General features: G+C 55.6%; 102 protein-coding genes. 49 read left to right on the forward strand and 53 right to left on the reverse strand.

Translation table 11 applies throughout. The features are described from left to right. Nucleotides 1-297 precede the first annotated feature (297 nt). Entirely contained in the window at nt 298-864 is a 567-nt protein-coding gene (gene gmhB, locus IM304_RS05300) for a D-glycero-beta-D-manno-heptose 1,7-bisphosphate 7-phosphatase (protein WP_148420161.1), read from the reverse strand. Between the two features lie 188 nt (nt 865-1,052). On the opposite strand from gmhB, the gene metN reads away from it, so the two are divergent. The 6 genes from metN (at nt 1,053) to proS (ending at nt 6,632) form a co-directional block, all read left to right on the forward strand. After that, nucleotides 1,053-2,084, forward strand: a complete 1,032-nt coding sequence (metN, locus tag IM304_RS05305) for a methionine ABC transporter ATP-binding protein MetN (protein ID WP_003856124.1) — start codon at nt 1,053-1,055, stop codon at nt 2,082-2,084. Further along, nucleotides 2,077-2,730 (forward strand): methionine ABC transporter permease MetI, encoded by a 654-nt coding sequence (locus IM304_RS05310; RefSeq protein WP_003856130.1) that lies wholly within the window; start codon nt 2,077-2,079, stop codon nt 2,728-2,730. The genes metN and IM304_RS05310 overlap by 8 nt, the downstream gene beginning before the upstream one ends. Nucleotides 2,731-2,770: 40 nt before the next feature. Beyond that, nucleotides 2,771-3,586 carry a methionine ABC transporter substrate-binding lipoprotein MetQ gene (metQ, locus tag IM304_RS05315; protein WP_006810023.1) on the forward strand — a complete coding sequence of 272 codons (816 nt, stop codon included), beginning with the start codon at nt 2,771-2,773 and terminating at the stop codon, nt 3,584-3,586. Between the two features lie 106 nt (nt 3,587-3,692). Beyond that, nucleotides 3,693-4,097, forward strand: a complete 405-nt coding sequence (gene rcsF, locus IM304_RS05320) for an Rcs stress response system protein RcsF (RefSeq protein ID WP_003856133.1) — start codon at nt 3,693-3,695, stop codon at nt 4,095-4,097. Beyond that, nucleotides 4,094-4,801, forward strand: coding sequence for a tRNA (N6-threonylcarbamoyladenosine(37)-N6)-methyltransferase TrmO (gene tsaA / locus IM304_RS05325; RefSeq protein WP_148420159.1), 708 nt, complete (start codon nt 4,094-4,096; stop codon nt 4,799-4,801). Before rcsF ends, tsaA begins: the two co-directional genes overlap by 4 nt. A 112-nt stretch (nt 4,802-4,913) precedes the next feature. Beyond that, complete coding sequence (gene proS / locus IM304_RS05330; protein ID WP_148420158.1) at nt 4,914-6,632, forward strand: proline--tRNA ligase; 1,719 nt, start codon at nt 4,914-4,916, stop codon at nt 6,630-6,632. A 45-nt stretch (nt 6,633-6,677) separates the two neighbouring features. Here proS and nlpE read toward each other — a convergent pair whose 3' ends face one another. The 3 genes from nlpE to IM304_RS05345 are packed head-to-tail and all read right to left on the reverse strand — an operon-like array spanning nt 6,678 to nt 8,373. Beyond that, on the reverse strand, nt 6,678-7,376 hold the full coding sequence (nlpE, locus tag IM304_RS05335; protein ID WP_176608664.1) for an envelope stress response activation lipoprotein NlpE: 699 nt from the start codon (nt 7,374-7,376) through the stop codon (nt 6,678-6,680). A 38-nt stretch (nt 7,377-7,414) separates the two neighbouring features. Beyond that, entirely contained in the window at nt 7,415-7,831 is a 417-nt protein-coding gene (gene arfB / locus IM304_RS05340; RefSeq protein WP_148420156.1) for an alternative ribosome rescue aminoacyl-tRNA hydrolase ArfB, read from the reverse strand. After that, nucleotides 7,828-8,373, reverse strand: coding sequence for a YaeQ family protein (locus tag IM304_RS05345; protein ID WP_193355738.1), 546 nt, complete (start codon nt 8,371-8,373; stop codon nt 7,828-7,830). Before IM304_RS05345 ends, arfB begins: the two co-directional genes overlap by 4 nt. Before the next feature lie 195 nt (nt 8,374-8,568). Here IM304_RS05345 and IM304_RS05350 point away from each other — a divergent pair, with 195 nt between their 5' ends. Continuing rightward, nucleotides 8,569-8,769, forward strand: a complete 201-nt coding sequence (locus IM304_RS05350) for a YaeP family protein (protein ID WP_148420154.1) — start codon at nt 8,569-8,571, stop codon at nt 8,767-8,769. Further along, on the forward strand, nt 8,756-9,016 hold the full coding sequence (gene rof / locus IM304_RS05355; RefSeq protein WP_148420153.1) for a Rho-binding antiterminator: 261 nt from the start codon (nt 8,756-8,758) through the stop codon (nt 9,014-9,016). Before IM304_RS05350 ends, rof begins: the two co-directional genes overlap by 14 nt. A 26-nt stretch (nt 9,017-9,042) precedes the next feature. Here the strand turns inward: rof and tilS are convergent, their stop codons facing one another. The 20 genes from tilS to rpsB all read right to left on the reverse strand — a co-directional run bounded on the left by tilS (nt 9,043) and on the right by rpsB (nt 32,525). After that, a complete protein-coding gene (gene tilS, locus IM304_RS05360) occupies nt 9,043-10,329 on the reverse strand; it encodes a tRNA lysidine(34) synthetase TilS (protein ID WP_193355739.1) in 1,287 nt (428 codons plus the stop codon). 58 nt (nt 10,330-10,387) lie between these two features. Next, nucleotides 10,388-10,777 (reverse strand): VOC family protein, encoded by a 390-nt coding sequence (locus tag IM304_RS05365; protein WP_148420151.1) that lies wholly within the window; start codon nt 10,775-10,777, stop codon nt 10,388-10,390. A 66-nt stretch (nt 10,778-10,843) separates the two neighbouring features. Further along, nucleotides 10,844-12,976 (reverse strand): lysine decarboxylase LdcC, encoded by a 2,133-nt coding sequence (locus tag IM304_RS05370; RefSeq protein WP_193355740.1) that lies wholly within the window; start codon nt 12,974-12,976, stop codon nt 10,844-10,846. Nucleotides 12,977-13,076: 100 nt separating this feature from the next. Further along, complete coding sequence (gene accA, locus IM304_RS05375) at nt 13,077-14,036, reverse strand: acetyl-CoA carboxylase carboxyl transferase subunit alpha (RefSeq protein WP_013095666.1); 960 nt, start codon at nt 14,034-14,036, stop codon at nt 13,077-13,079. A gap of 12 nt (nt 14,037-14,048) precedes the next feature. Further along, nucleotides 14,049-17,531 (reverse strand): DNA polymerase III subunit alpha, encoded by a 3,483-nt coding sequence (gene dnaE / locus IM304_RS05380; RefSeq protein ID WP_193355741.1) that lies wholly within the window; start codon nt 17,529-17,531, stop codon nt 14,049-14,051. A 38-nt stretch (nt 17,532-17,569) separates the two neighbouring features. Next, on the reverse strand, nt 17,570-18,166 hold the full coding sequence (gene rnhB / locus IM304_RS05385; protein ID WP_193355742.1) for a ribonuclease HII: 597 nt from the start codon (nt 18,164-18,166) through the stop codon (nt 17,570-17,572). Further along, nucleotides 18,163-19,311 (reverse strand): lipid-A-disaccharide synthase, encoded by a 1,149-nt coding sequence (gene lpxB, locus IM304_RS05390; RefSeq protein ID WP_193355743.1) that lies wholly within the window; start codon nt 19,309-19,311, stop codon nt 18,163-18,165. Before lpxB ends, rnhB begins: the two co-directional genes overlap by 4 nt. Continuing rightward, nucleotides 19,311-20,099, reverse strand: a complete 789-nt coding sequence (lpxA, locus tag IM304_RS05395; RefSeq protein WP_148420146.1) for an acyl-ACP--UDP-N-acetylglucosamine O-acyltransferase — start codon at nt 20,097-20,099, stop codon at nt 19,311-19,313. The genes lpxB and lpxA overlap by 1 nt, the downstream gene beginning before the upstream one ends. A gap of 3 nt (nt 20,100-20,102) precedes the next feature. Continuing rightward, nucleotides 20,103-20,558 carry a 3-hydroxyacyl-ACP dehydratase FabZ gene (fabZ, locus tag IM304_RS05400; protein ID WP_003856165.1) on the reverse strand — a complete coding sequence of 152 codons (456 nt, stop codon included), beginning with the start codon at nt 20,556-20,558 and terminating at the stop codon, nt 20,103-20,105. 104 nt (nt 20,559-20,662) lie between these two features. Beyond that, entirely contained in the window at nt 20,663-21,688 is a 1,026-nt protein-coding gene (gene lpxD, locus IM304_RS05405; RefSeq protein ID WP_193355744.1) for a UDP-3-O-(3-hydroxymyristoyl)glucosamine N-acyltransferase, read from the reverse strand. Nucleotides 21,689-21,691: 3 nt separating this feature from the next. Then, nucleotides 21,692-22,186 carry a molecular chaperone Skp gene (gene skp, locus IM304_RS05410; protein ID WP_006810039.1) on the reverse strand — a complete coding sequence of 165 codons (495 nt, stop codon included), beginning with the start codon at nt 22,184-22,186 and terminating at the stop codon, nt 21,692-21,694. 123 nt (nt 22,187-22,309) lie between these two features. Further along, nucleotides 22,310-24,727 (reverse strand): outer membrane protein assembly factor BamA, encoded by a 2,418-nt coding sequence (gene bamA, locus IM304_RS05415; RefSeq protein ID WP_193355745.1) that lies wholly within the window; start codon nt 24,725-24,727, stop codon nt 22,310-22,312. 31 nt (nt 24,728-24,758) lie between these two features. Continuing rightward, nucleotides 24,759-26,111 (reverse strand): sigma E protease regulator RseP, encoded by a 1,353-nt coding sequence (gene rseP / locus IM304_RS05420; RefSeq protein ID WP_148420143.1) that lies wholly within the window; start codon nt 26,109-26,111, stop codon nt 24,759-24,761. 11 nt (nt 26,112-26,122) lie between these two features. Further along, complete coding sequence (gene cdsA, locus IM304_RS05425; RefSeq protein WP_148420142.1) at nt 26,123-26,980, reverse strand: phosphatidate cytidylyltransferase; 858 nt, start codon at nt 26,978-26,980, stop codon at nt 26,123-26,125. 12 nt (nt 26,981-26,992) lie between these two features. Next, nucleotides 26,993-27,751 carry a (2E,6E)-farnesyl-diphosphate-specific ditrans,polycis-undecaprenyl-diphosphate synthase gene (ispU, locus tag IM304_RS05430; RefSeq protein ID WP_047051280.1) on the reverse strand — a complete coding sequence of 253 codons (759 nt, stop codon included), beginning with the start codon at nt 27,749-27,751 and terminating at the stop codon, nt 26,993-26,995. Between the two features lie 185 nt (nt 27,752-27,936). Next, a complete protein-coding gene (gene ispC, locus IM304_RS05435) occupies nt 27,937-29,136 on the reverse strand; it encodes a 1-deoxy-D-xylulose-5-phosphate reductoisomerase (RefSeq protein WP_148420141.1) in 1,200 nt (399 codons plus the stop codon). A 92-nt stretch (nt 29,137-29,228) separates the two neighbouring features. Continuing rightward, a complete protein-coding gene (frr, locus tag IM304_RS05440) occupies nt 29,229-29,786 on the reverse strand; it encodes a ribosome recycling factor (protein WP_003856180.1) in 558 nt (185 codons plus the stop codon). 167 nt (nt 29,787-29,953) lie between these two features. Further along, on the reverse strand, nt 29,954-30,679 hold the full coding sequence (pyrH, locus tag IM304_RS05445) for a UMP kinase (RefSeq protein ID WP_008501910.1): 726 nt from the start codon (nt 30,677-30,679) through the stop codon (nt 29,954-29,956). 151 nt (nt 30,680-30,830) lie between these two features. Further along, nucleotides 30,831-31,682, reverse strand: a complete 852-nt coding sequence (gene tsf, locus IM304_RS05450; protein WP_003856196.1) for a translation elongation factor Ts — start codon at nt 31,680-31,682, stop codon at nt 30,831-30,833. Nucleotides 31,683-31,799: 117 nt separating this feature from the next. Further along, nucleotides 31,800-32,525, reverse strand: a complete 726-nt coding sequence (rpsB, locus tag IM304_RS05455; RefSeq protein WP_003856207.1) for a 30S ribosomal protein S2 — start codon at nt 32,523-32,525, stop codon at nt 31,800-31,802. A gap of 321 nt (nt 32,526-32,846) precedes the next feature. Here rpsB and map point away from each other — a divergent pair, with 321 nt between their 5' ends. The 4 genes from map to IM304_RS05475 all read left to right on the forward strand — a co-directional run bounded on the left by map (nt 32,847) and on the right by IM304_RS05475 (nt 37,734). Next, complete coding sequence (gene map, locus IM304_RS05460) at nt 32,847-33,641, forward strand: type I methionyl aminopeptidase (RefSeq protein ID WP_148420140.1); 795 nt, start codon at nt 32,847-32,849, stop codon at nt 33,639-33,641. Nucleotides 33,642-33,703: 62 nt separating this feature from the next. Then, the gene (gene glnD / locus IM304_RS05465) at nt 33,704-36,379 is read left to right on the forward strand and encodes a bifunctional uridylyltransferase/uridylyl-removing protein GlnD (protein ID WP_193355746.1); all 2,676 of its coding nucleotides are present in this window, start codon (nt 33,704-33,706) and stop codon (nt 36,377-36,379) included. A 32-nt stretch (nt 36,380-36,411) separates the two neighbouring features. Then, complete coding sequence (gene dapD, locus IM304_RS05470) at nt 36,412-37,236, forward strand: 2,3,4,5-tetrahydropyridine-2,6-dicarboxylate N-succinyltransferase (protein ID WP_008501915.1); 825 nt, start codon at nt 36,412-36,414, stop codon at nt 37,234-37,236. A 111-nt stretch (nt 37,237-37,347) separates the two neighbouring features. Next, on the forward strand, nt 37,348-37,734 hold the full coding sequence (locus IM304_RS05475) for a DUF3461 family protein (RefSeq protein ID WP_148420138.1): 387 nt from the start codon (nt 37,348-37,350) through the stop codon (nt 37,732-37,734). A 92-nt stretch (nt 37,735-37,826) separates the two neighbouring features. Here the strand turns inward: IM304_RS05475 and IM304_RS05480 are convergent, their stop codons facing one another. The 3 genes from IM304_RS05480 to dgt form a co-directional block, all read right to left on the reverse strand. After that, entirely contained in the window at nt 37,827-38,984 is a 1,158-nt protein-coding gene (locus tag IM304_RS05480; RefSeq protein ID WP_003856217.1) for a CdaR family transcriptional regulator, read from the reverse strand. 152 nt (nt 38,985-39,136) lie between these two features. Continuing rightward, entirely contained in the window at nt 39,137-40,573 is a 1,437-nt protein-coding gene (gene degP, locus IM304_RS05485; protein WP_148420137.1) for a serine endoprotease DegP, read from the reverse strand. 132 nt (nt 40,574-40,705) lie between these two features. Then, nucleotides 40,706-42,220, reverse strand: a complete 1,515-nt coding sequence (gene dgt, locus IM304_RS05490) for a dGTPase (RefSeq protein WP_148420136.1) — start codon at nt 42,218-42,220, stop codon at nt 40,706-40,708. Nucleotides 42,221-42,302: 82 nt separating this feature from the next. Here dgt and mtnN point away from each other — a divergent pair, with 82 nt between their 5' ends. The 3 genes from mtnN to IM304_RS05505 are packed head-to-tail and all read left to right on the forward strand — an operon-like array spanning nt 42,303 to nt 44,450. Next, the gene (gene mtnN / locus IM304_RS05495) at nt 42,303-43,001 is read left to right on the forward strand and encodes a 5'-methylthioadenosine/S-adenosylhomocysteine nucleosidase (protein ID WP_148420135.1); all 699 of its coding nucleotides are present in this window, start codon (nt 42,303-42,305) and stop codon (nt 42,999-43,001) included. Continuing rightward, a complete protein-coding gene (gene btuF / locus IM304_RS05500; protein WP_193355747.1) occupies nt 42,994-43,803 on the forward strand; it encodes a vitamin B12 ABC transporter substrate-binding protein BtuF in 810 nt (269 codons plus the stop codon). The genes mtnN and btuF overlap by 8 nt, the downstream gene beginning before the upstream one ends. Before the next feature lie 23 nt (nt 43,804-43,826). After that, on the forward strand, nt 43,827-44,450 hold the full coding sequence (locus IM304_RS05505) for a TRIC cation channel family protein (protein ID WP_148420133.1): 624 nt from the start codon (nt 43,827-43,829) through the stop codon (nt 44,448-44,450). 79 nt (nt 44,451-44,529) lie between these two features. Here the strand turns inward: IM304_RS05505 and erpA are convergent, their stop codons facing one another. Continuing rightward, the gene (gene erpA, locus IM304_RS05510; protein ID WP_003856230.1) at nt 44,530-44,874 is read right to left on the reverse strand and encodes an iron-sulfur cluster insertion protein ErpA; all 345 of its coding nucleotides are present in this window, start codon (nt 44,872-44,874) and stop codon (nt 44,530-44,532) included. A gap of 85 nt (nt 44,875-44,959) precedes the next feature. Further along, nucleotides 44,960-46,360, reverse strand: coding sequence for a H(+)/Cl(-) exchange transporter ClcA (gene clcA / locus IM304_RS05515; protein WP_193355748.1), 1,401 nt, complete (start codon nt 46,358-46,360; stop codon nt 44,960-44,962). A gap of 177 nt (nt 46,361-46,537) precedes the next feature. Between clcA and hemL the strand changes: the two genes are divergently transcribed. Then, on the forward strand, nt 46,538-47,818 hold the full coding sequence (hemL, locus tag IM304_RS05520) for a glutamate-1-semialdehyde 2,1-aminomutase (protein WP_193355749.1): 1,281 nt from the start codon (nt 46,538-46,540) through the stop codon (nt 47,816-47,818). Between the two features lie 81 nt (nt 47,819-47,899). Here hemL and fhuB read toward each other — a convergent pair whose 3' ends face one another. From fhuB to hrpB, 6 genes are all read right to left on the reverse strand, one after another. Beyond that, nucleotides 47,900-49,882, reverse strand: a complete 1,983-nt coding sequence (gene fhuB / locus IM304_RS05525) for a Fe(3+)-hydroxamate ABC transporter permease FhuB (protein WP_193355750.1) — start codon at nt 49,880-49,882, stop codon at nt 47,900-47,902. Continuing rightward, nucleotides 49,879-50,769 carry a Fe(3+)-hydroxamate ABC transporter substrate-binding protein FhuD gene (fhuD, locus tag IM304_RS05530; protein WP_193355751.1) on the reverse strand — a complete coding sequence of 297 codons (891 nt, stop codon included), beginning with the start codon at nt 50,767-50,769 and terminating at the stop codon, nt 49,879-49,881. Before fhuD ends, fhuB begins: the two co-directional genes overlap by 4 nt. Then, nucleotides 50,769-51,566, reverse strand: a complete 798-nt coding sequence (fhuC, locus tag IM304_RS05535; protein ID WP_193355753.1) for a Fe3+-hydroxamate ABC transporter ATP-binding protein FhuC — start codon at nt 51,564-51,566, stop codon at nt 50,769-50,771. Before fhuC ends, fhuD begins: the two co-directional genes overlap by 1 nt. 50 nt (nt 51,567-51,616) lie before the next feature. Then, the gene (gene fhuA / locus IM304_RS05540) at nt 51,617-53,866 is read right to left on the reverse strand and encodes a ferrichrome porin FhuA (RefSeq protein ID WP_193355755.1); all 2,250 of its coding nucleotides are present in this window, start codon (nt 53,864-53,866) and stop codon (nt 51,617-51,619) included. Nucleotides 53,867-54,103: 237 nt separating this feature from the next. After that, nucleotides 54,104-56,626 carry a bifunctional glycosyl transferase/transpeptidase gene (gene mrcB / locus IM304_RS05545; RefSeq protein ID WP_193355756.1) on the reverse strand — a complete coding sequence of 841 codons (2,523 nt, stop codon included), beginning with the start codon at nt 56,624-56,626 and terminating at the stop codon, nt 54,104-54,106. A gap of 162 nt (nt 56,627-56,788) precedes the next feature. Beyond that, a complete protein-coding gene (gene hrpB / locus IM304_RS05550; RefSeq protein ID WP_193355758.1) occupies nt 56,789-59,218 on the reverse strand; it encodes an ATP-dependent helicase HrpB in 2,430 nt (809 codons plus the stop codon). A gap of 73 nt (nt 59,219-59,291) precedes the next feature. On the opposite strand from hrpB, the gene thpR reads away from it, so the two are divergent. The 16 genes from thpR (at nt 59,292) to IM304_RS05630 (ending at nt 73,590) form a co-directional block, all read left to right on the forward strand. After that, entirely contained in the window at nt 59,292-59,846 is a 555-nt protein-coding gene (gene thpR / locus IM304_RS05555) for an RNA 2',3'-cyclic phosphodiesterase (RefSeq protein WP_193355760.1), read from the forward strand. Beyond that, nucleotides 59,836-60,540: a DNA/RNA nuclease SfsA gene (sfsA, locus tag IM304_RS05560; protein ID WP_193355762.1), complete on the forward strand. Its 705-nt coding sequence runs from the start codon at nt 59,836-59,838 to the stop codon at nt 60,538-60,540. Before thpR ends, sfsA begins: the two co-directional genes overlap by 11 nt. Before the next feature lie 176 nt (nt 60,541-60,716). Continuing rightward, a complete protein-coding gene (dksA, locus tag IM304_RS05565) occupies nt 60,717-61,172 on the forward strand; it encodes an RNA polymerase-binding protein DksA (RefSeq protein ID WP_001155232.1) in 456 nt (151 codons plus the stop codon). A gap of 59 nt (nt 61,173-61,231) precedes the next feature. Next, nucleotides 61,232-62,122, forward strand: coding sequence for a tRNA glutamyl-Q(34) synthetase GluQRS (gene gluQRS, locus IM304_RS05570; RefSeq protein WP_193355763.1), 891 nt, complete (start codon nt 61,232-61,234; stop codon nt 62,120-62,122). Between the two features lie 42 nt (nt 62,123-62,164). Continuing rightward, nucleotides 62,165-63,562: a polynucleotide adenylyltransferase PcnB gene (gene pcnB, locus IM304_RS05575; protein WP_209007156.1), complete on the forward strand. Its 1,398-nt coding sequence runs from the start codon at nt 62,165-62,167 to the stop codon at nt 63,560-63,562. Continuing rightward, entirely contained in the window at nt 63,559-64,038 is a 480-nt protein-coding gene (gene folK / locus IM304_RS05580) for a 2-amino-4-hydroxy-6-hydroxymethyldihydropteridine diphosphokinase (RefSeq protein ID WP_193355764.1), read from the forward strand. Before pcnB ends, folK begins: the two co-directional genes overlap by 4 nt. Before the next feature lie 123 nt (nt 64,039-64,161). Beyond that, nucleotides 64,162-64,953 carry a 3-methyl-2-oxobutanoate hydroxymethyltransferase gene (gene panB / locus IM304_RS05585; RefSeq protein ID WP_193355766.1) on the forward strand — a complete coding sequence of 264 codons (792 nt, stop codon included), beginning with the start codon at nt 64,162-64,164 and terminating at the stop codon, nt 64,951-64,953. An 11-nt stretch (nt 64,954-64,964) separates the two neighbouring features. Continuing rightward, the gene (gene panC, locus IM304_RS05590; protein ID WP_148420119.1) at nt 64,965-65,816 is read left to right on the forward strand and encodes a pantoate--beta-alanine ligase; all 852 of its coding nucleotides are present in this window, start codon (nt 64,965-64,967) and stop codon (nt 65,814-65,816) included. 56 nt (nt 65,817-65,872) lie between these two features. Next, nucleotides 65,873-66,253 carry an aspartate 1-decarboxylase gene (gene panD / locus IM304_RS05595; protein WP_006810068.1) on the forward strand — a complete coding sequence of 127 codons (381 nt, stop codon included), beginning with the start codon at nt 65,873-65,875 and terminating at the stop codon, nt 66,251-66,253. A 398-nt stretch (nt 66,254-66,651) separates the two neighbouring features. After that, a complete protein-coding gene (locus tag IM304_RS05600) occupies nt 66,652-67,239 on the forward strand; it encodes a fimbrial protein (RefSeq protein ID WP_193355767.1) in 588 nt (195 codons plus the stop codon). Nucleotides 67,240-67,301: 62 nt separating this feature from the next. Continuing rightward, complete coding sequence (locus IM304_RS05605) at nt 67,302-68,039, forward strand: fimbrial chaperone (RefSeq protein WP_193355769.1); 738 nt, start codon at nt 67,302-67,304, stop codon at nt 68,037-68,039. Nucleotides 68,040-68,104: 65 nt separating this feature from the next. Next, the gene (locus IM304_RS05610; RefSeq protein ID WP_193355770.1) at nt 68,105-70,684 is read left to right on the forward strand and encodes an outer membrane usher protein; all 2,580 of its coding nucleotides are present in this window, start codon (nt 68,105-68,107) and stop codon (nt 70,682-70,684) included. Nucleotides 70,685-70,697: 13 nt separating this feature from the next. Further along, complete coding sequence (locus IM304_RS05615) at nt 70,698-71,276, forward strand: fimbrial protein (protein ID WP_148420115.1); 579 nt, start codon at nt 70,698-70,700, stop codon at nt 71,274-71,276. A 23-nt stretch (nt 71,277-71,299) separates the two neighbouring features. Then, a complete protein-coding gene (locus IM304_RS05620; RefSeq protein ID WP_148420114.1) occupies nt 71,300-71,857 on the forward strand; it encodes a fimbrial protein in 558 nt (185 codons plus the stop codon). A gap of 29 nt (nt 71,858-71,886) precedes the next feature. Then, nucleotides 71,887-72,492 (forward strand): fimbrial-like protein, encoded by a 606-nt coding sequence (locus IM304_RS05625; protein WP_193355783.1) that lies wholly within the window; start codon nt 71,887-71,889, stop codon nt 72,490-72,492. 24 nt (nt 72,493-72,516) lie between these two features. Continuing rightward, a complete protein-coding gene (locus tag IM304_RS05630) occupies nt 72,517-73,590 on the forward strand; it encodes a fimbrial protein StkG (protein ID WP_193355772.1) in 1,074 nt (357 codons plus the stop codon). 1 nt (nt 73,591) lies between these two features. On the opposite strand, the gene IM304_RS05635 is transcribed toward IM304_RS05630, so the two are convergent. The 4 genes from IM304_RS05635 to IM304_RS05650 form a co-directional block, all read right to left on the reverse strand. Continuing rightward, nucleotides 73,592-74,839, reverse strand: coding sequence for a polysaccharide deacetylase family protein (locus IM304_RS05635; RefSeq protein WP_193355774.1), 1,248 nt, complete (start codon nt 74,837-74,839; stop codon nt 73,592-73,594). Nucleotides 74,840-74,902: 63 nt separating this feature from the next. After that, nucleotides 74,903-75,343 (reverse strand): PTS sugar transporter subunit IIA, encoded by a 441-nt coding sequence (locus IM304_RS05640; protein ID WP_176608693.1) that lies wholly within the window; start codon nt 75,341-75,343, stop codon nt 74,903-74,905. 105 nt (nt 75,344-75,448) lie between these two features. Continuing rightward, a complete protein-coding gene (locus IM304_RS05645; protein WP_176608694.1) occupies nt 75,449-76,219 on the reverse strand; it encodes an ABC transporter permease in 771 nt (256 codons plus the stop codon). Beyond that, nucleotides 76,216-77,142, reverse strand: a complete 927-nt coding sequence (locus IM304_RS05650; protein ID WP_148420108.1) for an ABC transporter ATP-binding protein — start codon at nt 77,140-77,142, stop codon at nt 76,216-76,218. The genes IM304_RS05645 and IM304_RS05650 overlap by 4 nt, the downstream gene beginning before the upstream one ends. A gap of 107 nt (nt 77,143-77,249) precedes the next feature. Between IM304_RS05650 and can the strand changes: the two genes are divergently transcribed. Continuing rightward, nucleotides 77,250-77,912 carry a carbonate dehydratase gene (can, locus tag IM304_RS05655; RefSeq protein WP_148420107.1) on the forward strand — a complete coding sequence of 221 codons (663 nt, stop codon included), beginning with the start codon at nt 77,250-77,252 and terminating at the stop codon, nt 77,910-77,912. A 60-nt stretch (nt 77,913-77,972) separates the two neighbouring features. Here can and hpt read toward each other — a convergent pair whose 3' ends face one another. Further along, nucleotides 77,973-78,509: a hypoxanthine phosphoribosyltransferase gene (gene hpt, locus IM304_RS05660; RefSeq protein WP_148420106.1), complete on the reverse strand. Its 537-nt coding sequence runs from the start codon at nt 78,507-78,509 to the stop codon at nt 77,973-77,975. 206 nt (nt 78,510-78,715) lie between these two features. Between hpt and IM304_RS05665 the strand changes: the two genes are divergently transcribed. Next, nucleotides 78,716-81,106, forward strand: coding sequence for a glucose/quinate/shikimate family membrane-bound PQQ-dependent dehydrogenase (locus IM304_RS05665; protein WP_193355775.1), 2,391 nt, complete (start codon nt 78,716-78,718; stop codon nt 81,104-81,106). A 135-nt stretch (nt 81,107-81,241) separates the two neighbouring features. Here the strand turns inward: IM304_RS05665 and cueO are convergent, their stop codons facing one another. Continuing rightward, nucleotides 81,242-82,801 (reverse strand): multicopper oxidase CueO, encoded by a 1,560-nt coding sequence (gene cueO, locus IM304_RS05670; RefSeq protein ID WP_193355777.1) that lies wholly within the window; start codon nt 82,799-82,801, stop codon nt 81,242-81,244. Between the two features lie 145 nt (nt 82,802-82,946). Between cueO and IM304_RS05675 the strand changes: the two genes are divergently transcribed. The 3 genes from IM304_RS05675 to speD all read left to right on the forward strand — a co-directional run bounded on the left by IM304_RS05675 (nt 82,947) and on the right by speD (nt 85,060). Further along, a complete protein-coding gene (locus IM304_RS05675; RefSeq protein WP_148420103.1) occupies nt 82,947-83,294 on the forward strand; it encodes a YacC family pilotin-like protein in 348 nt (115 codons plus the stop codon). Between the two features lie 101 nt (nt 83,295-83,395). Next, complete coding sequence (speE, locus tag IM304_RS05680; RefSeq protein ID WP_148420102.1) at nt 83,396-84,265, forward strand: polyamine aminopropyltransferase; 870 nt, start codon at nt 83,396-83,398, stop codon at nt 84,263-84,265. Continuing rightward, the gene (gene speD / locus IM304_RS05685; protein ID WP_148420101.1) at nt 84,266-85,060 is read left to right on the forward strand and encodes an adenosylmethionine decarboxylase; all 795 of its coding nucleotides are present in this window, start codon (nt 84,266-84,268) and stop codon (nt 85,058-85,060) included. Between the two features lie 30 nt (nt 85,061-85,090). On the opposite strand, the gene yacL is transcribed toward speD, so the two are convergent. Next, nucleotides 85,091-85,453, reverse strand: coding sequence for a protein YacL (gene yacL / locus IM304_RS05690; protein WP_148420100.1), 363 nt, complete (start codon nt 85,451-85,453; stop codon nt 85,091-85,093). A gap of 183 nt (nt 85,454-85,636) precedes the next feature. Next, nucleotides 85,637-88,234 (reverse strand): bifunctional aconitate hydratase 2/2-methylisocitrate dehydratase, encoded by a 2,598-nt coding sequence (gene acnB, locus IM304_RS05695; RefSeq protein ID WP_148420099.1) that lies wholly within the window; start codon nt 88,232-88,234, stop codon nt 85,637-85,639. Between the two features lie 891 nt (nt 88,235-89,125). Between acnB and IM304_RS05700 the strand changes: the two genes are divergently transcribed. Further along, on the forward strand, nt 89,126-90,646 hold the full coding sequence (locus tag IM304_RS05700) for a DUF3300 domain-containing protein (RefSeq protein ID WP_193355778.1): 1,521 nt from the start codon (nt 89,126-89,128) through the stop codon (nt 90,644-90,646). 10 nt (nt 90,647-90,656) lie between these two features. Further along, nucleotides 90,657-91,448 (forward strand): DUF2950 family protein, encoded by a 792-nt coding sequence (locus IM304_RS05705; protein ID WP_193355780.1) that lies wholly within the window; start codon nt 90,657-90,659, stop codon nt 91,446-91,448. A 53-nt stretch (nt 91,449-91,501) separates the two neighbouring features. On the opposite strand, the gene lpdA is transcribed toward IM304_RS05705, so the two are convergent. The 4 genes from lpdA to pdhR form a co-directional block, all read right to left on the reverse strand. Beyond that, on the reverse strand, nt 91,502-92,926 hold the full coding sequence (gene lpdA, locus IM304_RS05710) for a dihydrolipoyl dehydrogenase (RefSeq protein WP_148420169.1): 1,425 nt from the start codon (nt 92,924-92,926) through the stop codon (nt 91,502-91,504). Between the two features lie 197 nt (nt 92,927-93,123). Beyond that, nucleotides 93,124-95,019 carry a pyruvate dehydrogenase complex dihydrolipoyllysine-residue acetyltransferase gene (aceF, locus tag IM304_RS05715; RefSeq protein ID WP_193361502.1) on the reverse strand — a complete coding sequence of 632 codons (1,896 nt, stop codon included), beginning with the start codon at nt 95,017-95,019 and terminating at the stop codon, nt 93,124-93,126. A gap of 14 nt (nt 95,020-95,033) precedes the next feature. Beyond that, on the reverse strand, nt 95,034-97,697 hold the full coding sequence (aceE, locus tag IM304_RS05720; RefSeq protein ID WP_148420095.1) for a pyruvate dehydrogenase (acetyl-transferring), homodimeric type: 2,664 nt from the start codon (nt 97,695-97,697) through the stop codon (nt 95,034-95,036). A gap of 124 nt (nt 97,698-97,821) precedes the next feature. Then, nucleotides 97,822-98,586: a pyruvate dehydrogenase complex transcriptional repressor PdhR gene (pdhR, locus tag IM304_RS05725; protein ID WP_006173806.1), complete on the reverse strand. Its 765-nt coding sequence runs from the start codon at nt 98,584-98,586 to the stop codon at nt 97,822-97,824. Nucleotides 98,587-99,122: 536 nt separating this feature from the next. Between pdhR and aroP the strand changes: the two genes are divergently transcribed. The 3 genes from aroP to IM304_RS05740 all read left to right on the forward strand — a co-directional run bounded on the left by aroP (nt 99,123) and on the right by IM304_RS05740 (nt 103,014). After that, complete coding sequence (aroP, locus tag IM304_RS05730; RefSeq protein ID WP_148420094.1) at nt 99,123-100,493, forward strand: aromatic amino acid transporter AroP; 1,371 nt, start codon at nt 99,123-99,125, stop codon at nt 100,491-100,493. Nucleotides 100,494-100,655: 162 nt separating this feature from the next. Continuing rightward, nucleotides 100,656-102,053: a glycoside-pentoside-hexuronide (GPH):cation symporter gene (locus IM304_RS05735; protein ID WP_148420093.1), complete on the forward strand. Its 1,398-nt coding sequence runs from the start codon at nt 100,656-100,658 to the stop codon at nt 102,051-102,053. A gap of 10 nt (nt 102,054-102,063) precedes the next feature. After that, nucleotides 102,064-103,014, forward strand: a complete 951-nt coding sequence (locus IM304_RS05740; RefSeq protein ID WP_193354728.1) for a family 43 glycosylhydrolase — start codon at nt 102,064-102,066, stop codon at nt 103,012-103,014. Nucleotides 103,015-103,032: 18 nt separating this feature from the next. On the opposite strand, the gene ampE is transcribed toward IM304_RS05740, so the two are convergent. Both ampE and ampD read right to left on the reverse strand, forming a co-directional pair. Then, nucleotides 103,033-103,887: a beta-lactamase regulator AmpE gene (gene ampE, locus IM304_RS05745; protein ID WP_148420091.1), complete on the reverse strand. Its 855-nt coding sequence runs from the start codon at nt 103,885-103,887 to the stop codon at nt 103,033-103,035. Then, nucleotides 103,884-104,447, reverse strand: coding sequence for a 1,6-anhydro-N-acetylmuramyl-L-alanine amidase AmpD (gene ampD / locus IM304_RS05750; protein ID WP_148420090.1), 564 nt, complete (start codon nt 104,445-104,447; stop codon nt 103,884-103,886). Before ampD ends, ampE begins: the two co-directional genes overlap by 4 nt. A gap of 87 nt (nt 104,448-104,534) precedes the next feature. Between ampD and nadC the strand changes: the two genes are divergently transcribed. The 4 genes from nadC to hofC all read left to right on the forward strand — a co-directional run bounded on the left by nadC (nt 104,535) and on the right by hofC (nt 108,606). Further along, nucleotides 104,535-105,428, forward strand: coding sequence for a carboxylating nicotinate-nucleotide diphosphorylase (gene nadC / locus IM304_RS05755; RefSeq protein WP_193354729.1), 894 nt, complete (start codon nt 104,535-104,537; stop codon nt 105,426-105,428). Nucleotides 105,429-105,602: 174 nt separating this feature from the next. Beyond that, on the forward strand, nt 105,603-106,040 hold the full coding sequence (gene ppdD, locus IM304_RS05760) for a prepilin peptidase-dependent pilin (protein WP_148420088.1): 438 nt from the start codon (nt 105,603-105,605) through the stop codon (nt 106,038-106,040). 12 nt (nt 106,041-106,052) lie between these two features. After that, complete coding sequence (gene gspE, locus IM304_RS05765; RefSeq protein ID WP_193354889.1) at nt 106,053-107,432, forward strand: type II secretion system protein GspE; 1,380 nt, start codon at nt 106,053-106,055, stop codon at nt 107,430-107,432. Next, nucleotides 107,422-108,606: a protein transport protein HofC gene (gene hofC / locus IM304_RS05770; RefSeq protein WP_193354730.1), complete on the forward strand. Its 1,185-nt coding sequence runs from the start codon at nt 107,422-107,424 to the stop codon at nt 108,604-108,606. Before gspE ends, hofC begins: the two co-directional genes overlap by 11 nt. A 33-nt stretch (nt 108,607-108,639) precedes the next feature. Here the strand turns inward: hofC and IM304_RS05775 are convergent, their stop codons facing one another. Further along, on the reverse strand, nt 108,640-109,683 hold the full coding sequence (locus IM304_RS05775) for a GMP reductase (RefSeq protein ID WP_148420086.1): 1,044 nt from the start codon (nt 109,681-109,683) through the stop codon (nt 108,640-108,642). A 228-nt stretch (nt 109,684-109,911) separates the two neighbouring features. On the opposite strand from IM304_RS05775, the gene coaE reads away from it, so the two are divergent. Genes coaE through yacG form a run of 3 tightly spaced genes read left to right on the forward strand, consistent with a single transcriptional unit; the run spans nt 109,912 to nt 111,479 of the window. Further along, nucleotides 109,912-110,532, forward strand: a complete 621-nt coding sequence (coaE, locus tag IM304_RS05780) for a dephospho-CoA kinase (RefSeq protein ID WP_193354731.1) — start codon at nt 109,912-109,914, stop codon at nt 110,530-110,532. Beyond that, entirely contained in the window at nt 110,532-111,275 is a 744-nt protein-coding gene (gene zapD, locus IM304_RS05785; RefSeq protein WP_193354732.1) for a cell division protein ZapD, read from the forward strand. Before coaE ends, zapD begins: the two co-directional genes overlap by 1 nt. Before the next feature lie 9 nt (nt 111,276-111,284). After that, nucleotides 111,285-111,479, forward strand: coding sequence for a DNA gyrase inhibitor YacG (yacG, locus tag IM304_RS05790; protein ID WP_003856332.1), 195 nt, complete (start codon nt 111,285-111,287; stop codon nt 111,477-111,479). Between the two features lie 34 nt (nt 111,480-111,513). On the opposite strand, the gene mutT is transcribed toward yacG, so the two are convergent. From mutT to secM, 3 genes are read right to left on the reverse strand one after another with little or no spacing between them, the layout of a single operon-like run. Beyond that, the gene (gene mutT / locus IM304_RS05795; RefSeq protein WP_193354733.1) at nt 111,514-111,906 is read right to left on the reverse strand and encodes an 8-oxo-dGTP diphosphatase MutT; all 393 of its coding nucleotides are present in this window, start codon (nt 111,904-111,906) and stop codon (nt 111,514-111,516) included. Between the two features lie 57 nt (nt 111,907-111,963). Beyond that, complete coding sequence (secA, locus tag IM304_RS05800; RefSeq protein ID WP_148420083.1) at nt 111,964-114,669, reverse strand: preprotein translocase subunit SecA; 2,706 nt, start codon at nt 114,667-114,669, stop codon at nt 111,964-111,966. Nucleotides 114,670-114,727: 58 nt separating this feature from the next. Then, nucleotides 114,728-115,231 (reverse strand): secA translation cis-regulator SecM, encoded by a 504-nt coding sequence (gene secM / locus IM304_RS05805; RefSeq protein WP_148420082.1) that lies wholly within the window; start codon nt 115,229-115,231, stop codon nt 114,728-114,730. Between the last annotated feature and the right edge of the window lie 112 nt (nt 115,232-115,343).

Raw genomic sequence — 115,343 nt, forward strand, 5'->3', positions numbered from 1 at the left:
TCGTCTTGCGACGTTAAGAATCCATGTCACTTTGAGTGCCCACACAGATTGTCTGATAAATTGTTAAAGAGCAGTGCAACGCGGCTTTCGCTCACCGTTGCGAGGTGGCGTATATTACGCTTTCCTCTTTCAGAGTCAACCCCTTATTTCAGGATTTTTTCTCTTCAACCGACCGGGTTGTTTGTGAAGTGATTCACATCCGCCGTGTCGATGGAGGCGCATTATAGGGAGCCGCCGAGGAATGACAAGCGGAAAAATGCATTTTTATTTCAACCGCTCACCTTTTCACCAAAACGTCTATTTTTGGTGCTTTTTAATCTCTTTTGGCAGCTCTGCCAGGCTTGTAATGACCCAGTCGGCTGCATTTTCCGCTTCCGGGGTGACTGGTTTACCGGTTCGCACTAATACTTTTGTTCCCACGCCCGCCGCCGTTGCTGCCTGCATATCTTCCAGCTTATCGCCGACCATAAAAGACGCGGCCATATCAATGTGCAGAAATTCCTGCGCGGAGATAAGCATGCCCGGATGCGGTTTACGGCAATCACAGGTCTGACGATATGCTTCGACGGTGCCCTGCGGGTGATGCGGACAATAATAGATACCATCAAGATCGACGCCGCGATCGGCCAGAGACCAGTCCATCCATTCCGTTAGCGTCTCGAACTGCGCTTCGGTGAATTTCCCCCGGGCGATACCGGACTGATTGGTTACCACCACCAGCGCATAGCCCATCTCTTTCAGCTGGCGCAGTGCATCTATTACGCCCTCGATAAATTCAAACTCATCAATCTCATGGACGTAGCCGTGATCCACATTAATAGTGCCATCACGATCGAGAAAAATTGCGGGTACAGATTTTGCCACCGGTTTGCTCCTGAAAAAGGCTTGTTCAGCTAGTATCTCATGAATCACGGCGCAATAAAGTGCTCATCGTACAGAGGTGGATTGATTTAGACGTCTGGATGCCTTAACATCCATTTTGTTTACGGTCATTCCCCGTATCTGGCAGAAGAAAATGCCACGGCTAACTTACATACGATAAAAATAATCTAATGATTAAACTTTCCAATATCACCAAAGTGTTCCAGCAGGGGAACCGAACCATTCAGGCGCTGAACAACGTCAGCCTGCATGTTCCTGCTGGTCAGATTTATGGCGTCATTGGCGCATCGGGTGCAGGTAAAAGTACGCTGATCCGTTGTGTTAACCTGCTTGAGCGCCCAACCCAGGGCAGCGTTGAAGTTGGCGGCCAGGAGCTTACTGCTCTCTCAGAAAAAGAACTCACCAAAGCGCGTCGTCAGATCGGCATGATTTTCCAGCACTTTAACCTGCTGGCCTCACGTACCGTTTTCGGCAACGTTGCTTTACCGCTGGAGCTGGACAACACGCCGAAGGAAGAAATTACGCGTCGCGTCACCGAACTGCTGGACCTGGTTGGTCTGGGCGATAAGCATGACAGCTATCCGGCCAATCTCTCCGGCGGGCAAAAGCAGCGTGTAGCAATAGCTCGCGCGCTGGCAAGCAATCCAAAAGTGCTGCTGTGCGATGAAGCCACCAGCGCATTAGATCCGGCTACCACGCGTTCTATTCTGGAGCTGCTGAAAGACATTAACCGTCGTCTGGGCCTGACTATCCTCCTTATTACGCACGAAATGGACGTGGTGAAACGTATTTGTGACTGCGTGGCAGTCATCAGCAACGGTGAGCTGATTGAGCAGGATACGGTAAGCGAAGTGTTCTCCCATCCGAAGACGCCGCTGGCTCAGCAGTTCATCCAGTCCACGCTTCATCTGGATATTCCGGAAGATTATCTGGAACGACTGAAAACAGAAGCCGTTGCAGACAGCGTTCCAATGCTGCGCATGGAGTTTACGGGTCAGTCCGTTGACGCACCGCTGCTTTCCGAAACCGCGCGTCGCTTTAACGTTAATAACAACATTATTAGCGCGCAGATGGATTACGCCGGTGGCGTGAAGTTCGGCATTATGCTGACGGAAATGCACGGCACACAGGAAGAAACCCAGGCGGCAATTGCCTGGCTGCAGGAACATCACGTAAAAGTAGAGGTACTGGGTTATGTCTGAGCCGATGATGTGGCTACTGGTTCGCGGCGTTTGGGAAACGCTGGCTATGACCTTCGTATCGGGCTTTTTTGGCTTTGTCATTGGGCTACCGGTCGGCGTGCTGCTGTACGTCACGCGCCCGGGTCAGATTATTGAAAACGCGAAGCTGTATCGCACGCTCTCTGCGCTGGTGAACATCTTCCGTTCTATCCCGTTCATTATTCTGCTGGTGTGGATGATTCCGTTTACCCGCGTGATCGTCGGTACGTCGATAGGTCTTCAGGCAGCAATTGTTCCATTGACCGTAGGCGCTGCGCCGTTTATCGCCCGTATGGTGGAAAACGCCCTGCTGGAAATCCCAACGGGTCTGATTGAAGCCTCCCGAGCCATGGGTGCGACGCCGATGCAAATCGTGCGCAAAGTACTGCTGCCTGAAGCGCTGCCAGGGCTGGTGAACGCGGCGACCATTACGCTTATCACGCTTGTCGGTTATTCCGCGATGGGTGGTGCCGTAGGTGCAGGCGGTTTAGGCCAGATTGGCTACCAGTACGGTTATATTGGCTATAACGCTACCGTTATGAATACCGTTCTGGTATTGCTGGTTGTGCTGGTTTACTTAATCCAATTCTCTGGCGATCGTATCGTCCGGGCTGTTACGCATAAATAACGTTACAAACAACACAAACTCGACGAGTTAAGGAAAAAACATGGCGTTTAAATTTAAGACCTTTGCAGCAGTAGGCGCACTGATTGGCTCTCTGGCACTGGTGGGTTGCGGTCAGGACGAGAAAGATCCCAACCACATCAAAGTAGGCGTTATCGTCGGTGCTGAACAGCAGGTCGCAGAAGCCGCGCAGAAAATCGCAAAAGAGAAATATGGCCTGGACGTTGAGCTGGTCACCTTCAACGATTACGTTCTGCCGAACGAAGCGCTGAGCAAAGGCGATATTGACGCCAACGCCTTCCAGCACAAACCGTATCTGGATCAGCAGATCAAGGATCGCGGCTACAAGCTGGTTGCTGTCGGGAATACCTTCGTTTATCCAATTGCCGGTTACTCCAAGAAAATTAAATCTCTGGATGAACTTCAGCCGGGTTCACAGGTTGCCGTCCCTAACGACCCAACCAACCTTGGCCGCTCGCTGCTGCTGCTGCAGAAAGTGGGCCTGATTAAGCTGAAAGAAGGTGTTGGCCTGCTGCCGACCGTTCTGGACGTGACCGAAAACCCGAAAAATCTGAAAATTGTTGAACTGGAAGCCCCTCAGCTGCCACGTTCACTGGACGATGCACAGATCGCGCTGGCCGTTATCAACACCACCTACGCCAGCCAGATCGGCCTGACGCCGGCGAAGGATGGTATCTTCGTTGAAGACAAAGACTCCCCGTACGTCAACCTGATCGTGACTCGCGAAGACAACAAAGACGCGGAAAACGTGAAGAAATTCCTGCAGGCGTATCAGTCTGAAGAAGTTTACCAGGAAGCCAACAAGGTGTTTAACGGCGGCGCGGTTAAAGGCTGGTAATCTCACCTCAGTGTAATATCATCAAGACGGGCATTTGCCCGTCTTGTCATTTGTGCGGTCAACTGCTTCAATATCTGACGTTTTGATTATCCACTGAGGAATTATTATGCGTGCTTTACCGATCTGTCTTTTAGCACTGATGCTGAGCGGCTGTTCTATGCTAAGCAGATCTCCTGTTGAACCCGTTCAAAGCACTGCAACCCCGCCAAAAGCGGAGCCAGCAAAACCGAAAGCGCCTCGCGCTGCGCCGGTACGTATTATTACGAAAGCCGACGAGCTGGTCGGTAAGCCATTCCGTGAGCTGGGTGAAGTGAGTGGCGAATCCTGCCAGGCAACGAACCAGGACTCTCCACCGAATATCCCAACAGCCCGCAAGCGTATGCAGATTAACGCGTCAAAAATGAAAGCCAACGCGGTGCTGCTGCACAGCTGCGAAGTGACCAGCGGTACGCCAGGCTGCTACCGTCAGGCGGTATGTATCGGTTCTGCGCTTAATATTACGGCGAAATGAGTTCGTTTCAGTTTGAGCAGATAGGCGTTATCCGCTCCCCTTATAAAGAGAAGTTCGCCGTGCCGCGTCAGCCTGGTCTGGTCATCAACGGCGGCGGCGAGCTTCATCTTGTCGCGCCCTATAATCAGGCCGATGCGGTACGCGGGCTTGAGGCGTTCAGTCATTTATGGGTGGTCTTTGTGTTTCACCAGACCATGGAAGGCGGCTGGCGTCCCACGGTGCGTCCTCCGCGTCTGGGCGGTAATGCCAGAATGGGTGTATTTGCCACCCGCTCCACCTTCCGCCCTAACCCGATTGGAATGTCGCTGGTCGAACTGAAAGGCATACGCTGTCAGAAAGATCGGGTGATTCTGGAGTTAGGTAGCCTTGACCTGGTTGATGGCACGCCGGTCATTGATATCAAGCCTTACCTGCCCTTTGCCGAAGCGCTGCCGGAGGCCAGGGCAAGCTACGCGCAGGAAGCGCCGCAGGCAGATATGCCGGTTCACTTCACGCCAGAAATAACGACCCAAATCGGCCAGCTGGAAAAACGCTATCCTCGTCTTCGTGACTTCATTACCGAAGTGCTGGCGCAGGACCCCCGTCCCGCCTATCGCAAAGAAGAGGAGACCGGAAAAACGTATGCGGTCTGGCTGCTGGACTTTAACGTGCGCTGGCGCGTGACTGCGGCGGGTTTTGAAGTGTTTGCCCTGGAACCCAGGTAATTTTGTTCTCCTCTCTTTTGGCATCTTTGCCACACTGGTAAACTAAACCACTTTTTTTGTGTCAGGCTGGTGTTTCAGCCTGTTCCAATCGTCGAAATGGAACCGTAACAACATGCGTACTAGCCAATATCTGCTCTCCACTCTGAAGGAGACACCTGCCGACGCCGAAGTGATCAGCCACCAGCTGATGCTTCGCGCCGGGATGATCCGCAAGCTGGCCTCCGGGTTATATACCTGGCTGCCGACCGGCGTGCGCGTCCTGAAAAAAGTCGAAAACATCGTGCGTGAAGAGATGAACAACGCCGGTGCTATCGAGGTGTTAATGCCGGTTGTTCAGCCCTCTGAACTGTGGCAGGAGAGCGGTCGCTGGGAGCAGTACGGTCCTGAGCTGCTGCGTATTGCCGATCGTGGCGATCGTCCCTTTGTTCTCGGCCCTACGCATGAAGAAGTGATCACCGACCTGATCCGTAACGAGCTGAGCTCTTACAAACAGCTGCCGCTGAACTTCTTCCAGATCCAGACCAAGTTCCGTGACGAAGTGCGCCCACGCTTCGGCGTCATGCGTTCTCGCGAATTTCTGATGAAAGATGCCTACTCTTTCCATACGTCTCAGGAATCTCTGCAGGAGACCTACGACAAAATGTACGAGGCTTACAGCAAAATCTTCTCCCGCATGGGCCTGGATTTCCGTGCTGTACAGGCTGATACCGGCTCTATCGGCGGTAGCGCCTCGCATGAATTCCAGGTTCTGGCGCAGAGCGGTGAGGACGATGTGATCTTCTCTGACTCCTCTGATTACGCCGCGAACATCGAGTTCGCAGAAGCGCTGGCACCAAAAGCGCCACGTGCTGCGGCAACCGAAGAGATGACGCTGGTTGATACGCCAGACGCGAAAACTATTGCCGAGCTGGTTGAGCAATTCAACCTGCCGGTTGAGAAAACGGTCAAAACCCTGCTGGTGAAATCTGCTGAAGGCAGCGCTTACCCGCTGGTTGCCCTGCTGGTTCGTGGCGATCACGAGCTGAACGAAGTGAAAGCGGAAAAGCTGCCGCAGGTTGCCAGCCCGCTCGCTTTCGCTACAGAAGCAGAAATCCGCGCCGTGGTGAACGCAGGCCCAGGCTCTCTGGGTCCGGTGAATATGCCTGTTCCGGTGATCGTTGACCGCACCGTTGCGGCGATGAGCGACTTCGCCGCTGGCGCAAACATCGACGGGAAACACTACTTCGGCATCAACTGGGATCGCGACGTGGCGACCCCAGAAGTGGCTGACATCCGTAACGTGGTCGCAGGCGATCCAAGCCCGGACGGCAAGGGCACCCTGATGATCAAACGCGGTATCGAAGTAGGGCACATCTTCCAGCTGGGCGATAAATACTCTCGCGCAATGAACGCTGCCGTTCAGGGTGAAGATGGCCGTAACCAGGTTCTGACCATGGGCTGCTACGGTATTGGGGTAACGCGTGTTGTTGCTGCCGCTATCGAGCAGAACTATGACGAGCGCGGTATCGTCTGGCCGGATAACATTGCACCATTCCAGGTGGCAATTCTGCCGATGAACATGCACAAGTCTTACCGCGTGCAGGAGCTGGCCGAGAAACTCTACGCTGAGCTGAGCGCGAAAGGTATCGACGTGCTGATGGATGACCGTAAAGAGCGTCCGGGCGTGATGTTTGCTGATATGGAGCTGATTGGTATTCCGCACACCATCGTCATCGGCGACCGTAACCTCGACAGCGACGAGATTGAATACAAATACCGTCGTAACGGCGAAAAGCAGATGATCAAGACGGGCGACATTCTTGATTACCTGGTGAAAGCCATAAAAGGTTAAGAAACAAAAAACCCCGCCAGCGCGGGGTTTTTTTATGGGTAAATATTATTTGCTGTCGCAGTTTTTGCCGGCAGTAAACGTCGCGTCCTTATCGGCCACCAGCGTTTTTACCAGCTCGCCGCTGTCCGGGTTTGGCTCCAGCGTAAAGTGCCCTTCAACCGTCAGCAACACTGGCTTACTGTCATTACCGCGCGCAACGGCATAGTCACGCTCCAGCTGGGCATTGTTCGCCACGCTGACTTTCTTCCCGGTCGCGCAGTCCGTAAAGATCGCCGCATCCGCCATGTAGAAATACATGCCCCGCATCGCCATTGGCGTTGCAGGCAGTGCCGCTTTTACCGGAGCCAGCGTGTAGTTGAACTGGGATTCAATCGGATTACCTTCGCGATCGAGCATCTCCATCCCCTCGCCTTTGGCGCGGAAATAGGTTTTGTCTCCAGCGGTATCGGTCAATACCAGCTTCTCAGCCGTACGTGCCCAGGTTCCGTAAGTTGCATATGAAGAGGGTTCTTTCGCTCCCTGATAACGCTGGTTCATTACCCAGGTGCCATCCTTTTGCAGGAACAGAGAGGTTTCGATACCTTCACAATCTGCACAGGGCAATACGCCGCGCCAGCTCTGCTGCATCGGCTTTAATTCTTCGTTTTGCGTTGGCTGTAAGGCCTGCGTTTCCGAACGGTTGTTACAGCCAAAAAGCGCGAACAGACTCGTTACGGCCAGCGCTGATAATAATGCTTTTTTCACGATACGTTCCTTATGAAAAGGGTGTCCCTTTCGTCACGCTACGGATGACGAACTTTGCCACGCAGTGATTTTACGGTGGATTTTTGCGCCTTTGAGGACAACCTGCGTTCTTTCGATGCCCGCGTAGGACGCGTTGCCCGACGGCTTTTTTGCACTGCTGTTAATTCTTTTATGACCGCCGCCAGTCTGGAAAGTGCCGCTTCGCGGTTCATTTCCTGGCTGCGATATTCCTGCGCCTTGATCACAATTACGCCATCGCTGGTGATCAGGTGATGGCTGGCGGCAAGCAGGCTCTCTTTATAATACTCTGGCAGGCTGGAGGCCCGAATGTCAAAGCGCAAATGGATAGCCGTTGAAGCCTTGTTGACGTGCTGTCCACCTGCCCCCTGAGCACGGATTGCGGTGATCTCCAGCTCGCTATCAGGAATGCTGACGTTTCGGGACAAAACAATCATGGCACGGGCTGCCAGGCCGTGAGATGAATTTCCAGATTATTCTGAGAATCAGAGAGCCAGATGGCGCCGTCCTGAATAGTAGCCTGTAGCGCCATCGTTCGGCCGGCGAACTCGCTCAGCTGCGCCAGCTGTTCATCATCCAGATACCAGACGGTAAGGTTTTTGAACTGCGCACATTTGTTTTTATTCTGTTGCCACCAGATCTCCGCGGCGCGCTGGTTGTAGGCAAACAGCGCCACCTCAGCGGACTGGGTGCAAGCCTTTTTGATCCGGCGTTCATCCGGGAGGCCAAGCTCAATCCACAGATCGATACCCAGGTGGTCGTTGCGCCGCCAGGCTTCCGGCTCATCTTCCGCACTTAAGCCCCGGGTAAATTGCAGGCGCTCATCGGCATACTTTATCCACGCCAGCAGGCGCAGCATCATGCGCTCCTGGGTTTCAGAGGGGTGGCGCGCCAGCGTCAATGACGCATCGAGAAACTGGTTACGGTCAAGATCCGCCACATTGACCACAGCTTTATAAATTGTCGCTTTCAGCGCCATGAGAGAACTCCTTTCGATTCAGGCGTACATTGTAGCGAAAACCGCAGCAAAAGGCTGTTACGAGCTTGTCCCCCCCCCTTATCAAGGCGCTGATATTGCTTAAATGAGTATGGTATAGTCACCTTGCTAAACCGAGTTTAACTTCGTAGGCTTAATGATATCTCACAGTAAGTCAGTACGCTGGCAGGAGGGGATGTGAATAATTATTGTGAGTTGATTCGCAGACGGTATGCGGAAATTGCCAGCGGAGATCTGGGGTATATCCCGGATGCGTTGGGCTGTGTATTGAACGTGCTAAATGAAGTGGCCTCTGATGAGGGCCTTTCTGAATCGGTCAGGGAAAAAGCAGCGTACGCTGCGGCGAATTTACTGGTGAGCGATTATGTCGATGAATGATACCTATCAACCCATCAATTGTGATGACTATGACAACCTCGAACTCGCCTGCCAGCATCATTTAATACTGACGCTGGAGCTAAAAGATGGCGAAGTGCTTAAGGCAAAGGCCAGCGATCTGGTTTCCCGTAAGAACGTGGAATACCTGGTTGTTGAAGATGCAGGTGCGACGCGTGAGCTGCGCCTCGACAAAATTGCCAGTTTTAGCCACCCGCAAATCGGCACCGTCGTGGTGAGCGAATCCTGATAACCAACGGGCAGCCAGGCTGCCCGTTACGCTTTCCATTCAAAAGTTACACCGTCTTCAGCCCACCCCTCTTTAGTGACAAATACCCCTGCCGCCGCAATGAGCGTATCACCGTAAAACAGAAGCGGCGTGGTATCACGCAGCCAGGGCGGAACGTTCTGTTCCTGCCAGATCTTCTTCAGTTTACGCCCGCCGTTACGCCCGACGATGTGCAGCATGCCGCTGGCCCTGAAGCGTACGGTGACGTTCTCGCCCGGCTCGGGCAAACGCACGTTACCCGAACGGCTTAACGCAACCACGCCTGCATTAACAGGTAACGTTAATGCTTGCTCAGGAGACGGCCAGTCGAGGATCCTGTCAGCAAGCGACGGCAACGATTTTACCCACCAGAGCTGGCCCTTATAGCGCCTGACCTCAAAACCATTCAGATAGATACGCGGCGCGGCATCTTCCCGGGCCTGTGCAACCTCGTCCCAGATACGGTTGAGCATCGCCCGGGACGGCATGGCCGCACGGTGAAACGCCAGCCAGCGACGAATCAGGGCAGCCCGACGTGCGGGGCTCATCGCCTCCAGCGGCGCCAGCTCCAGCGCACCGTCTGCGGTTATTAGCGTCTCCAGCTCCTCGCGCAGCATCTCGTCCAGCAAGCTTTCCTGTTCAGCACAAAGCATCGCGCTTCGGGCCGCCGCTTCGGAAAAATGCGCCCAGCGCTCGTTCAGAAGCGGCAGCACGCGCAGGCGCAGGAAGTTTCGGTCGTAGCTGTCGTCCTGATTGCTTTCGTCCTCAATCCAGCGCAGATGGTGTTGATGCGCCCAGGCTTCCAGTGAAGCGCGCGTTTCACCCAGCAGCGGACGAATCAGCGCCGTACCGGCAAAATCCGCGCGTTCCGGCATGGCGGATAACCCCGCAGGCCCGCTGCCGCGCTTGAGCGCCAGCAAGAACGTTTCACACTGATCGTCCAGATGCTGCGCGGTAACCAACGCTTCTCCAGGCTGTAATGCGCCGGAAAACGCGGCGTAGCGGGCTTTACGCGCCTGCGCCTCCGTGCCCAACCCTTCATCCGCAAGCGTGACGCGCTCAACGACTAGCGGGATCGCCCACGCTGAGCACACCGCTTCACAGTGCGCTACCCAGTCGTCCGCATGGACGCTTAGGCCGTGATGAATGTGCATCGCCCGAAGCTCGACGTCCGGTTCCCGATCGCGCCAGCACTTAAGGCGGTGCAGCAAAACGGTGGAGTCCAGGCCACCGCTAAATCCCACCAGAAGCTGGCGGTACGGTGAAACGGCGAGAGCGATAGCGGGTAAGGTCATAGAAAATTACACATAAAAAATGCCCGAACTGAACGGGCATTATCACACATGAAGGCAATTACTGCTGATAAAGCTCCAGCGGCAGGCCGTCCGGATCGTTGAAAAAAGTGAAACGTTTGTCGGTAAAGGGATCGACACGAATCGCTTCACAGGCCACGCCGTGGGCTTCCAGATGTTTTACCGCACTGTCCAGGTCATCGACGCTGAAGGCCAGGTGGCGCAGGCCGCAGGCTTCCGGGCGCGACGGACGCGCAGGCGGGAAGGGAAAAGAGAACAGCTCAATGACATATTGCCCGTTTAACGCCAGATCGCCCTTCCAGGAGTCGCGCTCTTCGCGGTAAGCCTCGCTCATCAGCGTAAAGCCGAGGATGTCGCAGTAGAATGCCTTACTTTTCGCGTAATCGGTGGCGATGATCGCAATATGGTGAACCTGTTTTAAACCCAGCATAGCTTCTCCTTTTTATGATGCCCTGAACGTTACAACCGACAGCCCGCCGCTGGCAAGCAGCCCCCTTTATTTTAGGACTCGCACCCAGTACACGCCGCTATCATCGCGTTTCGCACCGTGAATATCCGTCTCAAACCCCGGATAGTGGCGCCCTACCGAACAGAGCATCAGCAGAAAATCGAGCACCGCCCGGCTTTTTTCGGTGATCATTTCGCCCGGCATCAGCAGCGGTACGCCCGGCGGATAAGGCAGGATCATGTTGGCCGATACCCGGCCGACCAGATTTTCCAGCTCAACGGTTTCAACCTCGCCTTTCACCTGCTGCTGCCACGCCCTGTGCGGCGTTAGCTTCATTTCGGGCAGGACGTCAAACGCCTGGAGCATCAGGCGCGGCAGATCGTGCTGGCGGATCAGCCTGTGGATCCCCTGAGCCAGATCCTGAATGCGCATATTGCGATAGAAGTCAGGATCTTCCGCATAGAGGTCGGGCAGCATGTTCTTCACCCGCAGGTTCAGATCGTACGCGCGCTTGAACTCCATCAACCCGCGCAGCAGACCCATCGCGCGGGTTTTATCGATCCCAATACTGAACAGGAACAGCAAATTGTAGGGCCCGGTCTTCTCCACCACCACGCCACGCTCGTCGAGGAATTTCGCTACCAGCGCGGCCGGGATCCCTTCATCACCCATTACGCCCTGCTCATCCATGCCCGGCGTCAGGATCGTCACCTTAACCGGATCGAGGAACATATGATCCGCATCGGCGTCCCGGAAGCCGTGCCAGCTTTCTCCTGGCGCGACGGGCCAGCACTCCGCCTCGTCGATCTCTTCCGGCTGCCAGATATCAAAGAACCAGCCGTCCGCTTCATCTTTCAGCCGCTGGACCTCCTTACGGAAATGCAGCGCCCGCTCCACCGAACGATTAATCAGGCGTTTACCGGGATTGCCGCGCAGCATCGCCGCCGCCGTTTCGATGGAGGCCACCAGCGGGTAGCTCGGCGACGTGGTCGTGTGCATCATAAAGGCTTCGTTGAAGGTGTCCTCGTCGTACTCGCCCTTGATGTGAATAAGGGACGCCTGGGAAAACGCGGCCAGCATTTTGTGCGTCGACTGCGTTTCGAAGAATACTTTTCCCGGCACGCGCTCGCCGCTCATTCCGCTTTTACCCGAATAAATCGGATGGAAATTGGTGTAAGGCACCCAGGCGGAATCAAAGTGGATCGACGGCACGTCCAGCGTCTGCTTAATCCAGTTCGTGTTGTACAGCAGCCCGTCATAGGTAGAGTTAGTGATCACCGCATGGACGGGCCAGCCAGCCTCCGGTATCGCCGCGACCTTTTTTTCGATGGCGGCACGCGTGAACTCGCGGCGTGGAATGCCGCCAAGAATGCCGAGCGCGTTGCGCGTTGGCGACAGCCAGAGCGGCACTACGTCACTCATCATCAGCAGATGCGCCAGCGACTTGTGGCAGTTTCGGTCAATCAGCAGCGTGCTGCCGGCAGGCGCGGCGTACATCCCGACGATTTTGTTCGACGTCGAGGTGCCGTTGGTCACCATGTAGCTTTGCTCGGCACCAAAGGTGCGGGCTATGTACTCCTCGGCTTCCAGATGCGGGCCGGTATGATCCAGCAGAGAGCCCAGCTCGGTCACCGAAATCGACACGTCCGCTTTCAGCGTGTTGCCGCCAAAGAAATCATAGAACAGGCAGCCCACCGGACTTTTTTGATAGGCCGTCCCCGCCATATGGCCCGGCGTACAGAAGGTGTACTTTCCTTCCTTAACATAGGTGAACAGCGCGCGCGTAAACGGCGGGGTGATGTTATCAAGATATTCGCCGGTGTACTGCTGAATGCGGATCGCAATGTCCTCGGCAACGCCGAGAGAGTATTCGAAGAACCACAGCGCCATGCGCATATCGTGAGCGCTGACGTCCATGGTCGAATGCGTGTTGATAAAGGCGTACAGCGGAAGGTATTCATTGAGCTTATTGATATCGCTGCACAGCTCCATGTCGTATTCGTCCCAGTCGAATATCACGCCACAGATGCGCGGATTGTGTTCGATGAATTTCAGCAGGTCGGCGCTGTTTTGCGGCCAGATCAGCTGATATCCGCGTGCGGTAAGGGCTTGCTCCAGCTCCTTGATGGGTTCGTCTTTATAAAAGACGCCGTGTGGCCCCATGATGGCAATGATGTTCATGGTTTACCTCCTTGAAAAACATCAGATAAGCATAGTTAAGGTAAACGGCAGGTATAAAAAAAGCCGCAACAATGTGCGGCTTTTAGGATAATTGTGAGGCTTATGCGTAACCGTAGGTCATCAGGCGCTGATAACGGCGGTTGAGCAAATCTTCTTTGCTCAGCACGTCCAGGTCCGCCAGGTCAGCCAGCAGCTGCGCTTTCAGGGACGCGGCCATGACTTCCGGCTTGCGGTGCGCGCCACCCAGCGGTTCAGGGATGACGGTGTCGATAAGCTTCAGCTCTTTCAGACGTGGGGCAATGATGCCCATCGCTTCGGCAGCCAGAGGCGCTTTGTCGGCGCTTTTCCACAGAATGGAAGCACAGCCTTCCGGAGAGATAACGGAATAGGTGCTGTACTGCAGCATATTCACTTTATCGCCCACGCCAATCGCCAGCGCGCCGCCGGAGCCACCCTCACCGATAACGGTACAGATGACGGGCACTTTCAGGCGAGACATCTCACGCAGGTTGCGTGCGATGGCTTCAGACTGACCGCGCTCTTCTGCGCCGACACCCGGGTAAGCGCCAGGCGTGTCGATGAAGGTAATGATTGGCATATTGAAACGCTCAGCCATCTCCATCAGACGCAGGGCTTTACGGTAGCCTTCTGGTGCCGGCATACCGAAGTTACGACGGATTTTCTCTTTGGTTTCACGACCTTTCTGATGACCAATGATCATCACCGGACGTCCATCCAGACGCGCGATGCCGCCGACGATAGCTTTATCGTCAGCGTATGCGCGGTCGCCGGCCAGTTCGTCAAATTCGTCAAACGCCAGGCGGACATAATCCAGGGTGTACGGACGCTGTGGATGACGCGCCAGCTGGGCGATCTGCCATGCGCCGAGATCGGCAAAGATTTTGCGCGTCAGTTCTACGCTTTTTTCACGCAGACGATGCACTTCTTCGTCGATGTTAATATCCAGTTTTTCATCCTGACGGCTCACCGCTGTCAGAGAATCGATTTTCGCTTCCAGCTCTGCAATCGGCTGTTCGAAATCAAGGAAATTCAGACTCATAGTATTCCTGTATTAGTCAAACTCCAGTTCCACCTGCTCCGAACCAATGAGGCCACGGAGATCGTTCAGTAAACGATCGCTCGGAGAGACACGCCACGTTGCACCAAAGCGCAACCGCGCACGTGCATCCGCCCTCTGATAGTAGAGATGTACTGGAATTGTCCCCGAGCGGTGGGGTTCCAGAGACTGACGGAGTCGGTTTAAAAGCTGGTCATCAATTTGCCTGTCCGTCAGCGAGATAGCAAGCCCGCGAGCATATTTTTCCCGGGCTTCGTCAATGTCCATCACTTCGCGGGCAGTCATTTTAAGCCCCCCGCTGAAGTCATCAAAGCTGACCTGTCCGCTGACGATAAGTATGCGGTCTTTTTCCAGCAATTGCTGGTATTTATCCAACGCGTCGGTGAACAACATCACCTCCAGACGCCCGGAACGGTCATCCAGTGTACAGATGCCGATACGATTGCCGCGCTTGGTGACCATTACCCTTGCAGCAATCACGAGCCCCGCAGCCGTGGTGATTTTACCACGTTCTGTCGGATGCATGTCTTTAAGCCTGTAGCCGCCGACATAGCGCACAATTTCTTTGAGATACTGGTTGATAGGGTGCCCCGTCAGGTACAAACCTAACGTTTCACGCTCACCATCCAGCACCACCTGTTCTGGCCACGGCTGGCAGCTGGCATAGGACTGCTCGATCTGCTCTGGCTCTTCCGCCAGCACGCCAAACATATCCGCCTGGCCAATGGCTTCCGCTTTTGCGTGCTGATCGGCCGCCTTCAACGCATCGCCGAGCGAGTTCATCAACGCGGCGCGGTGCGGCCCCAGCCTGTCGAACGCGCCGGACATGATCAGTTTTTCCAGCACGCGGCGGTTCAGTTTTTTGGTATCGGTACGGGCGCAGAGATCGAACAGCTCGCGGAAGTAACCGCCGTTGTTACGAGCTTCGATGATCGCCTCGATCGGCCCCTCACCGACGCCCTTGATCGCGCCGATCCCGTAGACGATTTCCCCGTGTTCGTTAACGTGGAAATGATACAGCCCGGAGTTGATATCCGGCGGCAGGATCTTAAGCCCCATGCGCCAGCACTCGTCCACCAGGCCAACGACCTTTTCGGTGTTGTCCATATCGGCAGTCATTACCGCCGCCATAAACTCAGCGGGATAGTGCGCCTTCAGCCATAGCGTTTGATACGACACCAAAGCATAGGCGGCAGAGTGGGATTTGTTAAATCCGTACCCGGCGAATTTCTCCACCAGGTCGAAGATTTTCATCGCCAGTTCGCCGTCGACGCCGTTTTTCTTCGCCCCGTCCTCAAAGATGGAACGCTGCTTGGCCATCTCTTCCGGCTTTTTCTTACCCATCGCACGACGCAACATGTCCGCGCCGCCAAGGGTATAGCCGGAAAGCACCTGGGCTATCTGCATAACCTGTTCCTGATACAGGATGATGCCGTAGGTCGGCTCCAGTACCGGTTTCAGGCTTTCGTGCTGCCACTGCACGTCCGGATAGGAAATCTCTTCGCGCCCGTGCTTACGGTCAATAAAGTTATCTACCATTCCCGACTGCAGCGGGCCGGGACGGAATAGCGCCACCAGCGCGATCATATCTTCGAAGCAGTCAGGCTGAAGACGTTTAATCAGATCTTTCATGCCGCGGGATTCAAGCTGGAAAACGGCTGTCGTCTCCGAGCGTTGCAGCATGTCGAAACTTTTCTTGTCATCAAGCGGGATAGCCGCGATATCCAGCGGCGGCTCGCCGTTCTTCTCGCGGCGGGCGTTGATCATCTCCAGCGCCCAGTTGATGATGGTGAGCGTACGCAGGCCGAGGAAGTCGAACTTCACCAGCCCGGCGTATTCCACGTCGTTCTTGTCGAACTGGGTAACCGGATGCTGGCCCGCTTCGTCGCAGTACAGCGGCGCAAAGTCAGTAATTTTGGTCGGGGCGATAACCACGCCCCCCGCATGCTTGCCGGCATTTCGCGTGACGCCTTCCAGCTTGCGCGCCATGTCGATCAGCGCTTTGACCTCTTCGTCGGCGTCGTATATTTCCGGCAGCTGAGGTTCGGCTTCAAACGCTTTAGCCAGCGTCATGCCCGGATCGGGCGGTACCAGCTTAGAGATGCGATCGACGAAACCGTACGGGTGCCCCAGCACGCGGCCCACGTCGCGGATAACCGCTTTCGCCGCCATCGTACCGAAGGTAATGATCTGCGAAACCGCATCACGGCCGTACATATCGGCCACGTGCTCGATAACCTGATCGCGTTTTTCCATGCAGAAGTCGACGTCGAAGTCGGGCATGGAGACACGCTCCGGGTTAAGGAAGCGTTCGAACAGCAGGTCGAATTCCAGCGGATCGAGGTCGGTGATTTTCAGCGCATACGCCACCAGCGAGCCGGCACCGGAACCACGCCCCGGACCAACCGGTACGCCGTTATCCTTCGACCACTGGATGAACTCCATCACGATCAGGAAGTAGCCCGGGAATCCCATCTGGTTGATAACCTGGAGCTCAATATCCAGGCGCTCATCATACTCAGGACGCTTCTCTTTACGGACCGCTTCATCCGGGAAAAGGAATTCCAGACGCTCTTCAAGGCCCTCTTTCGATTTCATGACCAGGAAATCTTCCGTGGTCATGTCACCTGTCGGGAACTGCGGCAGGAAATATTCGCCGAGACGTACGGTGACGTTACAGCGCTTGGCTATCTCTACGCTGTTTTCCAGCGCTTCCGGAATGTCCGAGAAAAGCTCGCACATCTCTTCTTCGCTGCGCATGTACTGCTGCGACGAGTAGTTGCGCGGGCGTTTCGGATCGTCAAGGGTAAAGCCGTCGTGGATAGCGACGCGGATTTCGTGGGCGTCAAAATCGCCAGACTCAAGGAAGCGCACGTCGTTGGTTGCCACCACGGGCAGCCCGCGCGCTTCGGCAAGGGCTACGGCAGCATGCAGGTAGCTCTCTTCGTCCGCTCGCCCGGTGCGGATCAGCTCAAGGTAATAGCGATTCGGGAAATACTCTTCGTAGAACGACACGCACTGATCCACCAGCGCGCTGTTGCCGCGCAGCAGACATTTGCCGACATCGCCCATACGGCCACCGGAGATCAGCAGCAACCCTTCGTTCAGCTCCGCCAGCCAGTCACGGTCAATCCACGGCCCCAGTGCGCCGTAGCCGCGCTGGTAGGCCTTTGAGATCAGCAGAGTGAGGTTCTGATAGCCCGTGTTATTCATGGCTAACACGGAAATTTGCGTCATCTCATCGCCGAGCAGCTCGCTCTGTACGTGAAAGTCCGCGCCAACGATGGGCTTTAACCCTGCACCATGCGCCGTTCCGTAGAACTTCACCAGGCCACACAGGTTGGTAAAATCGGTGATCGCCAGCGCAGGCATGCCGAGCGAGGCCGCCTTTTTTACCAGCGGCCCGGTCTTTGCCAGCCCATCGATCATGGAGTAGTCGCTATGCACCCGCAGGTGTACGAAACGTGGTTCAGCCATCTTCAGATTCCGCGTTACTTAATTGCTTGCGTCTTGATTCAGGACACCAGTCCCAGCGCACGTTTCACCGGGCCGAAACTGCGCCGATGATGTTCAGTTGCGCCATGTTCAGCCAGCTTTTCCAGATGGAAAGCGGTTGGATATCCCTTGTGCTGGGCAAAACCATACGCAGGATAAGTGAGATCCAGCGCGGCCATTTCGGCATCGCGTGTCACCTTGGCAATGATTGACGCCGCGCTGATTTCTGCGACGCGGCTATCGCCTTTAACGACGGCCAGTGAAGGCATCGGCAGCGCCGGGCAACGATTACCGTCAATCAGCACATACTCAGGCACAATTTTCAGGCCAGCGACAGCACGCTGCATTGCCAGCATGGTGGCGTGCAGAATATTCAGATCGTCAATCTCATTCGGCTCTGCGCGCCCGATACTCCAGGCCAGCGCCTTCTCTTTAATTTCATCGAACAGCGCCAGGCGGCGCTTTTCACTCAGTTTTTTCGAGTCGTTCAGACAACTAATCGGACGCGCTGGATCGAGGATCACCGCCGCGGTCACCACGGCTCCCACTAACGGGCCGCGTCCGACCTCATCCACACCGGCAACGAGGCGCGTATGAGGGTAAATAAATTCCATCATTTTGCTAACTCCAGCACCGCATCGGCCGCCTGCTCATCAGCATTACAGCGGATCAGTTGATGCAGCTCACGGAACGTTTCGTGCATCTGGTGGCTGGTCTTGCCGTTTGCCAGCAGCGGCAGCAGTGCATCAGCCAGCGCCTGCGGCTGGCACTCATCCTGCAATAGTTCTTTCACCAGCTCGCGACCCGCAAGCAGGTTTGGCAGCGAGACGTACTCTGTTTTCACCAGACGTTTTGCCAGCCAGAAGGTAAACGGCTTCATGCGATAACCGACCACCATCGGGCATTTTGCCAGCATACACTCCAGCGCAGCCGTGCCGGAAGCCAGCAGTGCGGCATCGCTCGCAAACATGGCCTCCCGTCCTTTCCCGTCCAGCAGGCGGACGTGGAGATTCGGGGCAACGTCCGCTTTGATACGCTCAAACTGCTCGCGGCGTTTGGCATTCACCAGCGGCACGACCACTTCAAGATCGGGATAAGTGCTGCGGAGAATTTGTGCCGTTTTCAGGAAATCGGCGCTGAGCATTTCAACTTCAGCACCACGGCTTCCCGGCAGCAGCGCCAGACAGTGCACATCATGCGGAATGCCCAGCGCATCACGCGCCGCGTTTTTATCCGGATCCAGCGGCATCGCATCCGCCATGGTATGACCGATAAAACGGCACGGGACATTGAATCTGTCGTAAAACGCTTTTTCGAAAGGCAGAAAAGCCAGCACCAGATCGGTGGACCGTCCGATTTTGAAAACGCGTTTCTGTCGCCACGCCCAGACGGACGGACTGACGTAATGGATAGTTTTGATACCCTGCTTTTTCAGGCTCCCTTCAAGGGTGATATTGAAATCAGGTGCATCAATACCGACAAACACATCGGGTTTGAGATCGGTAAAACGGCGGGTAAGGTCGGCACGAATGTGCAGCAAACGGCGCAGGCGCCCCAGCACCTCGACGATGCCCATCACGGCCAGCTCTTCCATTTCATACCAGGCTTCACAGCCTTCGGCCTGCATCAGCGGGCCAGCCACGCCGACAAAGCGGGCATTGGGTACACGGGCTTTAAGCGCGCGGATAAGACCTGCACCAAGAATATCGCCGGAGGTTTCTCCGGCGACCAGGGCTATGGTAAGCGGACGACTGTCGACCATTAACGAATCAGACCACGGGTTGAACGTTCAAAGAATTCCATGAACGTATTCACTTCAGGGTGCTTATTCGCCAGTTCGGCAATTTCCGGCTTCGCCTCTTCCAGCGTTTTACCGCTACGGTACAGCAATTTGTACGCGTTGCGGATCGCCGTAATCGCTTCGCGGCTGAAGCCACGACGCTTAAGGCCTTCGATGTTCACGCCAAACGGCGTGGCATGGTTGCCCTGCGCAATCACGAACGGTGGGACGTCCTGCGCCACACCGGAGCATCCGCCGACCATCACGTGCGCACCAATGATGCAGAACTGATGGACCGCGGTCATGCCGCCAATAATTGCAAAATCATCGACCGATACGTGCCCCGCCAGCGTTGCGTTGTTGGCGAGGATACAGCGGCTACCGACGTTACAGTCATGCGCAATATGCGCATTAACCATAAACAGGTTGTCGCTGCCCACCTTCGTCACTCCACCGCCCTGCGTTGTGCCACGATGAATGGTGACGCTTTCGCGAATGCGGTTACGATCGCCGATTTCCACGCGGGTCGGTTCGCCAGCATACTTAAGATCCTGGTTAACTTCGCCGATGGAGGCGAACTGATAGATCTCATTGTTGCAGCCAATGGTGGTATGACCATTCACCACAACGTGAGATTTCAGTACTGTACCCTCACCAATTTCGACATGGGGTCCAACAATACAAAACGGGCCAATGTGAACGTTAGCACCAATGATGGCACCCGTTTCCACAATAGCGGTAGGATGAATAAAGGCGGATTTATCAATCACGTATCAGGCCTCCCGGCTACGCGCACACATCATTGTTGCTTCGCAAACAACTTTGCCGTCAACCATAGCTACGCCTTTGAAGCGAGTCAGGCCGCGACGCGTTTTTTCAAAAGTGACTTCCATGATCATTTGATCACCAGGCACGACCGGACGCTTGAAGCGCGCTTCATCGATACCCGCGAAGTAATAGAGTTCACCCGGCTCCAGTTTTCCAACGCTTTTAAACGCCAGAATACCGGTAGCCTGTGCCATCGCTTCCAGGATCAATACACCCGGGAAGATAGGCTTACCAGGGAAGTGCCCCTGGAAGAACGGCTCGTTAACGGAGACATTTTTCACTGCGCGCAGAAAACGACCTTCTTCAAAATCCAGCACACGGTCTACCAGCAAAAACGGGTAGCGGTGCGGCAGAAGTTCTAAAATCTCTTCAATATGCAGAGTATGAGTGTCAGTAGTCAAAATACTCTTCCTGTCAAATGTACTAAGTAGCAATAATAACACGGCCTGCCGGTTTATAAACAAAGCCGACAGGCCGGGAAATTTAGCGTTAAACGGATGAACGCTTAGTCTTGTTGATCGATTTTGCGCTCAATCGCTTTGAGTCGCTTGCTCATATCATCAATATTCATCACCAGTGCAGCTGTTTTACGCCATACCTTGTTCGGTTGCAGCGGAATGCCCGAGGAATAAACGCCTGGTTCAGTGATTGGACGCATCACCATGCCCATTCCCGTCACCGTGACTTTGTCGCATATTTCCATATGGCCATTGATCACGCTGGCACCGCCAATCATGCAGTAACGGCCAATTTTCAGGCTGCCTGCCATGATAACACCACCCGCAACTGCGGTATTGTCGCCAATCACAACGTTATGTGCAATCTGGCACTGGTTGTCTATGATAACACCGTTACCAATAATGGTGTCGTCGAGCGCACCACGGTCAATGGTTGTGCAAGCCCCGATCTCAACACGATCGCCGATAATCACGCGACCCAGCTGAGGGATCTTAACCCAGTTACCCCGATCGTTGGCGTAACCAAATCCGTCAGAACCAATCACCGTGCTGGACTGTACGAGACAATTCTCGCCAATCTCAACCTCATGATAGACAGACACATTGGCCCACAGACGAGTCCCTGCGCCAATTTTTGTATTTTTTCCAACAAAGCAGCCAGGTCCAATCACCACGTTATCGCCCAGCACCACACCGGATTCGATAACGGCGTTTGGACCGACCGCCACGTTGTTACCCAGCTGAGCCGTCGGATCAATCGCAGCACTGGCTGCAATGTTCTGCGCCGGCTGCGGCGTGGTATCAAGAATTTGCGCCATGCGCGCATACGTCAGGTAGGGATTTTTCACTACCAGTGCAGCGCTAGTGGCAAACGGAAGATCGTCCTGCGTCAGAACAACGGCAGACGCCTGGCACTGGGCCAGGTGTTCACGGTACTTAGGGCTTCCCATGAAGGTAATAGTGCCTGCTTTAGCAGATTGCATGGACGCAACAGCGGTGATGACGATATCGCCATCACCGTGTAATTCTGCATCCAACTGCTGAGCTAAATCAGCCAGTCGAATTGAAGGCATTACTTATTTAACCTGTTTCAGAACATCAGCGGTGATGTCTTTAACATCGCTGCTGTTGAATGCAACGGCGTTCGCATCAACAACCAGATCGATGCTCTGATCGGCTGCTACTGCTTTAACGGCAGACTGAATGCGAGTCACCAGCTTGCCACGCTCTTCGTTAGAACGACGCTGACGATCCTGCTCGAAAGCCTGAGCTTTCTGAGAGAAGGTCTGGCGCTGAGACATGACGTCTTTTTCCAGTTTGCTGCGCTCGCTCGCTTTCATGGTAGAACCATCACGCTGTAAACGCTGCATTTTGGACTGAAGATCGCCTTCCATACGTTGCAGCTCGCTCGCACGGCCTTTGAATTCGTTTTCCAGCGTCGCAGAAACACCGGTTTTCTGTGCAACCTGCTGGAACAAATTACCCATGTTGACGATTGCAATTTTGTCCGCTGCCTGAGCGGAAGTTGCCATCGCTAAACCGAGACCTGCAGCTAATAACCACTTTTTCACAATTAACTCCTTACCATCCCATTGGCACCCGAGGGGTGCCGTTCTTTGCGTGGCAAGGCGACCGTGTTACCGATCGCCGGTTGTCAGCGCTACACTGCCAACGCATTCCTTTGCAGCGGATTATTACCAGGTTTTACCAATGTTAAACTGGAACTGCTCCGCTTTGTCTCCATCGTATTTCTTGAACGGCTGGGCGTAGGAGAAGACCAACGGCCCCAGCGGTGACATCCATTGTAATGCGATACCTGCGGACATGCGAATATTGCCCGGATCGCTGTAGTCCGGAACTCCCGCAGCACGCATCTGGGCGGTGTTCTCCCAGTTGGTGTCCCACACCGTACCAGCATCCATGAAGAAGGAGGTACGGACAGAGTTCGCGTACTTGTCGCTGATAAACGGCGTCGGCGTGATGAACTCGAGGCTCGCCACGGCCATGGCGTTACCGCCTACAGCGTCATCGGAGCTACAGACCTGTTTTGAATCACGGCTTGCGCAGTTATCTTCGTCATTACCGCCGTAATACACCGCTTTCGGACCGATGTTATTAGACTGGAAGCCGCGCACGGTGCTTGAACCACCGGCGTAGAAGTTCTCATAGAACGGCAGCTCTTTGCTTCCGATACCGTCACCGTAACCCCAACGGGTACGACCCAGAACGACCCACTTGTGGTCGTCATCAATTGGGAAGTAGGACGCCGTATCCAGCGTAACCTTATAGAACTCGTTATCAGAGCCAGGAATGGTCACTTTACCGTTCAGGTTGACGCGTGAACCTTCCGTCGGGAAGAAGCCACGGTCAAGGCGGTTGTAGGTCCAACCGTAGTTGAAGGTGAAGTCATCCGCAGCGAAACCGTTGTTATCGCTGGACGTACTTGCCGACTGACCGATAGAGTCCAGATAACGCCACATCGCCACCTGCGGTTGCATGTTGGACAGGTCGTTATGCACGTAACCTAAACCAGCACGCAGAGTGTTGTATTCGTTAACCGGGAAGCCGAGCGTACCGTCCAGACCGTAACTCTTGTTGGTATACGTGGAGAGGTCCGCGTCGTCCGCTTTAAAGTCGTTGTAGAAAATACGACCGCCCAGGCTAACACCGTCAACGGTGAAGTATGGGTTAGTTACGGAGAACTCAGAGTAAGTCTGGTAGTCGTTTTTGGTCCCGTTGATACCGACAGAGTAACCTGTACCCAGCCAGTTATCCTGCTGGACACCGACCTGGAAGCTCACGCCGCTTTCAGTACCGTAACCGACACCGAAGTTGAAGCTACCGGTGTTACGCTCTTTGACTTTATAAACGACATCAACCTGATCCGGACGGCCCGGAACGCGCTGAGTATCGGTATCGACCGTTTCAAAGTAGCCCAGACGGTTCAGACGCTCTTTACCCTGGTCTACCAGATCGCTACCCAGCCATGCCCCTTCCATCTGGCGCATTTCGCGACGCAGAACGGAGTCTTTGGAGGTATCGTTGCCTTCGAAGCGGATCTTACGAACGTAGAAACGGTTGCCCGCATCAACGTTAACGTGAAGCTTAACGGTTTTATCCGTGTCGTTGATTTCCGGCTGCGTTTGTACGCGCGGATAAGCATAACCATAACGGCCGAGCAGCTTCTTAATGCTGTCTTCCATTTTGGTGACTTTGGAGCCGCTATAGAGATCGCCTGGCTGAATTTTGGTCAGGGATTCAATTTCAGCCGAATGCCCTGCCAGGTTTCCACTTACCTCTACACCTGAAAGCGTGTACTTGTCGCCTTCTGTGATGTTAACGGTAATATAGATACCTTTTTTGTCCGGCGTCAGACTCACCTGAGTTGAATCGATATTGAAGCGGGCGTAACCGCGATCCAGATAGTAGCTGCGCAGGGTTTCAAGGTCGCCCGCCAGCTTCTGTTTCTGGTATTTACGATCGCCCACCACGTTCCACCACGGCACTTCGTCCCGCAGCTGGAAGTTGGAGATCAGTTCGTCGGTGCTGAACGCGTGGTTACCCACGATGTTGATCTGCTGGATCTTCGCAGAAACACCTTCCTGGAAGACCAGTTTCAGGTCAACACGGTTACGCGGCAGCGGTGTAACAACCGCCTTCACGCTCGCGCTGTATTTACCGACGCTGTAGTAGAAGTCCTCCAGACCTTTTTCAATGTCTGCAAGGGTAGTGCGGTCCAGAGATTCCCCCACACGAACACCCGATGCCTCAAGGTTTTGCTTGAGCATGTCATCTTTCACCGACTTGTTGCCGGAGAAAGTGATGCTGGCAATCGTTGGACGTTCTTTTACCTGAACCACCAGCGTATCACCATCGCGCAGGACGCGGACGTCCTCAAAGTTGCCAGTGGCAAACAGAGCACGGATGGTGTTACTGATATCTTCATCATTAACCGTATCGCCGGGGCGCACAGGCATACTGAGGAGGGCCGCACCAACGGCGACACGCTGAAGGCCTTCGAAATGAATGTCTTTCACTACGAACCCGTCAGCACCGTATACGGTGGCGCTGCTAAACAGCAGCGACGCTATGAGCAACTTTTTCATCGCCATCGTTATTATGCGTTCTTCCTAACTAACTCTCTTACAACCGAGAGAAATCATTGAAAAGTGCAAGCCCCATTAACAGCACCAGCAAAATCGAGCCAATGCGATAACTAAAGTCTTGAACTCGCTCGGATACCGGTCCGCCTTTTAGCTTTTCGATCGCTAAAAACAGCAGATGGCCCCCATCTAACACGGGAAGCGGGAACAGGTTGATTATCCCCAGGTTCACGCTAATCAGCGCAAGGAACATGAGATAGTAAATCACCCCGAACTCCGCTGACATCCCAGCCCCCTGAGCAATCGAAATTGGCCCACTGAGGTTGTTCAGTTTGACATCACCGGTAATCAGTTTCCCCAACATGTTGACCGTTAGCTTCATCAGCTGCCATGTTTTATCCGTGGCCTCAACGATGGCGCTAAACGGCCCATACTGGCGTATTGTCTTGTACTCGTCTGGCAGTGGGATCACTTTCGGCACGACGCCAGCAAACCCTTCCGCCTTACCGCTGCCCGATTTGGTATCCGGGGTGAGGGTCAGTGAGAGCGGACTCCCCTGCCTTTCCACTTCCAGCGCGAGCGGTCTACCAGGATTATCGCGCACCAGAGTAACAAAGGTCATCCATTGTGTTAATGGCTGACCATTGACTTTAACGATCCTGTCACCCGCTTGTAAACCCGCTTTACTTGCCGCCGAATTGGCCTGTACTTCAGCTAATACCGGCTCGATCTGGGCACCATGCGGTCGTATACCCAGTGCAGCGACAGGGTCCTCTTTGTCAGGCTCGAAGCTCCAGTGGCGTAAATCCAGCACTTTATCCTGCCGCTGCTCGGAACCAAATGGCGATACGCTGACGGTCGTCTGCTCATCACCAATTTTGGCAACCAGCTGTAACCTCACGGCATCCCAATCAGGGGTTTCGATACCATCAATCGCTTTAAGTTCCATCCCCGGTGTAATTTGCGCCGTCGCCGCAACAGAACCGGAGGTGATTTCACCCACAACCGGACGCACGCCAGGCACGCCGATGATGAATACCAGCCAGTAGGCGAAGATAGCGAAGATGAAATTGGCTACCGGGCCGGCAGCGATGATGGCAGCACGTTGTCCAACGGTTTTGTTGTTAAACGCGCTGTGTCGAAGTTCCGGAGCGACAGGCTCGACGCGTTCGTCGAGCATTTTGACGTAGCCGCCCAGGGGAATCAGAGCAATGACAAACTCGGTGCCATGCTTATCGGTGCGCTTCCAGAGCGATTTGCCAAAGCCAATCGAGAATCGCTCCACCCGTACACCACAGCGCCGGGCAACCCAGAAATGGCCAAATTCATGCACGGTAATCAGTACACCCAGTGCAACAATGAACGCCGCCAGATTCCAGAGAATGCTCAGCATAAAACCTTCCGTTATATCGTCCCAAACACCAGTAAAAGCAGGCAAGCAAACACTGGAACAGCCGCTGTCAGGCTGTCAATGCGATCCAGTATTCCGCCATGTCCTGGAATCAGGTGACCACTGTCCTTAATCCCTGCTTCACGCTTAAACATACTCTCGGTTAAATCACCCAGTACCGATGCCAGCGCCGCGAAAATCGAACATACCAGCAGCGTTGAGGGTGCAACCTCCAGATTCGCCCAGACGCCATAGCCCCAGGAGATGATCGCCGCCGTAAACAGGCCACCGATGAACCCTTGCCAGGTTTTACCCGGGGAAACTTTCGGCGCCAGTTTATGTTTGCCGAACAGTTTACCAAACATATAGGCCCCGGAGTCAGCCCCCCAGACGAGAATCATCACATAAAGCAGCCATAACGCACCGCTGTAGTGGTTTTCGTCATAGTGCCAGGCGCGCAGTGCGACCATGCCCCAGAAAAACGGCACAATGGTGAGCAGACCAAAAATAAGGCGCAACACCTTAGAGTTACGCCAGAGTGCCGCAGAGCCAGGATAGAAAAGCACTAAAACAAGCGCAGCAATCCACCAGCCTAGCGAAATCCATAAGGATCCGGCCACCAGCGGCTGATGAACATCATGATGATATTCAGGCAAGGTAAACAGCATCAGGGCCAGTAAAAAACCACAGAGTACCGCCAGCCATACCCGCTGCGTGCGCGAAGTAAAGCCGCTAAGCTGCCCCCATTCCCACGCGGCGAGCATACACACCACCAGCGTAACAATAGCGAATCCCACCGGCGGCAGTAAAAACAGCGCTGCGATGACGACGGGTATTAATACAAAAGCGGAAATCAGGCGATACTTCAGCAAAAGCTACCCCCATCAGGCGTTATCGCCACCAGGCTCGGTGCCGCCGAAACGACGCTCTCGATTGGCAAAGGCATGCAGCGCACCTTCAAAGTCTTGTTCATCAAAATCTGGCCAAAGAACATCAGTAAAGTAAAGTTCGGCGTAGGCAATTTGCCACAGCAAAAAGTTACTTATGCGATGTTCCCCCCCTGTTCTTATAACCAAATCCACGGGTGCCAGTTCATTCATGCAGATTTGCTGACTCAGCGCCTCTTCATCAATCTGGTCGGGTCTTAACAGCCCTTCCTGAACCTGCTCAGCCAAATGCCGAACACCCTGGATAATATCCCAGCGTCCGCCGTAATTCGCCGCGATATTGAGCGTCAGGCCGGTATTGTTTTCCGTCAGCGCTTCTGCTTTGCGAATCCGTTCCTGCAGACGTGAGTTAAATCGACTGGTATCGCCAATAATACGCAGGCGGACGTTGTGGCGGTGCAGGCTTTTTACTTCACTATCGAGCGCCCACACGAACAGTTCCATCAGCGCCGTCACTTCCTGCGCAGGTCGATTCCAGTTTTCACTGCTAAAAGCATAGAGCGTTAACGCATCAATGCCGTTATTGGCGGCAAAAGAAACGGCGCGGCGAACGGATTTCGCCCCAGCTTTATGCCCAAAGGCTCGTATCTTCCCTTGTCTTTTCGCCCAGCGGCCGTTGCCATCCATGATGATTGCAACATGACGACAGCCATGTGCTGGCAAGTTTTCGCTTATTGGTTGATTCGCAGACAACATAACGCGTTTTTAGTCCCTGAAAGGATTTAACGGTACACAGGAATACTGAAGCCTATACATAAAAAAGCCGTGTCAAACCACGGCTTACCTGACCACTTAAAGCCAAATACCTGCGATCAGGTGGCGCAGACTATATCACCGAAGCCCAACGCTAACAAATAGCACGACGACTAGTGATTGCTTTATCACCAGCTTGCGAGACGTGTCACTTGTTTACGCGCAACACTGCGTGCCTGTGCATCAACCGCCAGCACCTCTTCCACGCTCTGTGGCTCACGCAAATCCATCATCTCCAGCACGGATAAATTCAACGCGGCGATGTCGGTAAAGCGGATCTGCTGATTCAGGAATGCTTCAACGGTCACTTCATTGGCAGCATTGAGTGCGGTTGTCGCCGCTTGCCCCCGATCGAAAGCCGTCATCGCCAGTTTCAGGCACGGATAACGGTCGTAATCAGGCTCGCTAAACGTCAGTGAACTCAGCTTGCAAAAATCGAGGGGCTTTACCCCCGACTTCACGCGGTTCGGCCACGCCATTGTATGAGCAATCGGCGTGCGCATATCCGGTTCGCCCAGCTGAGCCAGCACGCTGCCGTCCTGATAGCGCACCATTGAATGAATCACCGACTGCGGGTGGATCAGCACTTCCATCTGTTTCGCTGACGCATTGAACAGCCAGCGAGCTTCAATGTATTCCAGACCTTTGTTCATCATGGTGGCCGAATCGACGGAGATCTTACGCCCCATTGACCAGTTTGGATGACGACACGCCTGATCGGGCGTCATTGCGCTCAGTTCAGACAGTGGCGTTTCACGGAACGGGCCACCAGACCCGGTAAGCAAAATCGATACAACACCATTCTGCTCCAGGTCAGCGTACCCCAGGTTTTGCTGAAAAGGTTGAGGTAAACTCTGAAAAATCGCGTTGTGCTCGCTATCTACCGGCAAAAGACGCGCCCCACGCTGTTTTACCGCCTCCATAAAGAGGCGGCCGCAGGTCACCAGCGACTCTTTGTTCGCCAGCAGAACATCTTTCCCCGCATCTATAGCGGCAAGCGTCGGCAGAAGACCCGCCGCCCCGACGATTGCCGCCATCACCTGATCAACCTCATCCAACGCCGCCATATCGCAAGCCGCCTGCTGTCCGCTAAGCACCTCGGTGCGGCTGCCCTGCTCCTGCAACAGCGCTTTCACCCGCCGGGCGCTCTCTTCATCATCCATCACCGCAAAACGGGGAGTAAACTCCAGGCACTGCTCGACCATTCGCTGCACGTTTTTCCCGGCCACGAGCGCGGTCACGGTATAGCTGTCAGGATTATGGCGAACAACGTCGAGAGTGCTGCAACCGATAGAGCCGGTCGAGCCGAGAAGAGTTAGATGCTTCATGAGATGCCCAAAAGTTTGACCAGATAAAAGCAAAACGCCGCCAGCAAGACTTAATGTCCTTCTGAACGGCGTTTATCAGTGTACAGCGAAAATCAGAACTGCATCAGTTCCGCTTCTTTTTCTGCCAGCGCCGCATCAATTTTCTTGATAGCAGCATCAGTCATTTTCTGAATATCGTCCTGTGAACGACGATCGTCGTCTTCGCTGATCTCTTTTTCTTTCAGCAGCGCTTTCACTTTATCGTTCGCATCACGGCGCACGTTACGTACGGAAACGCGACCCTGCTCAGCTTCACCGCGCACGACTTTAATCAGGTCTTTACGACGCTCTTCCGTCAGCGGAGGCAGTGGAACGCGAATGTCCGCGCCCGCTGAGCTTGGGTTCAGACCCAGGTCAGATGCCATGATCGCTTTCTCAACGGCCGGGCTCATAGAGCGATCGAATACGTTGATTTTCAGGGTACGGGTGTCTTCTACCGTCACGCTCGCCAGCTGACGCAGCGGCGTTGGCGTACCGTAATATTCAACGATGATGCCATCCAGCAGGCTTGGGGAAGCGCGGCCAGTACGGATTTTGCTGATTTGGTTTTTGAACGCTTCAACGCATTTGTCCATGCGTACTTCAGCATCTTTTCTGATGTCGTTAATCACGTTACGAATCCTTGAAAACTTGTCTCAGGCAGACTATCCGCCAGCACAGCACTACAGGTGTGCTAAGTATAGTCGCGTTTAATTCATGACAACGCCAAAGGCGTGTCCGGGTAAGATACCACTACAAAATAAAGCGGAATCTTACCTGTATTTATCGCCGACGGAAATTATTCCGTGATCAAAGTGCCTTCTTTTTCGCCCATTACAACGCGACGCAGCGCGCCAGGCTTGTTCATGTTGAAGACACGAATCGGCAGTTTGTGGTCACGAGCCAGCGTAAAGGCGGCAAGATCCATCACTTTCAGCTCTTTATCCAGCACTTCGCTATAGCTCAGCTGATCGTACATGGTCGCAGACGGATCTTTTGCCGGATCGGCAGTAAACACGCCATCCACTTTGGTCGCTTTCAGCACCACATCGGCTTCAATTTCGATACCGCGCAGGCAGGCAGCGGAATCGGTGGTAAAGAACGGGTTACCCGTACCGGCGGAGAGGATCACCACGCGGTTGTTGCGCAGCAGGCTAATGGCTTCTGCCCAGCTGTAGTTATCGCATACGCCATTCAGGGGAATAGCGGACATCAGGCGGGCGTTCACATAGGCGCGATGAAGCGCATCACGCATCGCCAGGCCATTCATCACGGTTGCCAGCATCCCCATGTGGTCGCCCACAACGCGGTTCATCCCCGCTTTCGCCAGACCAGCACCACGGAAAAGGTTGCCACCGCCAATGACCACGCCAACCTGAATACCCAGTTCGACCAGTTCTTTGATTTCCTGTGCCATGCGATCAAGGATGCTTGCGTCAATACCGAAGCCTTCCGATCCCTGCAGCGCTTCGCCACTCAGCTTAAGCAGAATGCGTTTGTACACGGGTTTTGCATTGGTAGCCATGTTTCTTTCCTGAGACTGTCAACGATTAAGATGGGGGTTAATTCTGGCGACATGATATGTCGCATATCAGCACAGGGATACAGCAACCTGTCTGATTTTCGTGTGACGGGTGACAAAAAGAAGCCGCCCTCAGGCGGCTCCTTTTCAATCATTAAGACTGCTTGGACATTGCAGCAACTTCTGCTGCGAAGTCAGTCTCAACTTTCTCGATGCCTTCGCCCACTTCGAAGCGGATGAAGCCAGTCACGTCAGCGTTGTGCTCTTTCAGCAGCTGAGCGACAGACTTGCTTGGATCCATAACGAAAGGCTGGCCAGTCAGAGAAACTTCGCCGGTGAATTTCTTCATGCGGCCTTCAACCATTTTCTCTGCGATTTCTTTTGGCTTACCAGACTGCATCGCGATGTCCAGCTGAACCTGGTACTCTTTCTCAACGACTTCTGCAGACACGTCTTCTGGCTTAACGAATTCTGGTTTGCTTGCAGCGATGTGCATTGCCAGCTGTTTAACCAGCTCTTCGTCAGCGCCTTTAGCCGCAACCAGAACACCGATACGCGCGCCGTGCTGGTAAGAGCCCAGAACGTCACCTTCGAGAGAAGCAACGCGACGGATGTTGATGTTCTCACCGATTTTAGCAACCAGCGCAACACGCTCTTCTTCGAACTGTGCTTTCAGCACTTCAACGTCAGTGATTTTGCCTGCAACCGCTGCGTCCAGAACTTTGTTAGCAAATGCCTGGAAACCAGCATCTTTAGCAACGAAGTCAGTCTGGCAGTTAACTTCCAGAATGATGCCGTAGTTGCCGTCGATTTTGGTGATGATCACGCCGTCAGCAGCAACGTTGCCTGCTTTCTTAGCTGCTTTGATCGCACCGGATTTACGCATGTTTTCGATTGCCAGCTCGATGTCGCCGTTCGCTTCGGTCAGCGCTTTTTTGCAATCCATCATGCCTGCGCCAGTACGCTCACGCAGCTCTTTTACCAGGGATGCGGTAATTTCAGCCATTCTTAAATCCTCGGGAGATGTGAACTGCCCGGCCGGGGGCCAAACAGTATAAATTGAAAAAAGGGGCCGATAATGGGCCCCTATTCATACACGGTACTAATAAGGGGTAAAACCTTATTATTCAGCTTCTACGAAGCTTTCTTCCGCCTGAGAAGCCAGATCCTGGGAACGGCCTTCACGAACGGTAGCAGCTACAGCGCTCAGGTACAGGCTAACAGCACGGATTGCGTCGTCGTTACCCGGGATAACGAAGTCAACACCGTCCGGATCGGAGTTGGTATCAACGATAGCGAATACCGGGATACCCAGGTTGTTAGCTTCTTTGATTGCGATGTGCTCGTGGTCTGCATCGATTACGAACAGCGCGTCTGGCAGGCCGCCCATATCTTTGATACCGCCCAGGCTGTTTTCCAGCTTGTCCAGTTCACGAGTGCGCATCAGCGCTTCTTTCTTAGTCAGCTTATCGAAAGTACCGTCCTGAGACTGGGTTTCCAGATCTTTCAGGCGCTTGATGGACTGACGAACAGTTTTCCAGTTGGTCAGCATGCCGCCCAACCAGCGATGGTTCACGAAGAACTGGTCGCAGCTGTTAGCAGCATCTTTCACAGCTTCGCTTGCAGCGCGCTTAGTACCAACGAACAGAATCTTACCTTTACGGGAAGAGATCTTGTTCAGCTCAGCCAGGGCTTCGTTGAACATTGGTACAGTTTTCTCAAGGTTGATGATGTGAACTTTGTTACGCGCGCCGAAGATGAAAGGCTTCATTTTCGGGTTCCAGTAACGGGTCTGGTGACCAAAGTGAACACCAGCCTTGAGCATGTCGCGCATGGAAACAGTTGCCATGTTTAAAACCTCTATATTGAAAGTTGGGGTTATGCCTCCACGTATCCCATATTACCGACCCCGAAGGGCACCCCGGAATATGTGCCGATACGTGTGTGTTGTTACACAAAGTGAGATATGTCGCTCCCGTCCAGCCTGTGTATCTGAGATGGATCGGAAGTCCGGCGCGCTTTATACCACAAAACACGGTCGGAAACCAATAATTGTTGGCTGAGTGTGCTGTTAATGATTCTCAATTTGGCACGGGGTGCGCCTGACTGATACCATTGACAATACTTACACTAGTATTGTCGAAAAAATCGACACCGATGGACAGATTACATGGCTATCTCTATTAAGACACCTGAAGAAATTGAAAAGATGCGCGTCGCCGGTCGTCTGGCCGCGGAAGTGCTGGAAATGATCGAACCGTATGTGAAACCGGGCGTCAGCACTGGCGAACTGGATCGCATCTGTAACGACTATATCGTCAACGAGCAGCACGCGGTCTCCGCCTGCCTCGGCTATCACGGCTTCCCGAAATCCGTCTGCATTTCAATCAATGAAGTGGTTTGCCACGGCATCCCGGATAACGAGAAACTGCTGAAAGATGGCGATATCGTTAATATCGATGTGACCGTCATCAAAGACGACTACCACGGCGACACCTCCAAAATGTTCATCGTGGGCAAGCCAACTATTCTGGGCGAGCGCCTGTGCAAAGTCACTCAGGACAGCCTCTACCTGGCGCTGAAGATGGTTAAGCCGGGCATCCGCCTGCGCACCATTGGTGCGGCTATTCAGAAATTTGTGGAAGCGGAAGGTTTCTCCGTGGTGCGCGAGTACTGCGGTCACGGCATTGGCCGCGTTTTCCATGAAGAGCCGCAGGTGCTGCACTATGACGCAGACGATGGCGGCGTGGTGCTGCAAAAAGGGATGACCTTCACTATCGAGCCGATGGTCAACGCGGGCGATTACCGCATCCGCACCATGAAGGATGGCTGGACGGTGAAAACCAAAGACAGAAGCTTGTCTGCCCAGTACGAGCATACTATTGTGGTAACAGACAACGGCTGCGAAATTATGACGTTGCGCAAGGATGACACCATCCCGGCGATACTGACGAACATTGAGTGATAAGAAGCCGGCGAATGCCGGCTTTTTTAATGGCGATAGCTTTTTCTTATGGGTGGCGCACGATGAGTAATCTATTACCCGAACAGTATGCTAACACAGCACTTCCCACCCTCCCCGACCAGCCTGACAATCCGGGCGTTTGGCCGCCGCATGAGCTGACCTGCGCGCATATCAAAGCCCACATGGAGGTTTTCCATCGCTGGCTGGGTAATGCGTTTGACGCAGGCGTATCGGCCGAGCAGCTTATTGAAGCCCGCACTGAATTTATCGACCAGCTCCTGCAACGTCTGTGGATCGACTACGGTTTCGGGCAGGTTAGCGACGTCGCGCTGGTTGCCGTCGGGGGCTATGGCCGGGGTGAACTGCACCCCCTCTCCGATATCGACCTGCTGATCCTGAGCCGTAAAAAGCTGCCGGACGACAGGGCGCAGAAAATTGGCGAGCTGTTGACCCTGCTCTGGGACGTGAAGCTGGAAGTAGGCCACAGCGTGCGCACGCTGGAAGAGTGTCTGCTGGAAGGGTTATCCGATCTCACCGTCGCCACTAACCTGATTGAAACCCGTCTGCTGATTGGCGACGTGGCGCTGTTCCTCGAGCTGCAAAAGCACATTTTCAGCGACGGCTTCTGGCCCTCCGAAAAATTCTTCGCCGCAAAGGTCGAAGAACAAAACCAGCGCCACCATCGCTATCACGGCACCAGCTACAACCTCGAACCGGATATTAAAAGCAGCCCCGGCGGCCTGCGCGATATCCATACGCTGCAGTGGGTCGCGCGTCGCCATTTTGGCGCGACATCGCTGGACGAAATGGTCGGCTTTGGTTTTTTGACCGAGGCCGAACGTAACGAACTCAATGAGTGCCTGCATCTGCTCTGGCGCATCCGTTTCGCTCTGCATCTGGAAGTAACCCGCTACGATAATCGCCTGCTGTTTGACCGCCAGCTTAGCGTTGCGCAGCGCCTGAATTACCGGGGCGAAGGCAACGAGCCGGTCGAGCAGATGATGAAGGATTTCTTCCGCGTCACCCGCCGCGTTACTGAGCTGAACCAGATGCTGTTGCAGCTGTTTGATGAAGCGATCCTCGCGCTGACGGCGGACGAAAAGCCGCGCCCGATTGATGACGAGTTTCAGCTGCGCGGTACGCTGATCGATCTGCGCGACGAAACGCTGTTCATCCGCGAACCGGAAGCGATCCTGCGGATGTTCTACACCATGGTGCGCAACAGCACGATTACCGGGATCTACTCCACCACCCTGCGCCACCTGCGCCATGCCCGACGTCACCTTAAGCAACCGCTGTGCTACATCCCCGAGGCGCGTTCACTATTTCTGAGCATGCTCCGTCATCCGGGCGCCGTCAGCCGCGGGCTGCTGCCGATGCACCGCCACAGCGTGCTGTGGGCCTATATGCCGCAGTGGTCGCATATTGTCGGGCAGATGCAGTTCGATCTGTTCCACGCCTATACGGTGGATGAACACACGATCCGCGTCATGCTCAAGCTGGAAAGTTTCGCCAAAGAAGAGACCCGTTCCCGCCATCCGCTGTGCGTTGAGCTGTGGCCGCGCCTGGCGCACCCGGAGCTGATCCTGATTGCCGCGCTGTTCCACGACATCGCCAAAGGTCGCGGCGGTGATCACTCGGTGCTGGGTGCCCAGGACGTGCTGAAGTTTGCCGAGCTGCATGGGCTGAACTCGCGCGAAACGCAGCTGGTGGCCTGGCTGGTTCGCCATCACCTGCTGATGTCGGTAACCGCACAGCGTCGTGATATTCAGGATCCGGAAGTGATCAAGCAGTTTGCAGAAGAGGTCCAGACGGAGAACCGCCTGCGCTATCTGGTCTGCCTGACGGTGGCCGATATTTGCGCCACCAACGAAACCCTGTGGAACAGCTGGAAGCAGAGCCTGCTGCGCGAGCTGTACTTCGCCACTGAAAAACAGCTGCGTCGCGGGATGCAGAATACGCCGGACATGCGCGAGCGCGTCCGCCACCACCAGCTGCAGGCGCTGGCGCTGCTGCGAATGGATAACATTAACGAAGAGGCGCTGCATCAGATTTGGGCGCGCTGTCGCGCCAACTACTTTGTGCGCCACAGCCCAAACCAGCTTGCCTGGCACGCGCGGCATCTGCTGAAGCATGACCTGTCGAAGCCGCTGATCCTGCTCAGCCCGCAGGCCACGCGCGGCGGGACGGAAATCTTTATCTGGAGCCCGGACCGGCCTTATCTGTTCGCCGCGGTCTGTGCCGAGCTGGACAGGCGTAACCTGAGCGTTCACGACGCGCAGATTTTTACCACCCGCGACGGCATGGCGATGGACACCTTTATTGTGCTGGAGCCGGACGGCAGCCCGCTGTCGGCGGACAGGCATGAAGGGATACGCTTCGGCCTGGAGCAGGCCATCACCCAGCGCAGCTGGCAGCCACCGCAGCCGCGTCGCCAGCCGGCAAAATTGCGCCACTTTACCGTCGATACCGAGGTCAATTTCCTGCCGACCCATACGGATCGTAAATCGTTCCTGGAGCTGATCGCACTCGACCAGCCGGGGCTGCTCGCCCGCGTCGGCCAGGTTTTTGCCGATCTGGGAATTTCGCTTCACGGCGCCCGAATTACAACCATTGGCGAGCGAGTAGAAGATTTATTTATAATCGCCACCGCCGACCGGCGTGCCCTTAATAATGACCTGCAGCTTGAAGTGCAACAACGGTTGACAGCAGCCCTCAATCCAAACGATAAAGGGTGACGTTTTTTTTAGTGAAATGGAAAGAGTAAACAATGCAGCAGTTACAGAACGTTATTGAGTCCGCTTTTGAGCGTCGCGCCGAGATCACTCCGGCAAATGTGGATACCGTGACCCGTGAAGCGGTTAACCAGGTTATTTCCCTGCTGGATTCCGGCGCGCTGCGCGTGGCAGAAAAAATCGACGGTCAGTGGGTTACTCATCAATGGCTGAAGAAAGCTGTACTGCTCTCTTTCCGTATCAACGATAACCAGGTTATCGACGGAGCAGAAAGCCGCTACTTCGATAAAGTGCCAATGAAATTTGCGGATTACGACGAAGCGCGCTTCCAGAAAGAGGGCTTCCGCGTGGTGCCGCCTGCGGCGGTTCGCCAGGGCGCGTTCATCGCACGCAACACCGTGCTGATGCCATCCTACGTGAATATCGGTGCCTACGTTGACGAAGGCACCATGGTCGATACCTGGGCAACCGTGGGTTCATGCGCGCAGATTGGTAAAAACGTACACCTGTCCGGCGGCGTAGGCATCGGTGGCGTGCTGGAGCCGCTGCAGGCTAACCCAACCATCATTGAAGACAACTGCTTCATCGGCGCGCGTTCCGAAGTGGTTGAAGGCGTGATCGTAGAAGAAGGTTCCGTGATCTCCATGGGCGTCTACATCGGCCAGAGCACCCGCATTTACGACCGCGAAACCGGCGAAGTTCACTACGGCCGCGTACCGGCCGGTTCCGTTGTGGTTTCCGGCAACCTGCCGTCTAAAGATGGCAAATACAGCCTCTACTGCGCGGTTATCGTGAAGAAGGTGGACGCCAAAACCCGCGGTAAAGTGGGCATCAACGAACTGCTGCGCACCATCGATTAATCAGGTATAACAAAAAGCGGGGGCAACCCCGCTTTTTTTATATCCCGAGGTGGCGAAAATAGATTTTTTCGTTAATTATTCATAGGTTATGTTGAGATCAAGGGTACCGCTATGTACGATAATCTGAAAAGTCTGGGCATTACCAATCCTGATGAAATTGATCGTTATAGTCTCCGCCAGGAAGCCAATAACGATATTTTGAAAATCTATTTTCACAAAGACAAAGGAGAGTTTTTCGCCAAAAGCGTGAAGTTTAAATACCCACGCCAGCGTAAGACCGTTGTCGCTGACGGTATCGGTCAGGGATATAAAGAAGTACAGGAAATCAGCCCTAACCTGCGCTATGTGATCGACGAGCTCGATCAGATTTGCCAGCGCGATCGCAGCGAAGTCGACCTCAAGCGTAAGATCCTTGACGATCTGCGTCACCTGGAAAGCGTTGTTACCCATAAGATCAGCGAGATTGAAGCGGATCTTGAGAAATTGACGCGGAAATAAAAGCAAAACGGCAATCCTTGATTGCCGTTTTTAGTGTTTGCGCCCTCTCCCACAGGGAGAGGGATAGGGTGAGGGCACCATACCGCACTCAGCTATCGCTGTTCGTCCAGCTGCAGCGCCACATACAGCAGCAGCCGGTCGTCGAAATTCCCCAGATCCAGCCCCGTCAGTTCCGAAATCCGGTTAAGCCGATACTCCAGCGTATTACGATGTATGAACAGCGCTTTTGACGTTGCCAGCGGCTGCACGTTATGCCGGAACCACGCCTGCAGCGTGCGGCGCAGCAATCCGTTGTTATCCATCGCCTTCAGACGCACCAGTGGACGCGCCAGCTCGTTGGCCTGCCAGCCGCCCCGCAGGCTGTCGAGCAGGACCGGCAGCATCAGATCCTGATAGAAATAGCTGCGGCTTTCCGGCATGCGCTGCTTGCCCACCATCATGGTGGTGCGCGCCGTTCGCCATGAACGGGCGATGCTTCCCGGTCCGGTAAAGTAATTCCCGAGCGCGACGCGAAAACGGAGCTGACCGTTCTCCTTCATGCGCTCGATGAGCAGCTCAACGCGACGACGATGATCTTCCGCGTCCCAGCGGCCAAACTGATTAAGCGCGGGCTTAAGCACCACCATTTCCGTCAGGGAAACTATCGCCACCAGGTTATTACGCTCCGGCGTCGCCAGCATGTTTTGCAGCTGCTGTAGCTCCACCATGGCGCTGTCCACGCCAAGCTGTCCGCTATCCACCTCGATGACGGCGACCACGCGCGGCTGATTCAGGTCGATACCCAGACGCTGCGCCCACTCGCTCAGGGCTGGCGTGTGCTCCTCCGCCTGTATCAAATTCATCACCAGCTCTTCGCGCAGGCGGCTGTCCTGCGCCAGCAGGTGCATCAGGCGCGACTGCTCCAGCATCATCTCTGCCGTCATGCAGACCAGCTCGCCGTATTTGCGTAAAGATTCAGGATCGCCGGTCAGACCGATAACGCCAACAATTTCGCCTTCGAGACGCAGCGGCAGGTTGATCCCCTGGCGCACACCGTGCAGGTGTTTCGCTACGGCGTCATCAATGTCCACCACGCGCCCCTGAGAGAGCACCAGCAGCGCCCCTTCGTGCAATTCCCCAATACGCTCACGATCGCCACTGCCGATGATGCGTCCACGGGCATCCATTACGTTGATATTGGTATCAATGATGCGCATGGTTCGCGCCACGATATCCTGCGCCATTTTGGTATCAAGATGCCAGCCAGCCATATAACCCTCCCGTGAGCAGAGCTCAAGCATAGGGGAGTTCAGTTACGGCTGCATTGTGCAGATGCCCAAAGGCAGAGAGAGATGTATGGAGTTGTGCTAAGGGTCACAGAAAAAAGAAAGCCCCTGCCTGTTGTAGGCAGGGGCCTGAGGGATTACTGCATCAGGAGATAAATAGAGGTATCACCACGCTGAATATTCAGGGCCAGCACGGAAGGCTTGCTGTCGAGAATTTTGCGCAGTTCAGCAATGTTTTTCACCGGCTGCTGGTTAGCGCCCATGATGACATCACCTTTTTTGAGGCCGATACGGGCCGCCGGCGAATTCGCTTTTACGTTATTCACCACCACGCCTTTATCCGCCCCTTTGTTGCTCATCTCAGCCCCTTCAATACCGCTGAAGATGGTGCTGGAATCTACCTGATTCTGGCTGCTCTGCTGGAGTTCCAGGCTCACGTTAACCGGCTTACCTTCACGCAGCAGGCCGAGGGTGACTTTACTGCCGATTGGCATTGAACCCACTTCTGCGCGCAGGGCGGCAAAGCTGCTGATCGGCTTCCCGTTGAGAGAGGTAATGACGTCACCCGCTTTAATACCAGCTTTTGCCGCAGAGGAGTTCGGCATGACCTGGCTCACGAACGCGCCGCGCTGAGCGTCAACCTTCATCGCTTTCGCCAGCTCTGAGTTCAGCTCGGTACCCATGATACCCAGCTCACCGCGTTTCACCTGACCGTACTGCACCATCTGCGCGGTCAGGTTTTTCACCATGTTGCTCGGGATAGCAAAGCCAATACCGATGTTACCCCCGTCCGGTGCCAGAATAGCGGTGTTAATACCGATAAGCTCACCGTTCAGGTTCACCAGCGCACCGCCGGAGTTACCGCGGTTAATGGCCGCATCCGTCTGGATGAAGTTTTCATAGTTTTCCGCGTTCAGGCCACTACGCCCCAGCGCAGAGACGATACCCGAGGTGACGGTTTCGCCCAGACCGAACGGGTTACCGATGGCGACGGTGTAATCGCCAACGCGCAGCGCGTCCGAGTCGGCAAGCTTAATCGCCGTCAGGTTCTTCGGATCCTGAATCTGAATCAGCGCGATGTCGGAGCGCGGATCTTTACCCACCACTTTGGCGTCAAATTTACGGCCGTCGCTCATCTGCACTTTAATAACGTTCGCATTATCTACCACGTGGTTATTGGTCACCACGTAGCCTTTCGCGGCGTCAATAATCACGCCCGAGCCAAGCGCCATGAATTTCTGCTGCTGGCCGCCGCCCTGACCGTTATCCCCTGGACCGCCGCCCTGACAGAACGGTGAACTCTGGAATGGCGAACCGTCCTGGCAGAATGGCGAATTATCGCCGAAGAACTGCTGGAAGTTACGCGGCATGCGCGGCGTATTGACGGTTGTGCTGCCCTCAACGTTGATACTCACCACCGATGGCATCACTTTTTCGAGCATCGGGGCCAGGCTTGGCATCTGCTGCGCAGGGACTGCCGACGAAGCCGTCTCGGCTGCCGTAGCAGACAGAGGAGACAGCGCTAAACCTAAACTCAGAGCCAGTGCACTCATTGCTAATGTGGTTTTTTTCATGTTTCTCAATCTCGATTTACCAGATAACGCAAAATTGCTGTGTAACTCAGATTCGTTTTATACCGCTTAGTTCCGGGGATAAGTTTATGGAAAAAGTAAAAATTTATTGGCCGTCTTTACAAAACTCACGGCTTATTCCACGGCCATCAGCTTGCGGTATTCATCCCAGGCGTACAAATCCGTCATCCCGCTGATATAGTCCTGGATGAGCCGGCAGCGATAATAATATTCCAGTACCGGCCAGCGGGAAGATTGCCGATCTATTTTACTGATGGCTTCGACGTATGCCAGCCGGTGGCGGGTCGAAAGCTTTTGATAGAGGCGAGACTCAATAGGCAGGCGGCGGACGCGTTCGTTTTCTACCAGCTCGCTGAACTCATCGACCGGGAGCTGGAGTAAAGGAGCATAAATCTCCAGCAGCCCACTGATAACCCGATATCCCTGCAGCTCCAGCTGTTCAACATCCGGATGGCTGAAAACATGGCGAACGGCCACGTGTTTATATAATTCGAGAAGCTGGCTAAAACTACTCTCATCTTCCAGCAGGGCGTGATTAAATTCTCCGCTAAATATCATCGGCAAATTATCAATGAAACGCGCGGCTGCATACGGCACCAGTTTATTCAGCGTGTTGACCCGTAAATACATAAAGAACTGATCTTCAGTGCTCCGGCTTAGCGAATTTGAGCGCGATTTATCCCATGCATTCTCGACGACCTGTGCAAACAGAGATCCTTTTTCATGCTCTCCCCAGGCATCACGAAGATGCTGATAAAGCTCCTCGACGCTGAATATTCTTTTTTCCACCGCGTCTTCCAGATCGGCCACGCAATATGAAATGTCGTCAGCGGCTTCCATAATCCACGTCAGCGGGAAACGGCCATTGGGCGTCAGCGACAGTTCTTTACGCAACCGCTCAATATAGGCCTCTTCCGATAAGTAATAGCCCGGCTTTTTCATCAGATAGCTATGGGTGGCGGGCGTCTCCCCCATCCACCATGCGGGACGGGTATATTTGAGAATGCAGCCTACCTGAGCCCAGGTCAGGTTCATGCGCATCAGAGAGTGCACCAGGCGTATGCCCTGCGCGTTACCTTCGAAGTGACACAGATCCTGACGCACCTTGCGGCGCAGATCGTTCAGGCTCTCCTCGCCCTCGCGCAGGCATAAATCGCGCACCGCGCAGCGGTCATCGCTCAGCGGCTGGCTTGCTGCATCGGAGGGGAAAAGGCGCTGTTTAAACCAGTCGTTGATGGCGGCTTCGCCGAAATGGCCGAAGGGAGGATTGCCAATATCGTGCATCAGGCAGGCCATCTCAACGATGCTTTCGAACGGCCCGGTCAGCTCATCCAGCCCGTAGGTTTCCAGCAGGCGCTGCTCTTTGAGGCGGCTGAGGATCTCTTTTGCAATGTAGCGCCCCACCTGCTGCACTTCCATGGAGTGCGTCAGTCGCGTACGCACCGCAGCGTTACGCTCCAGCGGGAACACCTGGGTTTTTTGCTGTAACCGGCGGATGGCGGGCGAGTTGATGATGCGTCCACGATCGCTCTCGAAAATGCGCAGGATCTCATGTTCGCTCTTCTCGCCCTGCGGCGAGCGGAAACGTCGGTGCCAGTTAATTTTGGTGCGAAAATCGATTGGTGCCATGTGCTCCCCCGCGTGAGAATGCGTTTCCCCTTTACCGCATGATAGACTATGCATCTTAACAAGGCACATCGCGAGTAAATCTATGAAAATCGGCATTATTGGTGCAATGGAAGAAGAAGTTACGCTGCTGCGTGACAAAATTGAGAACCGTCAGACCCTCTCCCTCGGTGGCTGTGAGATCTACACCGGTCAGCTGAACGGTGTTGACGTGGCTCTGCTGAAATCAGGCATCGGTAAAGTTGCAGCGGCACTGGGCGCGACCCTGCTGCTTGAGCGCTGCAAGCCTGACGTTATCATTAACACAGGCTCTGCGGGCGGTCTTGCCCCGACGCTGAACGTGGGTGATATCGTTGTTTCCGACGAAGCGCGTTACCACGATGCAGACGTCACCGCCTTCGGCTACGAATATGGTCAGCTTCCGGGCTGCCCGGCCGGGTTTAAAGCGGATGATAAGCTGATTGCCGCCGCAGAAGGCTGCATCAGCGAGCTCAACCTCAATGCGGTGCGTGGCCTGATCGTCAGCGGCGATGCCTTCATCAACGGCTCCGTCGGTCTGGCAAAAATCCGCCATAACTTCCCGCAGGCCGTCGCCGTTGAGATGGAAGCCACGGCCATTGCGCACGTGTGCCACAACTTTGGCGTACCGTTCGTGGTCGTTCGCGCGATTTCTGACGTGGCTGACCAGCAGTCCCACATCAGCTTCGACGAATTCCTGGCCGTTGCAGCCAAACAGTCCACCGTGATGGTGGAATCCCTGGTGCAGAAACTGGCGCGTGGGTAAGCCGTCCTTCAGGGCGCTGGTCGCCCTGCTTCTGCTCGCCCCGGCCTGGCTCACCGCCGCGCCGCGGGTGATCTCACTCTCCCCCGCCAATACGGAACTGGCGTTTGCCGCCGGGATCACCCCCGTTGGGGTAAGCAGCTTTTCCGATTACCCACCTCAGGCCGCCCATATTGAACAGGTAGCCACCTGGCAGGGAATGAACCTGGAACGTGTCGTGGCGCTCAGGCCCGATCTCGTCCTCGCCTGGCGCGGCGGCAATGCCGAACGGCAGGTGAACCAGCTGTCGTCGCTGGGAATCACGGTGAAATGGGTGGACGCGGAGAGCATCGAACAGGTGGCGCAAGCCCTGCGCGACCTCGCGCCCTTTAGCCCAACCCCGCAGCAAGCCGAGCGGGCAGCCGGGCAAATGCTCAGTGACTATGCCACGCTGAAAAGCCGGTACGGTACGCAAAAAAAGCAGCGCGTATTTCTGCAATTCGGCACGCAGCCGTTGTTCACAACCGGGAAAGGCTCGATCCAGAATCAGGTGCTTGAGACGTGCGGGGGTGAAAATATCTTTGCCGACAGCCGGGTACCCTGGCCACAGGTCAGCCGGGAGCAGGTTCTGGCGCGACAACCGCAGGCCATTGTGGTGGTCGGAAATGCGAGCGAGATTCCTAAAATTAAACAATTCTGGCACCGGCAGCTTAAAATACCGGTGATTGCACTCAACAGCGACTGGTTTGAACGGGCCAGCCCGCGTATTATCCTCGCCGCAAAACAACTCTGTGCCGAACTGGCAGAGGGTCATACAAACAGATAAACACCCCATTCGAGGATTTAACGATGCTCGTGTATTGGCTGGATATTCTTGGCACAGCCGTTTTTGCTATCTCCGGCGTTTTGCTTGCCGGAAAATTACGCATGGATCCTTTTGGCGTTCTGGTGCTCGGCGTCGTCACGGCGGTGGGGGGCGGAACGATCCGCGACATGGCGCTGGCGAACGGCCCGGTATTCTGGGTGAAAGATCCAACGGACCTGGTCGTAGCGATGGTCACCTGTCTGTTAACCATCGTGCTGGTCCGTCAGCCGCGCAGGCTTCCCAAATGGGTGCTGCCGGTGCTGGACGCCGTCGGTCTGGCGGTCTTTGTCGGAATCGGCGTGAATAAAGCCTTTATAGCAGGGACTGGCCCACTGGTGGCAATCTGTATGGGCGTGTTGACCGGCGTGGGCGGCGGGATCATTCGCGATATCCTGGCGCGAGAAGTGCCGATGATCCTGCGAACGGAAATCTACGCGACGGCCTGTATCATCGGGGGGATTGTACACGCTACGGCGTATTACACCTTCGCTATCCCGCTGGAGAACGCGGCAATGCTGGGGATGGTCGTGACGCTGGTAATACGTTTAGCGGCGATACGCTGGCACCTGAAGCTGCCGACCTTTGCGCTGGACGAAAATGGAAGGTAAAAAGCAAAAACGGTAACCGCCAGGTTACCGTTTTTCGAGTCTGCCGGGGTGAGTGCCTCAGCCCGCACCGTCCGCAACGTTAGATGCTGAACGACGATCCACACCCGCAGGTGCTGGTCGCGTTAGGGTTCGTCACCACAAAGCGCGACCCTTCCAGACCTTCGGTGTAATCCACCGAACCGCCGACGAGGTATTGCAGGCTCATCGGGTCAACCACCAGCGCGACGCCCTGCTTCTCGATAGTCATATCACCATCGTTAACCTGGTCGTCAAAGGTAAAACCATACTGGAAGCCGCTGCAGCCGCCGCCGGTAATATAAACACGCAGTTTCAGATCCGGATTGTCCTCGTCGGCAATCAGGGTTTTCACTTTTTTCGCTGCTGCTTCGGTAAATTCCAGCGGCAACGCTACGTCATCACTCATCTTATGCTCCCATGAATACTGCTACTGCTATTGGGTAAAAATCACCCAATTCTTTATGCCATTATCTAATACCCTGGTAATTCATTCAAGTATTCTGCTTCAGGGCCTGTTCAGCATCCTGTTTCGCCAGGGTACGGGCAAGAATGGTGGAGTATAGCGGTTTTCCACCCAGGAATTGGGCTAATAGTGTCGCGCCGAGGCAGGTAATGATCATTGGCAAAATGAGCTGGTAATTATCGGTCATTTCCAGCACCAGCACGATCCCGGTCAGCGGCGCGCGCAGGGAGGCCGCCAGTAGCGCTCCCATCCCCGCAACGGCAAACGTCCCGGCATCCAGATGATAGGCCGGGAAGCCAACCGCCGCCGCCATCCCAAACGCGGTCCCCAGCAGCGTGCCCAGCGCCAGCATCGGGGCAAAAATCCCTCCCGGCGCGCCGGAGGAGAAGCAGAGCACGGTGGTGATCACCCGCGAGATAAACATAAACAGCAGCAGGCCGACGCTAAAATTGCCCGCCGCCGCAACGGGTATCAGCCCAAATCCGCCGCCTGCCGCGTTCGGTTCGATAAAGCCGAGGATCCCGCACACTCCGCCGAGCAGGCCCCCCACCAGCACCCATCGGGTGGTGTTTCCGCCGTGGATGCGCTGAAACATATCCTGCGCACGTAAAATCAGCGTATTGAAAAGCGGGCCGACCACGCCAAAAATCATGCCAAGCACCAGATACAGCCACAGGGTGTTGACCGGCGCGTTAGTCAGCTTACCCACCTCAATCACCGCCCCTTCGCCGTTGAAGATGCGAAAGACGATGCTCGACATAATCACGCCGGTAAACACCGCCTTAATGGAGATGAGGTTGTAGCGGAACTGGGCGCGCATCTCTTCGATAATGAACAGGATCCCCGCCAGCGGCGCATTGAACGCGGCAGACAGCCCGGCCGCCGCCCCCGTCGCCAGCAGCGTATGGCGCGCTTCGGCGCTGCGCATACGGAACAGATCGCCGACCATACGCCCGACGTTACCGCCCAGCTGTACCGTTGGTCCTTCCCGTCCGAGCACCATTCCCGCCCCGAGCGTTCCCATCCCGCCGATAAATTTCACAGGAAGCACGCGCCACCAGCGAACCGGGCGTAGCTCTTCCAGCGCCCCTTCAATTTCCGGGATCCCCGAGCCGCCCGCTTCGGGTGCGAATTTACGTACCAGGAAATAGCCCACCATGGCAAACAGGGCCGAAAGGCCAAAGGCCCACGCCCAGACCAGCCATTCACGATCCGCAAAGCTGGCGACGGTGCCTATGCGCCAGTTGAGCACCGCGTTGACGGCTTTCTCAAACGCGACGCCCACGAGACCGGCCAGCGTGCCCACAACGGCAGCTGCCAGCAGAATGGCTAACGGGGTTTTGTCACGGTTGAGCAGCCGCCGGATGCTGACCCGGCGCTTCGCGCGCGTAAACTGCTGTTGTTCAAAAGACGGAGTGTTATCGTTCATTACCTTTTCTGTTTCGTCATACAAATGGCCGCAGGGATTTTACCAGAGACAGTCCCCTCGTCCCCTGAAAAATACTTAACAATTGTTAAGCCCTTTACGGGGCAAAAATTTTATAACCTCATCCGGATCACTTAGAATAGTCTCCTTAACTTATTTCTACGAACCAGGAACGACGCCATGAGCAAGTCTGAAAACCTCTACAGCGCAGCCCGCGAGCTTATCCCAGGCGGCGTAAACTCACCGGTGCGCGCCTTTACCGGCGTGGGTGGCACTCCGCTGTTTATCGAACGTGCGGATGGCGCGTATCTGTATGATGTGGATGGCAAAGCCTATGTCGATTACGTCGGCTCCTGGGGGCCAATGGTGCTGGGGCATAACCACCCGGCGATCCGCAACGCGGTGATTGAAGCCGCTCAGCGCGGCCTGAGCTTCGGTGCGCCAACCGAGATGGAAGTCAAAATGGCGGAGCTGGTCACCGAGCTGGTGCCGACAATGGACATGGTACGTATGGTGAACTCCGGTACGGAAGCGACCATGAGCGCCATCCGTCTGGCGCGCGGCTTTACCGGCCGTGACAAGATTATCAAGTTCGAAGGCTGTTACCATGGCCACGCCGACTGCCTGCTGGTAAAAGCCGGTTCCGGCGCGCTGACGCTCGGTCAGCCTAACTCTCCGGGCGTGCCGGCTGATTTCGCAAAACACACTCTCACCTGCACCTATAACGATCTGGACACCGTTCGCGCGGCGTTCGAGCAGTATCCGCAGGAGATCGCCTGCATCATCGTCGAACCGGTGGCGGGCAACATGAACTGCATCCCACCGCAGCCGGATTTCCTGCCGGGCCTGCGCGCGCTGTGTGATGAGTTCGGCGCGCTGCTGATCATCGACGAAGTGATGACCGGCTTCCGCGTGGCGCTGGCGGGCGCCCAGTCTTATTATGGCGTTGAGCCTGACCTCACCTGTCTGGGCAAAATTATCGGCGGCGGCATGCCTGTCGGGGCGTTTGGTGGCCGTAAGGACGTGATGGACGCGCTGGCGCCAACCGGTCCGGTTTACCAGGCGGGTACGCTCTCCGGTAACCCCATTGCGATGGCGGCGGGCTTTGCCTGTCTGACCGAAGTGGCGCAGCCGGGTATCCACGAAACCCTGACGGACCGGACGACGCAGCTGGCGAACGGCCTGCTGGAAGCCGCAGAAGAGGCGGGTATTCCGCTGGTGGTTAACCACGTCGGCGGTATGTTCGGCATTTTCTTCACCGACGCGAAAACCGTCACCTGCTATCAGGACGTGGTGAAGTGCGACGTAGAACGCTTCAAACGCTTCTTCCACCTGATGCTGGAAGAAGGGGTATATCTGGCACCGTCAGCGTTTGAAGCGGGCTTTATGTCCGTGGCGCACAGCGAAGAAGATATCAATAACACCATCGACGCAGCGCGTAAGGCGTTTGCGAAGCTGTAAAATGTGCGGCTTGATACCCTCTCCCACAGGGAGAGGGAGCAAACGCTAAAACGGCAATCCAAGGATTGCCGTTTACTTTTATTACCGACTCTGCTTTCTCAACAGATAGATAAAGTACGGCGCGCCGATAAAGGTCGACAGCAGGCCCGCCGGGATCTGATACGGGAACAGCACCATCCTTCCGCACCAGTCAGCAAAGACCAGGATCGCCCCGCCCGTCAGGGCAGAGATCGCGATATGCGGCATCGTGCGGCGGAAGCCCATCATACGTGCGATATGCGGCGCCATCAGGCCAACAAAACTGAGCGGGCCAATGGTCATGGTTGCCGTCGCCGTCAGGCACGCGGCCAGCAGCAGCAGGGCGATACGCGTTGGCGTCAGCGCCAGCCCGACCGCGCGCGCGGTGTCCCCGCCCAGCGGCAGAATGGTCATCCAGCGGCGGCACAGCGGCACTATCGCCAGCAGTACGATCATCACGATCCCGGTATGCACCACCTGGCTGCCGGTGGCGTTATACGTCGAGCCGGAGATCCAGGTCAGGATCTGCGCCATGCGCGGATCGCCGCTCGCCTGCAACATCATCAGCAGCATGGTAAACGCGGTGCTCAGCGCCATCCCGGCCAGCAGCATGCGGTGAGGCGAGAAACCGCCGCGCCCGGAGGCGATCAGGATAATCATCAGCGTCGCCGCCGCACCGATACTTCCGGCAGGCATCAGCCAGCCGAAGGCATTCCCCGGCACGAGAAACAGCATCAACACCACGCCAAACGCGGCGCCGGAACTGATGCCCAGGACTTCCGGGCTTGCCATCGGGTTACCGGTCAGACGCTGTATAATACAGCCCGCCACCGCCAGCATCACGCCGGCAATCAGCGCGGAGAAGATCCGCGGCCAGCGCCACTGCATGAGCTCATTCAGCAAATCCCCCGTCGCCCAGTGCCAGCCCGTGGCGTCACGCCCCAGCGAGAGCGCGGCAAACGAAGCGATAGCCAGCACCGCCAGCCCGGCAAGGCTGAACCATATCACCGACTGGCGCTCGGCAGAGATTTTATCGCCGGCATCCATCGCCGGGGCGCTGATGCTCCGCAGCCGCGGCAGCAGCCACAGCAGCAGCGGCGCGCCGATAAGGGCCGTCACCGAGCCCGTCGACACTTCCATCCAGACGCGCGCCAGCCAGAGAATGAGCTGATCGGAAAGCCAGAGGATCAGCGCGCCAATCAGCGGCGCCAGCATCAGGCGCGCCAGCAGACGCCGCGCGCCGAGCATTTTTGCCAGCAGCGGCGCAAACAGGCCGATAAATCCGATGATGCCGACGGCGTTAACCAGCAACGCGCTCAGCACAATCGCCAGGGTGAGGGCCGCCAGGCGGGCCAGCGACAGCGCCAGCCCCAGGTTACGCGCCACGCCGTCATCGAGGCCCATCAGCGTCAGCGGGCGCAGCAGCAGTAGCGTAAGCACCACGCCGCCAAACAGCTGAGGCCACAGGCGCTGGACGATGCTCCAGTCGGTCTGGGTGAGCGTTCCGGTACTCCACATAAACATGCTTTGCAGCTGGTCGTGGTGAAACAGCACCAGCAGCTGGTTGATTGCCCCGCAGTAGAGGCTAACGACCAGCCCGGCGAGGATCAGCGTGACCGGCGAAAGGCGTTTACCCCAGGCCACGCCGAAGACCAGCGCACCAACCACGCAGGCGCCTGCCAGCGCGGCAAACTGCGAGGTTAATGCCCCCGGCAGCGTCCAGAGCGTGGTAACGGTGATCCCCAGCTGTGCCCCCGTCGCCACGCCAAGCGTGGTTGGCTCCGCCAGCGGGTTACGCAGCACCTGCTGGAACAGCACGCCCACCAGCCCCAGGCCCGCTCCGACCAGCAGAGAGATGCTAAGACGCGGCAACAGGCTGTAGTGGAACAGCATTTGCTGAATATTATCGATATCCGGTGCGGCAACCGCGGCCGCCCACTGCTCGCGCGGTAACGCCGTGGTCAGGTTGAAGCCGGTCAGCGCCAGGGCAGCCAGGAAAATGAGCGCCAGCAGCAGCACCGGGAAGCGGGCAATACGCGTACTCATGCCCTGCCTCCCAGCGTGCGATCCAGCACGCGCGCAAAATGCATCGCCGACAGCGTCGCGCCGTAAAACCATACCGCAGGCGCGCGCAGGAAACGCCGTTCGCGCACGAACGGCATCGCCTGCCAGAGCGGGGTCGCCATCAGGGTTTGCATTTCACGCTCGTTGCCGTGGTCAAAGCACAGAACGTCAACGTCACGAAACGCCGCCAGGCGGTCAATGCCCACGGCGGTGCTTCCCCAGAACGTCATCTCGCCTTCCCAGGCATTGCGAATGCCAAAGCTGTCGAGCACTTCCTGGAACAGGCAGTTCTTTCCAAAGACCAGCATATGGCGGGCGTCCAGCAGCGTCACCATCAGCAGCGAACGATCGCCGCGGTCGGCAAAGCGCGGCTTAAGGGAATCAATCAGCGCATCAAATTCATCCAGGTGTTTTTTTGCTTCCGCTTCACGGTTGAGGAAATGCGCCATCTCGTGAATGGAGTTTTTTGCCATGGTCAGCGGCTTTTTACCGTCGCTGAAGGAAAAGCCCCGTCCGGGAGCAATCTTCGCCATGGTCTCTTCCGATGGGCCATACCCCGCAGACCAGAATAAATAAGACGGCTTCATCTGCGTGAGAAGCTCAAGGTTCGGCTCCGTACGCAGACCGATATCGATGACGGAGTCCGGCAGTTTGGGCTCATTCACCCACAGGGTGTAGTTAGGGATATCGGCCACGCCGTAGGGCGTGATACCCAGGGCCATCATCAGCTCGACGGGCAACCACTCCAGCGCCACAATGCGGTGCGGATCGATAGCAGCGGCGCGGGCCGGAGCCATCTTTAACAGCAGCGGCGAGAGCGCCATGGCCGTCAGCAGGCGACGGCGGCTTATGCGTGTAGACTCCAGCATCAGTAAACGAAGCTCACCGGTGCAGCCCCGGCAGGGTGAGGCAGGATCCCCATAGGTATACCGTAGATATGTTCCAGCGTTTCGCTGCGCATCAGCTCGTCAGGCGTGCCCTGGGCGATCATTTCACCGCCGCGCAGCGCCACCAGATAGTCGCAATAACGCGCGGCCATATTGATATCATGCAGAACGGCAATCACCGTCAGGCCGCGCTGCTGGCTTAAACGGTGCACCAGCGCCAGCACGTCCACCTGGTGGGCAATATCCAGCGCGGAGGTAGGTTCGTCGAGCAGCAGGCAGCGGCTGTCCTGCGCCACCAGCATCGCGATCCACGCGCGCTGGCGTTCGCCACCGGACAGGCTATCCACAAGGCGGTGCGCCAGCGGTTTTAACCCGACCAGCGCAATCGCCTCTTCCACTTTCTCTCTGTCAGCAACGCCAAAACGCCCGAGCGCACCGTGCCACGGATAACGTCCAATCGCCACCAGCTCGCGCACCGTCATCCCTTCCGCCTGCGGCAGCTGCTGCGGCAGATAAGCCACCTTGCGGGCAAAGGCCTTACTGCTCCAGCCCGCCAGCGGCTGCTCATCCAGCAGAATGTCGCCCTCGGACGGCGGCTGGTGGCGGCCCAGCATCTTCAGCAGCGTCGATTTACCGGAACCATTGTGCCCGATTAATCCGGTCACTTTACCTGCGGGAAACGTCAAAGAGAGCGGGTGCAGCAGGGTGCGCCCGGGTACGCGAAAGGAGAGATTGTTGAGCGTGAAGGTGGAGTCGGATTGCGTTTTGTTATCCTGCATATCAGCCAACTTAAATAAAAAGGGCACGGCGAACCGTGCCCATAAAGAGATTAGAAGCGGAAGGTCGCCGTGGCGACAACCTGGCGTTCAGCACCCCAGAAGCAACCATAGGTGTTGAAGCAGCTGGCAACGTACTCACGATCGAACAGGTTGTTCACGTGAAGCGCGACGTTTGAACCCGCCATGCCCACGCGCGCCAGGTCATATCGGACTAACGCATCAACCAGGGTATAGCTGCCCACAGTAAACGAGTTCGCCGGATCGCCCTTGCTGGAGCCCGTATAACGAACGCCGGTGCCCAACGTCAGGCCAGACAGCGGGCCATCAAACATCGTGTAGTCACCCCAGACAGAGGCCATGTGTTTTGGTACCTGGGCTGGCGTGTTGCCTTTGTAGTTGGTGTCGGTGGTGTATTCCGCATCGGTATAGGTATAAGAACCCACAACGTTAACGCTTGCAGACAGCGCCGCTTTCGCTTCCAGCTCTACACCACGGGCACGGATCTCACCGCCTTCAACGGAGAAGAATGAGCCCGCAGGATCGGCCATCAGGTTGTTGGTTTTGGTCAACTGATACACTGCACCGGTGATCACGATCGGACGATCGTTCGGCACGTATTTCACGCCCGCTTCGTACTGCTTGCCTTTAGACGGAGAGAACAGTTTACCCTGAGCATCGGTCTGTGAAGCCGGTTCAAAGGATTCGCTGTAGCTGAAGTAAGGGGTTACGCCGTTATTGAACAGATAGTTAACGCCGCCACGCCAGGTAAACTGAGTATCATCACGTTTGGAGGTAGTATTCAATACACGGTTGTATGACTCCTGATCGGCCCAGTCGTAACGGCCGCCCAGCGTCACCAGCACTTTATCCCACTGCGCCTGATCCTGAACATACAAACCGGTCTGTTTCTGGCGGTTGAGGATTTGATACGCGCCGGAGTTTGCCGGATCTTTTGAGCCAAAATCAAAATCGCTGTTTACCGGATTGTAGAGATCCAGCAGTGGTACAGAGTCGTCATAGCCAAACCAGGAGTTGATATCGTTGCGCATACGCATAAAGTCAACGCCGGTCAGCAGGGTGTGGTCAACCTGGCCGGTCGCAAATTTGCTCTGCAGCTGGGTATCAACGGTGAAGTTCTGCAGTTTTTCATTATCGACAACGTACTTACGCGCCAGATAATGACCTTTATCGGCAGGAGCTAACGCAGCACACTGTTTGCTACCGCTGTTTGCCGGATCGGTACATACGCCGTAGCCGTAAACGCTGTTTTGCGAGGTTTTGTTCTCGGCAAAACGCAGGTTTTGGCGCACGGTAAAGGTGTCGTTAAATTCGTGGTCGAAGCTATACCCCACCATTTTCTGGTTACGGGAATAGGTATTGTTCTTCGCACCTTCGTTGAAGTCCGTCGACAGTCGGTCGCCGTTTGGCAGCGGATCAACCGTACCTTCTTTTGGCAGCCAGCCGTAATAACCTGTTTCAGGCTCGTTCTGGAAGTAGGAGAGGAAGGTGAAAGTCGTTTTATCATCCGGACGCCAGGAGAATGATGGCGCGATGGCATAACGCTGCTCGCCTTTATCTTGCTGCTGCGCATTATTTGAACGCGCAACGCCCGTCAGTCGGTAAGAGTAAACGCCGTCATCGTCGATGGCATCGCTGAAGTCAAAGCCGGTCTGGAACAGACTGTCGGTGCCAGCTTTGAACTGGATCTCTTTTAGCGGCTCGGTTGTTGGACGCTTACTTACCATGTTCAGCAGGCCACCAGGGCTGCTTTTTCCGTACAGAACGGAAACCGGGCCGCGCATGATTTCAGCACGCTCCAGCATATAAGGGTCAATCACCGCGTCGTTATAGAAGTTGCCCTGCATCTTCATACCGTCGAGGTAGTTGTTCTGGCTCTGGCCATCGGCCGCGAAACCGCGAATAACCAGGTAGTCATAGGTATTTGAAGCACCCCGGGTGCCTACCGCAACGCCCGGGGTATAGCTCAACGCTTCTTTAACGGAACGTGGCTGATGCAGCGCCATCTCTTCGGCAGTTACCACAGAAATAGACTGTGGAACCTTTTGAATTGGGGTGTCTGTTTTGGTTCCGGTCGCGGATTGACGCGCGGCGATAGTCGCAGCAGGACCCCAGGCACTTTCCTGTGCAGCCGGTGCGGCAGTCACGGTGATCGTTTCTTCTTTCTTGGGGGTTTCAGCGGCCTGTGCGTAAGCAGACATGCCGGCAACCGCTGTGGCTACGACGGCTGCGATTTTACGCAGCGACGTGTTAATTGGCTGAGCAGTATTGGAAAGCGCCATGATGGATCTCTGATGAAAAAGGTGAATGATAACGTAAACGAGAATTATTATTATGACCGCAGAATAATATGCGAAACGCTGACGGCATAGCAAGCGATATGCGGCCCTACAAGAATTAAGGGTTTAAGAAATAATCAACGGAAAATGGGTCGTTAATAAGGGTTGAAAACGGGGTTAAGGAAATGAGTTGCCGAGGTGAAAAAATACCCCCTTCCCGGGAAGGGGGTATCGGGATGGTTAGTTCCCGCCGAACATATCCTTGATCCAGCCGGCGACGCCGTCGCTGTCCTTCTTCTCTTCCTGCTGCTGCGGCTGTTGTTGCTGCTGCTGCGGTTGAGAAGACTGGTCAAACGGATTGCCGGTCGGCTGCTCTGGCTGACTTTGCTGGCACAGCGCATCCGGATTGGTCGTCCAGACCGGCAGTGAACGCACGCCACCGCCGCAGATAAAGTTACCGGAACTATCCACGCCCATATCGACGATATCTTCCGGCGCAACCAGGTTAAGCGGCACCGGGGACTGGTTTGCCAGATAGCGCTGGTAAATCGACATCGCACCGCTCGCACCGTACAGCCTGGTCGGCTGGTTGTTATCGCGGCCCACCCAGGTGATCACCACTTCACGACCATCGATACCGGCGAACCAGGTATCCACGTTGTTGTTGGTGGTACCGGTTTTACCTGCCAGGTGCAGACCCGGATACTTCGCCCCCAGCTGACGGCCGGTACCGCGCTGCACAACCTGCTGCATGGTCCACAGCGTCATATAGGCAGCCTGCGCCGGGACCGCGCGCTCGGCCTGCGGGAAGCTCTGATACAGCACGGAACCATCTTCAGCAATCACCGAGCGCAGCGCAGAGAGCGGCGCGCGGTTACCGCCGCTGGCGATGGTCTGGAACGCCTGCGCCACTTCGATTGGCGTCAGGTTAAGCGCGCCAAGGATCATGGCCGGAACAGGATGCAGCTGATCTTTCGGCACGCCCAGCTTCTGCCAGGTATCGGTAATCGCCGGCAGACCCAGCGCCATACCGAGGTTAACCGTTGGCACGTTCATCGAGCGGGTTAGCGCGTCCACCAGCATCACCTGACCGCTGAACCGTTTGTCATCGTTCTGCGGAGACCATACCTGGCCGTTAGGCTGGCGCAGAGAGATTGGCGCATCGGCAATCCAGGTGTTCAGGCGATAGAGGTTCGGCTGGCTCAGCGCGGTCAGGTAGGTCGCCGGTTTTGCCAGTGAACCGATCGAACGACGCGCCTGCATCGCACGGTTGTAGCCCGCATACTGCGGCTCAGCACCGCCCACCATCGCGCGAACTTCGCCGGTGTTACGGTCAACCACAACCATCGCGGTTTCCAGATCGCTCAGCTTACGCTGCTTCTTCAGCGCCGGGATCCCTTCAACCGCCGCTTTTTCTGCCGCATCCTGCGCCACGGAATCAAAGGTCGTGAAGATCTTCACGCCGGAGAGATCTTTAACTTTATCCCCGAGCTTCGACTGCAGCTCCTGACGCACCATCTGCATAAATGCAGGCTGTGGAGAGATTACCCCACCGCGCGGCTGAACGCCCAGCGGACGCGCGCTCAGCATGTCGTACAGCTCCTGGTCGATGACCTGCTGCTGTTGCAGCAGACGCAGCACCAGATTACGACGCTCCAGCGCCAGTTTCGGGTTACGCCACGGGTTGTAGATCGACGCCCCTTTCACCATACCTACCAGCAGCGCCTGCTGGTCGAGACTCAGCTCTTCCACCGGACGGCCAAAGTAGTACAGGCTCGCCAGCGGGAAGCCGCGGATCTCGTTATCACCGCTCTGGCCGAGGTACACCTCGTTCATGTACAGCTCAAGGATACGATCCTTGCTGTAGCGCGCATCCATCAGCACGGCCATGTACGCTTCGTTGGCTTTACGCCAGTAAGAACGCTCGCTGGAGAGGAACAGGTTCTTCACCAGCTGCTGGGTCAGGGTACTTGCCCCCTGCACCGTGCGCCCCGCGGTCAGGTTCGCCAGTACCGCACGACCAATGGAGTAGAGGCTGATGCCGTCGTGCTCGTAGAAGTGACGGTCTTCGGTTGCCAGCAGCGTATCCACCAGCAGGTCCGGGAAGCCGTTACGCGCCACGAACAGGCGCTGTTCGCCGTTTGCGGACGACAGCATGGTAATCAGACGCGGATCGAGACGGAAGAAACCGAACTGGCGGTCGTTATCCATGTTCTCAATGGTTTCCAGGCGATCGCCGTCAAAGGTCAGACGCGCGCGCACCTGCCCCTCTTTGCTGTCCGGGAAGTCGAACGGACGGCGGATCATCTCGATGCTTTTCGCCTGAACGGTAAACTCGCCAGGACGCGTCATTTTCGTGACCTGACGATACTGCGTGGCCTGCAGCAGCTTCACCATCTCGTTCTTGCTGATGGACATCTCTGGCTCAAGGTTCACCATGCGACCATACACTGCCGCAGGCAGCTGCCAGACTTTCCCGTCGATACGGCTGCGGATCTTCTGATCCAGATAAACGCCGTAAATCGCGATCAGAACAACAAAAACAATGAACAGCTTCAGCAGCAGCCAGAACCAGCCGCGCTTCCCGCGAGGCTTGCGCCCTTTGCCCTTCCCTTTACGCGGCATCGGTTCCTCATCCTCATAATCGTCTTCATAGTCATCGTCATATTCCTCATCTCTGAGGCGACGACGGCTCACCTTTTCTTTCGCCGGACGCGTTGGCTTTCCCTTACGTCCTATTGGCTCGCGGTCATTCCCCGCCATGCTTTTTCTCCGCAACATTCAGGCGCAAAGGCCAGATTTTCTTTCCTTTCACAGGTCAGTGAAAGAAGAAATCTCTCAAAGTGTGTTTCTTCCTCTCCCTGTGGGAGAGGGCCGGGGTGAGGGCATCAGGCCGCACTTTCCCTTTCAGGCCGCACTCCCCCACTACGAATATTTTTTCGTGCGCCGCGTCGGCGCCGTATTCGCCGGATCGTCCGGCCAGACGTGTTTGGGATATCGCCCCTTCATCTCTTTCTGCACCTCGCGGTAACTTCCCGCCCAGAACGCCCCCAGATCGCGGGTTATCTGCAGCGGACGATGCGCAGGCGACAGCAGCTCAAGCACTAACGGCACCCGCCCTTCAGCAATGGACGGCGTGGTGGCCTCGCCAAACATCTCCTGCATGCGCACGGCCAGCGCCGGAGGATTATCCTCATGATAACGAATGGCAATCCGGCTCCCGGTTGGCACAGTGTAATGCCCAGGCAGTTCACTATCCAGACGTTGACGTAACGACCAGTCCAGTAAATTCTGTAACGCTGTCTTAACATCGAGCGCCTTAAGGGCGCGCAGCGAGTGTACGCCGCTCATCTGCGGCAGCAGCCACTGCTCAAGCGTAGCGAGCAGCGCCTCATCGTCAACCGCGGGCCAGGCGTATTCCGGCAGCCACTTCGCCGCGCAGTGCAGACGAATGCGATACTGTTCAGCCTCCGGCGTCCAGTTCAGGACGCTCAACCCTTTTTCGCGAATGCCGTTCAGCATCGCCTGGTGAAGCTCGTCTTCCGACGGTTTCGCCAGCGGTATCGACCCGAGCGTCAGCTTGCCGATCTGGCTCCGACGAAACGCCTTTAGCGTGCCCTGAGCATCATCCCACTCCACGATGTCAGATTGCTGAAGCAGCTGCGGGCACGCACGCGTCAGGGCATCGATGTCAACGGCAATCGCCTGCAATATGCGCGCGTCCGGCGAATGGCTGCCCTGAAGCAGCAGCGGGGCGATCAGCCACTCGTGACGCGTCAGGGCATCATCGCTGTCGAGCATCGCGCCCATCCCGTTTGCCAGCTGATAGCGCCCGTCAATCCCGCGACGGCGCGCGATCCTGTCCGGGAAGGCCTGTGCCAGCAAGAACGGGATATTTTCGCCAGCAGGCGATCCCCCTTTACTGTTCAGGCGTTTGCACAGCTGCTGCGCCCGCTGCTGCCAGTTTCCCTGATTGCGCGAAAACGCCTGTTCCAGATCGCTGCTGCCACCGCGAGGCGGCTCCTCAAGAATAGCCGCCAGTTTTGCCGCCGTGGCAATTTCATCATCGTCCCGGGCTGCCGTCAGCATCGCCGCCAGGCGGGGATCGTTACCCAGCGCCGCCATTTTCTGGCCGCGCGCCGTCAGACGCTCGCCTTCCAGCGCGCCAAGCTGGGTCAGGAGGTTACGCGCGGCGGTGACGTTCACGCCAGGCGGGGGATTAAGCCAGGTGAGCTGCTCAGGATCGGGGCAGCCCCACTGCAACAGATCCATCACCAGCCCGGAAAGATCGCTTTGCACTATCTCAGGCGTGCTCTGCGCTGCCGCTCGTTCCGCCTGCTCTGCGCTGGTTAAATGCAGACAAATCCCCGGCTCAAGACGCCCCGCGCGGCCCGCGCGCTGGATCATCGAGGCCTGACTGATGCGCTGCGTCAGCAGCCTGGTCAGCCCGGTACGCGGATCATAACTCGCCACTCTCTCCTGCGTGCTGTCCACCACCAGGCGAATGCCTTCGATGGTCAGGCTGGTTTCAGCGATATTGGTCGCCAGCACCACCTTGCGCTGCCCTGCCGGTGCGGGAAGAATCGCCTTGCGCTGCTCGGCCAACGGCAGCGCGCCGTACAGCGGGCACAGCATAACGTCGCGGCTCACCCGGGATGCAAGCTGCTCCTGCACGCGCTGGATTTCGCCCACGCCGGGTAAAAAGAGCAACAGCGAGCCGGGTTCATGACGGAGCAATTCGGCGGTGGCGATGGCCACGGCTTCGTCAAAACGCTGGTGGGAAGCAAGCGGCTGATAGCGGCGATCAACCGGGAAGGCACGCCCTTCGGAGGCAATCATCGGCGCGTCAGGGAGCGTCTGCCGGAGCCGCTCGTTATCCAGCGTCGCCGACATAATGAGCAGCCGCAGGTCATCGCGCAGCCCCTGCTGAACGTCGAGCAGCAGCGCAAGGGCGAGATCCGCCTGCAGGCTGCGCTCGTGAAATTCATCGAGGATCACCAGCCCGACGCCGGACAGTTCCGGATCGTTTTGCAGCATGCGGGTGAGAATGCCTTCGGTTACCACCTCAAGCCGCGTGGACGCGCTCGTGCAGGTTTCAGCACGCATGCGGTAGCCCACCGTCTCGCCCGGTTTTTCATTCAGCAGTTCCGCCAGGCGCTGCGCCACGTTGCGCGCGGCCAGTCTGCGCGGCTCCAGCAGAATTATTTTCCCGCGGATCTTCCCCTCGCGCAGAATTTGCAGGGGCAGCCAGGTAGATTTACCCGCTCCCGTGGGCGCGCTGAGCAAAACCTGCGGCGCATGTTCTAAGGCTGCGAGAAGCTCAGGAAGGACGACGGCGACGGGCAAAGAAGACACTTACGGCTCCAGAGGGTTAACTTTATTCGGCGTACATTGTAGCATCGGCGCATATCATTACCGAGTCCTGCGCATGTCTGATTCAAAACGGCTGTTTTTCGCCATCGAGTTACCCACCACGCTTCAACGGCAGATCGTTCGCTGGCGCGCCAGCCACTTTCCGGCGGAAGCGGGCCGGCCTGTCGCTGCCACAAACATGCACCTGACGTTAGCCTTTCTCGGCGAGGTGAGTGCAGAGAAGCAGCGCGCGTTAAGCGCAATGGCCGGACGCATTTCTCAGCCGGGGTTTACGCTTCACCTTGACGATGCCGGACAGTGGTTGCGCTCCAGGGTAGTCTGGCTGGGAACGCGTCAGCCGCCTCGCGGATTACTTCAGCTCGCGAACATGCTGCGGGCACAGGCTGCGCGCAGCGGCTGTTACCAGAGCCCGCAGCCTTTTCATCCCCATATCACCCTGCTGCGCGATGCGGGTCAGGCTGTTGCCATCCCGCCGCCGGGCTTTCACTGGTCCTTTCAGGTGACTGAATTTGCGCTTTACGAATCTGCCTTTGTACAAGGACGCACCCGCTATACCCCGCTCCAGCGCTGGACGCTGGGCGACACGTTAAGGAAACCTGATGAAGTTTAGCCCCGCACTCCAGCGCGCCACCCTGATCCAGCGTTATAAACGCTTTCTCGCAGACGTCGTAACCCCCGAGGGCGAAACGCTTACCCTGCACTGCCCTAACACCGGTGCCATGACCGGCTGCGCCACGCCGGGTGACACGGTCTGGTATTCCACTTCAGAAAATACTAAACGCAAATATCCCCATACCTGGGAAATGACCGAGACGCAAAACGGGGCATTTATTTGCGTTAATACCCTGCGCGCAAATCAGCTGGTTAAGGAAGCGCTGACAAACGGCACGCTCCCCGAACTGGTGGGTTACGGTACGCAAAAAAGCGAAGTGAAATATGGCGATGAGGGCAGCAGAATTGACTTTATGTTACAGGCGGAAGATCGGCCTGAGTGCTATATTGAAGTGAAATCAGTGACGTTAGCGGAACAGGAAAACGGCTTCTTTCCGGATGCGGTAACGCTACGTGGCCAGAAGCATCTGCGAGAGCTAATGAGTGTAGCGGCGGCGGGCAAACGCGCCGTATTGCTGTTTGCGGTTCTGCATTCAGCCATTGAACGGTTTTCCCCGGCCCGTCATATTGATCCTAAATACGCGCAATTGTTGCATGAGGCACAAAAGCAGGGGGTAGAGGTTTTCGCTTATAAAGCGGAACTTTCTGCCGATAATATAACTCTGAGATCCTCTCTTCCCATTGTCTTATAAGGGATTAGACGATTGACTATTAAGTGTTCTGGCCGCGTGCGCAAATACGCTTTTCCTCACAGGGTTGTCAAGTGTAACGTTTAGATAATTGCCATACGGAAAAGCATCTGCTATTTATAGCGACCTGATTTTTCCCCCAACACGGGGATCGATAGTGCGTGTTAAGGAGAAGCAACATGCAAGAAGGGCAAAACCGTAAAACATCGTCCCTGAGTATTCTCGCCATCGCTGGGGTGGAGCCGTATCAAGAGAAGCCGGGCGAAGAGTATATGAACGAAGCCCAGCTGTCGCACTTCAAGCGTATTCTTGAAGCATGGCGTAATCAACTCAGGGATGAAGTCGATCGCACCGTTACACATATGCAGGATGAAGCTGCTAACTTCCCGGATCCGGTCGACCGTGCCGCTCAGGAAGAAGAGTTCAGCCTCGAACTGCGTAACCGTGACCGCGAGCGCAAACTGATCAAAAAGATCGAAAAAACGCTGAAGAAGGTCGAGGACGAAGATTTTGGCTACTGCGAATCCTGCGGTGTTGAAATTGGTATTCGTCGCCTGGAAGCGCGTCCAACAGCCGATCTGTGCATCGACTGTAAAACGCTGGCAGAAATCCGCGAAAAACAGATGGCTGGTTAATCCCCGCCCTCTACACACTCTACAAAGGCGGGAGTCTCTCCCGCCTTGTTACCGTTGATATGTCTGAATCTCACTATATCGGCCGCTTTGCGCCATCTCCCTCCGGTGAATTACACTTCGGCTCATTAATTGCCGCGCTCGGCAGCTACCTGCAGGCTCGCGCCCGTCAGGGTAAATGGCTTGTTCGCATTGAAGATATTGATCCTCCGCGTGAAGTTCCCGGTGCGGCAGAAACCATTCTGCGACAGCTGGAACATTACGGTCTTCACTGGGACGGCGAGGTGCTCTGGCAGTCTCAACGCCATGATGCCTACCGGGAGCGCCTGGCATGGCTTGCCGAACAGGGGCTTTCCTATAACTGCACCTGTACCCGCGCGCGTATTCAGAGCACAGGTGGCGTTTACGACGGCCACTGCCGCACGCTTCGCAACGGGCCAGAAAACGCTGCCGTACGGCTGGTTCAGCGTTCGCCCGTAACGGCGTTTACCGACGTGCTCTCGGGTAAAATCGAGGCGGATGAACGTCTGGCGCGCGAAGATTTTATTATTCACCGGCGTGATGGCCTGTTTGCCTATAACCTGGCGGTGGTGGTCGATGACCATTTCCAGGGCGTTACGGAGATTGTGCGCGGGGCGGATCTCGTTGAGCCGACCGTGCGCCACATTTCGCTTTACCAGCAGTTTGGCTGGACGGCGCCGGATTACATTCATCTGCCGCTGGCGGTCAATGACCAGGGGAATAAGCTGTCAAAACAGAATCATGCCCCGGCGCTGCCTGACGGCGATCCGCGCCCGGTTTTGATCGACGCGCTGCGATTTCTCAACCAGAATGTAACGAAGGAATGGCAGGATCTGAGTCTGGACGAATTGCTGAAAATGGCGATTGATAACTGGACGCTTATAGCCGTGCCCAAAATCCGGCATTCTCAAATGCGTTGCGCTGAGCTATGATTAGCCGCTTTTTTGATAACAAAACACACTACGAGGTGTACTATTTTTACCCGAGTCGCTAATTTTTGCCGTAAAGTGCTGAGCCGCGAAGAGAGCATGGCGAACGATGCTATTGCACAGCCACACATGTCGGTCATTCCGCGTGAGCAGCACAATATTTCCCGCAAAGATATCAGTGAAAATGCCCTCAAGGTGCTCTATCGTCTGAATAAAGCAGGCTACGAGGCCTATCTCGTCGGTGGCGGGGTTCGCGATTTACTGTTGGGCAAAAAACCTAAAGATTTCGACGTGACGACCAGCGCCACGCCTGAGCAGGTGCGTAAATTATTCCGCAACTGCCGTCTGGTTGGCCGCCGTTTCCGCCTGGCGCACGTGATGTTTGGGCCGGAAATTATTGAAGTGGCAACCTTCCGCGGTCACCACGAAGCGGGCGTCAACGATCGCACGACCTCCCAGCGCGGCCAAAACGGCATGCTGCTGCGTGACAACATCTTCGGCTCTATTGAAGAAGATGCTCAGCGCCGTGATTTCACCATCAACAGCCTTTACTACAGCGTGGCGGATTTCACCGTTCGCGATTACGTCGGCGGGATGCAGGACCTGAAAGAAGGCCTGATTCGCCTGATCGGCACGCCGGAAACGCGCTATCGCGAAGATCCGGTCCGCATGCTGCGCGCCGTGCGTTTCGCCGCCAAGCTGAATATGCGCATCAGCCCGGAAACCGCGGAGCCGATCCCTCGTCTGGCGACGCTGATTAACGACGTGCCCCCTGCCCGTCTGTTCGAAGAGTCATTAAAGCTGCTGCAGGCAGGCTACGGGTTTGAAACCTACAACCTGCTGCGCGAATACAACCTGTTCCAGCCGCTGTTCCCGACGATCACCCGCTACTTTACCGAAAACGGCGACAGCGCCATGGAGCGGATGATTGCGCAGGTGTTGAAGAACACTGACACCCGCATTCACAACGATATGCGCGTGAATCCGGCGTTCCTGTTCGCGGCCATGTTCTGGTACCCGCTGCTGGAAACGGCGCAGCGCATTACTCAGGAGAGCGGCCTCGCCTATTATGACGCTTTCGCGCTGGCGGCAAACGACGTGCTGGACGAAGGCTGCCGCACGCTGGCGATCCCGAAACGTATCACTACTCTGGTGCGCGATATCTGGCAGCTCCAGCTGCGCATGTCCCGCCGTCAGGGTAAACGCGCCTGGAAGCTGATGGAGCATCCTAAGTTCCGCGCCGCGTTCGATCTGCTCTCTCTGCGTGCTGAAGTCGAAAGAAACCAGGAGCTACAGCGCCTGGCGCAGTGGTGGGGAGAATTTCAGGTCTCTGCACCGCCGGAGCAGAAAGATATGCTCACGGACCTGGATGATGAGCCAGCACCGCGCCGTCGTCACCGCCGCCCGCGCAAGCGCGCACCGCGTCGTGAAGGCACGGCATGACCCTTGCGTATATCGCCATCGGCAGCAATCTGGCCTCTCCGCTGGAGCAGGTTAACGCTGCCGTTCAGGCGCTGGGAGACATCCCCCAAAGCCGTATCGTGGCGGTCTCCTCGTTTTACCGTACGCCGCCGCTTGGCCCGCAGGATCAGCCTGACTATCTGAACGCCGCCGTGGTGCTGGAAACGGACCTTGACGCAGAAACGCTGCTGGATAATACCCAGCGCATTGAGCTACAGCAGGGCCGCGTACGCAAAGCCGAACGCTGGGGACCGCGCACGCTCGACCTCGATATTATGCTTTTCGGCCACGAGGTGATTAACACCGAACGCCTCACCGTTCCGCACTACGACATGAAAAACCGCGGGTTTATGCTCTGGCCGCTGTTTGAAGTCGCCCCCGATCTTACCTTCCCTGACGGCATCACGCTGAAGGCCGTTCTGCAAAGCCTCAACGCGGAAAAACCGGCCCGCTGGTAATCCCGTGTTACCGTCGATTATCCATTTGTTAATTGTGGTTAATCGATTGCCTAAAATCATTGTTCCCTCGAATGTTACTGTTAGAATGCGCAAAGATTCGCTTTTGGGCCATCAGGAAACAGTATGAAACCAACCACCATCTCCTTATTGCAGAAATGCAAACAGGAAAAAAAACGCTTCGCCACCATCACCGCGTATGACTACAGCTTCGCCAGACTGTTTGCCGAAGAAGGGATCAACGTCATGCTGGTCGGAGACTCGTTAGGGATGACGGTACAAGGACATGATTCCACTCTGCCGGTAACGGTGGAGGATATTGCATACCATACGCGCGCCGTACGCCGGGGTGCGCCAGCCTGCCTGTTACTTTCCGATCTGCCGTTTATGGCGTACGCCACGCCGGAGCAAGCCTTCGACAACGCGGCGGTCGTGATGCGTGCCGGTGCCAATATGGTCAAAATTGAAGGCGGCGCGTGGCTGGTGGATACGGTGAAAATGCTCACCGAGCGCGCCGTACCGGTTTGTGGTCACCTGGGGCTGACGCCGCAGTCCGTCAATATCTTTGGCGGCTATAAGGTGCAGGGCCGGGGCGATGCGGCGCAGACGCTGTTTGATGATGCCTTGGCGCTCGAAGCCGCGGGCGCACAGCTGCTGGTTCTGGAGTGCGTGCCGGTTGAGCTGGCAAAACGCGTCACCGAAGCGCTGTCGATTCCGGTTATCGGTATCGGCGCGGGTAACGTCACCGACGGCCAGATTCTGGTGATGCACGATGCCTTCGGGATCACCGGCGGGCATATTCCAAAATTTGCCAAAAATTTCCTGACAGAAGCAGGCGACATGCGTGCTGCTGTGCGGCAGTATATTGCCGAGGTTGAGTCCGGCGCTTATCCGGGCGAAGAACACAGTTTCCATTAAGGAGTCAAGGTGTGTTAATCATAGAAACCCTGCCGCTGCTGCGTCAGCACATTCGCCGTGCACGTCAGGAAGGTAAACGTATCGCACTGGTCCCAACCATGGGCAACCTGCACGACGGCCATATGAAGCTGGTCGATGAAGCCAGAGCGCGCGCAGATATCGTGGTGGTCAGTATCTTCGTTAACCCAATGCAGTTCGATCGCGCAGACGACCTGGCACGCTACCCGCGTACCTTGCAGGAAGATTGCGAGAAGCTCAAAAAACGTCATGCGGATATCGTCTTCGCACCGGCTCCCGCAGATGTATACCCTCAGGGTACCGCTGAAGCGACCTACGTGGACGTACCGGGCATCTCAACCATGCTTGAGGGTGCCAGCCGTCCGGGCCACTTCCGCGGCGTATCCACCATCGTCAGCAAGCTGTTTAACCTGGTGCAGCCGGACATCGCCTGCTTTGGCGAGAAAGACTACCAGCAGCTGGCGCTGATCCGCAAAATGGTTGCCGACATGGGCTACGATATTGACATCGTCGGCGTGCCGATTGTGCGGGCGAAAGATGGCCTGGCGCTCAGCTCCCGTAACGGCTATCTGACCGCCGAACAGCGGAAGATCGCGCCGGGCTTAAGCAAGGTGATGAACGCCATGGCGGAACAGCTTCTGGCGAAAGCGTTAAGCGCGGAAGAGATCGTTGCTATGGCTGAACAGACGCTGAACGACAAAGGCTTCCGGGCGGACGATATTCAAATCCGTGATGCCGACACGCTGCTTGAGCTTACCGATACCAGCAAACGCGCGGTCATTCTGGTGGCTGCATGGCTCGGTCAGGCCCGCCTTATCGACAATAAAGTGGTTGAGCTGGCGTAATTATCTTCCCTCCCCTCGGTCGGGAGGGGCTAACGCATTGAATAAAGGTAAACGTAATGATTCGCAAAATGCTGCAAGGCAAGCTTCACCGCGTGAAAGTCACCCAGGCCGACCTGCACTATGAAGGTTCCTGCGCCATCGATCAGGATTTCCTTGATGCTGCGGGCATCCTTGAAAACGAAGCGATTGATATCTGGAACGTTAATAACGGCAAACGTTTCTCAACCTACGCTATTGCCGCCGAACGTGGTTCAAAAATCATCTCCGTTAACGGCGCGGCCGCGCACTGCGCGGACGTAGGCGATATTGTGATTATCGCCAGCTTTGTGATGATGTCCGATGAAGAAGCGCGTCGCTGGCAGCCTAAGGTCGCCTACTTTGAGGGCGACAACGATATGAAACGTACCGCCAAAGCAATTCCGGTTCAGGTCGCCTGATTCCGACGGGGAGCGGAACGCTCTGGTTCCGCTCCCTGAATGATAAAAAATACATTATTTTTTATTGTTTAAATAACATCTTCTCATTCATTCGCCCTATTTCCCGCTCTTTTCCAGCGTCTCTTTTCTGAAAAAAACATTCCCCTGAATGATATAAAAAAGAAAATGATCTTTGCCATTTATAATCTGAGCGCGCCAATAGTATACCGGCACAATAAAAAACCGCCCTCTTCATTCAGTTAAAATAATTTTCAAGATCATTTTCAATAACTTATCGAACGTTCATTTTTTCTAACGATGACTTTTAGCAATTTTAAATATCAAACCCATTCATAGATCCCTATCATCATTTTGCTTGAATTAAGTCAGTAAAATGTTTTTTAAATGGAATTTTAATCATGTTAAAGAAAACGTTATTAGCTTCAGCTGTAGCTTTGTTCGCAATAGGTTCTTTTTCAGCAATCGCAGATACGGATCTCGGTTTAATCACCTTTGATGGTGCGGTAACAGACACAACATGTAATATTTCCACCTCGAATGGTGAAGCACAAAATAATATTACTATTACCTTACCCGTTGTTAAAAAATCTGAAGTTGAATCCACCACCGTTGATACCGGCGTCGGCTCAAAGAATTTTGAACTGCTGCTCACCAATTGCCCTGGGTCATTAAAGAGTGCCTCTGCAAGCTTTATGTCAAAAAATATGGGGTCTGTTGCGAACGGTACCATCGAACCCGATGCTGGCGTAGCAGGCTCTGCAACCAACGTTGCACTTGCCCTGTATAACAATGCCCCAACCGTCTCTTCTCGTATTATGGTGGGTCAGCCTGGCAATAATACGCAGAAAGCAGACCTGAATGCCGGCTCCGGTAAACTGTTCTACCGCGTTGCTTATGTTCCAGGCTCCAGCTGGGTGAAAGACACCAGCCCCGTGCAGTCAGGTAAAGTCAGCGCCAACGCCTACTTCACCATGAGCTACGAATAATTTTATCCGTCCCGTTAATGTGCCCTGCCGGGCACATTTTTTCGTATTATTTGAGAATAAACATGTACGTACTGAATATTAAGAGCGGATTAAAAGCCCTGCTGCTGGCCTCGGTGAGCGTTTTTGCTCTTAACGCCAGTGCAGATATTGTGATTTCCGGCACCCGCGTCATTTATCCTGAATCGGCAAAAGACGTAACGGTGTCTATGGATAACCGCGGCACCCGGCCTTTACTGGTGCAAACCTGGCTCGATGACGGAAGAGATACCACTAATCCTCAGGAGCTGAAGCTTCCTTTTATTGTCACGCCTCCCGTTTCGCGTGTTGAACCGCAAAAAGGGCAAACCGTCAGAATCACCTGGCTTGGTCAGTCGTTGCCAAAAGATAAAGAATCCCTGTTCTGGTTTAACGTTCTGGAAGTTCCGCCTAAGGCAAAGGATAGCGACAGCCAAAGCATGCTTCAGCTTGCATTCCGTACCCGCATAAAACTCTTTTTCCGGCCTACCGGTTTGAAAGGAGAACCGACAGACGCGGCCAAAAATCTTAAATGGACTCAAATCCGGCAAGGTCAAAAAATCGTTTTAAGCGCGAAGAATGATTCGCCTTATTATGTTTCGCTGGCCAGCGCAACGCTTATTTCAGGCGCTAAACGCTACGAGATCGAAACGCATTATATTGAGCCGTTCTCAAGCCAGACCATGAACGTGAAAAATTACACAACTTCTGGAAATATCAAAATAACCTGGCAAGCCATCAATGATTTCGGCGGAATTGATAAGTATGAGTCAGTACAAAATTGATTCCATATCCGCTTCGTATCATTCGTAAAAATTATAATTAGCTTAGCTCTGGGACAGAGTACATTATGCGGTTTAGACGTTCGCTACTATGTTTGTCGATAAGTGCGGTATTGCCGTTCTGTGCATTTGCTGCTGAAAATAATAAAGAAGAAGACGTGCAGTTTAACGATCAGTTTCTTTATAACACCGGCGCATCAATTGATGTCAGCCGATTTTCAAAAGGCAACCCTGTTCTTGCCGGAACGTATAAGGTGAAGGTGATTATTAACGGGAAACCTTCCATTACCACGGATCTTCTGTTTAAGGATAATGGCACACCGCGCGCCACTCCCTGCATCACTCGTAAACTGCTCACCCAAACAAATGTGGCAGCCGGGAAACGTAAACCAGCCGGGGATGATGCTGAAGAAACGTGTGTCTCTATGTCGAACGCCTATCCCGGCTCACGCGTGGCTTACGACCCTTCCACGCAGGAGCTGGATCTTTCTATTCCCCAGGCTTTCGTCATTCAGCGCCCGGCGGGTTTTGTCGACCCTTCACTCTGGGAAGACGGAATCCCGGCGGCGATGCTCTCATGGGATCTTAACGGCTGGCACGCAGACACGAATGATTACAGCACCGATACGGCCTATGCCGGGTTACGCTATGGAGCAAACCTGGGACCGTGGCGACTGCGTGCACGAGGTAACCTGAACTGGGCTCAGGATTCCGGTACCCATTACGCCAGCCAGGACATTTATCTTCAGCGTGACGTCACGCCGCTCAAAGCACAGTTTATCGCGGGAGATTCCTATACCCGTGGGGATGCTTTTGACTCCATCAGCCTGCGCGGGGCACGTTTATATAACGACGACCGTATGCTTCCCAATGGCATATCGACCTATGCGCCGGTGATCCGGGGCGTGGCAAACAGCAACGCCAAAGTCACGATCGCCCAAAGCGGAAACACAATTTACGAAACCTCCGTGCCGCCGGGCCCCTTTGAAATCTCGGATCTCAGTACAACAGGATACGGTAGCGATCTCATCGTCACTGTAGAAGAAACGGATGGTAGCAAACGCTCCTTCTCGGTCGCCTATTCCTCGGTCGCGCAAATGCTTCGCCCTGGCTACTCCCGATGGGACGTGGGCGTGGGTGAACTGCGTGACGACAGCCTGCGCGACAAGCCACGGGTTGGTTACGCCACGGGCTATTACGGATTATCCAATACCTTTACGGGCTATGCGGGTGTGGAGTACACCGATAGCGATTTTTACGCCGCACTGTTGGGTTTGGCGATGAACACCCAAATCGGCGCATTCGCCTTTGACGTCACGCATTCTGATGCCCGGATCGACGGCTTACGACATCTTACGGGCGAAAGTTATCGCATCTCCTACAGCAAACTCATGGAAGCCACGAATACCTCTTTTAACGTCGCAGCATACCGGTTTTCGACGTCTGACTATCTCAGCCTGAGCGATGCGGCCTCCTTGACCAACGAGATCAAATACCGTGACAGGGAGCGTAACCCTGACCGTAACAACAGCGATGTGTATCAGACTTTCCAGCGCATGAAGAACCAGATCCAGGTGAATATCAGCCAGCCGTTGGCCGTTAACGACCTTGATTTGGGGTCGCTCTACGTCAACTCAACCTGGCAGGACTACTGGAATGAAAGCAGCTCATCAGCGCAATACTCTGTTGGCCACAGTCATTCTTTAAGCTGGGGAAGCTACAGCCTCTCCGTGCAGCGCACCTACAACGAGTTCGGGGAAAAAGATGACAGTATCTACCTGAACCTCACTATCCCCTTCGACACGCTGATGGGTAACGGCAAACGGGCTGGCGGGTTCTCCTCACTCACGACGGGCATCGGCAGCGATCTTAAAGGTGGCGGAAGTTTTAACGCCAGCGCCAACGGCAACACCGAAGATAATCGGTTCAGTTACAGCATCACCGAAAGCACCACCCGTAGCGACGATACGTTAAACCAGCTGAGCGGTTACGGCAGTTACAACGGCCCGTACGGCCCGCTGAGCCTTTCCGTCTCCGCATCCGATGACGATACACGACAATATTCCGCCAGCTATAGCGGCGGGATGGTTCTGCACGCTGGCGGCGTAACGCTCGCGCCCGGCAGCATCAGCGAAAGCGATACGCTTGCGTTGATTAAAGCAGAGGGAGCCGAGGGAGCCCGCGTCTCCATCGGTAACGGTGAAATCGGGTCCTCAGGCTATGCCCTTATGCCCTATCTGTCTGCCTACCGTGAAAACAGCGTAGGCCTTGATATCAGCGCTATGCGCTCTGACGTTGAAGTCAAAAATACCCGCTCCACCACCGTCCCCCGCAGCGGTGCCGTTGTGCTGGTTAACTTTGAGACCGACCAGGGGCGTTCAGTGCTAATGGAACTGACGCGTGACGACGGTGGCTTTATTCCGCTGGGTGCAGATGTTCAAACTGAACAAGGCGTTTCCGTGGGTAGCGTAGGCCAGGCCGGGCAAGCCTGGATCCGCGGAATTGAAGATAAAGGGTTGTTAAACATCGTCTGGGGCAGCGAGGCCGGCACATCCTGTACCGTCTCCTACCACATCCCACCGGATGCGAAAAAGATTGGACCGACAACGCTGCTGACAGGCCAGACCTGCCACATCACGGCATTATAAAGGGAGTTAAAACATGCTTTTTAAACCTGGGAAAAAAACAGGATTACGGATCTTAAGTTCGGGGCTGATGGTACTGTCGCTCGGAACATACGCCGATAAACTCGATATCACCTTTACCGCTAATATCCGCGACACCACCTGCGATATGAAAATTGAAGGCGGCAGCGGGGATGGCTCCAGCAACGTTATTCCCATTGGTACTAACGGCAAGGTGCGCCTGGATTACATCATCCTGAAAAATGCCAAAGCAACGACCAACTTTAAGCTCAAAATGGTCTCTTGCCCGTCGAGTCTGACATCCCTGAAAACCACCATTAGCGGTAGTGCCAGCCCGCTGACTACGGCAGTTAAAAACTCACTCTCCGGCGAGGGCAGCGCGGAGAACATTGGCGTGGCGATTTCCCGTACCGCCACTCCGGACCAACCCTTCGTCATTAATTCATCCACCGATACGCAGCGCCTCGTCTGGTCGAGCGGAGAGATCAGTGCTGGCGAAGTTTCACTCCTGGCGACGCTGGTGGAAACCGCAAGCGGGCAAGGCATGACCGGCAACTTTAGCGGTATCGCTACGTTTAATTTCACCTATGAATAACTGGCGCAATACGGAGCGTTGATATGAAAAAGAAAATGACTTCACTGGTGCTTGCGATGGCTGCCATTCTGCCTTCCGTTTCTTCAGGCGCCATTACGGGTACGACAAGCGTTCAGGCCACGTTCACCTCCACCATTGAGGCTGGTACCTGTAATGCCGAGATTCAGGATGCGAGCGGAGCCCCCATAAGCATTTTGCCGTTTGGCGATGTGTTTAAGTCCGACCTGGTGAGCCAGAACCGAAGAGGGGCATTCAAAATCGCGTTCACCAACTGTGCCGGGGTAAAAAATGCCGCCATTCAGGCCACGCCGGGTGCGGGTGGCGCCTGTACCGGCAATGCCAGAAATGGAACCTCATATGCAGCCGGGCATAACGTTGGTTTTGAAATCTGGAAGGGGTCTGTCGACTCGGGTTCCCTGCTGAACTGCGCCACAGCCCCGACTTCTGTCGTTAACCTGTCTAACGGGACGGGGAAATTTGAAATGGACGCGCGCATCGTCATTGCTAAAGATAAAACAATTTCTGACGTGACCACGGGTTCGGTCAGCGCTCCCGTGACCTTTATCGTGACCTATCAATAATGTTTATTCAGACAGGTAGCTTAAACAGGATGTTCCACTCCCGCTTAATCTTCAGAAAGGCGACGCCATGGCTCGCCCTCTGCCTGGGGTTTCCCGCAGCAGGTTTTGCCTCGAGCCTGGACATGGATATGACGGCAAACATTATCAACAATACGTGCCAGGTGAGCGTGCCAGAAAATGGAAACGTGACGCTGCCAACGGTGGGAAAGGGGTGGTTTTATACCGCTGAGGGCACCGATAGACTAACGCCAGCAGACCCTGCGGGAGGAACTCGCTTCATGATTCAGGTGGTGGACTGTAGCGGAGATGAATCCGGTTCCGGGCAGGCGCTGCACTTCACCTTCAAACCGCAGGGTGCCCAAACTGCCGGCATATCAAAACAGATATTCAGTAATGATACGCCTGCCCTGACAGGCGGCGCTGAAAATGTCGGGATTGTAATTTTTTCGGAATCGACTAATCAAAACGTCCTCGACAGCGAGGGGCAGTCTGATGTGGAGGTCAAAATAGCGACCCCATCAGACCAACAAAGCTATTTGAAAGCGTATAACTTTTACGCCCGCTATCAAAATTACGGCCCGGTCAGCGCAGGAAAAGTGACCGCGCGCGCATTAGTCAGCGTGACATATCGCTAACAGGCAACGCTAAAAGGAATAACTATGGCACAGCGTCCTGGGATAACTGTTTCCCCACGTTTTTACGGTTTTATTATTTTATTTATGTGCTTAACCATGAACGCTTTTTACGCCCATGCAGATATTGAGTGTAAATTTCGATTTGGCGACACACAGTCCATCGGCGACTATAATGGCGCAAAGCCGACCCTGCAAATCGTGGATAATGTCGCTGTTCCTACAAAAATCAGCTCGCTATATCGCCTGAATCTGAGCCCCGGATTAAGTAGTAAATGCACGATAGGAAAACATGGCGAAAACATTTTCACCCTGGCAGACGCCAGTCTGTTAGTCGGCAGTATTGATGGTAAAGCTTTATTCAAAACCAATGTAACCGGAATAGCCTATGCTCTGGCTTTTGGCACAGTAGACAATACTGCCACGGCCTATTTCGCTCCCAGTACGAGCTGGTTTCTTGCATTACACATGAATGACCAGGATGAGCTGCTGGATAATCGCTCCTGGCGGGTCATGGTCGAATTTTACCAACTTCCCACGTTTGCCGGTATTCCTGCTAACGTAGTATCTATTGGCCCGGTTGGTGGAACAATTGGAAAAATTACCATTGGAGACCCGGGTTCCGATCCAGACGATCATCCCAAACCGACCATTACCATAGCCAATATGGCCTTCATTACACCAATAGAAAAACCCACCTGCACGCTCACGGCTCCCAAAACCGTAGACCTGGGGGATTATGGTGTATCCGATATCGAGAACGATAAAACCATAAACGCCGATTTTGGGGTGACAGGGAATTGCACCAACACCCGTAAAGTCACCGTGAAGTTGACCACCAGTAAAACAACCGGGACTGATGGCTCATTACTCGCCAACACCGCATCGTCGAACGCGGCAAAAGGCGTGGGCGTGTTACTGAAGTGGCCGAACAACAGGCAGATAGTGCCTAATTCAACTAGCAGCTATACCACACAAGAGAACACTACCCTTGCCCTATTCAGCTGGTTACTTACGGCCCGGTTAGTTAAGTCTGGTACAGAAAAAGTCACCTCTGGCACGTTCAGCGCCATCGGCACATTGCAGTTCACGTACGAGTAGCTTAACCCTGCGGCTGGTTGCTGATCAGCCGCGACATGGTCTCCAGCGAATCCGTTCTTAAGATATACAGGCGCTTCAGCAAGAACGGATTATCCCCCGGCTTTACCTTCCCCTTCATCGTTGTCACCGCCAGATGAAAACCGGCGTCATTCGCGGCCTTTATCGCTTTATTGTCGTAGCCGCCAAACGGGTAAGAGAGATACAGCACGCGCGGGTTAAACTGCGCCAGCGCCCGGCGCGAGCGTTCAAAATCAAACAAAACCACGTGATAGCTGCGGCTCAGTAAAATCGGATGTTTATACCCGTCCACCCGGTGCAGGAAGTGCGTATGGGACTGAATATCAAACACGTCCTGGATGCCCTTAAGCTCCTGAATGCTCATAAACTGTAGCGATTTAGGATCCCATTTCTGCGGATGTCTCTTAATGCGGGATGAGATAATAAACGCCGTGGCGTTGAAACCGTACTCTTTCAGAACAGGGTAAGCGTAGCGGCTCACTGATTTCAGCCCGTCATCAAAGGTGATCGCCACCGATTTGGCAGGCAGGTTCAGTTTGTTACGCACGTACCCTTCCAGCTGATACATCGTCAGGGTGGTATATCCCTGGTCACGCAGCCAGGCCATCTGGTTATTGAACGCGCGCACGCTGGTGGTGGTTGACGTGTGTCGAAAGCGCGTGTTCTCTTCATCACGCAAAATATGGTGGTAGGTCAGAACCGGCAGACCGTTGTCCTCCTGCGCGTCCAGGCTGCTTATCCACGCCAGACGATTACCAATGCGGATCTGATACCAGGTCTGATTCAGGCGGTCTTTAAGCTTATTCAGGATGGGATAACGCAGGTTGGCGCTAAGGGTGCCAAACGGCGCACTTCCGCTGCTGGGGGCGTTGTAGACGGGCGTGTCTTTCCATGTGATGAGGTTTTGGTTGCTGAGCGGCTTGTTCAGATCGCCCAGGCTGTCCTCCACGCGCTGCTTACCCTGCACTTTCTCCAGGTGGTCTTTATCAATAAACCCGGTACCGAATCCAAAACGAAACTCGTAGTAGTCAGCCGCCGCCGGAAAAACGGCGAGGATCTGCCCGGCACGGACATTGCCCACGTTCACCACGGCGTTGCCCACCTGCGCCCAGATGGCCGCATCCTCAGTGGTTTGCATATATTGGGAAGGAAGCCCCTGCTGCGCTGTCAGGCTGGCAGATGCCCCACCGGAAACCAGCAGCAACAGGATAAAGATAACGCGCTTGAGCATGGGATATAAATCGACACGGAAAATCAGTCGCTATTGTAGCAAAAGCGGCATCAATACCAATGTTTAATGCTTATACAGATCGTGAAGCAGAACGAAAGGCGGGTTCTTCTGCTGCTGGTGCCACAGGCTGCTAACCCCCGGCGCCCCCTGCGCCACAATGGCGTGACGAAACTCGGCACTGCTTAATGATGCGCGAAGCGGGTACATGGCTTCGAGCAAAGGCAGGCTGATACCGGAGATCACTTCACAGCTGTCGTGCTTGTGGCTCATCAGGGCGGCCGCGCGGTAAGGCGCCGCGCCGGACCTGTCGGTGAGAAAAATCACGCCATCGCCGGAGTCGGTTTCATGCAGCGCGTCGCACATCATGCGGCTAAGCATGTTGGTGCTTAATCCGCGCCAGTAATTGACCGCACGACACTGCGCCAGGGGGCCAAATCTGGCTTCCAGCTTATCCAGCATAACCTGTGCCTGTTCATCGTGGCAGGTGATAACCCATCCCAGCATAACGTCTCTCCTTAGCAGGCAAGTAGTTTAGCCGAGTGAAGGTTAGTTTACGGTGATAACTGTCAAAGAAAGTGCCCGGCAAACGGAACGTTGCCGGGCTGAGGATTAGCTGCGCAGACCGCGCCCGCGCTGAATCAGATACCAACACAGCAGATAGAACGCCACGATAAAGACCACCAGCACCATTACGGTAGTAAACAGCGGCACATCAGTGATACCGAGGAAACCAAAGCGGAAACCGCTGATCATGTAGACAATCGGGTTCAGGTGCGACAGCGCCTGCCAGAACGGCGGCAGCAGCGTCAGGGAGTAGAACACCCCGCCAAGATAGGTCAGCGGCGTCAGCACGAAGGTCGGGATCAGGCTGATATCGTCAAACGTTTTGGCGAACACCGCGTTCAGCAGTCCGGCCAGCGAGAACAGGATTGCGGTCAGCAGCAGCGTCAGCGCGACGAACAGCCACGAATGAACCTGAAACGGGACGAAGAACAGCGAAATGGCCGTCACCAGGATCCCTACGCACAGGCCGCGCGCCACGCCGCCGCCGACGTAACCGGCGATGATCACATGCGTTGGCACCGGCGCCACCAGCAGCTCTTCAATGTTGCGCTGGAACTTGGCGCTAAAGAACGACGACGCAACGTTTGCGTAAGCATTGGTGATCACCGCCATCATGATCAGGCCCGGCACGATAAACTGCATATAGGTAAAGCCGTGCATCTCACCAATGCGGGAACCAATCAGATTACCGAAAATGATGAAGTAAAGGGTCATGGTGATAACCGGCGGTACCAGGGTTTGCACCCAGATGCGCATAAAGCGGTTGATCTCTTTCGCCCAGATGCTTTTCAGCGCGACCCAGTAAAGATGCGTCATGCCTTGTCTCCTTGTTTGTCGTGCACCAGAGAGACAAACAGCTCTTCCAGTCGGTTTGCTTTGTTACGCATGCTTAACACCTGAATACCCTGCGCGCTCAGCTGTGAGAACACGCTGTTGATGCCCTGCTCGCGCAGCACTTCCACTTCCAGCGTCGAGGTATCCACCAGGCGATAGTTGTAGCCCTCAAGCTTCGGCAGCGCGCTTTTCGCCGCCAGATCGAGGATAAAGGTCTCTGACTTCAGCTTGGAGAGCAGATTCTTCATCGAGGTGTTTTCCACCAGCTCGCCGTGCTGAATGATGCCGATGTTGCGGCACAGCATTTCCGCCTCTTCAAGATAGTGCGTGGTCAGAATGATGGTGGTGCCCTTATCGTTCAGATCCTTCAGGAATCCCCACATGGAACGACGCAGTTCAATATCCACGCCTGCGGTTGGTTCATCGAGAATAAGCAGCTTCGGTTCATGCATCAGCGCGCGGGCAATCATCAGGCGGCGCTTCATGCCGCCGGACAGCATCCGCGCACGCTCGTTACGCTTCTCCCACAGGTCGAGCTGCCTGAGGTATTTTTCGCTACGCTCAAGAGCCTCTTTACGCTCAACGCCGTAGTACCCCGCCTGGTTAACAACAATCTGCTGCACCGTTTCAAACGGGTTGAAGTTGAACTCCTGCGGCACCAGCCCCAGCTGACGCTTGGCGTTGACCACATCTTTTTGCAGATCGTAGCCAAATACGCTGACGCGGCCGGAGGTTTTGTTCACCAGAGAGCTGATAATCCCGATAGTGGTGGATTTCCCCGCCCCGTTCGGCCCCAGAAGGGCGTAGAAATCGCCCGCCTCGACTTTGAGATCTATCCCGCGTAGCGCCTGAACGCCGCCGGGATAGGTTTTTTTGAGCTGTTCAAGCTCCAGTGCAATCGCCATGAATTCAACTTACCTTAAGTTCTGACACACGTTGTGTGGTTTCATTAAAAGTCGGGTTACCCTATAGTAGCGCAACGCAATCACTTGGTTACAGGTCGCTAACCTCCATGAACGACATAGATACACTCATCAGCAACAATGCACTATGGTCAAAAATGCTGGTGGAGGAAGACCCCGGATTTTTTGGAAAACTAGCACAAGCGCAGAACCCGCGCTTTCTCTGGATTGGATGTTCCGACAGCCGCGTCCCCGCCGAACGTCTGACCGGTCTTGAACCCGGCGAACTGTTTGTTCACCGTAATGTTGCTAACCTGGTGATCCATACCGATCTTAACTGCCTTTCGGTCGTTCAGTATGCCGTGGACGTTCTGGAGGTCGAGCACATCATTATTTGCGGCCATTACGGCTGCGGCGGCGTACAGTCGGCCATTGAGAACCAGGAGCTGGGGCTGATTGATAACTGGCTGCTGCACATCCGCGATATCTGGTTCAAACATAGCTCACTGCTGGGTGAAATGCCGCAGGAGCGTCGTCTCGACACCCTGTGCGAGCTGAACGTGATGGAACAGGTCTATAACCTGGGCCACTCTACCATTATGCAGTCGGCATGGAAACGCGGGCAAAAGGTCTCAATTCACGGGTGGGCGTACGGTATTCATGATGGCCTGCTGCGCAATCTGGAAGTGACCGCGACCAACCGCGAAACCCTGGAGCAGCGTTACCGTTCAGGGATTGCTAACCTCAAGCTCAAGCACGTTAACCATAAGTAAAGCAGTAGGTTTTCTCCCTCTCCCACAGGGAGAGGGCCAGACTAAGGACATCAGACCGCACTACTCGTCCAGAATCACAACCTTCCCAACGTATGGCAGATGGCGATAACGCTGAGCGTAATCAATGCCGTAGCCCACCACAAATTCATCCGGGATAGAAAACCCGACGAACTCCACCGGCACCTGCACTTCACGACGCTCAGGTTTGTCCAGCAGCGTGCAAATCGCCAGGGATTTTGGCCCACGCAGGCTCAGGATCTCGCGTACCTTAGAGAGCGTGTTGCCGGAGTCGATGATGTCTTCAACGATTAACACGTCTTTGCCACGAATATCTTCATCCAGATCTTTCAGGATTTTCACATCACGGGTTGTGGACATGCCGCTGCCGTAGCTGGAGGCGGTCATAAAATCGACTTCGTGCGACACCTGCACTTCACGGCACAGGTCTGCCATGAACATGAAGGAGCCACGCAACAGACCCACCAGCACCATTTCGCTGCCGCTGTCCTTGTAATGTTCGGTGATTTGACGACCCAGTTCGGCGATACGCGCTTTGATCTCGGCTTCCGGGATCATCACTTCAACAGTATGTTTCATATTACTAACCACATGATTTTAATGAAAATCTCTCAATGCTGGTGACTACTATTCCGGCATCGAAACGCAAGCCAGCCATTATATCAGCAAATGGCTAAGCCTGGCGTATGAGTTATAAAAAGCAAATATTGTGATTCCGATCACACTTGTTAATACCTATAATTAATTGCTAGCAAATAATTAACAAAACTGACGAGTATTTTTCTATGGCTGAAACAAAAACTAAGCAGCCGCGTTTACTGGTGACATTAACAGCCGCGTTTGCCGCATTCTGCGCGCTGTATTTGTTAATCGGTGGCGTCTGGCTGGTCGCTATTGGCGGCTCCTGGTACTACCCGATTGCGGGTCTGGTTATGGTTGGCGTAACCGTTCTGCTCTTGCGCAGAAAACAATCTGCCCTGTGGCTTTACGCGGCACTGCTGCTCGCGACCATGATCTGGGGCGTCTGGGAGGTCGGGTTCGATTTCTGGGCACTCACGCCGCGCAGCGACATTCTGGTCTTCTTTGGTATCTGGCTGATCCTGCCGTTTGTCTGGCGTCGCCTGATCGTTCCGTCCAGCGGCGCCGTGGCCGGCCTGGTCGTTGCCCTGCTGATCAGCGGCGGCATTTTGACCTGGGCCGGGTTCAACGATCCGCAGGAAATTCACGGTACGCTGAACACGGAATCCACGCCTGCTGCGGCTATCTCGCAGGTGGCCGACGGCGACTGGCCAGCCTATGGTCGTAATCAGGAAGGTCAGCGTTACTCTCCGCTGAAGCAGATCAACGCGGACAACGTGAAAAACCTGAAGGAAGCCTGGGTATTCCGCACCGGCGACCTGAAGATGCCGAACGATCCGGGTGAGCTGACCAACGAAGTCACCCCGATTAAAGTGGGCAACATGCTCTACCTGTGTACGGCGCACCAGCGTCTGTTCGCGCTCGACGCGGCCACCGGTAAAGAGAAATGGCACTTCGATCCGCAGCTGAACTCCAATCCGTCGTTCCAGCACATCACCTGCCGCGGCGTTTCTTACCACGAAGCGCGCGCTGACAATGCCAGCCCGGAAGTCATCGCCGACTGCCCTCGCCGCATTATGCTGCCGGTGAACGATGGCCGCCTGTTTGCGATTAACGCTGAAACCGGCAAGCTGTGCGAGACCTTCGCGAATAAAGGTATCCTGAACCTGCAGACCAACATGCCGGACACCACGCCGGGTCTGTATGAACCAACCTCCCCGCCGATCATCACCGATAAAACCATCGTGATTGCCGGTTCGGTAACCGATAACTTCTCTACCCGTGAAACCTCTGGCGTTATCCGCGGTTTTGACGTGAACACCGGTAAGCTGCTGTGGGCCTTCGACCCGGGCGCGAAAGATCCAAACGCGATCCCGTCTGATGAACACACCTTTACCTTCAACTCACCGAACTCGTGGGCACCGGCCGCGTATGACGCGAAGCTGGATCTGGTTTACCTGCCGATGGGTGTGACCACGCCGGATATCTGGGGCGGTAACCGTACGCCGGAGCAGGAACGTTACGCCAGCTCCATCGTGGCGCTGAACGCAACCACCGGTAAGCTGGCATGGAGCTACCAGACCGTTCACCACGATCTGTGGGATATGGATATGCCGTCCCAGCCGACGCTGGCGGACATTACCGTGAACGGCAAAACCGTACCGGTAATTTATGCCCCGGCGAAAACCGGCAACATCTTCGTGCTGGATCGCAGCAACGGTAAGCTGGTTGTGCCTGCGCCGGAAAAACCGGTTCCGCAGGGTGCCGCCAAAGGCGACTACGTCACCAAAACGCAGCCGTTCTCTGACCTGAGCTTCCGTCCGGAAAAAGACCTCAGCGGTGCAGACATGTGGGGTGCCACCATGTTTGACCAGCTGGTATGCCGCGTGATGTTCCACCAGCTGCGCTACGAAGGGATTTTCACCCCGCCTTCAGAGCAGGGGACGCTGGTCTTCCCGGGTAACCTGGGGATGTTCGAGTGGGGTGGGATCTCCGTTGACCCTAACCGTCAGGTCGCTATCGCTAACCCAATGGCGCTGCCGTTCGTATCCCGCCTGATCCCACGCGGTCCGGGTAACCCAATGGAGCAGCCGAAGGACGCGAAAGGCAGCGGTACCGAAGCCGGTATCCAGCCGCAGTATGGCGTACCGTTTGGCGTGACCCTGAACCCGTTCCTCTCTCCGTTCGGTCTGCCGTGTAAACAGCCTGCCTGGGGTTACATCTCCGGTCTGGATCTGAAGACCAACAAGATTGTCTGGAAGAAACGTATTGGTACGCCACAGGACAGCATGCCGTTCCCGATGCCGGTTCCGGTGCCGTTCAACATGGGTATGCCAATGCTGGGTGGCCCTATCTCCACCGCCGGTAACGTGCTGTTCATCGCGGCAACCGCAGATAACTACCTGCGCGCGTACAACATGACCAACGGTGAGAAGCTGTGGCAAGGCCGTCTGCCAGCCGGTGGACAGGCAACGCCGATGACCTATGAAGTGAACGGCAAGCAGTACGTCGTCATCTCTGCGGGCGGTCACGGTTCGTTTGGCACGAAGATGGGCGACTATATTGTCGCGTATGCGTTGCCTGACGAAAACAAGTAACTGAAAAGCCGGGTGGCGGCTACGCCTTACCCGGCCTACAGAAATATGCAAAACGGCAACTTCGGTTGCCGTTTTTGTGTCTGTTCCCTCTCCCTTTGGGAGAGGGTCAGGGTGAGGGCATCAGGCCGCACTGTTTTAAACAGTGAACCCAAGCATCATCCCCGTATCCTCATGCTCCAGCAGATGGCAGTGCGCCATATAGGCAAACTCCTTCGGCGCCTCGTGGTCAAACTTCACCAGTACCTCGCTGACGCCGCCCTCCACTCTCACCGTATCTTTCCAGCCCGCGCGATGCGCGTCCGGCGCTTTACCGTTTTCATTAAGAATGCGGAACTGCGTGCCGTGGATATGGAACGGGTGCAGCATCATGTCGCCTTCGCCTGAAATCACCCAGCGCTCGAACTGCCCCTTCGCGGCGGCGAACATCGGCGTGTTCATATCGAACGCTTTGCCGTTGATCATATTGGCGTTGTGAAAATCAAACCCGTGACCGCCGTGATCCATGCCGCCCATCCTGCCGTGATCCATGTTCATATGGCCCATCATCTGACCATGGTGCATTCCGGCCATGGCCTGATTGCCATACTTTTTCATCAGCGCCTGCATGCCCATCATGTCGAGCATCGGATCCATGGAGAGCTGAAGCTTGCGCTGCGTAAGCCCGTCAAGCGAAGGGAGTGCTGGCAGGGTGGTTAAGCTATCCGGCAGCGTGCCAGAGGCAGTAATCTGCAGAGGCTGAATGTGCAACACCGGATGCGGCTTATCGAACGGCGCAACGGCCATCCCCATCTGGCTGACCGGCAGCGTCACAAGGTCAAACGCTTTGCCATCGCTGATATCCACCAGCACCTCGAAGCGCTCGCCCATTAGCATCGGCAGCTCGCTCACCTTCACCGGCTCCGGCAGCAGGCCGCCGTCGCTTGCCACTACGTAAAGCGGACGTTTATCGCTGGTGGCGAAGTTCAGCGAGCGGGCGTTACAGCCGTTAAGCAGGCGTAATCGCAGCCAGCCTTTCGGGGCGGCATGCTGCGGGTAAATCGCTCCGTTGGTCAGCAGCGTATCGCCAAACCAGCCCACCGCCGCGCTCATCACGTCCAGCTGATAGTCAATTTGCCCGTCAGCGCTGAACTTTTTGTCCTGCACAATCACCGGCACATCGTCGATGCCCCACTGTTTTGGCAGGCGCAGCAGGCGACTCTCGTCGTCCTCAATCAGCACCAGCCCGGCCAGCCCCATCGCCACCTGATGGCCCGTCTTGCCATGCTGGTGCGGGTGGAACCAGCAGGTCGCCGCGCGCTGTTGCGGGGTAAAGGTAACGCTGCGATGCCCTCCGGCCTTGATTACGCCCTGGGGTCCACCGTCCACTTCGCCCGGGACTTCCAGCCCGTGCCAGTGCAGCGTGGTCTCTTCACCCAGCGTGTTATGGATGTCTACCGTCACCGCCTTCCCTTTGCGTAACTGCAACGCCGGGCCGAGCAGATTGCCGTTATAGCCCCACGTCGTCGCGGCATGCTTGCCGAACGTGGTTTTACCGGACTGCACCACAAGCTGGATGCGGCTGCGGGCATCTGCGGTGAGTAATTCAGGGATGGGTAAAGCGGGTCTGTCCGCGGCAAAAACAGCGCGACTCCAGAGAGGTAATGCGCTGGCAACCCCCAGCGCGGCAGAATATTTCAAAAAATCACGACGTTGCATGTGCATTTCCTTATTTCCAGCAGGCGATCTTTTGAGCATAAACCCTCCCCTTACCGGAAGGTCAAGCACGGCGGCAATAATAAAGATCGTCGGCCTGGCATCAAGTATGCTAACGTTAATTTTCCGTGATGCAGTGGTAAAGGCAATGAAGACGTTTTTCAGAACAATTATGTTCGCCAGCCTGATGGCGATGTGTGCGAACAGCTATGCGCTAAGTGAAAACGAAGCGGAGGATATGGCCGATCTGACGGCAGTTTTTGTTTTTCTGAAAAACGATTGTGGTTACCAGAATTTACCCAATGGGCAAATTCGTCGCGCACTGGTCTTTTTTGCCCAGCAGAACCAATGGGACCTCAGCAACTACGACAGCTTCGACATGAAGGCGCTCGGTGAAGACAGCTATCGCGATTTAAGCGGTATTGGCATTCCCACTGCTAAAAAATGCAAAGCGCTGGCTCGCGATTCGCTCAGCCTGCTCGCCTACGTGAAGTAACCTTCCCGACGCCCCCTGTTGACCCGCTAACCGCTTCACGGCGGTTTTGTGTTGCGCCCATCTGCCGGAAGTAATGGATGTTAACGAAGGAGGTGCTCCCCATGACCGATAAAACGGTATGGCAAGAAACGCTGCATGACCAGTTTGGTCAGTATTTTGCCGTGGATAACGTGCTCTATCATGAGAAAACCGATCATCAGGATCTGATAATCTTCGAAAACGCCGCCTTTGGCCGCGTGATGGCGCTGGACGGCGTGGTGCAAACCACCGAGCGCGACGAGTTTATCTATCACGAAATGATGACCCACGTCCCGCTGCTGGCCCACGGCCACGCGAAGCACGTGCTGATTATCGGCGGCGGCGATGGCGCAATGCTGCGTGAAGTGTCCCGCCATAAGAATGTTGAAACCATCACCATGGTGGAAATCGATGCGGGCGTGGTGTCGTTCTGCCGCCAGTACCTGCCAAACCACAATGCCGGCAGCTATGACGATCCGCGCTTTAACCTGGTTATCGACGACGGCGTTAATTTCGTTAACCAGACCACGCAAACGTTTGATGTGATTATCTCTGACTGTACCGACCCTATCGGCCCGGGCGCGTCGCTGTTTACCTCCTCGTTTTACGAAGGCTGCAAGCGCTGCCTGAAGCCGGGCGGCATTTTCGTGGCGCAAAACGGGGTGTGCTTCCTGCAGCAGGACGAAGCGCTTGATAGCCACCGTAAGCTGAGCACCTATTTTAGCGACGTCAGCTTCTACCAGGCGGCGATCCCCACCTACTACGGCGGGATCATGACCTTTGCCTGGGCGACGGATAACGACGTATTGCGCCATCTCTCAACCGAGATCGTTCAGGCCCGCTTCCACCAGGCCGCACTGACGTGCCGATACTACAATCCGGCCATCCACACCGCAGCCTTTGCGTTGCCACAATATCTGCAAGACGCGCTGTCCTCAAAGGAGGTGAACTAATTGAAAAAGCTTAAACTGCATGGCTTTAATAATCTGACCAAAAGCCTGAGTTTTTGTATTTACGATATCTGCTACGCCAAAACGGCAGAAGAGCGCGATGGTTATATCGCCTATATCGATGAACTCTACAACGCCAACCGTCTGACCGAGATCCTGTCAGAGACCTGCTCGATTATCGGCGCGAATATCCTGAACATTGCGCGTCAGGATTACGAGCCCCAGGGGGCGAGCGTCACCATTCTGGTGAGCGAGGAGCCGGTTGACCCAAAGCTTATTGATAAAACCGAGCACCCCGGCCCGCTGCCGGAAGTGGTTGTCGCCCACCTTGATAAAAGCCATATCTGCGTTCATACCTACCCGGAAAGCCACCCGGAAGGCGGTCTGTGTACCTTCCGCGCGGATATAGAAGTGTCGACCTGCGGGGTGATTTCACCGCTGAATGCGCTGAACTACCTCATCCACCAGCTGGAGTCGGACATCGTCACCATTGATTATCGGGTGCGCGGCTTTACCCGTGATATCAACGGCATGAAGCATTTCATCGATCACGAGATCAACTCCATCCAGAACTTTATGTCCGAGGACATAAAGTCGCTGTACGACATGATGGACGTGAACGTGTACCAGGAGAACATCTTCCACACCAAGATGCTGCTTAAGGAATTTGACCTTAAGCACTACATGTTCCACACGAAGCCAGAAGATTTAAGCGAAGAAGAGCGAAAGGTCATTACCGACCTGCTCTGGAAAGAGATGCGCGAGATCTACTACGGCCGCAATATTCCGACCGTGTAAACGTTGCCCGAAGCAGGGACGCTTCGGGAGTTACTTCTGCTTCATGAATTCACGGTAGGCATTTACCACTTTCAGGAAGTCCTCCACGCCGCACAGCGACAGGCTCTCTTCATCGTAGTAGCTCATCCCCTCTTCCATCTCATCACCCGAAAACTCCAGCTGGTTGGCGCGCACCATCACCTCTTCGCCATCCATCCACAGGGTGTATTCGTGCCCGGCGCGTTGCCAGGAGCGCTCACTGCCTTTTACCGTACTCGCCGCCTGTTCGACTTCATCCAGCAGCGCGAGGTTCTCTTTCACCTCTTCGTTAAACCAGTGTCCAACGGCTTCGTGCCCCATCGACATACGCACTTTCACCACTCCGGTGATATCACGCAAAAATTCGTAATCCATAGCGTTTTCCTCTGCAAAGCCATTAGGGTAATTATCGCAGCAGAGAGGAAGAAAAAAAGCGGGAGAGGTGGGAGGAATGAAAATAAAAAAAATACCCCTCACCCTGGCCCTCTCCCAAAGGGAGAGGGAATAAAGTCCCCCTCGCCCCTTTGGGGAGAGGGGTTAGGGGTGAGGGGGTGGTTTTTATACCGCGGTCTGGAAGATCACCCCGTCAGCCTTCTCGGTGTACTGAGAGAGCTGATCGAAGTTCAGATAGCGATAGGTATCCACCGCCGTCTTATCCACCTGCGCCACAAAGGTCTGGTACTCTTCCGGCGTTGGCAGTTTGCCAATCAGCGCCGCAACCGCCGCCAGCTCCGCAGAGGCCAGGTAGACGTTCGCGCCGGTACCCAAACGGTTCGGGAAGTTACGGGTAGAGGTAGAGACCACCGTCGCACCGTCGGCCACGCGCGCCTGGTTGCCCATACACAGGGAACAGCCAGGGATTTCGATACGCGCCCCGCTCTTACCGAACACGCTGTAGTAGCCTTCTTCGGTCAGCTGCGCCGCGTCCATACGGGTTGGCGGCGCCACCCACAGGCGGGTCGGCAGCTGGCCTTTATGGGTATCCAGCAGTTTACCCGCGGCGCGGAAGTGGCCGATGTTGGTCATACAGGAGCCGATGAACACTTCGTCGATCTTGTCGCCCTGCACGTCAGAGAGCAGACGCGCATCGTCAGGATCGTTTGGCGCACACAGGATTGGCTCTTTGATATCCGCCAGATCGATGTCGATCACCGCCGCGTACTCCGCGTCAGCGTCGGCTTCCAGCAGCTGCGGATCCGCCAGCCATTTCTCCATGCCCTGAATACGACGCTCCAGCGTACGGCGGTCGCCATAGCCTTCTGCAATCATCCACTTCAGCAGCACGATGTTGGAGGTCAGGTACTCAATAATCGGCTCTTTGTTCAGCTTGATGGTGCAGCCTGCCGCAGAACGCTCAGCGGAGGCATCGGTCAGCTCAAACGCCTGCTCTACCTTCAGATCCGGCAGCCCTTCAATTTCCAGGATCCGGCCAGAGAAGATGTTTTTCTTACCCTTCTTCTCAACGGTCAGCAGACCCTGTTTGATGGCATACAGCGGGATCGCATGAACCAGGTCACGCAGCGTGATGCCCGGCTGCATTTTGCCCTTAAAGCGCACCAGCACGGACTCTGGCATGTCGAGAGGCATCACGCCGGTCGCCGCGGCAAACGCCACCAGGCCGGAGCCCGCCGGGAAGGAGATACCAATCGGGAAACGGGTATGGGAGTCACCGCCGGTGCCCACGGTATCCGGCAGCAGCATGCGGTTCAGCCAGGAGTGGATCACGCCATCGCCCGGACGCAGCGACACGCCGCCGCGGTTCATGATGAAGTCCGGCAGCGTGTGGTGCGTGGTCACGTCAACCGGCTTCGGATACGCCGCCGTGTGGCAGAAGGACTGCATCACCAGGTCAGAAGAGAAGCCCAGGCACGCGAGGTCTTTCAGCTCGTCACGGGTCATCGGCCCGGTGGTGTCCTGAGAACCGACGGAGGTCATCTTCGGCTCACAGTATGCGCCAGGACGGATGCCCGCTACGCCACACGCGCGGCCAACCATTTTCTGCGCCAGCGAGAAGCCGCGATTGCTTTCCGCCACGTCTTTCGCCTGACGGAAAACGTCCGAGTGCGGCAGACCCAGCGCTTCGCGCGCTTTGGTGGTCAGGCCACGACCGATGATCAGCGGGATACGGCCACCGGCGCGCACTTCGTCGATCAGCACGTCAGTTTTCAGCTCGAAGCTTGCCAGCAGTTCGTTGGTTTCGTGGTTACGCACTTCGCCCTTGAACGGGTAAACGTCAATCACGTCGCCCATGTTCAGGTTGCTCACGTCCACTTCAATCGGCAGCGCGCCCGCATCTTCCATAGTGTTAAAGAAGATCGGAGCGATTTTACCGCCGAGGCACAGGCCGCCGCCGCGCTTGTTCGGCACGTGCGGAATATCATCGCCCATAAACCACAGCACGGAGTTGGTCGCGGATTTACGGGAAGATCCGGTACCCACAACGTCGCCGACGTAAGCCAGCGGGAAACCTTTCTGTTGCAGGGCTTCGATCTGTTTGATCGGGCCGACTACGCCTGGCTGATCCGGCTCGATACCTTCACGGGCGTTTTTCAGCATCGCCAGGGCGTGCAGCGGGATATCCGGGCGAGACCACGCGTCCGGTGCCGGAGAGAGGTCATCGGTGTTGGTTTCACCGGTCACCTTAAAGACGGTAACGGTGATTTTTTCAGCCAGCGCTGGACGGTTCAGGAACCATTCGGCATCAGCCCATGACTGCATCACCTGCTTCGCGTAAACGTTGCCCGCTTTGGCTTTTTCTTCCACATCGTAGAAGTTATCAAACATCAGCAGCGTTGAAGAGAGCGCTTTGGCAGCAATTGGCGCCAGCTTATCGTTATCCAGCGCGTCAATCAGCGGATGAATGTTATAGCCGCCCTGCATGGTGCCGAGCAGTTCAATCGCTTTTTCAGGAGTAACCAGTGGGGAGGTGGCTTCGCCTTTGGCAACGGCGGCAAGGAATCCGGCTTTTACGTAGGCAGCTTCATCTACGCCAGGCGGTACGCGGTTGATCAGCAGATCTAACAGGAATTCTTCTTCGCCCTTGGGCGGGTTCTTCAGCAGCTCGACGAGCGCGGCCATTTGGGTTGCATCTAAAGGTTTGGGTACAATTCCCTCGGCGGCACGTTCTGCTACGTGCTTACGGTATTCTTCTAGCACGACGGTTCTCCTCGCTCTCATTGTCATATGCGGCGGGCGTTCTCTTCACGCTCCTGTGAGACAGCAGTTTGTAGGGTAAATGCCCGATACCGCGTCGGGCAGCATAGCAGGATTTCTGCACAGTGTTAATCTGTTTACAAAAAAGCAACATTAAAAAATTTGCTGAATCGTTAAGCATGGTGTAGAGGGCAGCCGAGGGGAAATTTGGCAACAAAAAAACCGCCTGAAAGCGGTTTATTTGTTGCCTTGCGGTGGTAGCACACCGGGTTGGCAGATTTGCGGCAATCCCAACGCGATGAATTTTGCATCACAACCCGCTGGCTTGCAAGCCATCATGTCAGTTTTGCGTAGCGTCTTCCTGTTTCGAATGAAAACACTTTTAACTTCATTTTTAGTCTTCTGAATTACCACCGAGTCGATTACTCTTCTCCTCGGCCTGCTTCGCTGGTGTAGCAACCAGTCACCGGGCCCGGGAGCAGTTCCGTAACCTACGCGGCAATCCCAATTTGCCAGGTTCTGCCTTTCCCGGTGAAGAATGAACCCGCGTAGCCTGTACAGGAACGCACGCAATGGAGATGCGAATCACTGCGCTGATCGTTGTGCTCGGTTTACTGCTTACGGCACTGCACGGTGGCTGGAACATATCCGACATCACGGTGCTGTTTGTTGTCAACCTCGGCAACTAGCTGCTGGCCGCTCGCAAGAGCGGCCTTCTGATATCCCAGCGGCTTTTCAGCTATCACATATAATTGTGTAATAAATACTCACACTCTTTATCCGGACGTACCGGCAGCTCCCCAACAAAAGTCAAAACAGTAAAAGGCGAGTGAATAATACTCACGCCAACCGCAACGCCTCACGGCACTGCACTCGTCTCGCTGGAGTCAATTTATGAAGTTGCCATTTAAACCACATCTTCTTGTTCTGCTTTGCAGTGCGGGGCTGTTTGCCGCCTCAGGCACCATGTTCGTTAAAAGCCGCACGACGGAGCCTGCCCCCGCTGCTCCGGCGGCACAACAACCCACAGCACCGCCAGCCCAGTCCGCACCGGTTGTCGCACCGGCCTACACCGCCGCGCAAATCGATCAGTGGGTTGCCCCCGTCGCGCTTTATCCGGACGCCCTGCTGTCGCAAATTTTCATGGCGTCCACCTACCCGTCTAACGTTATTCAGGCGGCGCAGTGGTCAAAGGACAACCCTAAAATGCAGGGTGATGCCGCCATTCAGGCGGTTGCCGGCCAGCCGTGGGATCCCAGCGTAAAATCGCTGGTCGCGTTTCCTCAGCTGATGTCGCTGATGGGTGAAAACCCGCCGTGGGTACAAAATCTGGGGGATGCGTTTCTCGCTCAACCGAAGGATGTCATGGATTCCGTCCAACGCCTGCGCGCGCTGGCACAAAAGACCGGCGCCTTACAATCAACGCCGCAGCAGACGGTCACTACCGTCACAAAACCTGCCCCGGCAAAAACAACGGCATCAACCACGACAGCGGAAACGACCACCTCTCCGACGGTGATTAAGATTGAATCCACCGATCCGCAGGTGGTTTACGTCCCGACGTATAACCCGAATACGGTTTACGGCACCTGGCCTAACGCCGCTTACCCGCCGGTATATCTCCCGCCCTCGCCCGGCGAGCAATTTACCGACAGCCTGGTTAAAGGTTTAGGCTTCAGCCTCGGGGTCGCAACAACCTACGCTATTTTCAGCAATATCGACTGGGATGACGACGATGACTGGGATCACCACCATCATGATGATGACTGGGACCACCATGGCGGCTATAACCGCAACGGCGACAACAACATCAATATCAACGTGGATAATTTCAACAAGATTGGCGGACTGCGCCTGAACGGCGACAACCGTACCTGGCAGCACAACCCGGCGTATCGGGAAGGTGTGCCTTACCCGACTAACCAGCTGGCTAGCCGTTTCCATTCCACAAACGCCGCTACCGGACTAAGCGCGACGCAGCGAACGCCGGCCAGTCGCGACAGCCAGCGCCAGGCGGCGCTCAGCCAGATGGAAAAATCGACGGGTAAAACCTTTACACCGTCGGCGCATACCGGAACGCGGGATGCCCGGCGTCTCGCCTCAGCGCAACAGCTGAAGCAGATTTCGCAGCGCAATAGCTATCGTGGGTACGACACCCGGCCGCAAACCGTAAAACGGACGGCTACACCGGTGCGTGAAAATCATCAGGCTGTCGGGAAGCGAGTTGCACAGTCGGCGCAGCAGCCGGCCAGGGTGCACCGTGCCAATGCGTTGAGCGGCAATGACAGCCGCTCCGGTAGCTGGCAAGCACAGCAGCAGCGAGGCGCGCAAAGCCGTCAGCTCTCGGCGCACCCGCAGCTGCCTCGCCAGCGCTCTGTCGAACGCGCGGAACACCGCGAATTTCATCATCGTTAAGGGAGCCGACATGAAAAGTAAATTACTCAGCACCATGGTGTTGCTCATGGTGTCGGCGACGGTCATGGCGCAGCAATCCTTCAGCTCGCCGGATCGGGCCACCCGCGCGCTGGCAGACGCCATTCGCGAGCAAAACGAAACCGCAATGAACACGCTGCTCGGTGAACACTGGCGCGACGTCCTGCCGCCGGAAGGGGTCGATCCGGATGCCGTCGATCGCTTCCTGCGAGACTGGAAGATCCAACATAAAACAGTGATCGATGGCGATGTGGCGCATCTGGTGGTGGGCGATAACGACTGGCAGCTTCCGATTCCGTTGATTAAAACCGCCGCAGGCTGGCAGTTTGATATGCAGAAAGCCGGTGACGAGATCCTGACCCGCGAAATCGGGCGCAACGAACTCGCGGCCATTGGCGCATTACATGCCTACGTGGATGCCCAGCAGCGCTATTTTGCAATGAACCAGAAGTACGCGCAGAAAATTGTCAGCGCTGAAGGAAAAAAGGATGGGTTGTACTGGCCCGTGTCGCCCGGCGAAGCGCCAAGCCCGCTTGGCCCGGCGTTTAGCCCGAAGGAGCCGGGTGCTGGCTACCACGGCTATCACTTTCGCATCCTGCCGGAGAACAATGGATTTGCCATGATTGCCTGGCCCGTGAGCTATGGCCAGACGGGGGTAATGAGCTTTGTGATAAACCAGGACGATCGGGTTTATGAGGCCAACCTCGGTAATGAATCAGCGCAGCAAGCGCAGGCGCTTGCGTCATATCACCTGGATAAAACCTGGCAGCCCGTAGCTCCCTGAATCCAGCACATAAAAAAAGCGGCCCGTAGCCGCTTTTTTTTATCTGAAGAAACTTACTTCTTCTTCGCTTTCGCGTTTGGCAGGTCGGTGATGCTACCTTCAAACACTTCTGCCGCCAGGCCCACAGACTCGTGCAGAGTTGGGTGAGCGTGGATGGTCAGCGCGATGTCTTCCGCGTCGCAGCCCATTTCAATCGCCAGACCGATCTCACCCAGCAGCTCGCCGCCGTTGGTACCGACAATCGCACCACCGATGACGCGGTGAGTCTCTTTGTCGAAGATCAGTTTGGTCATACCGTCTGCGCAGTCGGAAGCGATAGCACGGCCAGAAGCAGCCCACGGGAAGGTGGCGGTTTCGTAGCTGATGCCTTTCTCTTTCGCTTCTTTCTCGGTCAGCCCCACCCATGCCACTTCCGGCTCGGTGTACGCGATAGATGGGATCACTTTCGGATCGAAGTAGTGCTTCATGCCGGCGATAACTTCAGCGGCAACGTGACCTTCGTGAACACCTTTGTGCGCCAGCATTGGCTGACCGACGATATCGCCGATAGCAAAGATGTGCGGCACGTTAGTGCGCAGCTGCTTGTCAACGCGGATGAAGCCACGGTCGTCCACTTCCACGCCAGCTTTGCCCGCGTCGAGGTTTTTACCGTTCGGCACACGGCCGATAGCCACCAGCACGGCGTCGTAACGCTGTGGTTCTGCTGGCGCTTTTTTGCCTTCCATGGAAACGTAAATACCGTCTTCTTTTGCTTCAACGGCAGTCACTTTGGTTTCCAGCATCAGGTTGAATTTCTTGCTGATGCGTTTGGTGAAGACTTTAACGATGTCTTTGTCAGCAGCCGGGATAACCTGGTCGAACATTTCAACCACGTCAATGTCTGAACCCAGCGCATGGTACACGGTACCCATTTCCAGACCGATGATACCGCCGCCCATAACCAGCAGGCGCTTAGGAACGGTTTTCAGCTCCAGAGCATCGGTGGAATCCCACACGCGCGGATCTTCATGTGGAATGAACGGCAGTTCGATTGGGCGAGAGCCTGCCGCGATGATCGCGTTGTCGAAGTTGATCACGGTTTTGCCGTTTTCGCCTTCCACTTCCAGGGTGTTCGCACCGGTGAATTTACCCAGACCGTTAACCACTTTCACTTTACGGCCTTTCGCCATGCCAGCCAGACCACCGGTCAGCTGAGTGATAACTTTCTCTTTCCAGGTACGGATTTTGTCGATATCGGTTTTCGGCTCGCCGAAGACGATACCGTGTTCAGCCAGCGCTTTGGCCTCTTCGATAACTTTCGCTACGTGCAGCAGCGCTTTAGAAGGGATACAACCTACGTTCAGACAAACACCACCAAGGGTGTTGTAACGTTCTACGATGACGGTTTCCAGACCTAAATCAGCGCAACGGAAGGCTGCAGAGTAACCTGCGGGACCTGCCCCAAGTACCACGACCTGAGTTTTGATTTCAGTACTCATCATGACCTCTTATTGATTTCCGGCGGTCCAGGTACTTGTCGCCCTTCATCCACCGGGACGTTCTATCCGCCCGTATTTTACAAAATTGTTAACAATTTTGAAACAACAAACGGCTCACGAATTGTCGCTTTCGCTTATAACCTCACAGACTACATGAGATTAACAGAAAAAAGCCGGCCGACTGGCCGGCTTTTCACTTACATCACCAGGCGGCGAATGTCGCTCAGGGTGTTGTTGATGATGGTGATGAAACGCGCACCATCAGCACCGTCGATCACGCGGTGGTCGAAGGACAGAGAGATTGGCATCATCAGACGCGGCACGAACTCTTTGCCATTCCACACAGGCTCCATCGCGGACTTGGACACACCGAGGATAGCCACTTCCGGCGCGTTCACGATCGGCGCGAAGTGGGTGGTACCCAGGCCGCCGATGCTGGAGATAGTGAAGCAGCCGCCCTGCATTTCGCCGGCAGTCAGCTTACCATCACGCGCTTTTTTGGAGATGGTGGTCAGTTCACGGGACAGCTCGGTAATGCTCTTCTTGTTCACGTCCTTGAAGACCGGAACAACCAGACCATTTGGCGTATCAACCGCAACACCGATGTTGATGTATTTCTTCAGCGTCAGCTTCTGGCCGTCTTCGGACAGGGAGCTGTTGAAGCGTGGCATCTGCTCAAGAGCAGCGGCAACGGCTTTCATGATGAAGACCACTGGGGTGAATTTCACGTCCAGCTTACGCTTCTCGGCTTCGGCGTTCTGCTGTTTACGGAACGCTTCCAGATCGGTGATATCGGTCTTATCGAAGTGCGTAACGTGCGGGATCATCACCCAGTTACGGCTCAGGTTTGCACCAGAGATTTTCTGGATACGGCCCAGTTCCACTTCTTCAATTTCGCCGAACTTGCTGAAGTCCACTTTCGGCCATGGCAGCATGCCCGGGATACCGCCGCCTGCGGCTGCAGCTGGTGCAGCTTCAGCGCGTTTCACCGCGTCTTTCACGTAAGCCTGAACGTCTTCGCGCAGGATACGACCTTTACGGCCGGTCCCTTTCACTTTCGCCAGGTTCACGCCAAACTCGCGCGCCAGGCGACGAATCAGCGGGGTGGCGTGGACGTACGCGTCGTTTTCAGCGAACTCAGACTTGCCTTCCGCTTTCGCAGCAGGTGCCGCTGGTTTAGCAGCCTGAGCCGGTGCAGCAGCAGGTGCCGGAGCAGCCGCGGCAGCCGGAGCTGCGGCAGGCGCAGCGCCTTCCACTTCGAAGACCATAATCAGGGAGCCGGTAGACACTTTATCGCCGGTGCTGATTTTGATCTCTTTAACGGTACCGGCGAACGGCGCAGGCACTTCCATGGAAGCCTTGTCGCCTTCAACGGTGATCAGTGACTGTTCAGCGGCAACTTTATCGCCCACTTTCACCATCACTTCGGTCACTTCAACTTCGTCACCGCCGATGTCAGGAACGTTAACGTCTTTCACGCCGCCTGCTGCTGGTGCAGCCGCAGGAGCCGGAGCAGCAGCCTGAGCTGGCGCAGCGGCGCCTTCTGCACCCGCCACTTCGAAGACCATGATCAGCGAGCCGGTAGACACTTTGTCACCGGTGTTGATCTTGATCTCTTTAACGGTGCCCGCGAACGGCGCCGGCACTTCCATAGAGGCTTTGTCGCCTTCTACGGTGATCAGAGACTGCTCGGCCGCAACGGTGTCGCCCACTTTCACCAGGATTTCAGTGACTTCAACTTCGTCACCGCCGATGTCTGGCACGTTAACTTCTTTCGCGCTCGCGGCAACTGCTGGAGCAGCGGCGGCCGGAGCGGCTTCTTTCTTCTCTTCCTGCGCAGGTGCAGCAGCTGCTGCACCGTCGGCGGAATCGAAAATCATGATCAGTTTGCCGGTCTCGGTTTTATCGCCAACAGAGACTTTGATCTCTTTAACGATGCCAGCCTGAGGAGACGGGACTTCCATAGAGGCTTTGTCGCCTTCTACGGTGATCAGCGACTGTTCAGCTTCAACTTTGTCGCCCACTTTGACCAGGATCTCGGTGATTTCAACTTCATCAGCCCCGATGTCCGGTACATTGATTTCGATAGCCATTATTCTTTTACCTCTTACGCCAGACGCGGGTTAACTTTATCTGCATCGATGTTGAATTTGGTAATTGCTTCCGCAACCACTTTCTTATCGATTTCGCCACGTTTAGCCAGTTCGCCCAGTGCTGCTACAACCACGTAAGAAGCATCAACTTCGAAGTGGTGACGCAGGTTTTCGCGGCTGTCAGAACGACCGAAGCCGTCAGTACCCAGTACGCGATAATCATCAGCTGGAACGTAAGTACGAACCTGCTCAGCGAACAGTTTCATATAGTCAGTAGACGCCACCGCTGGCGCGTCGTTCATCACCTGAGCGATGTACGGAACGCGTGGGGTTTCCATTGGGTGCAGCATGTTCCAGCGCTCACAGTCCTGGCCATCACGCGCCAGTTCAGTGAAGGAGGTCACGCTGTACACGTCGGAACCCACACCGTAGTCTTTCGCCAGGATCTGCGCTGCTTCACGGACGTGACGCAGGATAGAGCCGGAGCCCAGCAGCTGAACTTTACCTTTGCTACCTTCGATGGTTTCGAGTTTGTAGATACCTTTACGGATACCTTCCTCGGCACCTGCTGGCATTGCCGGCATGTGGTAGTTTTCGTTCAGGGTGGTGATGTAGTAGTAAATGTTCTCTTGCGCTTCGCCGTACATGCGCTGCAGACCGTCATGCATGATGACTGCCACTTCGTACGCGTAAGACGGGTCGTAAGAGATACAGTTAGGGATAGTCAGAGACTGAATGTGGCTGTGGCCATCTTCGTGCTGCAGACCTTCACCGTTCAGGGTCGTACGACCGGAAGTACCACCAATCAGGAAGCCGCGAGCCTGCTGGTCGCCTGCCTGCCAGCACAGGTCACCGATACGCTGGAACCCGAACATGGAGTAGTAAATGTAGAACGGGATCATCGGCAGGTTGTTGGTGCTGTAAGAGGTCGCAGCAGCCAGCCAGGATGCGCCTGCGCCCAGCTCGTTGATACCTTCCTGCAGGATCTGACCTTTCTCGTCTTCTTTGTAGTAGGCAACCTGCTCACGGTCCTGCGGGGTGTACTGCTGGCCGTTCGGGCTGTAGATACCGATCTGACGGAACAGACCTTCCATACCGAAAGTACGCGCTTCGTCGGCGATGATTGGAACCAGGCGATCTTTGATCGACTTGTTCTTCAGCATCACGTTCAGGGCACGAACGAAGGCGATGGTGGTGGAGATCTCTTTGTTCTGCTCTTCCAGCAGCTGAGAGAAATCTTCCAGCGCCGGCAGTTCCAGCTTCTCGGTGAAGTTAGGCTGACGAGCTGGCAGGTAGCCTTTCAGCGCCTGACGACGTTCGTGCAGGTACTTGTGCTCTTCAGAACCTTCCGGGAAGGTGATGTAAGACAGGTTTTCAACCTGCTCGTCGGTCACTGGAACGTTGAAACGGTCGCGGATATAGCGCACGCCGTCCATGTTCATTTTCTTAACCTGGTGAGCGATGTTTTTACCTTCTGCGGTATCACCCATGCCGTAACCTTTGATGGTGTGGGCCAGGATTACAGTCGCTTTACCTTTGGTTTCCTGCGCTTTTTTCAGTGCAGCGTAAACTTTCTTCGGATCGTGACCGCCGCGGTTCAGGGCCCAGATCTGCTCGTCAGTCCAGTCTGCAACCAGGGCTGCGGTTTCAGGATATTTGCCGAAGAAGTGCTCACGTACGTAGGCACCGTCTTTGGATTTGAAGGTCTGGTAGTCGCCGTCAACGGTTTCGTTCATCAGCTGAATCAGCTTACCGCTGGTGTCTTTGCGCAGCAGCTCATCCCAACGACCGCCCCACATGACTTTAATCACGTTCCAGCCAGCACCCGCGAAGATGCCTTCCAGCTCGTTGATGATCTTGCCGTTGCCGGTTACCGGACCATCCAGACGCTGCAGGTTACAGTTGATGATGAAGCACAGGTTGTCCAGCTTCTCACGGGTCGCGATGGTGATCGCGCCTTTAGATTCTGGCTCATCCATTTCACCGTCGCCCAGGAAGGCGTAAACGGTCTGCTCGGAGGTGTCTTTCAGACCACGGTGTTCCAGATACTTCAGGAATTTAGCCTGGTAGATCGCACCAATTGGACCCAGACCCATAGATACGGTCGGGAACTGCCAGAATTCAGGCATCAGTTTAGGGTGCGGGTAAGAAGACAGGCCTTTACCGTGAACTTCCTGACGGAAGTTGTTCATCTGCTCTTCAGTCAGACGACCTTCCAGGAAGGCACGTGCATAGATGCCCGGAGAGATGTGGCCCTGGAAGTACACCAGATCGCCGCCGTCTTTCTCGTTGGCTGCACGGAAGAAGTGGTTAAAGCACACTTCGTAAACGGTCGCAGAGGACTGGAAGGACGCCATGTGGCCACCCAGCTCCAGATCTTTCTTGGATGCGCGCAGAACGGTCATGATGGCGTTCCAGCGGATAGCAGAACGAATACGGCGTTCCAGATCCAGATTGCCCGGGTATTCCGGTTCGTCTTCGACGGCAATCGTGTTTACGTAGTTGCTAGCCCCTGCACCTGAAGCCACTTTCACGCCGCCTTTGCGCGCTTCTGAAAGCAGCTGATCAATCAGATACTGAGCGCGCTCAACACCTTCTTCACGGATGACCGATTCGATCGCCTGTAGCCAGTCGCGAGTTTCGATCGGATCCACGTCATTTTGGAGACGTTCTGACATGGGGGTATTCCTTATCTATCTAATACGTTGATTTGTCTGGAACCTGTCCCATTGTATTTTCGCCAGAAAACACAATAAGACAGGTTCTGCGTTTAGTTGCCGCGCTCTAAAAAATACCTGGCGCTTAATCCTTTCGTTGCTGTATGCGGCGTAATGAACGTTCGCGACGCGATTGTTCACGGCTGCGGTCCAGCAAGATTTCCTCAATGAAAGCCAGATGACGGTGCGACGCTTCGCGCGCCTGCTCCGGTTCCCCGGCCATTATCGCCTCGAATACTCGGGTGCGATGGTTGCTTACCAGCGGGAGCATCTCCCGACGGGCATACAACAATTCAAAATTCTGACGAACGTTCTGGGCCAGCATCGGCTCCATGCAGCGTAGCAGATGGAGGAGCACCACGTTGTGTGCAGCTTCGGTGACGGCAATTTGATACTGGACGACGGCGCTGGATTCGGCGTCTAAGTCGCCGGACTGCTGTGCCCGTTCAATGGCCTGATGCAGCTCGCGAATACGCACGCGATCTTCATCAGTGCTGCGAAGGGCGGCGTAATAGGCCGCGATACCTTCCAGCGCGTGACGGGTCTCAAGCAGATCAAACTGGGATTCTGGGTGGTCAGAGAGAAGTTCTACCAGCGGATCGCTGAAGCTCTGCCACAGGCTGTTTTGCACAAAGGTTCCGCCACCCTGGCGACGGAGCAACAGGCCCTTTGCTTCGAGACGTTGAATCGCCTCACGCAAAGAGGGACGTGAAACGTCGAACTGTTTTGCCAGCTCGCGTTCTGGCGGGAGCTTCTCGCCCGGGCGCAGTGTCCCTTCGAGAATTAAAAACTCCAGCTGCTGCTCAATCACATCGGAAAGTTTTGGTTGGCGAATTTTGCTGTAGGCCATATTCCCTGTCTTACGCCTTTTTGCCCGGAGTCAATTGGTCTTACCAATTTCATGTTCGTATCGCTAAAGTAACAAAGTATTCACCTTCTGTCCATATTGGTTTTGATTGAAATCAGTAAACCCGGCACATTTTAACAACCTTACAGAACTAACGTTTCAGGAATGTAACTTTGCACAAATGAGTTGGTTACTACCAAAGAGGCAGTTTTAACCATAATGAAACGAGGGTTTTTGCAATCTGAAGCGATTCAACAAGGCAAAAAATGAAAATTCGCCCACTTCTTGCGCATTTCTATTCTATAGGTTGGGTATGAGGGGTTAACGTACCGATTTACAATTGGTTTCTTTTTATTCAAGTGGTCATCATCCCTTCATAAAGCAGGTGCATTCGCTGGCGCTTACCACTATTCTTGCGCTAACGGAAGCCATCTCCGCTTTTTTCGGTATCGTTAACCGTAAAGAAATAAATACAGAATATGGACTTTCATAATTACACACGCACAGCGTGAACATAACAACCACACACGAGGTTTCAAATGGAAGCTCAACAGCACGGCGATCAGCTAAAGCGCGGCCTTAAAAACCGCCATATTCAGCTCATCGCACTGGGCGGTGCTATTGGTACTGGCCTGTTTCTGGGCAGTGCGTCCGTTATCCAGTCTGCCGGTCCGGGCATTATTCTGGGTTACGCGATTGCGGGTTTCATTGCTTTTCTGATTATGCGCCAGCTGGGCGAAATGGTTGTCGAGGAGCCGGTCGCAGGCTCTTTCAGCCACTTTGCCTACAAATACTGGGGCAGCTTTGCAGGCTTCGCCTCCGGCTGGAACTACTGGGTTCTGTACGTTCTGGTTGCCATGGCCGAGCTGACCGCCGTCGGTAAATACATTCAGTTCTGGTACCCGGAGATCCCCACCTGGGCGTCTGCGGCGGTCTTCTTCGTCCTGATCAACGCCATTAACCTGACCAACGTAAAAGTGTTCGGGGAGATGGAGTTCTGGTTCGCCATTATCAAAGTTATTGCCGTTGTGGCGATGATCGTCTTTGGCGGCTGGCTGCTGTTCAGCGGCAACGGCGGCCCGCAGGCCACGGTGCGCAACCTCTGGGAACAGGGCGGCTTCCTGCCGCACGGCATGACCGGGCTGGTGATGATGATGGCGATCATTATGTTCTCCTTCGGCGGTCTGGAGCTGGTGGGCATCACCGCCGCTGAAGCCGACAACCCGGAGCACAGCATCCCGAAAGCCACCAACCAGGTTATCTACCGCATCCTTATCTTCTATGTGGGCTCGCTGGCGGTACTGCTCTCTCTGCTGCCGTGGACGCGCGTCACGGCGGATACCAGCCCGTTTGTGCTGATCTTCCACGAGCTGGGCGACACCTTCGTGGCGAACGCGCTCAACGTCGTGGTGCTGACCGCCGCGCTCTCCGTGTATAACAGCTGCGTTTACTGCAACAGCCGTATGCTGTTCGGCCTGGCGCAGCAGGGCAACGCGCCAAAAGCGCTGCTCACCGTTGATAAACGTGGCGTACCGGTTAATACCATCATCGTTTCGGCGGTAGTGACGGCGCTGTGCGTGCTGATTAACTACCTGGCGCCGGAATCGGCCTTCGGCCTGCTGATGGCGCTGGTGGTTTCTGCCCTGGTGATCAACTGGGCGATGATCAGCCTCGCGCACATTAAATTCCGCCGCGCCAAGCAGCAGCAGGGCGTGACCACTCGCTTCCCTGCCCTGCTCTATCCGCTGGGTAACTGGGTGTGCCTGCTGTTCATGGCGGCCGTGCTGGTCATCATGCTCATCACCCCCGGCATGGCGATTTCCGTCTACCTGATCCCGGTCTGGATTGCGATCCTGGGCGTGGGCTATATGGTAAGGCAGAAAAATGCCAAAACGGTGAAAGCACACTAATCCCCCTCGCTGTGCCCGCGCTCGCGGGCACAGCGTCCTGTTACCTTCCTCACAAATTCACGCCAACAGCAAATTTATCCATATCACCGACCTTATACTGCTACGCATATATTTGTTTGCCAGCAAATAATTCTCTCCATACCGAAACCCGGAGAGCTGTCGATGGATAACAACAAACTTTCAGTAAAAGAAAAGATCGGCTATGGCATGGGTGACGCCGGATGCAACATTATTTTTGGCGCCATCATGTTGTTTGTTAATTATTTTTATACGGATATTTTTGGTCTGGCTCCTGCGCTGGTCGGGGTTTTACTGCTGTCTGTCCGCGTCATTGATGCGGTAACAGACCCGATTATGGGTGCCATTGCCGACCGTACCCGCAGCAAATATGGCCGGTTTCGTCCATGGCTGCTGTGGATTGCCTTCCCCTACGCGCTGTTCAGCATTCTGATGTTCACCACCCCGGAGTGGAGCTATAACAGCAAAGTTATCTATGCGTTCGTCACCTATTTCCTGCTCTCGCTGACCTACACGGCAATCAACATTCCTTACTGCTCGCTGGGTGGCGTGATCACCAACGACCCGAAAGAGCGCGTCGCCTGCCAGTCCTACCGCTTTGTGATGGTGGGTATCGCCACGCTATTGCTGTCGCTGACGCTGCTGCCAATGGCGGACTGGTTCGGCGGGGATAACAAAGCCAAAGGCTACCAGATGGCGATGACCGTCCTGGCGCTGGTTGGTACCTGTATGTTCCTGTTCTGCTTCGCCACCGTGCGCGAGCGCGTGCGCCCGGCGGTGCAAAGCCATGATGAGCTGAAAAACGACCTGAAGGACGTGTGGAAGAACGACCAGTGGGTGCGTATTCTGCTCCTCACGCTCTGCAACGTCTGCCCGGGCTTTATCCGCATGGCGGCAACCATGTATTACGTCACCTGGGTCATGGGGCAAAGCACCCACTTCGCCACGCTGTTTATCAGCCTGGGCGTCGTCGGCATGATGTTCGGCAGTATGCTGGCGAAAGTGCTGACCGACCGCTGGTGCAAGCTGAAGGTCTTCTTCTGGACCAACATCGCGCTGGCTATTTTCTCCTGCGCCTTTTACTTCTTCGATCCGAAAGCGACGACCACCATTGTGGTGCTCTACTTCCTGCTGAACATTCTGCACCAGATCCCCTCCCCGCTGCACTGGTCCCTGATGGCCGACGTGGACGACTACGGCGAGTGGAAAACCGGGAAACGTATCACCGGGATCAGCTTCTCCGGCAACATTTTCTTCCTCAAGCTGGGGCTGGCGATAGCCGGGGCGATGGTTGGCTTCCTGCTCTCCTGGTACGGCTATGACGCAGGCGCAAAAGCGCAAAGCGCGGACGCCATTAACGGAATCGTCCTGCTCTTTACCGTTATTCCCGGCATTGGATATCTCATTACCGCTGGCGTGGTACGTCTGCTGAAGGTTGACCGGGAGACGATGAAGCGGATCCAGGAAGACCTGGAGAAGCGTCGCAATAACTACCGCGAGCTGAACGAGTATCAGGAACTCAGCGCCGCTGAGACAAAATAAGGAAAGTCGAATGCAAACCTGGCCAAACCCGTTTATTGAACAACGCGCCGATCCTTACATCCTGCGCCACGAAGGGCTGTACTATTTTATCGCCTCCGTGCCGCAGTACGACCGGCTGGCGCTCCGCCGCGCGGACTCGCTGGAGGGTTTACCCGGTGCCGAAGAGGTGGTGGTCTGGCGCAAGCCCGACACCGGCCCGATGAGCCAGCTAATCTGGGCACCGGAACTGCACCATATCGACGGCAGGTGGTACATCTATTATGCCGCGACGCACACCCAGGCGCTCGACGAACTCGGGATGTTCCAGCACCGTATGTTTGCGCTCGAATGCGCAGACCCCGATCCGCTCACCGGTACCTGGGTGGAAAAAGGGCAAATTAAAACGCCGTTTGACACCTTCGCGCTGGACGCCACCACCTTTGTGCATCAGGGAAAACGCTGGTACCTGTGGGCGCAAAAAGTGCCGGATATTGCCGGTAACTCCAACCTTTATCTGTGTGAAATGGAAAATCCGTGGACGCTAAAAGGCGAGCCGGTAATGCTCAGTAAGCCGGAATACGACTGGGAATGCCGCGGGTTTTGGGTCAATGAAGGACCGGCGGTGCTGTTCCATGGCGATAAGCTGTTTATTAGCTACTCCGCCAGCGCCACCGATGAGAACTACTGCATGGGGCTACTGTGGATAGACCTGCATGCCGATCCGCAAAACCCGGCGAACTGGCATAAATCCTCGCGCCCGGTATTCGTGACCAGCTACGAAAACCGTCAGTACGGGCCAGGCCATAACAGCTTTACGCAGACGCCAGAGGGCGACGATGTGCTGGTCTACCACGCGCGAAACTACACTGAAATTGAGGGCGATCCGCTTTACGATCCGAATCGCCACACGCGTCTGAAACGCGTCCGCTGGGACGAAAACGGGATGCCTGATTTCGGCATCCCGCCTGCGGATACGCTGTAACGGCTTCGGCGCGCCGGGTCAGACCAGCGTGCCGTAAATTGTCAGCAGCGCCACAATCACCACCACCGCAAACGAGGTTTTCTTTGCCATCGAGACGGCGGCTTTTGGCGTTGCTACTTTATCCGTGTGCGGCTCGCGCGCCAGCGAGAACTGTGCCAGACGGGTTAACACCTGATACTGCGCGGTATGGCGGTCCGCAAGGGAAGCAAACCACGCGGGCAGGGCTTTTTCACCATGCCCGATGAGGGCATAGACGACCCCCACCAGACGCACCGGAAGCCAGTCAAGCACGTGCAGAATGGCGTCAATGCCGGACTGTAAACGCTCATGCGGTGTAAGGTAGCGGGCAAGCCAGGTCTGCCAGGCGCGCAGGAACGCATAGCCCATCAGCAGTACCGGCCCCCACGGACCGCCCACCACAAACCAGAACAGCGGTGCCAGGTAGTAACGGAAGTTGATCCACAGCAGCGCGTTTTGCAGCTCGCGCAGAAATTCACGTTCATCGCAGTCCGGCGGTACGCCGTGGATCATCGTCAGCTCGCTCGCCATCGCACCGCGCGCGTGGGCATCATCACGGGAGGCGGCCTTCAGGTAAGCGTGATAGTGCAAACGCACCTTGCCCGCGCCAATGCACAGCACGCCCAGCAGGATCCACACCACCAGCAGCGGCACGTTGAAAAAAAGGCCGTACAGCGAGCGCAGCAGCAGGAACGTAATCACCATCACACCTGCCGTCATCAGCAGCGTGCGCAGCATGGAAAAATGCCTGATGCGGCGGAATAATACCTCCAGCCGATGATCCAGATGCCAGTGCTCGCCGAGCTTAAACAGGCGCTCAGCGATCATAACCAGCAGCATGGTAAACAACGTCATGTTATCTCCTTATCTGACGACGTGGTAAGCATGGCGCGAAACCGGGACCAGTCAAACGCCGGGCCGGGGTCGGTTTTTCTTTCGGGGGCGATGTCGCAGTGCCCCGTAATATTCTTTGCTATTGCGGGATAGAGCCCGACAAGCGTTTGCGTCACAGCAGCCAGTTTCTGATACTGCGCATCGGTGTATGGGGTGGTGTCCGTCCCTTCCAGCTCAATCCCAATGGAGAAATCATTGCAGCGCTCGCGCCCCCGGTACATGGATACGCCGGCATGCCAGGCACGCTTGTCAAAAGGAACATACTGAACCACTTCACCATCACGACGGATCAGACAGTGTGCCGAGACTCGCAGATGCGCAATTTCAGCGAAAAAGGGATGGGCATTGGGATCTATCGTTCCAGTGAATAACGCATCGATCCACGGTCCGCCAAACTCCCCCGGCGGGAGGCTAATATTGTGAACCACCAGCAGTGTGGGCTTTTCATCCTCCGGGCGGCAATCGTGGTGCGGCGACGGTACATGCCGCGCGTCCACCAGCCATCCGTTTTCTAACAACATGCTGGAACTCCTTATCTGTGGTGCTGTTACTCGGTTCAGAGTAGCATGTTTCAATATTATGATTCGTTACCAATTTGGAGTTTTATCATGCCGCCTCGCCGCTACAACCCCGACCACCGACGTGACGCGCTTCTGGAACGTATTAATAGTGATATTCCGGCAAGCGTTGCCCATGCCCTGAAGGAAGATCTGGGCGGCGACGTCAGCGCCGACAACGATATTACCGCACAATTATTGCCAGAAGAGACACGCTCGCACGCGGTCATTATCACCCGCGAAGCGGGGGTTTTCTGCGGCAAACGCTGGGTTGAGGAGGTCTTTACCCAGCTGGCGGACGACGATGTGCAGGTAACGTGGCATGTTGCTGATGGCGATGCGGTAACCGCCGGTCAGCCACTATTCGAGCTGGACGGCCCATCCCGGATCTTGCTGACCGGTGAACGCACCGCGCTCAATTTCGTGCAAACGCTCTCCGGCGTCGCCAGTGAGGTACGCCGCTACGTAGATCTGCTGGCAGGTACCCGCACCCAGCTGCTGGATACCCGTAAAACCCTGCCGGGCCTGCGTACCGCCCTGAAATACGCCGTGCTCTGCGGCGGCGGCGCAAACCATCGTCTGGGGCTGTCCGATGCTTTCCTGATTAAAGAGAACCATATTATTGCTTCCGGCTCCGTGCGTAAGGCCGTGGAGAAAGCCTTCTGGCTGCACCCGGACGTGCCGGTCGAAGTGGAAGTGGAAAATCTGGAGGAGCTGGACGAGGCCATCAAAGCCGGGGCAGACATTATCATGCTTGATAACTTCGACACGGAGCAGATGCGTGAGGCGGTTAAACGCACCAACGGCCAGGCGCAGCTTGAGGTGTCCGGCAACGTGACGTTTGACACCATCCGCGAGTTTGCTGAAACCGGCGTTGATTACATTTCCGTTGGCGCGCTGACCAAGCACGTACGCGCCCTCGACCTCTCTATGCGCTTCAAATAACGAGTCCTCCCCTCTCCGCCCGGAGAGGGGAAATACGAGACCGCTCGCATTTACGCTGTTCTTCTCTGCAACGCTCACTAAAACCCCTGAAAGCCCCTTCACGTTCACGCTTTTGCTCCTCGTTTCTGCGCGCTGGCACTGCCACAGTAGCGCCACTTAACGTAAGGAGCAGACATGAACAGACAACAAGGATTTACGCTGATTGAGCTAATGGTCGTCATTGGCATTATCGCCATCCTGAGCGCGATTGGCGTCCCGGCCTATCAGAACTACCTGCGTAAAGCGGCGCTCACCGATATGCTGCAAACGTTCATCCCCTACCGCACCGCCATTGAGCTTTGCGCTCTGGATCATGGCGGTGTGGAGCGCTGCGACGCGGGCACCAGCGGCATTCCCTCACCGACAACCACACGCTACGTTTCGGCAATGAGCGTGGCGAAGGGCGTGGTGTCGTTAACAGGACAGGAGAGCCTGAACGGGCTTGAGGTTCTGATGACGCCGATCTGGAGCGACGGCAACGGCATGACGGGCTGGACGCGTGACTGCAAAATGGCATCCGACGCAGCGCTCAGGCAAGCCTGCGAAGACGTTTTCCGCTTCGACAATAACTGACAGGAGTGGATGATGAACACCGAACAGCTTATGACCCTCTGCCAGCGCCATCACGCCCTGCTGCTGGCAAGCGACGCGGACATGATAAGCATTGCCGTGGTGGGAAACCCGGCCTCTGAACTGATGGAGGCTTTGCGCTTCGCCACTCAAAAGCGTATTGATATAGAGTGCTGGACGGCCGAGCGCATGGAAAAACGGCGCCAGTCCGTCACATCATTGCACCTGCCGGGCATAGCGCCAGGCTCGGCCGCTGACGTTCTCAATACGATCCTGCAGCAGGCGGTAAGCCAGCGGGCATCCGACATCCATATTGAACCAGCGGAAAATGGCTACCAGATACGCCTGCGGATTGACGGCGTTCTTTACCCGCAATCGCCGATCGCGGCTGCTCTCGGGACGACGCTGGCCGCGCGCCTGAAGGTGCTGGGCCAGCTGGACATTGCCGAGCGCCGCTTGCCGCAGGACGGCCAGTTTACGGTGGAGCTGGAAAGCAGCCCCGTCTCGTTTCGTATCGCAACGCTTCCCTGTAGCGGCGGAGAAAAAATCGTGCTGCGCCTGCTTCACCAGGTACAGCAAGCGCTGGAGCTCGATCGGCTGGGCATGAGCGCAGACCAGCAGACGCGCTTTGCCGGAGTGCTAAACGGCCCGCAGGGACTGATTCTGGTCACCGGCCCGACCGGTAGCGGAAAAACGGTGACGCTGTACAGCGCGCTGCAGGCGCGAAATACCCCAGACGTTAATATTTGCAGCGTGGAGGATCCTGTAGAAATCCCCCTTGCAGGCCTAAACCAGACGCAGATTAACCCGCGCGCCGGGCTTACCTTTCAGAGCGTGCTGCGCGCTCTGCTTCGCCAGGATCCCGATATCATCATGGTGGGGGAAATTCGTGACGGCGAAACGGCAGAAATTGCCATTAAGGCCGCGCAAACCGGGCATCTGGTGCTCTCCACGCTTCACACTAACTCGACTACCGAAGCGCTGGTACGGCTGGAACAGATGGGCGTCGCGCGCTGGATGATCTCTTCTGCGCTCTCAATGGTGGTTGCCCAGCGGCTGGTGCGTCGGCTGTGCCCGCACTGTCGACAGGAGGCAAGCCGCCACGCCGACCTCCCTCGCAGCCTGTGGCCCCGGCCGCTTCCGCGCTGGCAACCTACCGGCTGCGATCGCTGTTATCACGGATTTTATGGCCGCGTAGCCCTCTTTGAAGTGCTCGTCATCGATGACGCGCTCCGGCAGGCTATTGCCAGTGGAGCGAGTACAGAGGTAATTGGCTCCAGCGCACGTCAGGCGGGAATGACGTCGTTGTTCGAGCACGGCTGTATGGCCGTTGAACAAGGGCTGACCACGCTCGAAGAGCTGTTGCGCGTGCTGGGCATGCCCGATGGCTGCTAACGCCCTCTGGCGCTGGCGCGCGCTGACCATGGAGGGTGATGTGCAGACCGGCACCCTCTGGGCCATCGACCATGATGCAGCTTACGCCGCATTAGTGCGTAAACAGCTTCATCCGCTGGCGCTCAGGCGCTGCCAGCAGCGCCATCGATGGCAGGTACACCACTGCTACGATATTTTTCGCCAGCTCGCCACGCTGTTGCAGGCCGGGCTCACGCTATCCCAAAGCCTGCAAATGCTGGCGGAACAGCATCCTTTACGGCATTGGCAGGCGCTGCTGCACAGCCTTGCTGAGGATCTGAGCGAAGGCTGCGCCTTATCGGAGGCAATGAAGAAGTGGCCAGAGGTGTTTAGCCCTCTTTATATCTCCATGGTAAAAACGGGTGAACTGACGGGAAAGCTCGAAGCGTGCTGTCGCCAGCTCGCGCAACAGCAGAAATCCCAGCAGCTGCTGAGTGCAAAAGTGAAGAAAGCGCTGCGCTACCCGGCGATCGTCCTGACGCTGGCCGTTCTCGTGGTGCTGGCCATGGTTACGCTGGTTTTGCCCGAGTTTGCCGCGATATACAAAACGTTTAACGCCCCGCTTCCGCTTCTCACGCAGGCGGTCATGGGGCTGGCTACCTTCATTCAGGCGCATCTCTTCGCCCTTTTCGCCCTGCTCGCGACGCTGGTTATCGTCGCCTGTAAACTGCGGCGGCATCCCCGCTGGCAGCATATTCTGTTACGCATACCGGTGATGGGCGCGCTGTCGCGCGGGCAAAAGCTGGGACAAATATTTACCGTGCTGTCTTTAACCCAGCAGGCCGGGATCGCATTTCTAGACGGGATGGAGAGCGTGCAGGAAACCGTTGATAGTGGCTACTGGCAGGAGAAAATCCGCGCGGTGCGCAGCGATATTGAACGGGGTATGCCCGTGTGGTCATCCTTTCAGAAAGCCTCTGTTTTTACGCCCCTGTGCATTCAGCTGATACGCACCGGAGAAGTATCGGGTTCCCTGGACGTGATGCTGCTGAATCTCGCACGTCACCATACGGAACGGACATTTGAGCAGGCGGACAGTCTGGCGGCAATGCTTGAGCCTTTGCTGCTGATCGTGACGGGTGTGATTATCGGTACGCTGGTGGTGGCAATGTATCTGCCGGTTTTCCATCTGGGGGATGCGATGAGCGCGGGTTAACGCTGGCGCACGGATGCGCGCCAGCTGTAGCCGTCAGAGGCTATTGAATACGCGGTTTTCCTGCTCCTGAACGCGGATAAACGTCGTGCGTTTAGTCAGCTCTTTCAGGCGGGAAGCACCAACGTAGGTGCAGGCAGAGCGCAAACCGCCGAGGATATCGCGCGCCGTGTTCTCAACAGGGCCACGCAGCGGCAGCTTAACGGTTTTACCTTCCGCGGCACGGTATTTTGCCACACCGCCCACGTGACGGGTCATCGCAGATTCAGAGCTCATTCCGTAGAACAGCATGAATTTCTCGCCGTTTTCTTCCACCACGGTACCGCCGCTCTCTTCGTGACCAGCCAGCATACCGCCGAGCATGACGAAGTCTGCGCCACCGCCAAAGGCTTTTGCTACATCGCCCGGCATGGTGCAGCCACCGTCGCTGATGATCTGGCCGCCCAGGCCGTGCGCCGCGTCAGCGCATTCGATTACCGCCGACAGCTGCGGATAACCCACGCCGGTTTTCACACGCGTGGTGCATACGGAACCCGGGCCAATGCCCACCTTAACGATGTCAGCCCCAGAAAGGATCAGCTCTTCACACATCTCTCCGGTCACCACGTTGCCGGCGATGATGGTTTTCGTTGGCCAGGCTTCACGCGCCTTGCTGACGAACTGCACGAAATGTTCGGAATAGCCGTTCGCCACGTCAATACAGACAAAATTCAGCGCCGGATTCGCGTTCAGGATCTGCCTGGTTTTCTCGAAATCTGCATCAGACGTACCGGTAGACACCATCACATGCTTCACAACGTCAGCAGAGGCGGAGGCAACAAACGCATTCCACTCTTCAGCGCTATAGTGTTTGTGTACCGCAGTCAGGATGTCGAACTGCGCCAGTGCGGTAGCCATTTCGAAGGTACCGACTGTGTCCATGTTGGCGGCAATAATCGGCACGCCAGACCATGTCTGACCGGAATGCTTAAAGGTGAATTGACGTTCGAGTTCAACGTCTGAGCGGCTTTTCAGCGTAGAGCGTTTAGGGCGGATAAGAACGTCTTTGAAACCTAACTTGAGATCTTCTTCGATACGCATGTGCGGATTCCTGGGGTTAGAGGCAAAAATAGTGAAAGCACAACTCCAGTGACGCTATCATACGCACTAATACCTGCTCCGCAAGACTGCGAAAATCACTTTTTTTACGCTACAATCCTATAAATTTACCTGATAAAAAGCGGGTAAAGAGAGCTACACATTCGCTGTTGAAAGTTTGAACTTTAAGCAACTGATTTTATAAATGAATAATTCCCAGGATCTTATGTAATGGGGTATATCGTCGCATTAACCGGCGGCATCGGTAGTGGTAAAAGCACCGTTGCGGACGCGTTTTCTCGTCTCGGCATTACGATTATCGACGCAGATATCATTGCCCGTCAGGTGGTAGAACCAAATACACCCGCCTTACATGCCATCGAAGCACATTTTGGCAGCAGCGTTATACAGGCTGACGGTACGCTAAACCGGCGACAGCTCCGTGAATGCATATTTTCCGATCCTGCGGAAAAGGCCTGGCTTAATGCCCTGCTCCACCCCATTATCCACCAGGAAACCCAGCGTCAAATGGCCGAAGCCAGCTCGCCCTATGTGCTGTGGGTTGTTCCGTTGCTGGTTGAAAACCAGCTTCAGAAAAAAGCGGACAGAACGCTGGTGATTGACGTTTCCCGCGAAACGCAGATCCAGAGAACCATGGCCCGTGACCATGTTTCTCGTGAACATGCTGAACAAATTCTTGCCGCTCAGGCCACGCGCGAAGCGCGCCTTGCCGTTGCGGATGATGTTATTGATAATAACGGCGCACCAGATGCCATTGCATCGGATGTTGCTCGTCTGCACGCGCAGTATCTGACCTTCGCCGCGCAGGCCGTTGCACAGGAAAAACCATAATGTCGACTCATATCCTCTTTGAGCACCCGCTTAACGAAAAAATGCGCACCTGGCTGCGCATAGAATTTCTTATCCAGCAGCTTTCACAACACCTGCCCGTCAACGATCACGCCACCGCGCTGCATTTTTTCCGCAACGTGGGCGATCTGCTGGATGTAATTGAACGCGGCGATGTCCGCACTGAGCTGCTGAAAGAGCTGGAACGCCAGCAGCGTAAACTACAGGCCTGGGCCGAAGTGCCCGGCGTGGACCAAAGTCGAATTGACGCGTTACGCCAGCAGCTGAAAAACAGCAGCACAACGCTGATGGCCGCGCCGCGCGTCGGGCAGTTTCTGCGAGAAGATCGTTTGATCGCGCTGGTGCGCCAGCGTCTGAGCATACCGGGCGGATGCTGTAGCTTCGATCTGCCAACGCTGCATATGTGGTTACACATGCCGCAGGAGCAGCGCGATAGTCAGGTGAACGGCTGGCTGGCGAGCCTGGAGCCGATGAATCAGGCGCTATCGCTGATCCTCGATCTTGTCCGTAATTCTGCCCCGTTCCGCAAGCAAACCAGCCTCAACGGCTTTTATCAGGACAACGGCGACGATGCCGATCTTCTGCGTCTGAACCTGTCTCTAGGCGAGCAGCTTTATCCGCAGATTTCGGGGCATAAAAGCCGTTTCGCGATCCGCTTTATGCCGCTGGACAGCGAACATGGCACCGTGCCGGAACGCCTCGATTTTGAACTGGCCTGTTGTTAAGGAGTGCCGATGTCTGACGTAACTACCGTAAACTGCCCAACCTGTGGGAAAACCGTTGTCTGGGGCGAAGTGAGCCCATTTCGCCCATTCTGCTGCAAGCGCTGTCAGCTTATTGACCTGGGCGAATGGGCAGCGGAAGAGAAACGCATTCCCAGCGAAGGCGACCTCTCGGATAGCGATGACTGGAGCGAGAACCAGCAGTAGCGTTCAAAGCCTGCTGGCGCTTCGCTTAGCAGGCCTACAGGTTGCCCGTTAGCCGGGATATGACGGGCGCATTTGCCGGAGGAAATTTTTCGGCATCACTCGCGTGAAGCGTAACCCAGCCCCCCGGCTGCCCCTCTTTCCCCCAGGGTTCTCCCTCCCAGCTTTCCACAAGCCAGAACCAGAGCGTGATGTGACGATCCGGAAACTGGTATTCCAGCTTATCAAACAGCGTTGCGCCAATCGGAGTAATGCCGACCTCTTCCTGAAGCTCACGCACCAGCGCCTGCTCCGGCGTTTCGCCAGATTCGATTTTCCCGCCCGGGAACTCCCATTTGTTGGCCATGTGCGCATCGGCTGCACGTTGGGTAATGAAGATCTGGTTTTGCGGGTTGCGAATAATCCCGACGGCAATTTGCAGTATTTTCATATTGGCACTTCCATAAAAAAGGCGCAGATATCTGCGCCTTTTCAGTTTGTTATGTTCTTAGCTCAGGCGGCCGTGGCACGCCTTGTATTTTTTGCCGGAACCGCAAGGGCACGGATCGTTACGACCCACCTTACGATCGCCCGTCTGCGCTGCGATTGCCGCTGCGGCCTCGCTTTCGTCGGTCTGGTGGCTCAGCTGCTGCATCTGCGCCAGACGCTCAGCCTCTTCACGACGCTGCTGCTCCATCGCTTCCACTTCTTCCGGCATGCGCACCTGAACTTTGCTCAGGGTGCTGATGACTTCGTACTTCAGCGACTCCAGCATTGCAGCAAACATGGAGAAGGATTCACGCTTGTACTCCTGCTTCGGATCTTTCTGCGCATAACCGCGCAGGTGGATACCCTGACGCAGGTAGTCCATCGCCGCGAGGTGCTCTTTCCACAGGGAGTCCAGCGTCTGCAACATAACGCCTTTCTCGAAGTGACGCATCATCTCGGCACCAACCACCTCTTCCTTACGCTTGTAGACTTCCAGCGCGGTTTCGTAAATACGTTCGCGCAGGGTCTCTTCATGCAGCTCTGGCTCTTTGTCCAGCCACTCTTTGATTGGCAGCTCAAGATCGAAGTCGTTTTTCAGACGTTCCTGCAGGCCTTCAATATCCCACATCTCTTCCAGAGACTGAGGCGGAATATGCGCGTCGATAGTGGCTTTGAACACGTCTTCACGAATGCTGTTGATGGTTTCGCTTACGTCGGACACGTCCAGCAGTTCGTTACGCTGGGTATAAATCGCACGACGCTGGTCGTTAGCGACGTCATCATATTCCAGCAGCTGCTTACGAATGTCGAAGTTGCGACTTTCAACCTTACGCTGGGCGTTAGCAATCGCTTTAGTGACCCACGGGTGCTCAATCGCTTCGCCTGGCTTCATGCCCAGTTTACGCATCATGCCGGAAACGCGGTCGGAGGCGAAAATACGCATCAGCGCATCTTCCATAGAAAGGTAGAAGCGGGAAGAACCGGCATCACCCTGACGACCCGCACGACCACGCAGCTGGTTATCGATACGACGAGATTCATGACGCTCGGTACCGATGATGTGCAGACCACCGGACGCCAGCACCGCGTCGTGACGCACCTGCCAGTCGGCCTTGATCTGGGCAATCTGTTCAGGCGTTGGGTTTTCCAGCTCTGCCACTTCGGCCTGCCAGCTGCCGCCCAGCATAATATCGGTACCACGACCCGCCATGTTGGTGGCGATGGTCACGGCAGCCGGATAGCCCGCCTGCGCAACGATGTCCGCTTCTTTGGCGTGGAACTTGGCGTTCAGAACGTTGTGTTTGATGCCTGCTTTGGTCAGCTCGTTGGACACCACCTCAGATTTCTCAATGGAGATGGTCCCCACCAGCACCGGCTGGCCTTTAGCGGTACGATCGCGAATATCTTCGATGATGGCCTGAATTTTTTCCGCTTCGGTCATGTACACCAGGTCCGGCATATCCTTACGGATCATCGGACGGTTGGTTGGCACAACCACGGTATCCAGCTTATAGATGGAGCTGAATTCAAACGCTTCGGTATCAGCGGTACCGGTCATCCCTGCCAGCTTCTCGTAAAGACGGAAGTAGTTCTGGAAGGTGATGGATGCCAGCGTCTGGTTTTCGTTTTGAATATCCACGCCTTCTTTCGCTTCAACGGCCTGGTGCAGACCATCAGACCAGCGACGCCCCTGCATGGTACGGCCGGTGTGTTCATCGACGATGATGACTTCACCGTCTTTGACGATGTAGTCGACGTCGCGGGTGAACAGCGCATGCGCGCGCAGCGCGGCGGTCACGTGGTGCATCAGCATGATGTTGCTCGGGGAGTACAGGGACTCGCCCTCTTCCATGATGCCTTCTGCTACCAGCAGCTCTTCAATTTTCACCAGACCGCGTTCGGTCAGGTTCACCTGACGCGCTTTTTCATCGACGGAGAAGTGACCTTCACCCTGGAAGGTATCGGAGTCTTCTTTCTCCTGACGCAGCAGGTGAGGAATGATTTTATCGACCTTACGGTACATCTCAGAGCTGTCTTCGGCCGGGCCGGAGATAATCAGCGGGGTACGCGCTTCATCGATCAGAATGGAGTCAACCTCATCCACCAGCGCATAGTGCAGCTTGCGCTGCACACGCTCTTCCGGGCTGAACGCCATGTTGTCGCGCAGGTAGTCAAAGCCGTATTCGTTGTTGGTACCGTAGGTGATGTCGGCGTTATAGGCTTCACGCTTGGCTGGTGCAGGCAGGCCGGACATGTTAATGCCAACGGTCATGCCGAGGAACTCGAACAGTGGACGGTTGTTTTCGGCGTCACGCTGCGCCAGATAGTCGTTGACGGTAACAACGTGAACGCCTTTACCGGTCAGGGCATTCAGGTAAGCCGGCAGCGTTGCGGTCAGGGTTTTACCTTCACCGGTACGCATTTCCGCGATGCAGCGCTCGTTAAGCACCATACCACCGAGCAGCTGTACGTCGAAGTGACGCATGCCGAACACACGTTTACTCGCTTCACGCACAACGGCAAAGGCTTCAGGGATCAGGCTCTCTAAGGTTTCGCCTTTTTCCAGACGCGCGCGGAACTCCGCAGTTTTCGCTTTCAGCTCGTCATCAGAGAGCTTCTCCATCGCCGGTTCCATACCGTTGATGACGTTTACCGCTTTGCGCATGCGGCGCAGGGTACGATCGTTACGACTACCAAAAACTTTGGTTAATAATTTGATTAGCATAATAAATTCTCAAACGCCCCTGATGGGCAGATAAATTAAGGTATTGAAAAAGGTTAATTTAGCTGAGGCGTTGAGGCCCGGCACGGATGCCGTGAACCTGGCTAATCCATGTCGAAATGGAGAATGATGCGGGGGAAACAAAACAGGTTTGTGCCGTCTGACTCACGGTGACGGGCGGCTGGTTGTCCTGCGTCAGAAGCGCATTAAGCGTATCGAGCAGAGCAAGGTGCTGAGCCTGGACCGGCAGCGTTTCTTCAGCAACAGGCATCGTCTGGGGCGCCATCGCGAACGACAGATGGCGGATAACCGTGCGGATGGCGTGCTGCTGCCAGTAATCAACAGAGAAATTTGGACGACGGCTGGCTTCGAGCCACGCGAGGTTAGTAAAGTTAACCCGCGTGGTGAGATCGTGTTTGGTCGTGGTGGAACGCGCCGGCGAAGCCGCTTCTGCGCTGTTGCTGAGCACAGGCAAGCCGAGACTCGCCGCGACCATCCCTAATAAGAGATGCGGCCAGAAGTAACGTCTGCCAAATTGTCGCCAGCGCGTCAGTATTCCGCTCACTTGCTCCACCACATTCGCCCGCCAATGCAGGCTGAGTTCAGTTATTCTTTTTTAGCGCCCAGATATTACCACTAAAGCCAATACACAGCAGCAGGAATGACGCCCCGCAGCA

The organism is Enterobacter cloacae complex sp. P40C2 (genome assembly GCF_014930695.1).
Classification (GTDB): domain Bacteria; phylum Pseudomonadota; class Gammaproteobacteria; order Enterobacterales; family Enterobacteriaceae; genus Enterobacter; species Enterobacter pasteurii.

Bases quoted from the DNA above. Each gene is read 5' to 3' on its own strand.
- metN (WP_003856124.1), top strand. From the start codon at position 1,053: ATGATTAAACTTTCCAATATCACCAAAGTGTTCCAGCAGGGGAACCGA.
- IM304_RS05310 (WP_003856130.1), top strand. From the start codon at position 2,077: ATGTCTGAGCCGATGATGTGGCTACTGGTTCGCGGCGTTTGGGAAACG.
- metQ (WP_006810023.1), top strand. From the start codon at position 2,771: ATGGCGTTTAAATTTAAGACCTTTGCAGCAGTAGGCGCACTGATTGGC.
- rcsF (WP_003856133.1), top strand. From the start codon at position 3,693: ATGCGTGCTTTACCGATCTGTCTTTTAGCACTGATGCTGAGCGGCTGT.
- tsaA (WP_148420159.1), top strand. From the start codon at position 4,094: ATGAGTTCGTTTCAGTTTGAGCAGATAGGCGTTATCCGCTCCCCTTAT.
- proS (WP_148420158.1), top strand. From the start codon at position 4,914: ATGCGTACTAGCCAATATCTGCTCTCCACTCTGAAGGAGACACCTGCC.
- arfB (WP_148420156.1), bottom strand. From the start codon at position 7,831: ATGATTGTTTTGTCCCGAAACGTCAGCATTCCTGATAGCGAGCTGGAG.
- IM304_RS05345 (WP_193355738.1), bottom strand. From the start codon at position 8,373: ATGGCGCTGAAAGCGACAATTTATAAAGCTGTGGTCAATGTGGCGGAT.
- rof (WP_148420153.1), top strand. From the start codon at position 8,756: ATGTCGATGAATGATACCTATCAACCCATCAATTGTGATGACTATGAC.
- tilS (WP_193355739.1), bottom strand. From the start codon at position 10,329: ATGACCTTACCCGCTATCGCTCTCGCCGTTTCACCGTACCGCCAGCTT.
- IM304_RS05365 (WP_148420151.1), bottom strand. From the start codon at position 10,777: ATGCTGGGTTTAAAACAGGTTCACCATATTGCGATCATCGCCACCGAT.
- IM304_RS05370 (WP_193355740.1), bottom strand. From the start codon at position 12,976: ATGAACATCATTGCCATCATGGGGCCACACGGCGTCTTTTATAAAGAC.
- accA (WP_013095666.1), bottom strand. From the start codon at position 14,036: ATGAGTCTGAATTTCCTTGATTTCGAACAGCCGATTGCAGAGCTGGAA.
- dnaE (WP_193355741.1), bottom strand. From the start codon at position 17,531: ATGGCTGAACCACGTTTCGTACACCTGCGGGTGCATAGCGACTACTCC.
- rnhB (WP_193355742.1), bottom strand. From the start codon at position 18,166: ATGATGGAATTTATTTACCCTCATACGCGCCTCGTTGCCGGTGTGGAT.
- lpxB (WP_193355743.1), bottom strand. From the start codon at position 19,311: ATGGTCGACAGTCGTCCGCTTACCATAGCCCTGGTCGCCGGAGAAACC.
- lpxD (WP_193355744.1), bottom strand. From the start codon at position 21,688: ATGCCTTCAATTCGACTGGCTGATTTAGCTCAGCAGTTGGATGCAGAA.
- bamA (WP_193355745.1), bottom strand. From the start codon at position 24,727: ATGGCGATGAAAAAGTTGCTCATAGCGTCGCTGCTGTTTAGCAGCGCC.
- rseP (WP_148420143.1), bottom strand. From the start codon at position 26,111: ATGCTGAGCATTCTCTGGAATCTGGCGGCGTTCATTGTTGCACTGGGT.
- ispU (WP_047051280.1), bottom strand. From the start codon at position 27,751: ATGTTGTCTGCGAATCAACCAATAAGCGAAAACTTGCCAGCACATGGC.
- ispC (WP_148420141.1), bottom strand. From the start codon at position 29,136: ATGAAGCATCTAACTCTTCTCGGCTCGACCGGCTCTATCGGTTGCAGC.
- pyrH (WP_008501910.1), bottom strand. From the start codon at position 30,679: ATGGCTACCAATGCAAAACCCGTGTACAAACGCATTCTGCTTAAGCTG.
- tsf (WP_003856196.1), bottom strand. From the start codon at position 31,682: ATGGCTGAAATTACCGCATCCCTGGTAAAAGAGCTGCGTGAGCGTACT.
- rpsB (WP_003856207.1), bottom strand. From the start codon at position 32,525: ATGGCAACTGTTTCCATGCGCGACATGCTCAAGGCTGGTGTTCACTTT.
- map (WP_148420140.1), top strand. From the start codon at position 32,847: ATGGCTATCTCTATTAAGACACCTGAAGAAATTGAAAAGATGCGCGTC.
- glnD (WP_193355746.1), top strand. From the start codon at position 33,704: ATGAGTAATCTATTACCCGAACAGTATGCTAACACAGCACTTCCCACC.
- dapD (WP_008501915.1), top strand. From the start codon at position 36,412: ATGCAGCAGTTACAGAACGTTATTGAGTCCGCTTTTGAGCGTCGCGCC.
- IM304_RS05475 (WP_148420138.1), top strand. From the start codon at position 37,348: ATGTACGATAATCTGAAAAGTCTGGGCATTACCAATCCTGATGAAATT.
- IM304_RS05480 (WP_003856217.1), bottom strand. From the start codon at position 38,984: ATGGCTGGCTGGCATCTTGATACCAAAATGGCGCAGGATATCGTGGCG.
- degP (WP_148420137.1), bottom strand. From the start codon at position 40,573: ATGAAAAAAACCACATTAGCAATGAGTGCACTGGCTCTGAGTTTAGGT.
- dgt (WP_148420136.1), bottom strand. From the start codon at position 42,220: ATGGCACCAATCGATTTTCGCACCAAAATTAACTGGCACCGACGTTTC.
- mtnN (WP_148420135.1), top strand. From the start codon at position 42,303: ATGAAAATCGGCATTATTGGTGCAATGGAAGAAGAAGTTACGCTGCTG.
- IM304_RS05505 (WP_148420133.1), top strand. From the start codon at position 43,827: ATGCTCGTGTATTGGCTGGATATTCTTGGCACAGCCGTTTTTGCTATC.
- erpA (WP_003856230.1), bottom strand. From the start codon at position 44,874: ATGAGTGATGACGTAGCGTTGCCGCTGGAATTTACCGAAGCAGCAGCG.
- clcA (WP_193355748.1), bottom strand. From the start codon at position 46,360: ATGAACGATAACACTCCGTCTTTTGAACAACAGCAGTTTACGCGCGCG.
- hemL (WP_193355749.1), top strand. From the start codon at position 46,538: ATGAGCAAGTCTGAAAACCTCTACAGCGCAGCCCGCGAGCTTATCCCA.
- fhuB (WP_193355750.1), bottom strand. From the start codon at position 49,882: ATGAGTACGCGTATTGCCCGCTTCCCGGTGCTGCTGCTGGCGCTCATT.
- fhuD (WP_193355751.1), bottom strand. From the start codon at position 50,769: ATGCTGGAGTCTACACGCATAAGCCGCCGTCGCCTGCTGACGGCCATG.
- fhuC (WP_193355753.1), bottom strand. From the start codon at position 51,566: ATGCAGGATAACAAAACGCAATCCGACTCCACCTTCACGCTCAACAAT.
- fhuA (WP_193355755.1), bottom strand. From the start codon at position 53,866: ATGGCGCTTTCCAATACTGCTCAGCCAATTAACACGTCGCTGCGTAAA.
- mrcB (WP_193355756.1), bottom strand. From the start codon at position 56,626: ATGGCGGGGAATGACCGCGAGCCAATAGGACGTAAGGGAAAGCCAACG.
- thpR (WP_193355760.1), top strand. From the start codon at position 59,292: ATGTCTGATTCAAAACGGCTGTTTTTCGCCATCGAGTTACCCACCACG.
- sfsA (WP_193355762.1), top strand. From the start codon at position 59,836: ATGAAGTTTAGCCCCGCACTCCAGCGCGCCACCCTGATCCAGCGTTAT.
- dksA (WP_001155232.1), top strand. From the start codon at position 60,717: ATGCAAGAAGGGCAAAACCGTAAAACATCGTCCCTGAGTATTCTCGCC.
- gluQRS (WP_193355763.1), top strand. From the start codon at position 61,232: ATGTCTGAATCTCACTATATCGGCCGCTTTGCGCCATCTCCCTCCGGT.
- folK (WP_193355764.1), top strand. From the start codon at position 63,559: ATGACCCTTGCGTATATCGCCATCGGCAGCAATCTGGCCTCTCCGCTG.
- panB (WP_193355766.1), top strand. From the start codon at position 64,162: ATGAAACCAACCACCATCTCCTTATTGCAGAAATGCAAACAGGAAAAA.
- panD (WP_006810068.1), top strand. From the start codon at position 65,873: ATGATTCGCAAAATGCTGCAAGGCAAGCTTCACCGCGTGAAAGTCACC.
- IM304_RS05600 (WP_193355767.1), top strand. From the start codon at position 66,652: ATGTTAAAGAAAACGTTATTAGCTTCAGCTGTAGCTTTGTTCGCAATA.
- IM304_RS05605 (WP_193355769.1), top strand. From the start codon at position 67,302: ATGTACGTACTGAATATTAAGAGCGGATTAAAAGCCCTGCTGCTGGCC.
- IM304_RS05610 (WP_193355770.1), top strand. From the start codon at position 68,105: ATGCGGTTTAGACGTTCGCTACTATGTTTGTCGATAAGTGCGGTATTG.
- IM304_RS05615 (WP_148420115.1), top strand. From the start codon at position 70,698: ATGCTTTTTAAACCTGGGAAAAAAACAGGATTACGGATCTTAAGTTCG.
- IM304_RS05620 (WP_148420114.1), top strand. From the start codon at position 71,300: ATGAAAAAGAAAATGACTTCACTGGTGCTTGCGATGGCTGCCATTCTG.
- IM304_RS05625 (WP_193355783.1), top strand. From the start codon at position 71,887: ATGTTCCACTCCCGCTTAATCTTCAGAAAGGCGACGCCATGGCTCGCC.
- IM304_RS05630 (WP_193355772.1), top strand. From the start codon at position 72,517: ATGGCACAGCGTCCTGGGATAACTGTTTCCCCACGTTTTTACGGTTTT.
- IM304_RS05635 (WP_193355774.1), bottom strand. From the start codon at position 74,839: ATGCTCAAGCGCGTTATCTTTATCCTGTTGCTGCTGGTTTCCGGTGGG.
- IM304_RS05640 (WP_176608693.1), bottom strand. From the start codon at position 75,343: ATGCTGGGATGGGTTATCACCTGCCACGATGAACAGGCACAGGTTATG.
- IM304_RS05645 (WP_176608694.1), bottom strand. From the start codon at position 76,219: ATGACGCATCTTTACTGGGTCGCGCTGAAAAGCATCTGGGCGAAAGAG.
- IM304_RS05650 (WP_148420108.1), bottom strand. From the start codon at position 77,142: ATGGCGATTGCACTGGAGCTTGAACAGCTCAAAAAAACCTATCCCGGC.
- can (WP_148420107.1), top strand. From the start codon at position 77,250: ATGAACGACATAGATACACTCATCAGCAACAATGCACTATGGTCAAAA.
- hpt (WP_148420106.1), bottom strand. From the start codon at position 78,509: ATGAAACATACTGTTGAAGTGATGATCCCGGAAGCCGAGATCAAAGCG.
- IM304_RS05665 (WP_193355775.1), top strand. From the start codon at position 78,716: ATGGCTGAAACAAAAACTAAGCAGCCGCGTTTACTGGTGACATTAACA.
- cueO (WP_193355777.1), bottom strand. From the start codon at position 82,801: ATGCAACGTCGTGATTTTTTGAAATATTCTGCCGCGCTGGGGGTTGCC.
- IM304_RS05675 (WP_148420103.1), top strand. From the start codon at position 82,947: ATGAAGACGTTTTTCAGAACAATTATGTTCGCCAGCCTGATGGCGATG.
- speE (WP_148420102.1), top strand. From the start codon at position 83,396: ATGACCGATAAAACGGTATGGCAAGAAACGCTGCATGACCAGTTTGGT.
- yacL (WP_148420100.1), bottom strand. From the start codon at position 85,453: ATGGATTACGAATTTTTGCGTGATATCACCGGAGTGGTGAAAGTGCGT.
- IM304_RS05700 (WP_193355778.1), top strand. From the start codon at position 89,126: ATGAAGTTGCCATTTAAACCACATCTTCTTGTTCTGCTTTGCAGTGCG.
- IM304_RS05705 (WP_193355780.1), top strand. From the start codon at position 90,657: ATGAAAAGTAAATTACTCAGCACCATGGTGTTGCTCATGGTGTCGGCG.
- lpdA (WP_148420169.1), bottom strand. From the start codon at position 92,926: ATGAGTACTGAAATCAAAACTCAGGTCGTGGTACTTGGGGCAGGTCCC.
- aceF (WP_193361502.1), bottom strand. From the start codon at position 95,019: ATGGCTATCGAAATCAATGTACCGGACATCGGGGCTGATGAAGTTGAA.
- aceE (WP_148420095.1), bottom strand. From the start codon at position 97,697: ATGTCAGAACGTCTCCAAAATGACGTGGATCCGATCGAAACTCGCGAC.
- pdhR (WP_006173806.1), bottom strand. From the start codon at position 98,586: ATGGCCTACAGCAAAATTCGCCAACCAAAACTTTCCGATGTGATTGAG.
- aroP (WP_148420094.1), top strand. From the start codon at position 99,123: ATGGAAGCTCAACAGCACGGCGATCAGCTAAAGCGCGGCCTTAAAAAC.
- IM304_RS05735 (WP_148420093.1), top strand. From the start codon at position 100,656: ATGGATAACAACAAACTTTCAGTAAAAGAAAAGATCGGCTATGGCATG.
- IM304_RS05740 (WP_193354728.1), top strand. From the start codon at position 102,064: ATGCAAACCTGGCCAAACCCGTTTATTGAACAACGCGCCGATCCTTAC.
- ampE (WP_148420091.1), bottom strand. From the start codon at position 103,887: ATGACGTTGTTTACCATGCTGCTGGTTATGATCGCTGAGCGCCTGTTT.
- ampD (WP_148420090.1), bottom strand. From the start codon at position 104,447: ATGTTGTTAGAAAACGGATGGCTGGTGGACGCGCGGCATGTACCGTCG.
- nadC (WP_193354729.1), top strand. From the start codon at position 104,535: ATGCCGCCTCGCCGCTACAACCCCGACCACCGACGTGACGCGCTTCTG.
- ppdD (WP_148420088.1), top strand. From the start codon at position 105,603: ATGAACAGACAACAAGGATTTACGCTGATTGAGCTAATGGTCGTCATT.
- gspE (WP_193354889.1), top strand. From the start codon at position 106,053: ATGAACACCGAACAGCTTATGACCCTCTGCCAGCGCCATCACGCCCTG.
- hofC (WP_193354730.1), top strand. From the start codon at position 107,422: ATGGCTGCTAACGCCCTCTGGCGCTGGCGCGCGCTGACCATGGAGGGT.
- IM304_RS05775 (WP_148420086.1), bottom strand. From the start codon at position 109,683: ATGCGTATCGAAGAAGATCTCAAGTTAGGTTTCAAAGACGTTCTTATC.
- coaE (WP_193354731.1), top strand. From the start codon at position 109,912: ATGGGGTATATCGTCGCATTAACCGGCGGCATCGGTAGTGGTAAAAGC.
- zapD (WP_193354732.1), top strand. From the start codon at position 110,532: ATGTCGACTCATATCCTCTTTGAGCACCCGCTTAACGAAAAAATGCGC.
- yacG (WP_003856332.1), top strand. From the start codon at position 111,285: ATGTCTGACGTAACTACCGTAAACTGCCCAACCTGTGGGAAAACCGTT.
- mutT (WP_193354733.1), bottom strand. From the start codon at position 111,906: ATGAAAATACTGCAAATTGCCGTCGGGATTATTCGCAACCCGCAAAAC.
- secA (WP_148420083.1), bottom strand. From the start codon at position 114,669: ATGCTAATCAAATTATTAACCAAAGTTTTTGGTAGTCGTAACGATCGT.